Origin of the sequence: Rufibacter sp. XAAS-G3-1, assembly GCF_013623775.1 — a bacterium.
Taxonomy (GTDB): Bacteria; Bacteroidota; Bacteroidia; order Cytophagales; family Hymenobacteraceae; genus Nibribacter.
In genome coordinates, this window is record NZ_JABFAM010000010.1 from 115343 (window position 1) to 213457 (window position 98115).

Consider the following 98115-nt stretch of genomic DNA (forward strand, 5'->3'; position numbering starts at 1 on the left):
GCCCGAAAAGAAAGCCATCTGGTACGGCGGTGCCCTGGGCTTCGTGCTGCAAACCCCCATTGAATACTTTGACGGCCGCTCCCCCGCTTACGGTGCCTCCCTCACCGACATTGCCGCCAACGCAGCCGGTTCTTTGGCGGTCATCACGCAGCAACTGGCGTGGGGCGAAATCCGGCTTACGCCGAAATATTCCTTTCACCGCACCCACTACGCTCCCCTGCGCCCCAACGTGCTAGGCAAAGGCGCCACTGAGGAGTTCCTGAAAGACTACAACGGGCACACGTACTGGCTCAGCGTGGACTTGGCGAAGTTCCTCTCCCCTAAGAGCCGGTTCCCCAAATGGCTAAATCCCGCCCTAGGTTATGGGGCCGAAGAAATGGTGTACAATGATGTGGATGCCAACCGCGCCCTAGGCTTACACGCCTACCGGCAATATTACCTCAGCGTAGACCTAAACTGGCAGGCCATTCCCACCCGCAGCAAGTTCCTGAAGAGCGCCTTTTATGTCTTGTCCATCTTCAAGTTTCCCGCTCCGGCGTTAGAGTATAACAGAAAGCAGGGCTGGAAGATGCATGGGGTGTATTTTTAGATTGCTAGTTTAAAGTTAGCAGTAGGTTAAATCCCTCTATACCGCAAGTTTAGCGCAGCGGTAACTTGCGGTATGATTAGCTATTAAGCATACATTAATTTCCCCTTTGGTTTAGGAATTTCCCGGCCAAGAGCCTTAGCTGTTTCAATCCACTCCTGTATTACAATTCGTACCTGTTGTAAGGCTTCTTCATAGGTCGCACCATCAGCCATGCAACCCGCCAGTTCAGGCACTTCTGCGATGACCGCATTGTCTTCCTGACTCCAATACATGATAATTTCGTATTTAGGATTCATCTTCATGTTTGGCTAATTTATATTTGAGCAGAATGGCTCTTACCTGTTTTACTTGATAAGGTTTGGCCTTACTTTCTTTCGTTTGAATATTAATAATTTCCTCAATTCCCTCACGATGAAAAATATGATGGCTCCCGCCGGTCATTCTTTCAGTGAAACCTAGGGTAAGTAAAAAATTTCGCAGTTCATCAAATCCAATATTGGTATCTGAAGTTCCAGACAGAATTTTTAAAAGAAGCTTTTCATATTTACTCATTCGTTACACGATGGCATTAAACTTAACCTAGTGAAGATAAGCAATTTCTTTTATCTACAAACGGGAAGAAAGCTTATATAATTGCCTATTTCAACTAATTCACAAGACTTCCGCCACCGGAAACATCATCTTGAAATCATTCAGTGCCACTGTGGCTAAAGGTTTCAATTGCTGAACAGGGGGAAAAAAATGTGCTTCACTGCTGATGTTTTCCGTGGAAGCCAATTGCGCGTGCCCGCTGGCTTCTGGTTGGGTGAGGAGTAATTTACCTTGGTGCTGTTGCACAATCCTGTTCATTGGTAAAACCTTGGTAGTGAAAGGGAATCTGGGGCCCCAGGGTTTTACCTGCGCCGTGAAGAACGTCTGACCGTCGCGGCTTACCTGCACATGGGTAGTCCCATCTGGTTGGGTAAGAATGTTGAAATTGGCTAGTTCTTTGGGAATGCCCCAGTTCTCGCGGCCGTTCCAGGCACTTTCGTGGGTGGACACGTAGATTTTGGAGATGGAAAAAGCGAGCTTCTCCTTTACTTTAAAGAGGGCCGGAATAAACAGCAACTCCTGGTAGGGGCCCACCTCAGCAGTCTCGTAGTTCATCAGCAGCACGCCTCCCATTCCTGCTTCATAGGAGTTTTGCTGAAAATCGGCTAGAAACCCGAAGTTATAACTGAAAGCTTTGGGAATTTTGTAGAGCCAAACAATTCCGTTGCCGGTTAAACTCCAGGGGGCCGGGGCAATGAGCGAGGGAGGCTGCATACGGTTGGTCTTTGGTTTGCTTTTTTCAACGATTCCTACTCGGCTCAGTTGCTTTAGGTTTCAAACTTCCCGCTGCCGGGGTTTAGCTTTTCGTCGCCAGAACCATTGCGCCGAGGCACGGCCTTTGAACTCTTCGCCCTCCTCCCTTGCTTTTGCGTATCTTTGTGCAAAGGCAGGTGTTTTTAGCCTGTTTTTGCCAAACAAGACCTAAAACGATATGAATATAGGAGACCGCGTGCGCCTCATGCACGGCCGAGAGCAAGGCGTGATTACCCGCTTTCTGGATAACAACCTGGTGGAAGTAGCCATTGACAATGATTTCACCATTCCGGTCATGCGCCGCGAGGTGGTGGTGATCGCCCCCGAGGAAGCGGAAATGTTCCGTACCGGCCCGGCCGCACCTGAACCTTCCAAGAAAAAGGAGGCTCCCGTGGTTCCGTCCACGGCCGTGGCGGGCATTTACATTACGCTGGTGCACCAGACGCCCGAATTGCTGGCGGTGCACATTGTGAATAATTCCGATTTCGATTTATTGTTCACCTACGGTGAGGAAACCGAGAAAGGCTACAAGGCCCAGCACAACGACAAACTGACCCCGAAGAAAACCAAACCGGTAGCCCACCTGCACCTCAACGATTTCGAGAAGTGGCCTGATTTGGTAGTGCAGTACCTGCAGCACAAAACCGGTTCCAATGCGCTGCTGGAACCGGTTACCCGCAAACTCAAGTTCAAGGCCTCGTCCTTTTACAAGAGCAAGAAAACGGCCCCGGTGTTGCAAAAGGAAGGCTACGTGTTCCAACTAGATTCAAAGCCTTCCTTGGTAAACCCAGACCAGATTCAGGAACAGTTGATTGAGTCATCGGCGCAGGCCGAGAATAACAAAGTGGCCGTTCCGCACCACGAGGTAGACCTGCACATTGAGAAACTGCTGCCCAACGAAGACCCCAAACAGATGAGCAACTCTGAGATTCTGCGTCAGCAACTCAGCGTTTTCCAGGACAACCTGGACAGGGCTATTGCCGCCAACATGCACGAGATTATCTTCATCCATGGCACCGGTAACGGCGTACTGAAGAAGGAAATCCAGAAAGTGCTGAGCCGGAACCCACACATCAAGTTCTATGAAGATGCCCGCAAGGAGAAATTCGGGCATGGGGCTACCAAGGTTTCTTTGAAGTAACCCCTCAGAAGGAGACGGTAAAGCGCCAGAACCCACCCCTACCCCCCCGAGGAGGGGAATACGCCTTTGCGTGGGATGGAAATGTGTGATCGGCAGGTGTTAACATCCCCCCTTCGCCCCCTTCAAAGGGGGAGTATCTGCTTTAGAGGGCAGAAGTACTGAATTGGCAGATATAGCTTCTGCAACTTTCCCAGTTCCAGTCTTTCCCGAGCGCGCCTCGCTTTTGGCCCTAGACAAACATCAGCTAAGAGAGACAGACTTCTCGGGCCGAAAGGGCAGTGCGGGAGGGGAAGACGGGGCCTCGCGGCCGTGAGCGCATAGCGGAACAGATGAAACATTACAGCACTTGCACCCACGCAAAAAGCAGCCAAACCCAGGGAACAGCGTAAGGCGTGCACAAACTAATATCCAAGCACTAAGCAGCCAAGGCAACAGCATATTCCATGCACCTTCCAATCTAAAAATCTGACGAACATGCCCCTTCCAAGAGCTTATTCCCTTTAAAAATAAGCGAAACTACAAGCAAGAGAAACAACCCGCATCAAGTCCTCCAAGCGCAACTCACTCACTCAGTTCTCCATCCAAATCAGAGACCTGGAGCATGCGCAGCAGGGAGGTTTTTTTGTATTGGTGTTCCTGCATCCGCTTCATGATGTCGTCCAGCATGGAAATGGATTTCAGGATGTGAGGGCCTTTGTTCAGCATGACGCAGTCGGCGCGTTGGGCCATGGCGGCATCGGTGATTTCGGCGCGGGACGGACGGCCTTTTTTGGTGAGTTTCTCCAGTACCTGGGTGGCCCAGACTACCGGCAGATGGGCGGCTTCGGTGATCCAGAGGATTTCCTCCTGTACTTCGGCTAGCCGCTGCCAACCTAGTTCCACGGCCAGGTCTCCGCGCGCGATCATGATACCGGCGGGGTGTTGCCGCATTAAGGTGAGCAGCAGGTGGGGCAGATTGCTGAAAGCGGCCTTGGTTTCAATCTTGAGCATGATACCAATGTGCCCGGCCTGGTGTTCTCTCAAAGCGTGCTGCAACTCCTCCACCATCTCGGGGCGGCTCACGAAGGAAAGGTTCACCACATCGGCGTGCTGCACCACAAAGGCCAGGTCTTCGCGGTCTTTCTTGGTTAGTTTGTGCAGTTGCAGGCCACTTTCCGGCAGGTTAATGCCTTTGTCTGCGCGGAGTTTGCTTCCGGCCTCATCGGCGGCGGTGATCTTCAGGCGCAGAAAATCTGGGGTTACTTCTTCAATCACGCCTTCTATCTCGCCATCGTCAAACAAGATGGGCTCACCTTTCTTTACCCTTGTAAAAATCTCGGGCAAGGTGCAGGAGATATGCGCGGCCTCTACTTCGTTTCCTTCTTTGTCAAAGCGGGCGGGCGCGCCCGGAATGTTTTTGCGGTGCAGAAATAACTCCTGCCCTACTTTCAGGTTCAGCGGAATGACCATGGGGGGCAAGGTGCCTATCTTCTCCTTGAACTCCTCGCCAGATTTATGGATCAGGGTCAGCTCGGTACCGGCGCTGAGATACGCCGATTTTAGAAGTTGCACCAGCACGCCGCCGCCTTTTTTCTGCAAAACGGTAAAGGTTCTTTTTCTTCGGCGGGTGTCTTTGAAGGTAATCTCGTCGCCTTTTCGCGCGTGCTTCACCCACTCGGCCGACACCCTTAACGTAAGGTCTACCCGTTCTGGGGCAGGAATATCTTTGGGGGCCAGCCACGCTTTGGCCGGAGCCAGTATTTCGCCCAGTTCATCAATCTTGGGGTGAATGGACACTACCCGGGGGCCGGGTTGGATTGATCCGGTGCGGAGTTTAGGGCCCATCAGGTCAAACAGAATCATGCATCTGCGTCCCAGTTCCTTTTCGGCCTTTTTGATCTGCCGCACCATTTTCGCCCACACCGTTTTATCGTCATGGGCACAGTTCAGGCGGGCGCAGTTCATACCGGCTCTCATGAGATCCCGCACCATTTCGTAGTCGTCGGCCATGTCTGAGGAAAACGTAACCATGATGCGACCCTCCCGGTTGGGCGACGGTTCTCCCAGCAAGGCGGTGATGTTGGGTTTGAGGCTGGAGAGGGCCGGAAGGAAAGGAACCACCGCTGGAGATGAGTCACTGGTATGCACCAGAAGTAATTGCAGTTGATTTTTAACCGCCGTGAGGTTGGCCACCACATTGCCTTCGGCGCGGCCCAAAGAGGAAAGCCCCAACCCAGACAAAGCTCTCTGAAGTGCCCGGATGTCCTGTTTGCGGAGGGCCAGGTAGTGCAGCAGGTTTTTGCTGCCCGCTGTAAACGCCGGATGCACCTTGCTGATCTGGGCGGCATAGGTTTTCTCCAAAGCCTGCCCCTGCTGCAAAAGTTCTTCCACCTGGTGGATGAGCTTGACCAACGTTGTTTTAGGAGGGAATTCCCCCCTTGACACGTTGCCTTCTTCACGGGCTGCGCGTAAGGAATCTTTTTTCATGGTGTCTTACTTGTTCTGGTCAAACGTGACGCTCTGTTTCTGGCAATCAACTCATGTCACATACGTTTTGTTTGGCTTCTTAGCATGGGTCAATCCCTTAAATAAATGATTTCATGATGAGGCCTCCTGGTGATTCCACTCCTCTGGGCAAGACTCAGACTATGTTCATGGTTCTGTTTTAGGCTTGTTTTCACGAAAATGATTCAAAAACAAGCTCATGCTACCACACTTGCGCCCGTGTGGTTTTAGGGCTGATTTTCCAAAAACAGGCAAAAAACGTTTCCTCCTACAAAGGCGTTGCTTTCATAAAAAATAGCCGGGCAAGACAGAAAAGCAAGGTTTGGCAGAACTGCTATTTGACGCTTGAAACCAATTTGCCTTCCAACACCCGTTTTGAGCCTGTTTTCAGAAAAATAGCCCTTAAACGATGGTGAATTCAGCACCCCATTTCCCGGGAGAAAGCCGTATCTTTGTAAAAAATCAGTGAGCCGGCTTATCGCTGCGCCTTTGGGCGGAGAGGAAAGTCCGGGCAACGCAGAGCATCCTGCTTCCTAACGGGAAGGCACCTGGCGGGAGACGGCCAGGTGACAGCCAGTGCCACAGAAAATAACCGCCCGTTTTTAGTTGTCAGTTTTTAGTTATCAATTGTTAGAAAACTAAAAACTGATAACTAAAAACTGACAACTAAAAACGGGTAAGGGTGAAAAGGTGCGGTAAGAGCGCACCAGCGGCTAGGCGACTAGTCCGGCTGGGTAAACCTCAGGAGTTGAAAGACCAAATAGGCTGACAGCGCCTCGCCTTAAGGGGAGGCTAAGGGCTGCTCGTCCGATGTCAGCGGGTAGGTTGATGGAGCCCCTCCGTGAGGACGGGCCTAGATAAATGATAAGCCATCTGCCCCAGGGCGGAGGACAAAACCCGGCTTACAGGCTCATTGGTTTTTTTTTATTTTTCCCTTCCTTTTTTTTTGCCAATCTTCTTTGGGGCCTGTTTAAACTTTGTCTTTCGTGCTGCAAACGACCATAGAGAGAACCTGCGTTCGCACTTTTATCGCCTTCGCAGCGCTGCCACGAAGCTCAAAAACCAATCTGCAGAACCTCACTCTTGCCACTTTCGCTTACGACCCCGTGACGGCCATCGCCCGAACCGTTGAGATCAACATCTGGCAATTGCTGGGCGAAAAAGATGTACCGGCGCCTCTGCCTTACAACGGCTTTTAATATTTTCTAGCAACATTACCTTAGAGCTTGTTTAAATTTGAGGTTTGCTGGCGAAAATGACCAGAGAAAGGTTCTGCGGAAGCGTTTTTTGAGCAGCGTAGCAGCGCTACGGTGCGAGAAAAAGGTGAACGCAGGTTCTTTTTATGGTCGTTTGCAGCGCAAAGATGAAATTTAAACAAGCTCTTATTCCTTACCCATGCACACCCAATCAAAGGAAACCCAGCGCCAATTAACCCCAGACTTGGCCTTCCAACTTCTGAAAGAAGGAAATGCCCGTTTCATCAACAACTTAAAGTCTCACCGTAACCTGCTGCAACAGGTCAATGAAACAAAAGAAGGCCAGTTCCCCTTCGCCACCATTCTGAGTTGCATGGACTCCAGAACCTCGGCCGAACTGATCTTTGACCAGGGCCTGGGCGATATCTTCAGCATCCGGATTGCCGGCAACGTCCTGAACGAAGACATTTTGGGCAGCATGGAATACGCCACCCAGCTAGTGGGCACCAAAATTGTACTGGTGCTAGGCCACACCCGCTGCGGGGCAATCATGGGCGCGTGCGACCAAGTGGAACTAGGCTACCTGACGGGGCTGTTAAATAAAATAAAACCGGCCATTGCCAGTGAGAAAGCAACAACCCAGAACCGAACCAGCCAGAATCTTTCCTTTGTGAGTAATGTTACCGAGATGAACGTGCATTTAACGCTGGAGCGAATCAGGACGGAAAGCCCCATCATCTCTGCCTTAGAAACCCGGGGAGTGATAAAGGTTGTAGGCGGAATTTATGACGTGGAAACCGGTTTGGTGCAGTTTTTTGAGAAATAGGCGCTAAACCGGCGGCTAATCTGTTGCGCTTTGGGATTCCGGGTAAACAGTTCAATCAAACCATAAGAATGAAGAGACCTACATTATTTTTGCTGTTGCTATGGCTTGGTCTGGGCGACAGCCCCGGTGCGTTGGCGCAGGAAAACTGGGAATTGCAGAAAAACCAGGATGGCATTGCGGTGTACACAAAGCAACTGGAGAACGCATCTGTGAAGCAAATCAAAGTGGTGTGTGAACTGCCGGGCACTACCGCCAATTTGGTGAACCTACTCAAGAATGTGGAGCACCATTCAGATTGGGTATACCTGAACCGGAAAACGACGCTTCTGAAACGGAAGAGCGAAAACGCCCTCATCTACTACACCGAAGCAGACATGCCCTGGCCACTTGACGACCGCGACCTGGTGGTAGAAGCCACCTTCTCTCCCATCACCAAAAACAACACGGCCCGGGTAGAAGTAAGAAGTTTATCCGGTTTCCTGCCCGTTAAGAAAGGCTTCGTGCGGATTCCTTCTTCCCTGGCCACCTGGGAGATAACCCAACTACCCGGAAACAAAATCAAGGTGGAATACCTGTTCACGGTAAACCCGGGTGGTTCTGTACCCGCCTGGCTCGTGAATGCCACCGTAGCCGTAGGCCCCCATAAAACCTTCCAGAATCTACGAGGCATATTGGCCAAAATGGCGAAAGAACAGGCTAAGCAACTCTAGACTACAACTCTGGTTTCAAGCCAATTCCTCTAAAAGAGCCTCTAAATGGCTTCCGCTCACTTCCATTCTGAAGAAAGGAAATTTAAATCACCCCTGAATGATTGGTGTATCTTAGAAGGAGACGAGTGGGGAACCAGAACCCACCCCTCCCAGAAACTAATCTTGTAAGGAAACTTTAGCTAACGGCACAATTTGGGATTTATCAATCCGAAAGAGCTGGAAGGATAAATCCGCGCCATAGAGGGGAAAGTAGAACCCACCCCTACCCTCCTAGGAGGGGAATACGCCTTTGCAGGGAATACAGGTAATCCAACCAGTAACCGCTACTACATTTACTACTTTCCCCATTTCCAGTCTTCCCCGAGCGCGCCTCGCTTTTGGCCATAGATAGGCAAAACTAAGAGAGACAGACTTCTCAGGCCGAAAGGGCAGTGCGAGAGGGGAAGACGGGGCCCCGCGGCCGTGAGCGCTTACCGCCAAAGCTGGAACAATACAGCACTTGCACCCACGAAACGAACAGAGTAGCCAAGGGAACAGCAAAGGCGTGCACCTACTCATATCCACGCAAAAACAGCTAAGGGAACACCGTGAGGCATGCACCTACCATTACTCTAAAGCCCAGTTCTAAACGCAGAAATGAACCAGTAGGGGTATTAGTCCCAGATAGGCAAAACAAGCCCATTCTTCCAAACAACTGTTTGCTTATACTTTATTTTTATCAAACTAACAAGCGTTTTATTGCTATTTTTCAAAAATTTATTCCAAAAAATTTGGAAGTAAATAGAGCAGCCCGTATGTTTGAGCATCCTTACAGCAAGACAATGATTCAGCGTAATTCTTACTTTTATGGTTTTTACTTTTTTGGACTCCAGCCGGGGCTCAACAGGTAAGACTTTGCGTTAAAAAACAATAAGAAAACCCTCAGAGCCCCGCCGAAAGCGGGGCTTTTTTCGTTATGAACAGAGCCCTAAAAATCGCCATTCAGGGAGGCCCCGCGTCTTTCCATGAAACTGCCGCCAAACAACTGTTTCCGGCTTCTTCCATCAGTACGCTCTCCTGCGCATCCTTCCCAGAGTTGTGCGAGGCGCTGGAATCTGGCTTGGTAGACTTCGCGGTCATGGCCGTGCAGAATTCCCTGGCCGGGCCATTGTTGCCCAACTATGGCCTCATGAACCAGCACGGACTCTCCATTACGGCGGAGCGTTGGCTGCTGCTAGACCAAACCCTCATGGCCTTGCCGGGCCAAAAGCTGGAAGACATTCAGGAGATCTGGTCGCACCCTATTGCCCTGCTGCAGTGCTGTGATTACATTGAAAGCCACCCCGGCGTAAAAACCAGAGAGACAGCAGACACCGCAGACACCGCCCGTCTGTTAAAGGAAGGCCAGATCAAGGGAGTTGCCGCCATTGCCAGCCGCAAAGCCGCCGAACTGTATGGCTTGGAGGTGTTGCATGACAACGTGGCCAATGCCGAGGAGAACTACACCCGTTTCGTGGTGCTTTCGCGGGAGAAAACCACCAAGGCGGCCAATAAAGCGACCTTGCTTCTACCCTATCCGGTGGTGAGGTTCTCGCTGGAAAACGTGCTGGAGAAATTAGACCAGGAGCTTCTGGAATTGACCATGCTGCAGCCGCTTCCTTCTAGTAACCCGGGCCAGCCCGCACAATGGGTGCTGGAACTGGAAGGCGAGCAGGCCGCCTGCATCACCCAGGCCTTAGCTGCGCTAAGGACGGTGGCCCCCAAGCACACGGTATTGGGTTTGTACCCTAAAGCCGAGGCTCCGCTGCCGCAAGACCGTTTGGCCGGTTGCCTGTCCTCTATTCTGACCGCTAAGTCTGAATTGGTATGATCATCTCCAGCGCCCAACGACTAGAACACGTGCAGGAGTACTACTTCTCCCGCAAACTGGCCGAAGTGAGGGCCCTCAACGCCCAGGGCCGCAACATTATCAACCTGGGCATAGGTGACCCCGACATGGCTCCTTCAGAGGAAACCATTGAGGCCTTGGTCTCCACGGGCAGAAAACCCGGTGTGCACGGCTATCAACCCTACAACTCCATCGCTCCGCTAAGAGAGGCCATTGCCAATTGGTACCAGCGCACCTACTTGGTTGAACTGAACCCCGAGCAGGAAATACTGCCGCTCATGGGCTCCAAGGAAGGTATCTTCCACGTGTCTATGGCGTTCCTGAACCCCGGCGACAAAGTGCTGGTGCCCAACCCCGGCTATCCGGCGTATGCCGCGGCCGCAAAACTGGTGGGCGCTGACCCCGTTTTTTACACCTTAAAAGAAGAAAACGGCTGGCTCCCAGATTTCCAGGAACTGGAAACGTTGCTGCAAGCCGGAAACGTAAAACTCATGTGGGTGAACTACCCGCACATGCCCACCGGCACTGAGGCTACCGCCGAAGTATTAGCGCAACTGGTGCAACTGGCCTTGAAACACCGGTTCTTGCTGGCCAATGACAATCCCTACAGCCTGGTGCTGCCCAATGAAAAGCCTTTGAGTCTGTTTTCCCTGCCGCAAGCCAAAGAGTGCTGCCTGGAGTTCAACTCCCTGAGCAAATCGCACAACATGGCGGGCTGGCGCGTGGGCATGGTGTTGGGCCGGCAGGACTATCTGCAATGTGTGCTGCGCGTGAAAAGCAACCTGGATTCTGGCATGTTTCTGCCGGTGCAGCACGCGGCTATTCAGGCCTTGTCCAACCCAGACGCCTGGCATGAAGCCCGCAATAAAGTGTATGCCCAACGCCGCCAAAAAGTGTATGAACTGTTGGAGCTTTTAGGGTGTTCCTATCAAAAAAATGCGGTAGGAATGTTTGTCTGGGCCCGGGTGCCAGACCAGGTAACAGATGTAGAAGCCTATTTAGACGAGATCCTTTATGAAGCCGGGGTCTTTCTTACCCCCGGCAAAATATTCGGGACGCAGGGGGAGCGTTATCTCAGGATCTCCCTCTGCCTGCCCCAAACCAAGATTGAAGAAGCCACAAACCGAATTACAAAACATTTAACCTCGGCCACAACCGAACTTTCCTTATGAGTACGAAGCATTTAAACCTGTCTCCTAAAACCGTTTTCAAACGTGCCGATGGACAACCTTTAATCATTGCGGGCCCCTGCAGCGCCGAAAGCGAAGAACAAATGCTGGCCACCGCCCGCGGCTTGCAGTCTGTGCCGGAAGTCACCATCTTCCGCGCCGGTATCTGGAAACCGCGTACCCGTCCGGGGGCATTTGAGGGAATCGGCAAAGTTGGATTGAAGTGGCTGAAGACCGTAAAGGAAGAAACCGGCCTGCTCACCGCCTGTGAGGTGGCTACCGCCGAGCACGTGAACGATGCCCTGAAACAAGGCGTAGACATCCTTTGGGTGGGCGCCCGCACCACGGTAAACCCTTTCTCGGTACAGGAAATCGCAGATGCGCTGGAAGGCGTTGATGTGCCGGTTTTGGTGAAAAACCCGGTAAACCCAGACCTGCAACTGTGGCTGGGCGCGTTGGAGCGCCTGAACCGCGCCGGTATCACTGACCTGGCCGCCATTCACCGGGGCTTCTCGGCCTTTGACAGCCGTCCGTACCGCAACCACCCCAAATGGAACATGGCCTACGAGTTCAAGAAACTGCTGCCGGAGATTCCGTTGATCTGTGACCCCAGCCACATTGCCGGAAAACGCTCGCTGCTCCAGCAAATCAGCCAGGAGGCGCTCAACCTGCAGGTAGATGGCCTCATGATTGAAACCCACTGCAACCCAGACGTAGCCCTGAGCGATGCCGCCCAACAGGTAACGCCAGAAGGCTTGTCACAACTGTTGGCATCTTTGGTGGTGGAACGCCTTTCTTCTACCGCTACCCAAAACGAGGAAGAACTGAGCGACCTGCGGAACCTCATTGATTACCTAGACAACGAGTTGATCAACGTGCTGGCCCGTCGTTCTTCGGTAGCCAAACAGATAGGCATCCTTAAGAAGGAAAACAAAATGAACCTGCTGCAAACCGGCCGTTGGGAACAAGTAATGGAAAACCGCCTGAAAGCCGCCGCCCGCGAAGGCTTGGAAGAGGTTTTTGTCAAAGCCATCTTCCAGGAAATCCACCAGCACTCCCTCCACGTACAGGCCGCCGCCGATACAACCAAAGTAATTGCCTAACCTAGGTGAAGTAGGGGCATTTCCTTAAAACAATGCCAAAAACAGGAAGCCCCGGCTAAGATTAGCCGGGGCTTCCTGTTTTTGGCAAGGGAACCCCGCTGATGCGTTTTGGGCCTGTTTCAGGGAAAACAGGCCCAAAACGCAGAAACCTGTGAGGTCTCCAAGACCCCACAGGTTTAGGTAAACTGGCGCGAGGCTCCAGTTTCGTGCCTAAGGATGAAGCGAGTCTCCGGACTCGCCGGGAACCACCGGCACAAGTGCGGAGCATTGGTGGTAGTGGTTCACAAAGTATGATGGGATAAAAACCGCAGTGGAGTGTTTAGGAGATGGAATGTTCGAAGTTCGCATCCAGCCAAACTATCCCCACGGCCAGAGCAGCAAGATAGTAAAAAACGGAAAGAAAAGGGATGGCACGCAGAAGCTGCTGTGCCGCTGTTGCAGGAAGCAGTTCCAGTTTGCGTATAAGTACAAAAGTGCGGAGCCGGCCATAAAAGCACTTATTCCGCGTCTTTGGGAACGCAACGGCGGCATCCGGGACATAGGGGGAATCCTTCAGGTAAGCCGCAGGTGCGTCTTGAACCAGCTGTCACCTGCTTCTCCAAAAAGAAGGAGAACCATCTGCTCTGCTGCCTTGAATCTAATGTTCAGCTACAGATATAAACATAATGCCAGACGTCATACTTTGTGAACCACTACCCCGGAATATAAATAACTGCTGTTCCGCCCTCCTGCTGGTGGTTCCCGGCAAATTGGGAGACTCGCGCCAGTAGAGATGCGTTTAGAGCCTACTTTCCGCAAAACAGCCCCCAAACGCATCTCTCTGGAGGGAGCTAGGGGTGTACTAACAGGCAGATAGCTGTCGTTTAGTTAGGAGCCAGTTTTACCAAAACAACCTCAAATCACGTTCCGTCTGTCTGCTGCCATCTTTCCTTTTTTTCAATTTTCTTCCCAAAACAGCGTATATACGATAGCACAAATACGGATTGACCTTCTTTTAAACCATGAACCGACTTTGCAAATCCGCTTCCTGCCTGCTGCTGGGTGTCTTCCTTTATGCCTGTAATTCGCCTTCCGGCAAAGAAAACGCCTCTGCCTCTGCTTCCCGCACTTCCCAGGTTCCGCTTCCGCAGCCGTACGCCACGGAATCTGTCAAGAACTACAGCGAGGTGATTGGGTGGCGTGGCAAAACGCCGGTGGCTCCCTCGGCTTTCAAAGTGAACAAGTTCCTGGACAACCTGCAGAACCCCCGCTGGATTTATGTAGGGCCTAATGGCGATATCTTCGTTTCTGAGGCTACCAGTGAGAAAAAAGGAAAAGAGAAAAGAGAGGCAAGGTTGTCTGGGCTGGCCAAGTCGCAGAACATAGGAAGAAGCCCCAACCGCATTACCCTGCTGCGGGACACCGACCAGGATGGCCACCCGGAGCAACAGTATATCTTCCTGACCGGCTTAAACCAGCCTTTAGGCATGCTGGTGCTGCACAACTATTTTTACGTGGCCAACACCAATGGCATCTGGCGATACCCGTACCAACCAGGACAAACCCGCATCACGAGCCGGGGCGAGAAAATTCTGGACTTACCGGCCGGCGGGTATAACAACCACTGGACTCGCAACCTCCTTGCCAACGCAGACGGGTCTAAAATCTATGTAGCCGTTGGCTCTGGCAGCAACAACGGCGAGAACGGGATGGAAAACGAAGAAAGACGGGCCAACATCCTGGAAATAAATCCTGACGGAACCGGGGAACGGGTTTTCGCCAGCGGCCTCCGGAATCCGGTGGGCATGGGCTGGGCTCCGGGCAGTCATGTCCTCTGGACGGCCGTAAACGAGCGCGATGAACTAGGCGATGAACTGGTGCCCGATTACCTGACCAGCGTAAAAGACGGCGGGTTCTATGGTTGGCCTTATGCTTATTTCGGGCAGAATGAAGACCCCCGAATGAAAGGCCAGCGCCCCGATCTGGTGAAAAAGACGCTGGTGCCTGATGTGGCCTTAGGGGCGCATACCGCCTCCCTGGGGCTTGCCTTTTATGACCGTACAGACTTTCCGGCCAAGTACCGGGGCGGCGCGTTCATTGGGCAGCACGGCTCCTGGAACCGGTCACAACTGGCGGGCTATAAAGTGGTGTTCGTGCCCTTCCAGAACGGAAAACCCAGCGGGGCCCCAGAAGATTTCTTAACCGGGTTCATCTCTGAAGAAGGCAACAATAAGGTACACGGCCGCCCGGTGGGGATAGCGGTGCTTCAGGATGGCTCTCTTTTGGTGGCCGATGATGCCAGCGGAACCCTCTGGCGCGTGGCCGCAAAATAACCCCAGTTGCACACCGGTTTAGGTAAAAGAGCACTAAAACAGACCTCCACCCGTTTCGTTTTAAGCAGCAGGACTAATTAAGCTATCTATTTTGTCATTCTGAAAGGATCTTGGCCACAAACGGCAAATACGTTCAATAAGAGCTTTTCTAGTTTGTCGCCGAGATCCTTTCTGGATGACAAACGAGATCCTTTCTGGATGACAAAGAGAGAAGAAGAGATCGGTTTTCTGCCTAATTACTTAGCGCTCTTTTCTGTAAAACACAGCGTAAACGCAAATTGTCACCCTTCAGAATCTCCCTTTACTTACATGAAACACATCAGCATTCGGCTTTTTCTCCTCTTTCTGTTTTGCGGCTATGTTGCCCAGGCGCAGCTCAAACCATTAGATGCAGAGTTGACCAACTATACCTATCCTTTTCCGGTGGCATTTCACCCGGTAAAAGTGCAGCAGCAGTCGTTTAAAATGGCTTTTATGGAGGTGAAGCCCCAAAAAGCCAATGGTAAAACGGTGGTGCTCCTGCACGGCAAGAACTTTAACGGTGCTTACTGGGAACAAACTGCCCAGGACTTGTCCAAGAACGGCTACCGGGTGATTATACCAGACCAGATTGGCTTTGGAAAATCCTCAAAACCCCAGAACATTCAATATACGTTCCAGATGCTGGCCCAGAACACCAAAGGCTTATTGGATAGCCTGGGCGTAAAGAAAGCAGCCGTGTTGGGCCACTCCATGGGTGGTATGCTGGCCACCCGTTTTGCCTTGATGTATCCGGAATTCACCGAGAAGCTGATTCTGGAAAACCCCATCGGCCTGGAGGACTGGAAGCGCTGGGTGCCGTACCAGTCCGTAGAGAAATGGTATGCCGGCGAATTAAAGCAGACGCAGGAAAGCATCAAGAAGTACCAACTGGATAACTATTACGGGGGGCGGTGGAAACCAGAATATGATCCCTGGGTGAACCTGCTGGCGGGCTGGACAACCGGCCCAGATTACCCCAAAGTGGCCTGGAACTCCGCGCTCACCTATGACATGATTTTCACCCAGCCGGTAGTCTATGAATTTGACCAACTCAAGATGCCTACGCTCCTCATCATTGGGCAACGCGACCGTACGGCCTTGGGTAAAGCCAACGCGCCCGCAGCCGCCCGCGAGAAATTAGGCAACTACCCTGCTTTAGGCAAAGAAACCGCCAAGAAAATCCCGAACGCGAAGTTGGTTGAATTAGACAAAGTAGGCCACCTTCCGCACATTGAGGCTTACGGGCGTTTTATTCAACCTTTCTTGGCTTTTTTGAAGTCTTAAACAACGTGAACCTGTTTAGTAAAGGAAAATATAAGCCTTTTCCCTTGTTGGTGTTATCACCAACAAGCAGAATAGCCCCTGATCTTGGGTTTGTTGGTGATAACACCAACAAAGGCAGCTTGTTTACTATTAAATTCTTCTATACTAAACTGGTTCAAACGTAAACCGAAGGAGATGATTCCATAATTTATTCTTCCTTCATGGTTCTTTTAATCTACTCATCCTGATATCTGTTTCAGGGCTTCTTTTCAGAAAGAAGCCCTGAAACAGATTTTTTTTCGCGCGTATTAAACCTATCCTCCCCGGGGCGGTCTAAACGCAAACCATTAGGCGATGAAAAAAAACTGTTTACTCTTTTTCTTATTTTTTCTGATTTCTTTTCTGGGATATAGCCAGACTACTTCGGTGCGGGGCCAAGCCGTAGGGGGCGGTTCCCCGCTCATTGGGGCCACGGTGGCCCTCTTGAACGCCCAGGATTCTTCGGTCTACAAAGGAGCCACTACCAATGTGGAAGGCCAGTTTGAGCTGGACGGTATCCAGAACGGCCGCTTCGTACTTAGAATATCTTACCTGGGATTCGGGAACCTGTACCGTAGCATTACCGCTACCGGAGCCCCTGTAAACCTAGGCACCCTCACCCTCACCCAGGGAGCCACCACCCTCCGCGAAGTGGAGGTGGTAGGCCGGGCCGCCACCGTCATCCAGAAACAAGATACGTCTGAGATGAACGCGGCGGCCTTCAAGGTGAACCGCGACGCCAACGCCGAAAACCTCATCCAGAAAATGCCGGGCATCACCATCCAGAACGGACAGGTGCAAGCGCAGGGCGAACGGGTGCAGCGGGTGTTGGTAGACGGAAAAGAGTTCTTCGGGGAAGACCCCAATGCCGTACTGAAGAACTTACCGGCCGAGGTCATTTCCAAAATACAGGTGTTTGACCGCCAAAGCGACCAGGCGCAGTTTACCGGCTTTTCTGACGGAAACGAGCAGAAAACCATTAACATCATCACCAAACCGGAGTTCCGGACCGGAAGATTCGGGCGGTTGAGCGCCGGGGCCGGCTCTGACAATCGGTACAGAATCAGCGGCAACATCAACCAATTTGAAGGCGACCGCCGCATTTCTATTGTGGGGTTGAGCAACAACGTCAATGAGCAGAACTTCTCCTCAGAAGACTTAGTGGGCGTGGCCAGTGCCTCCAGCAGAGGCGGCGGCGGAAACCGGGGCGGAGGTGGCGGCCCTCGCGGTGGCGGGGGTGGTTTCGGCGGCGGTAACAACACCGGCGACTTTCTGGTGAATTCCAGCAACGGCATTGCCACAACTAACGCCATAGGGGTGAACTACCTGGATAAGTGGGGTAAGAAAGTAGATGTGCAAGGCAGCTACTTCTACAACAACACAGACAATGACTACAACTACTCGGCTTTCCGGCAGTTTGGGATTGGCTCCACAGACGCCTATGATGTAAGGGAAAACGGTAATTCTGATGCTAAAAACCAGAACCACCGCATGAACCTGAGAATCACCTACAACATAGACAGCGCCAACTCCATCATCATCCGCCCGCGTTTGAGCATCCAGCAGAACGAAGGGGCCAGTTTCACTAACTCCCGCCTTACGGCTGGCACAGATCTGCAGAATTCCCGTTTGCTGATCAACAACTTTGACAATGAATTCCAGTCAGACCTGTTCGGGCTGAACTTCAACAACAGCATCTTGTACCGGCACAGTTTTGCCAAAAGAGGCCGTACCATCAGCTTGGATGTGAACAACGGGTACAACCAAAACCAAGGCGATAGCCGCAATAATATCTCTTACCTGCGGGACATTGTGAACGAAGGCGACGACTCCCTGGTGTATTTATCTTCCAACTTGGACAACCAAGGGTTCTCCGTAGGAGCCAATGTGAACTACACCGAGCCCCTCACCCAAAACACCCAGTTGCAGCTAACCTACGCCACCAATTACAGCAACTCAGACGGGGACAGACGCACCTACCAGTTCCGTCCTGAGTCTGAACTCTATGACAGCCTGGTCACCAACCAGTCCAGCACCGTGGAGAATGTGACCCGCACCCAGGAATTTGGCGGCGGCTGGCGGTACAATACCAAAGACTTCCAGCTTATGCTGAGCGCCCGGTACCAATGGCTGGAACTTTCTACCGACCAAGTCTACCCTTCCCTTATTGACACGGTGAGAAGGTACCACAATGTGTTGCCGTTTGCCATGCTGCGCTACAACTTCAACCAAGACCGCAACATACGGGTGTTTTACATGGGCCGCTCGCAAACCCCAAGCGTGGAGCAATTGCAGAGTGCGGTAGATTATTCTAACCCAACCTTGCTGAGCCAGGGAAACCCTAACTTAGGACAGAGCTTCAACAACAACTTCAACATCCGGTATTCATCTGCTAACCCGGGCAGATCCTCTTCTTTCATTGCTGTGATTGGCGGTTCAGTGGCCCAGGACTACATTGGCACCAGCACCATCAGAAACACCAGTCCAGATACCAATGGCCGTGACGTGGATGATGTTCCGCTGGTAACCCCCAGCGGGGTTCGTCTGGCTACCGGCCAGCAGCTTTCCCGCCCCGTAAACTTAGACGGACAGTATTCGTTCCGTACGTTCTTCAATTATGGTTTGCCGGTTCCGTTCATCAAGTCTAACGTGAACATCAATGCAAACGCCACTTACACCAACACGCCGTCTTTGTACAGTGATTTCAGTACTTCTTACCAGTTTGTAGCCAACAACACCAAAACTACCAACCTGGGTGGAGGCATTGTGATCAGCAGCAACATCAGTGAGAACCTTGACTTCTTGGTGTCTACCAACGCCAACTACAACAACGTGGAGTACGAGTTCCTGAACACCCAGAACAACAACTACTACAACCAAAGCAGCTTGTTTAGAGTGAACTGGGTCATGTGGAAAGGCTTGACCATTACCTCAGAAGTAAACCACCAATACAACGGCGGACTTTCTTCTGGCATTGACCCAACCTTCCTGCTTTGGAATGGTAGCATTGGCTACAAGTTCCTGAAAGACCGTCAGGCGGAAATCAGATTGTCGGCCTTTGACCTTTTGGGCGAGAACACCAGCATCCAGCGGAACGTCACCAATGCGTACATTGAAGACGTGCAGACCACTGTCTTGCAGCGCTATTTCATGCTGAGCTTCAACTACAACCTGCGCATGTTTGGGGCCGGCCGCGGCAACGCTGCCCCTACCAGACCAGACGGTTTCCCTAGAGGTGGACAGCCTGGCAACGGCAGAGGTTTCTAAGTTTCAAGCAGTTCTTTTTCTGAGAGCCGTTTTGAGCCTGTTTTTTGAAAAACAGACCCAAAACGGCTCTCCCTTTTTAAAATATTCCTTACTGACCTTCCGCTGGCGATAGCCTTACCTCTAGCTAGTAGAGAGGGAAAACGCGTCTAATGCGTTTTAAGGCTGTTTTGCAGAAAACGGGCCCAAAACATGGAAACCTTTGAAGCCTTGGAGACCTCATCGTTGTGCGTAGAATTAGCGAGAGCGCTCTACGCACAGATGGACAGCCAATCTCCTGATTGGCGAAAAGGGAAACGGCATCGGCACAGACACTCGTAGGAGCTGCGCGCACTACGGAGGTCTTTTGAGCAGGCGGTACAGCGGAAAACAGGCTTAAAACGCAGAAACCTGTGAGGTCTTGGAGACCTCACAGGTTTAAAACAAACTGGCGCGAGACTCCAGTCTCGTGACAAAGGATGAAGCGAGTCTCCAGACTCGCCGGGAACCACCGGCTAAACAACCCCTCTATTCCTTAGAAATCGGAATTGCATGGATTTCTCTTTTTGACTTTCCCCCTTCCTGCCTTACATTAGAGCATCTGCTTTCTGAAAAAACAATTTTCTGCTTTCTGACCGGTTTAAAAGCCAGAAAGCATTCTTTTCAGAAGCAAAAAAGCAAACGTTGCTTATTTATCCGGTCTACAGGCGCGGTTGGTGATCTATCTTAGAGTACACCAGGTGCTTGGAAACCGTGCTACTTACATGAGTCCAGAAAAACTACACTACCTTGCCAGCAAGCTGGAAGGCGAACTGCACGTGGACAACACGTACAAAACCCTGTATGCCACCGATGCCTCGGCGTACCGCGAAAAACCGCTGGCCGTGGCCTTCCCGGCCTCGGTGCAGGACATTAAAACCCTGATCACCTTTGCCCGCCTGGAAGGCACGTCGCTGATTCCGCGGACGGCGGGTACGTCTTTGGCGGGACAGGTAGTGGGCAGCGGCATTGTGGTAGACGTGTCCAGAACCTTTACCAAGATTCTGGAGGTAAACCCAGCAGAAGGCTGGGTGCGCGTGGAGCCGGGCGTGATCCGTGATGAGCTGAACCTATTCCTGCGGCCCCATGGCCTGTACTTCGGGCCGGAGACGTCTACGGCTAACCGCGCCATGATGGGCGGCATGGTGGGCAATAATTCCTGCGGTTCTAACTCCATTGTCTACGGCAGCGCCCGTGAACACCTGTTGAGCGTGAAGGCAATCCTGAGCGACGGCACCGAGACAGAATTCGGGGCGTTGACCCTGGAAGAGTTTGAAGCCAAATGCCGGGGCGAGAATACCTCGGGCGAGTTAGAGACCCGCATCTATCAGGCTACCAAGGCCATGCTGAGCCACCAGCAAACGCAGGAGAACATCCGCGCCGAGTTTCCGAAGCCCAGCATCCAGCGCCGCAACACCGGTTATGCCATTGATCTGCTGCTGGAAACCGAGCCGTTTACCCAAGGCAAAGAACCGTTCAATTTCTGTAAACTCATGGCCGGTTCTGAGGGCACGCTGGCGTTCCTTACCGAGATAAAACTCCACGTAGACCCGCTTCCGCCCAAGGAGATTGGCTTGCTGTGTATTCACTGCGAGACGGTAGATGAATCCCTTCGGGCGAACCTGGTGGCGTTACGCCACCACCCAAGTGCGAGTGAGTTGATGGACCACTACGTGCTGGAGTGTACCAAAACCAATATTGAGCAGAGCCAGAACCGCTTCTTCGTGCAGGGTGACCCGGGGGCTATTCTGGTGGTGGAGTTCACTGACCATACCCAGGCCGCTATTCAGGAACGGGCGAACGCGCTGGTCAAAGACTTAGAAGAAAATAAACTGGGCTACCACTACCCGCTGGTGCTGGGCACCGATACCAAAAAAGTCTGGACGCTTAGAAAAGCAGGCCTGGGGTTGTTGTCTAACATCCCCGGTGATGCCAAACCAGTAGCGGTGATTGAAGATACGGCGGTGGCGGTGGAAGACCTGCCGGAGTTCATCCGGGAGTTTAACCTCACCTTAGAACAGTACGGCTTGTACTGCGTGCACTATGCCCACGCCGGTACCGGTGAGCTGCACCTAAGACCTATCATTGACCTGAAGACCGAGGAAGGCAACCAACTGTTCCGGGACATTGCCACCGAGATTGCCCACCTGGTGAAGAAATACCGCGGCTCTTTGAGCGGTGAGCACGGTGATGGCCGTCTGCGCGGCGAGTTTATCCCGTTCATGATTGGCGAGGAGAACTACAAGTTGCTGGAAGAAGTGAAGCGCGTATGGGACCCGGCTAACATCTTCAACCCGGGCAAGATTGTGAACACGCCGTCTATGAATACCTTCCTGCGCTATGAGCCCGGACAAGAGACCCCGGAGTTTGACACGGTGTTCAAGTTCAGCCAGGCGGGAGGCGTGCTCAGAGCCGCCGAGCTGTGCAACGGTTCCGGCGACTGCCGCAAAACGCACCTCACCGGCGGTACCATGTGCCCCAGTTACATGGTCACCCGAGATGAGAAAGACACCACCCGCGGACGGGCCAACATGATGCGCGAGTTCCTGACCCGCTCCCCCAAAGCCAACCGCTTCGATCACCATGAAATCAAGGAATCCATGGATCTGTGCCTTTCCTGCAAAGGCTGCAAGTCTGAGTGTCCCTCTAACGTAGACGTAGCCAAGCTGAAAGCCGAGTTCCTGCAGCATTACTATGACGCCAACGGCGTTCCGTTCCGTACGCGGCTTATCAGTAATTTCAACAAAGCGAACAAGCTGGCCGCCCTCCTTCCGGGCGCCTACAACCTGCTCTTCAAAAACGATTTCACGGCCAAGGCCTTCAAGAAAGCGGTAGGGTTCGCGCCGGAACGCTCCCTGCCGTTGCTGCACAAAACCACGCTGCGCAACTGGTTTAAGCAGCACCAGAAAGAGAAGCTGAAAGAGTGCAAGGTCTTTAAGAAGAAAGTGTACCTGTTCTGCGACGAGTTCACCAACTACAATGACACGCCTATTGGGATCAAAGCGGTGCTGCTGCTGGAGAAACTAGGCTATGAGGTGGTGCTACCGGAGCACGAAGAAAGTGGCCGTACGTACCTGTCTAAGGGTTTGGTGCGCGAAGCCAAGAAACTGGCTCAGAAGAACGTGGCTATGCTGCACAAACTGATCTCTTCTGAGACGCCGCTCATTGGTATTGAACCCAGCTGTATCCTCTCCTTCCGGGATGAGTACTTGGATCTTGTAGACGAAGACCAACTGGAAGACGCCAAAAAGCTTTCCATCCACTGCCTGCCCTTTGATGAGTTCATTGCGCGTGAAATCCTGAACAAGAACATTGAGAAGGATCTCTTCAAAGACGAGGCCCGCCTGATTAAACTGCACGGCCACTGCCACCAGAAGGCGCTTTCCAGCGTGCTGTACACCCAGCAGATGCTGAACTTACCGGCCAACTACACCGTGGAAGTCATACCCTCGGGTTGCTGCGGCATGGCCGGCTCCTTCGGGTATGAAGCCGAGCATTACGAGGTCTCCATGAAAGTAGGCGAACTGGTGCTATTCCCTACCGTCCGAGCCGCCGCCACTGACGTGATCATCGCCGCCCCCGGCACCAGTTGCCGCCACCAGATCCACGACGGTACCGACAGAGACGCGAAGCACCCGATTGAGGTGTTGTATGAGGCGTTGAGGTAGGTGATTGCGTTTAGAGGCTGTTTTGGTGAAAACAGCCTCTAAACAGATTAACCTTTACGGAACACACCCGTACCTTATCTTGTTATGTACGTATAATATCCGTACATTTACCTGAGATATTCATACCTATGGCAACCGCAAAACAAGAAAAAGCCCGATTTGATACAAGGCTTCCCATTGAGCAGAAACAATTCTTTGAAAAAGCAGCTCAACTTGGAGGTTTTAGAAACCTGACAGATTTCGTGCTGGCAGCTGCTCAAACCCGGGCAAAAGAAATCATTGAGGAAAAGGAAAAGATAATAGCCTCTCAGAAAGATAGTGAAGTGTTCTTCAATGCTATCACCAATCCAGGTAAACCTAATGAAGCTCTGCTCTCAGCAGCCAAAGATTTCAAAGCACTCTTTGCTAAATGAGTCAATTAACCCATCTTCTTGCGGCTACCCACAGAAAAGCTGAGTTTTCTTGCGGTAAAGAAATACTGGATGGTTATCTGCACCGACAAGCCAGTCAAGATGTAAAAAGAAAGTTAACTGCCTGTTTTATTCTAGAAGATAGAGCATCTGGTCTTATCCAAGGCTACTATACGCTATCTAATAATAGTATTCCCTTAAGTGTAGTCCCGGCGTACTTGCAGCAAAAGCTACCAAAATCTTATACATTCCTTCCTACCACCTTGTTAGGGCGTTTGGCCATTGACCACCGGTATCAAGGCCAGGGAACTGGTAAGTTGTTATTGGTGGATGCCTTGCAACGAAGCTACGAAATCTCTAAAACTATAGGTTCTTTTGCGGTGGTGGTAGACCCTTTAGACCAAGAAGCAGAGAATTTTTACTTAAAGTACGGCTTCATTAAGCTACCTGATAGTGGTAAGATGTTCCTAGCCATGCAGACCATCAAAAGCCTCTTTGAGTAAAACCGATGCGTAGCATCGTTTGAAATACTTACATTAGTATATTCAAGCTCAAAAAAAACCGAGCATTACGAGTTCTCCATGAAAGTAGGCGAACCGGTGCTCTTCCCCACCGATGCAAACAACCCGCCGAGGTCATCATCGCCCCCCGGCACCCGCTGCCGCCACCAAATCCACGACGGCACCGGCAGAGACGCGAAGCACCCAATTGAGGTGTTGTATGAGGCGTTGAGGTAGAGGTTTCTGATTTCGGGCTGTTTTTGTATAAACAGCCCGAAATCATATGCTCCTCAAAGCAAGCTTTGGTGAGATCATTTACCATTATTTAGCATGAAAGCACCTACAATTTGGACATAAATGACATCAGAAGATTTTAGAAAGCATATTGTGGAAAACCCATTTGAAGACGTACTAAGTAAGGTACTTCTTGGTGATTATGCTAAACATGTTACTGCGGAACAGCTGAACTTCATCAAAAAGAAGATTGCAGAAAAATTTAAAATATCAGTAGAAGAGATAGAAATTATAGTCGTAGGCTCAGCTAAATTAGGTTTTTCGATAACTGAAAAGTGGCAGAAAGACAGCAAACCCCTGCCGCGATACAGATTGTTTGGCCCGAACTCTGATATTGATCTTGCAATAATATGCCAACCTCTTTTTGAATTAATATGGAATGAGCTTGCTACTTATTCATATAATAGGCCCCGTTTCCCATGGACATCAGAAAAGTTTGGTGACTACTTAGTATGTGGTTGGATAAGACCAGATCATTTCCCCAAAAGTGTTATTTTGCGACGATGCGATGATTGGTGGTCAATATTCTCATTTCTTTCATCTACGCAATTCTTAGGTAGAAGAAAAATTCGCGCCGGACTATTCTTTAATATAGAGCAGCTAGGAGCTTATCAAGGAAAAGCACTTAAAGAATGTATTACCTATGAAAATTTATAGAAATGAAAACAGCACCAAATAATAAAAAAATAAGAGAAATAATCACTTTAGTTAAAGAGGGAAAAATAATTCCTAGACCTGAGTTTCAGCGGAGGCTTGTTTGGTCTCGGGAAGATAAAAACCATTTTATTGATTCAGTTCTACGTGGTTATCCTTTTCCTGAGATTTATTTGGCAGACGGTGATGTAGATCTTGATACAGGGGAAGGTTCACAGCTATTAGTCGATGGACTTCAAAGAGTTAATACCATTGTTCAGTATTTTACTGCAGACCCTGATTTAAAGCTAACTTTAGTACCAAGTTATAATGATTTAGACAAAGATCAAAAGCAAAACTTTTTGCAATATGATGTTGCAGTGCGTGATTTAGGTTCAGTTTCAAAGCAAGAGATCATAGAAGTATTTAAACGTCTAAATGCAACTAAATATTCGTTGTTAGACATCGAAATAAGCAATGCTGTTTACTCCGGTGAACTTAAGAAGTTCTGTGATCAATTTTCATCAAACAGTTTTTTTGAATTACATAATGTATTCAATGCCGCCGATTATAAAAGAATGGGCGACTTACGCTACTGCTTAGCAATTGTATCAACAATAATAGTAGGTTATTTTAATAGAGATGAAGCCTTTGAGGACTTGTTAAATCGCTATAATGATGATTTTCCACTTCAATCAGAACTTTATGAACGCTTGAGAAATGTAATGGAGTTTATTGATGAATGTGGATTTGAAAAGAATTCTAGAATTTGGCGTAAAGCAGATCTTTTCTCATTTTTTGTTGAGCTAGACCAAATACTGAACATAAAAGGTAATCAGCTTCAACCAAGTGCTGTTATTGAATCAGTTCAGTCGTTTCTAGACGGTATTAATTCTAGAATGAATGAATCTTCAGCTGTTCATGCTTTATATTATAAATCTGCACTTCAAGCCACAAATGATAAATTAAATCGTGTACGAAGAGGTGTAATCCTTAGCGGATTAATTGAGAGTAAAACGCTAGATCAAATTGAACAGGATCTAATTAAGGAATATTTGATATAATGAAAATTTAGAGAATGTATTATATCAAAGCCATTCCTTATTACTAATTAGGGACAATCCGGTTGATTGAGAAATTCAGCAAATCAAACAGTTATCAATTCAATTTCAGTTAATATAAACTTTGCAAACTGTGTAAACAATTCAGTCAGCCAAAATATCAATTTCTCTTCAAGAGATGCAAACTATCACTCTTACAACTACCATCCAAGTCCCTCCTGCTATCTGTTTTGACTTATCTAGGAGCGTTGATCTACATCAGGTTTCTACCGCGCAAACGGAAGAGAAGGCCATCAAAGGAGTAGTAGCGGGCTTGATGGAGTTAGGAGACTCCGTCACATGGGAAGCAAAACACCTGGGCGTTCGGCAAAGGTTGAACAGCCACATTACGGCATATGAACGGCCCTATTTCTTTGCAGATGAAATGCTCACTGGTGCTTTCAAAAGCTTCAGGCATGAGCACAGGTTTGAGGCGTTAGCCGGAGAGGCTACGCGCATGATAGATGTGTTCCACTATACCTCACCATTGGGTTTGCTGGGCAAGCTAGCAGATTTCCTGTTTCTGAAGCAGTACATGACGCACCTGCTTTCTGAGCGGAACCGGGTGATTAAAAAAGTAGCTGAAAGTGGTAAGTGGCAGGAGATTCTCGCTATTGAAAAGCGGGTTGTTCGGTAAGCTTCTGTTTTCGGCCTCTTTTTCTTAGAATAGCTAAAAAACGGAAATTGGCTACCTCTAGGAGAATCAAAACCTTCAAAAGTATGGAGACAAGAGAAAGCATTATCCAAAACTACATTCACGCGTACAATGCCTTTGACATTGAACGCATGCTTTTTGATCTTGACCAGGATATCACGTTTGAAAACATCTCCAACGGAGAAACTAACTTGTCGTTGAACGGCCTCACAGCCTTTAGGGCACAAGCCGAAGCAGCAAAAGACCTGTTCTCTGAAAGAACCCAGACCATCAAATCCTTCACCCACCACCCAGATGCGACTGAAGTAGCGATAGCCTACAAAGGTATTCTGGCTCTGGATCTTCCTAACGGACTCAAGAAAGGCGATACGGTACAGCTTGCCGGGAAATCTGTCTTCCGGTTTTCCGGCGATAAAATCATTCAGTTAACCGATATTAGCTGACGCTGGAGGAGGCAAAGCAAAGACTTTGGGTAGAAGAACCTAAACCCTTGCTTCCCAGATCAAGCTTCCTTCTGTTTTTAGCCTCTTTTTTAAAAAACAGGCGCAAATCTACCTTTCTAAGCAATTGGACACTAATACCTTCTATCATTTTATCCTCCTGAAAGGATCTTGTGGGCGAACTAGAAAAGCTTCTGAATAAGCGACCGTTCGCCACAAGATTCTTCCAGGAGGACAGAGAGGGGGTAGTTTAAACGAATTTAGTCTTGCTACTTAGTTAAACACCACCTTCTGCACGCTCCTTTTATTTCCGTATTCCACTACCAGCATGTAGGTACCCGGCGCCAGTTTTCCTTTGGGAATGGATAAGGTGTGCTTTCCGGCTTTGTATTTTTCTTTCAGCACCAGGGTTTTCTTTTTGCGGTCTAGGGTGTACAACTCAGCTTTCACACCAGACTTTTTCTTTAGGGTAATATCAACGTAGACGGTAGAAGACGGGGTAGAAACAGGAACCTCTAGAGCGGGAACGGTGGCGGGCACTTCCCCACGGGGGGATACGGAGAGCTGATCAACGGTTAAGATGGGTTCTGTCGTTTGTTGGGCCAGCACCGGAATAGCATTGCCCAGCACCACCACGTTGCTTAAGTCGCTTTCCTGATTTCCCGGGCTTATTTCAGTAACAACCCAGAAAGAGGTGGGGGAAGGAACATCGGTGGCAGGGATGGTAACGGTTTCTGAGGTAGTAAACGCCCGTACGGCGCCATCTGGGATAAGGGCACCGGTGGCCGGCATCACCGAGGTGGTGTACAGCAAGTACCGCTTAAAAGAGTGAATATTCTGGGGGTTCCTAGTCCAGCGCACTTCATACAAACCGTTGGCCTCATCTAAGGTCACGGTTAAACCCATGGGGGCGGCGGGGGCTTTCCCGGCCAGCCAATTCATAACGGGAGGCGCGGCCGGAAGGCGGAACGTGGCGGCTTTGAAAGCCGTGGCGATCAGGTTTTTGTTTTTAAGAATATTGTCGGCCCGGAAGATGACGCTGCCCAGGGCGTTGTTCTGTTGGTTGGAGCGCGAAATCTCAATCTGGTGCGGAACCTCCTCGGTGGTAAAGCCGTTCTGGTGCACAATGTGGCCCGGGTACAGGTGCCGCGACGCACTGGCCGCTTTATCTGACCACCAATACAGCAGCCTGCGGTAATCCTGCCGCCCGCCAATGGCCCAGTAGAGCTGCGGCGTAATGTAATCCACGTAGTGGTTGTCCAGCCAATGCACGGCATCAGCATAAATAGAGTTGTAGGCATCCATGCCCGAGATTCCGGCCGGTTCCCCGTTTTTCCAGATCCCGAAGGGGCTCACCCCAAACCGCACGTAGGGCTTCAGTTCCTTGATCTGGGCATTCACCAGCCGCATGGTCTCGTTCACGTTGTGCCTGCGCCAGTCTTTGATGTTGGCGAAACCGGTGCCGTACAGTTTGAATGTCTGGGCATCTTCGTTCGCGATGCCGGTAAACGAGCCTTCGGGGTACGGGTAGAAATAATCATCAAAATGCACGCCGTCAATGGCATAGTTCTGGGTCACTTCCTTGATGAGCGAGGCAATGTAATTCCGCACCTCGGGCAAGCCCGGATTCAGGATTCTTTTCCCGTTGGCGAAACTCAACAGCCACTCGGGTTTGGCTTTGGAGACGTGCTGGTTGCTGTACACCGCCGGATTAGCCACGGTACTCACCCGGTACGGGTTAAACCAGGCGTGCAGTTCAAGGCCGCGGGCGTGGGCTTCCTCAATGGCGAACGCCAGCGGGTCATACCCCGGGTCTTTGCCCTGCGTACCCGTCAGAAACCTTGACCAGGGCTCCTGGCTGGAACGGTAAAAGGCATCGCACTCCGTCCTGACCTGGAAAAACACCACGTTGAGGTTGGCTTCCTTTATCTTGTCAAACATCTCGCGCAGGGCTGCTTTCTGGCTTTCGGCCGAGGCGCCCCTCACGGGCCAATCCAAATTGGCGACCGTGGCCACCCATACTCCCCTGAATTCGCGGTTGGGAAGTTCCTGGGCCGTAACCTGGTAAAAAGACAAGAGAAAGGCAAGCGCCAAAAGGTGGCAAAGATGCTTCAGCATAAGCGGTAGAGGGTGACGTAACCGGGGTAAAACTGGGAATTGTGCTACAAAGGTAAGGAGAAGGCAGTTAATAACCGGAGCCAACTTCCACTTTACCGGGGCACATTGTATCCATTCGGCATAAAACGCAATGATGTCTTGTAAATCATTCGACAGAAATAGGCATCCGCTTGAACCTTCGTTTTAAGGCTGATTTTCTAAAAACAGCCTTAAAACGAAGACTTTTCTGCGGACACACGTACAAGCCAACCTGCGCCAAAAGTAAAAAGGTAAACTCTCAACCGCTTGGTTGCCCAGAAAAGCAAAACTGAACCATGTTTTCGCTTTCTTGTGTAGGTTTACCTTTGCTACCGAAAGAACTGTTTTATGGGAAACGCTGGGCTAAGAAAAAGCTTGTATACCGTCATTCATGGCACAGACACCCCGGCCGGCCGGAGGTTTGACGTGGTCTTGCTCTGGATGATTCTGTTCTCAACGCTCATAGTGTGCCTGGAGAGTGTGCCCGCTTACCGCGAAAAGCTAAGCTTTTACTTCAGGCTGCTGGAGTGGTTCTTCACGCTTTCCTTTACCCTGGAATATTTGCTCAGGGTGTACTCCGCCCCTCGCCCGCTCAGGTACGTTTTCAGCTTTTACGGCATCATTGATTTCCTGTCCGCGGTTCCTACTTTTCTGGCGTTTTTCGTGCCGGGGTTCCGGTACATCATGACCATCAGGATTCTGCGGTTACTGCGGGTTTTCCGTATTCTCAAGCTCACCAGCTATGTAGAAAACGCCCAACTGATCTTGCGCGCACTGTTCGCCAGCCTTCACAAAATAACGGTCTTCATCATGGCGGTTTTCGCCCTGGTGCTGATTGTGGGAACGCTTATTTACGTGGTGGAAGGCGAAGAAAACGGCTTTACCAGTATTCCGCAGAGCATCTACTGGGCCATTGTGACCATTACCACCGTGGGCTACGGAGACATTACCCCGCGCACGCCCCTGGGCCAGATCATCTCTTCTTTGGTCATGCTGATGGGGTACGCCATTATTGCCGTTCCCACGGGCATCGTGACCGTTGAGTTGTCCAGAATCAAAGCGCCCGACGAGGAAGCCCCCGGCGCTCCGCTTACCTGCGCCAACTGCGGGCAAACCGTCAAAAAAGCCGATAACTTCTGCGCCAACTGCGGCCAAAAATTAGAGAACCCGGCATGACCCGCTCCCTTTCAGGGCCATTTTTCAGAAAACAGACCAAAAGCAGCCGAAACTTGGGTGGGGTATATTCACATAGCAAAGTGACTAACTGGCATTTCGCAGAAAGGGTCTCACCCACGGTGAGGGGGAGCCCCGCTGATGCGGTTTGAGGCTGTTTTGCGGAAAACAGGCCCTAAACGCAAAAACCTGTAAGGTCTTGGAGACCTCACAGGTGCAGTAAACTGGCGCGAGACTCCTGTCCCGTGCCACGGAATGAAGCGAGCCTCCAGCCTTACCGGGAATCACCGGCAGGATAGCGTAAGTCAGTAACCAGTATAGTTTCCTTTGCAAGCGTAAAAACCTTGGGAGCACTTGCGCAGGGAACCCGATTTTACCCCTTGTCAACTGCTTAAAGTTTTATACTTTTATCTTTTGGTACACGCCTGTTTTAGGGCCGATTTTGGAAAACCAGCCCCGAAATATCCAATAGGTGCATTCCCGCGTATGCCCCTCAGATAAACCATGCGCCTTAAGCCGTTGGCACAGTAAAAAAGAAAACCCATGCCCAAAATCCTGATCATAGATGACGAGCGTAGCATCCGCTACACCCTCAAAGAAATTCTGGAGTACGAAAACTACACCGTAGACGAGGCCGAAGACGGTGAGCGCGGCCTTGAACTGCTCCAGAAAAGTAAATATGACGTAGTGCTCTGCGATATCAAAATGCCGAAATTGGACGGGATGGAGGTTCTGGAGCGGGCCATGGTTTTGGTACCGGACACCCCCTTCATCATGATCTCGGCCCACGGCACCATTGATACCGCCGTGGAGGCTACCAAAAAAGGTGCCTATGATTTTCTGGTGAAACCCCCAGACCTGAACCGGCTGCTGGTATCGGTTCGCAATGCCCTGGACAAAGCCACGCTGGTCACTGAAACCAAGACCCTAAAGAAAAAGATCTCCAAGACCTATGAAATGGTGGGCTCCTCTCCCGCCCTGGGCAAGGTCAAAGCGGCGGTAGCCAAAGTAGCCCCCACTGATGCCCGCGTTCTGATCACGGGCCCCAACGGAGCCGGGAAAGAACTGGTGGCCCGTTCCCTGCACGAGCAGAGCAACCGCGCCGCTGGCCCATTGGTGGAAGTAAACTGCGCCGCCATTCCCAGTGAGTTGATTGAAAGCGAGTTGTTCGGGCACGAGAAAGGCTCGTTTACCTCGGCGGTGAAACAGCGCATCGGCAAGTTTGAGCAGGCCAACGGCGGCACGCTGTTTCTGGACGAGATTGGCGATATGAGCCTTTCGGCGCAGGCCAAAGTATTACGCGCGTTGCAGGAGCACAAAATCACCCGCGTGGGCGGCGACAAAGACATCACCGTGGATGTACGCGTAGTGGCCGCCACAAACAAAAACCTGCTGGACGAGATTGAAGCCAAGAACTTCCGTGAAGACCTATACCACCGCCTCAGCGTGATCCTGATCCATGTTCCGCCGCTCAACGAACGCCGCGAAGACATCCCAGATCTGGTGGAGAAATTCCTGCAAGACGTAGCCCGTGACTATGGAAACAAACCCAAGAAGATCTCCCCGGCGGCTCTCACTTACCTGCAAGGCCTGGACTGGCGCGGCAACGTGCGCGAACTCCGCAACGTGGTAGAACGCCTGGTCATCATGAGCGAAGATACCATCACCGAAGATGACGCCCAGACTTACGCGAAGTAAGTTTCTTCCTAAACAGCATGGGCTCTCCGTTCATGACGGAGAGCCCATGCTGTTTTAAAGCTGTTTTGTCAAAAATAGCCCCAAAACGAATATCTTGATTGATTGATTGATTGGTGTGCCTGGAAGGAGATGGCGGAGTGCCAGAACCCACCCCTCCCAAGAGCTACTCATGTAGGGAATAATGAGCGGCCATTTAGTTTCCGAAACTTCTAAAAACCCAACCTGTTCGCCGCTCTTCCGGAGTTCCACTCCCGAAGCAACCTGCCGGGGAGTTCCGTTCCCCTTCTTTGGCCCGCGGTTCCCGGCGGAGTGGGACTCCGCCGCAGGCAGGTTCGGGAGTAGAACTCCCGAACAGCAAGGAAAGGATTTTTCCCTACAAGATCAGCCCAGGAGGGGAATACGCTTTTGCAGGAAAATACAGGTAATGCAACATATACAACCACTCACTAGGGCGCAGATTTACTTCCGTGGCTTTCTAAGCATCCATAAGTCACGGAAGTAAATCCGCGCCATAGAAAAAGGGTTCCACTTCTTTCCCCCGTTCCAGTCTTCCCCGAGCGCGCCTCGCTTTTGGCCATAGATAAGCATCAACTAAGAGCGAATATCTTCCCAGGCCGAAAGGGCAGTGCGAGAGGGGAAGACGGGGCCCCGCGGCCGTGAGCGCTTGCCGCCAGAGATGAAACAATACTGCACCTGCACCCACACAAAAGTAGCCAAGCCAAGGGAACAGCAGACTGCGTGCACCTGCCAATCTCCCCAAAGAAGCCGGTTTTCAGATAGAGGTTAAAGCACAAAATTGAACAAGTGGGCTCCTAACGAGCAGAAACAGCCCTGGGCGAGTAGACACCTTCACCTTCCGGCAGAACCTATCCTACTTGGCAGGCTCCGGCACGTTGGTGATAAAGAATTCGCCAGTGTTGATACCGTCCACCAAATCTTGAATGGACTTATTGCTGAAGGTAGAAAGCAATTGCTGCCGATACTGCTTGATGTCATGGTGCAGCGGGCAAGGGTGGGTGTCTGAACATTCCTTCATGCCCATGCCGCACTTTTTGAACGCCTCCAGCCCGTCAATGGTGCGCACCACTTCCAGAATGCTGATCTCGCGGGCGGGGCGGTGCAGGAAAAAGCCGCCGCCCGGGCCTTTCATGGAGGCGATTACGCCTTTGCGTACCAGATCCTGCAGAATCTTGCCCATGAAATGAGTGGGCAATTCCAACTCTTTCGCAATCTCTTTGATTCCTACCCGCAGGCTTTTGGCATCATGCAAGGCGATGTACACAATCGCCCGCAGGGCATATTCCGTTGTCTTTGATAGCATGTGTTCTGTCCTTACCTCTCCTCCTATACGAAAGCAAAGATATTACATCTCATCCAGTTGCCGCCTTCCTTCGTCGGTAATCATTTCGGGAGACCACACGGGTACCCACACCAGTTCCACCACAATCTCATGGTCAGGAAACCTTCTTTTCAGGATTTGCTGCGTGGCGGTGGTAATGGTGCCGCTCATGGGACAGCCTTTGGTGGTGAGGGTGAGTTCAATGTGAATGTGCTCTTCGTCTACGGCCACCTTATACACCAAGCCCAAGTCAACAATGTTGATGCCTATCTCTGGGTCTATGATATATTTCAAGGTTTCCAGTACTTGTTCTGGGGTATCAGGCGTTAGCGTTTCCATAGGGGAAGGGCTTTAAATCAGGTACTTTGTGCAGCAGCAGGTGGAACACGTTGACCGTGTAGAGCACCGCCGCCACGGTCAACGAAATGGCACCCACCAGAATCACGGCCTGTTCCCGCAGCAGGACGCCTGCCACCACTACCACGAACCCCAGCAGGTAACAGATGTTCTGCCACCGCAGCAACGCGTGGCTGTACAGGTCTTTGGGAAGCGGGGTCTTGAACCGGCCCACCAGGTCTTCATACGCATGCATCCAGATAATAAACGGAAGCGTCTTGAACGTCTGCCCCAGAATCAACGCCGAAACAAAGCCCAAAAAGATGGACAGGCCATACACCAGATACAGGCTGGACATAACCGCCGCGGGCAGTTCTATTTGGCTGCTCACCAGCAGTAACAGTCCCAACGGTACCACCAACAAGGCCAGCGCCACAAACGTCTGCTGCATGCCCAGGTCAAGGTCTGCCCGTTGCCTGGATTTCTTCGCTTCGCGGAGGAAAAGCAGGAACGCGCCCACGCCCCCAACCACCAAGCCCGCATACAAGGGCAGCAACCGCGTGTGGAGGAACAGGTGGTCAAAGGTGAACAGCACCAGTCCCGCGTTGATGAGGTTGTACGACCAGTTCAGGTGTTTGGTGCCCTCAACGTGCGCCAGCAGGAACATAGGAATCAATTTGGCCCCAACCCCTATAATCAAGAGCAGAAACCAACCGCCCATGCCAATGTGGGCGTGCAGCTTAAGGTAGTGCACGTGGTCTTGGGGCAAAAATGGCTGCGTGAAGTTCACCGCCATGAGTAACCCAATGAAACCGGTGAGCAGCAGCCAGGCCGCTGAGGTCACGATGAAATCTGCCTCTACCGTCCACTTAGGGGCTTTTCTGGCCGTCTGGATGATGTTGATGTTGAAGAGCAGAAACGAGACAAACAGGCAGCAGGCCGCCAGATGCATAGGCAAGCCCACTTGGAAGAACCAGAAAGAGTAGGCTAGCAGAATGGTACCCGTACCCAACAACCCGAACGTCCAGATGGCCAGTTTCTCGCTGTAGAGTTTGCCTTCCAGCACCACCGGCAGCAACTGGTACAGCGCCCCGAAGATGGTCATGGTGGCCCAACCCAGCACCGCCACGTGGGTCAGCGTCAGGAGCTTGGGGTGAAAATAGTGGCCGCCAAAGGCATCGGTTGAGAAGAGCAGCAGCAGGCAAAGCGTTAGAAAAGAGACGGCGGCAAAGGCATAATGCGGCAACACTACCCATTTGCCCGGAGAATTGGAGGCGGTTGCGGTACTCATGCGGTTACGGTTTATAAATGAGCAAATACACTTCGGCAGGGCCCACTTCTTTGACGGCTACCTGAAAGCCCCTCTCCGCCAACTTGGGGAGCAGGAATTGCGGCACCCGCTTGTGCGTCACGTGCAAGGCATGGCCGGTAGGCAGCCACTCCAGTTCGTTGAGAATAGTGACCATGGGCAGCGGCATCTCCAGTGGGCGCACGTCTACGTGCTTCAGGTTTTCAACGTACCGGGCCCGCAATTGTTCAAAATCTCCGGTCAATTCGGCGCCCGCCGAGATAGGAGAAGAAACCACCCCGGCACCCTTCTGCCAGAAATAGGTGTAAACCAGCTCTGGCTCCTTTACTTGGGTAAAGCTGTCATAGCCGCGTTTCTGCAGAATCTGGATGAGGGGCGTGGGCTCAAACGTGTTGAGAATGACCAGGGCGTGCTGCCCGTCCAGTTGGTCAACCGCTTGCATGATGTGCAGGAACGGGTCATGGCCGGTGGCAATATCTTCGCGCACATCTACGTAGGTAAAGGCGTTTGGGGGCAGTTTTTCTAAAAACTCCGGAAAAACAGAAGCCGGGGGCATTGCCGTCGGCGCTAGCTCATTGGTTTGTTTTTTCACCTCAAACCCCAGCGGCACCAGCTTCTCAAAGAAAACGTCTACCTCACAGCCCCCAATGCGGGCTGCGTCGGCGATGGTCACCCGGGAGGCCAGAATCTTGCGCAGCAGTGGGTTCCTGAGCTTCTCAAAATGCCGGTTAATGGAGGCAATGGCATCAATGGCCGCCGGGTTCTCCTTGAGAACCGCCGATATTTTGGTGTTGGGGGCAATTTGCATGGCTAGGCGGCTTTGGCACTGGAAGTCCAGAACTCAGGCGTGAACGCGTCTGCTCTGGGTTCGTGTTTGTGCTCCAGCAGTTGGGTGGCCAGTTCCAATTCTTCGGCAGGCACCAAGGTCTGCAGGTACGGGAACAGCTCGCGCTCCTCCCAGCGTATGTGCCCGGTGAGGTCTTTGTCCAGCACCCTGAACAGGTCTTTGTTCATGGGGCTGCCTTCCTGAATGAGGTCTACCAGTTTCTGCATGAGCCGGTGCTCCTCTTCCAGCCGCAGGCGCACCTCGTGGTCTTGCGGCAGCAGGCGGGCCAGCAGCCATTCTTCCTCCTGGCAGTGGGCTTTGAGAATGTTGTCCCAGAAATAGCGCACGTAGGCGCGCATCAGTTTCAGGTCAGTGCCTTTTTTGAGTCCTTGCCTAATCTTCCAGCAGAACAACAGGCCGAAGTGGTGTTCGCGGGAAAGGGGTACCAGACTCTTGTCTCTTTTTTGGGGTGTCACGGCTATTTTCATGACTTTGGTGGGCAGCGCCCGATTAAAATGGAGGGAAAGCGGGCAGGCCTACAGCGGCCCGCCCCTTCCTCCTACCTACAAAACTTCTTTTTCCAGTTCCAGCGCCTTAGGGAACAGAATGTTGTTCTCCAGGTGAATGTGCCGGTGCAAATCTTCTTCAAACTCCTGCAGCTTGGCAAACGCTACTTGGTAGGTGGCGCAGGCATCTTCAGGCAGGGTGAAATCATTGGTCAGGGCCCTGATGGCTTCCAACTCGCCGCCGGCCGCCTCGTGCTCCATCTCCATCATGTTAATGGGGTTCTGAATGCTGCCAAACGCCGGACGCTCCAGTTTTTCGCCTTTCTGCTTGGCCTCGTTCAGTTGCTTGATGAACGGGAACAGCACGCGCTCCTCTTTGGGCATGTGGCTTTCCAACTCGTTGGCCACGTTGGTGAAGTGCTTGGCCACCTGCAGCAACTCTGGGTGGTTGGCGCCGTGCACGCGGGCAATCTTGGAGGTGTACTCATAGAGTGCCGGAATGTTCTCCCGCACGTATTTGTGGTGAATGTTCACAATGTAGTCGGCCAGGAAAGACAAGTCCCAGCTGTCAAAGTCGTTTTGGGCCACGGCCTTCGCTTCTGGCAAGGCGTTGAGTTCGCGCTCCACCACCTCTGGGTCAAGGCCTTTCTCCTCGCACACCTGGCTGATGGATTTCTTTCCGCCGCAGCAGAAGTCAATGCCGTATTTCTTGAACACCTGCGCCTTCCTGAAGTCCTTGGCCACCAACTCCCCAATGGTTTCTTCTTCAGTGGGCGTGAGTTTAGAGATCTTCACCTCCCACACCTCTGGCCCCTGCTCCAGGTACTCCCACTTGAAGATGTTGCCACGCTCCCCCAGCAGTTGGTAATACAGCGGCTTAGGGTCATGGTCATTGTGGATAATGAAGGCCTCGCCCCCTTTAAGCGCATCAAACCATTGGAAAATGGTAGGGTGCTTCATGCGGGGCTCCAAAGTGGTTACATCTAGGGTGTCTATGGTTTCTGTGGTATTCATGGTTGTAATGGTTTATAGTCTTTGTTCAATCACTGAGGTAAAGGTAAAGGTCTTTTTCCTAAAATAAAAGACAAAAAGGTATTTTATTATTTTATTTTCCTTCTACCTTTATGTCCCCTCAGCAGCCCGCACATTCAGCGGCTTCTCAGCCGGGTTAGAGAACATCTACAAGACACTGCAAGGTCGCTGATTGGGCGGGAGACAGGAATGACAGAAGTCGCTTTACCAGATGATGCTTGTCATGCCTGTTGCCTGGGAGGGGCCTTAGCTTGCCTCCGTTTTGGGGCTGTTTTAGGCAAAACAGCCCCAAAACAAGGGAACCACCTCGCCGCAGGCGGATTTCTCAGCCTGGGGAAAGCGGGTAATCTGCCGGGTAGAGGCTAGGCACCGCCTCGTCTCTTTTCTATGGCGCGGATTTGCCCATAACTACCCCTCCTGTTTCCGGCCTGTTTTAGGCAAAACAGGCCAGAAACAGAAACATCGGCGCAGGCGAACTTTTAGGACGGGAAGCAGGGACAGTTCTGCCAATGGCCCAAAAGATTGAGCAAACCCAAATGTGAACTTACCATCACCTTATATACCAGCAGACTTCACCATGAAAGAACAAACCCAGAGGCCCCAGGGGCTCTCCTTCACCCGGCGCTTCACCCAGGAAGGCCAATCCCCTTTCCAGCAGTTTGACTATGAACAGAGAACCTCGGTCATCAAGACTCCTAACGGAGACGTGGTGGCTGAGCTGAAAGACGTGGAAATACCGGCGCAATGGTCGCAGATTGCCACTGATATTCTGGCGCAGAAATACCTTAGGCGCGCGGGTGTGCCGCAGCCCGACGGCAGCCTGGGGGCCGAGACTTCTGTGAAACAGGTAGTGCACCGGCTGGTGAACTGCTGGCGCGCGTGGGGCAACCGGTACGGCTATTTCAAAAGCGAGCCAGACGCGCAGGTGTTTTATGACGAGCTGGTGTTTATGCTGCTGGGCCAGTATGCCGCGCCCAATTCGCCGCAATGGTTCAACACGGGCCTGTATGCCTCTTACGGCATCACCGAGAAATCTGAAGGCCATTTCTATGTTGACCCAGACACCGGGGAACTGCGGGAATCTACGTCCTCTTATGAGCGCCCGCAGCCGCACGCCTGCTTCATTCTTTCGGCGGAGGATAACCTGACCCAGCAAGGCGGCATCATGGATTTGCTGTTGCAGGAGGCGCGGGTGTTCAAGTACGGCTCGGGGGTGGGCACCAACTACTCCAACATCAGGGGCAAAGACGAACCCCTTTCGGGCGGCGGGACTTCCTCCGGCCTCCTGTCTTTCCTGAAGGTGGGCGACCGCGCGGCCGGGGCCATCAAATCGGGCGGCACCACCCGCCGGGCCGCTAAGATGGTGAGCCTTGATGTAGACCACCCCGAAATTGAGGCGTTCATCAACTGGAAGAAAGACGAGGAGAAAAAGGTGGCCGCGCTCATTGCCGCGGGTTATTCCTCTGACTACGAGGGCGAGGCCTACCAAACCGTCTCCGGGCAGAACAGCAACAACTCGGTGCGCATCCCTAACCGCTTCTTTGAGGCGCTGGCGCAAAACCAGGACTGGCACCTGACCGCCCGCACCTCTAAAAACGTGGTGAAGTCGCTTCCGGCGCAAGACCTCTGGCAGCAACTGAACGAGGCGGCCTGGGCCTGCGCTGACCCCGCCGTGCAGTTTGACACCACCATCAATGACTGGCACACCTGTCCGGCCGAAGGGCGCATCAACGCCTCCAACCCCTGCTCTGAGTACATGTTCCTGGACAACACCGCCTGCAATCTGGCGTCTTTGAACCTGATGTCCTTCTATAACCAGAAAACGCAGGAGTTTGACACCGATGCCTTCGCGCACGCCTGCCGCCTCTGGACGGTGGTGTTGGAGATTTCGGTGCTCATGGCGCAGTTCCCGTCAGCAGAAGTGGCGCTTCGCTCCTACCAGTACCGCACAATTGGGCTGGGGTACGCCAATCTGGGCGCGCTGCTCATGGTTCAGGGCCTGCCCTATGACAGTGACACCGCCCGGGCCGTGGCCGCCGGCATTACCTCTCTCATGACCGCCTCGGCTTACCAGACCTCGGCAGAACTGGCCTTGGTTTTAGGAGCCTTCCCTAAGTATGAACTGAACCGGGAGGCCATGCTGCGCGTGATGAGAAACCACCAGCACGCGGCCTATCACCAACCCGACCAGTATGAAGGACTGCACATCGCCCCCGTGGGGCTTGACCAGAAACTTTGTCCGGGCAACGTGCTGCAAGCGGCCAAACACGCGTGGGCCGAGGCGCTACGGCTGGGCGGGTTGCACGGCTTCCGAAACGCGCAAGCCACCGTCATTGCCCCCACCGGCACCATTGGCCTGCTCATGGACTGCGACACCACGGGCGTGGAGCCAGATTTCGCCCTGGTGAAATTCAAGAAACTCGCCGGGGGCGGATATTTTAAAATCATCAACCAATCTATTCCGCTGGCGCTGGAACGGCTGGGCTACTCCCCGCAGGAAATGACCGCCATTGTGAACTACGCCAAAGGGCACGCCACCTTGCAAGGGGCCCCACACCTGCACCCAGCCGCGTTGCTGGACAAGGGTTTTCTGCCGGCGGAAGTGGAGAAACTGGAGGCGGCGCTGCCCACTGCGTATGATGTACCCGGCTTGTTCAGTGCCTACACCCTGGGCGAGGCTTGCCTGCAACGGTTGGGCTTCTCTCCCGCCCACTACCAAAAGCCAGACTTCCAACTGCTGAAAGAGTTAGGATTCACGCCCCTCCAAGTACAGGAGGCCACTGACTACCTCTTCGGCACCATGACCTTGGAAGGCGCGCCCTACCTGCAGGAAAAACACTATGCGGTGTTTGACTGCGCCAACCGCTGCGGCACCAAAGGCACCCGCTTCATCAGCCCCGATGGGCACATTCACATGATGGCCGCCGTGCAACCCTTCATTTCCGGGGCCATCTCCAAGACCATCAACCTGCCCCAGGAAACCACCGTGTCAGAAGTGGCCCGCTGCTATGAGACCTCCTGGAAACTGGGGCTGAAAGCCTGCTCCCTCTACCGCGACGGCAGCAAACTTTCCCAACCGCTCACCTCAAAAACAGCAGACACCACGCAGGAGACCGTTGAAAAGGAAGAACCCGCGCAGAAAGAACTTCTGTACAGCAGCGAGCAGGTGCTCAAAGCCGCCCAAGTCATTCTGGCCGAGGCTCCCAATGATTCGTTCCGGCAGAAATTGTCGCACATGGTGGAACGGCGCAAATTGCCAGACAAGCGCAACGGCTTCACCCAAAAGGCGAAGATTGACGGCCACACCGTGTACCTCAGAACCGGAGAGTACGCAGACGGCAGCCTGGGCGAAGTGTTCATTGACATGTACAAAGAAGGCGCGTCTTTCAGGTCTATCCTGAACTGCTTCGCCATTTCGGTGTCCTTGGGCCTGCAGTACGGCGTGCCGCTGGAGGAATTCGTGAACCGCTTCACCTTCACCCGCTTTGAACCCGCCGGACGCGTAGAGCACCCAAATATCAAACAATCGACCTCGGTGTTCGACTACCTCTTCCGGCTGCTGGGCTATGAGTATCTGGGCAGGACAGATTTGGTGCACGTGCCTTCGCTTGAACAGGAAGCTTTGGCGGAAGAGACGCCTACGGCTATTAAGGCGGAAGCGCCCCCTGTTGAAACCCCGCCCGTTCACAGAAACAACTCCCACGCCACCGGTAAAATTTCTCAACCAACCGTCCTTCTCTCCCCATCCTTGAAAGAGCAAACCCAACAGGTATTGGCCAGCATGATGGGAGACGCCCCCATCTGCCACTCCTGCGGCCATCTCACCATCCGCTCGGGCACCTGCTACAAATGCCTGAACTGCGGCAATAGTCTGGGGTGTAGTTAAAGTGAGAAAGCGTTTAACGCGCAGGGCCAGTCTGTTACAACAGACTGGCCCTGCTGTTTTTAGCCTGTTTTGGTAAAAACCCACCAAAAACGGCTGCAAACCAAGCGTAGAGACCAGGCACCGCCTCGTCTCCACAAATGAAAAAACGACCGCCGTTTTTGCCCTGGTTTAGCGAAAACAGGGTTAAAACGAAGCTTCTTTCTTGTTCCTGAACTGCCCTAAAAAGAACAGCAGAATCCCCAATGGCAGAAAAATGCTGGCCGTGAACAACAGCGCATGGTACTCAGGAATGTCCCCCATTTGCAGCCACAAGAAGGTGCCTTGCAGAAACAGAAGCGCTTCTGTGGTGAAGAAGGCCAACACGAAGATCCCCATTCCCCACCTGCTCTTTCTTCCGCGGAAGGTGAGCCAGCCTTGTTGCCCCAAAAAGGCAAACACGAAGAAACTGATGCACCCAATGAGCACCAGGTGCAGGTACCCAATGATGAAAAACCGGAGTTGGAACGCTACATCTGCCAGGTAGGGGAAAGCCGTAGCCATCTGCATCAGAGCCTTCAGCCCCAAGGCAGCTGCGGCCAATTTGAGCAATAGGCGCGGCCATGGGTGAAAGAGCTGAAACAACTTTTTGCGCTCTGGCAGCAGGAACAGCACCACCACCGCCGCCACCTGGGCCAAAGCAGCCAGGCCGCCCAGCCAATACACCCAACCGGCTGGTTTTATCCAGAGCACCGACAGCAGAAAAGCGGGCAGACAGGCCCAGAACAGAAGCCGGAACACTGTCTGGCCTTTGGTTGGGCTGGAAAGAAGGTGGTGGTGCTCCAACAGCCAGAAAAACAGCCCCAGCACCGCAAACGTAAACCAGCCGTTGTACTGGAAATGCAGGTAGAAATAGATGGCGTTGAAGTATAACTCGCTTCCGCTGCGACCGGTGGCCATAATGGGGCCCATGGCCCAAGGGCCGAAAGACGAAAGCGCCAGAAAAAACAGCGCGGCTTTGACAAAACTGAACGACAATCGGTGCCTGCCTTGCGCCACTCCGGCTGCTTTGGCGTCTTTCAGGAACTGGTAAATAAACCAGTAACTCAGCAGAATATGCGCGGTGCTGAACGTGATGGAAGCCGCCGCGTACCCCTGCACCGGAAACGTGAGCAACATGCCCAGAACCATACCCTGCGACAGCCAGAACTGCCAGGTATAGGTGTGCTTGCCCCGGAGTTCTGGCGGCAAAAACACCAGCAGCAGCGCCACTGTCACCGCCGAATACAGCCAGCCCAGCAGCGCCACGTGCGAGTGGGCGTGCAGCAGGTTTTTGTAGTTCACCCCGGCCACCGTGCCCACCATCAGGTACCGCAGAAACACCCCCAGCAAAGCCACCACCAGCAGGTTGAGCAGGGCCCCCAACAGCCAGTTCTTTTTTGAATGTACGTTCAACAACATGCTCTTATAGGTTAAAGCCAAGGCCAGGCGTTTGGCTGCAGTTCCAGGTTTTTCCCCTAAGCACACCCGTTTTAAGGCTACTTTTCTGAAAACAGCCCCCAAACGGAAGCAAGGGCGGCCCCTTGACTGGCCCTGAAATCAAAGCCAGACCCGCGTATACGCCGGTGCACCCTGCAACCTACTTCTGTATACTGCGTTTCTATTTCGTAACCAACACAATACTACTATGAAAAAGCTACTGATAATAGGCCTGGGAGCGTTTGTTTTCGCCTGCGGCGGCGGCAATGAAACCACCCGAGAAACCACCACCGACCTCTCCAATACCGATGAAAGCGTGGAAATCGGCTCGGGGCAAGAGATTAGCCCGCAACTGGAAGGAGACAGTGACTCTGCCCACGTAGACGTTGATACCGTTTCCAATGCCCAGGAAGTACAGCACGAACAGGAAAAGCACCAGTAAAGGCCCTAGGCCAAAGACCGGCAGGCACCGTCTCCCTTTCTTAAGAGAGGCGGTGCCTTTTGGTTTCCCCGGCTATGGCACAGAGAAACCTTCTGTTTTGGGGCTGTTTTCCTAAAAGCAGCCCCAAAACAGAAGCTCTTAAATTATACTCCCCGCCTAAGCCTGGCAGAGACCACCGGCTCCTGCTGCCTATAGATCCCTTCGGGAGAAAATCCTTCGGGAGCTTAGCACCGGCACCAGAATCCAGACCACCATCAGCCCGAAGGCCAGGGAAATTCCCCAGAGGCTCCCCAGAATGCTCTTGTACAACGCCCCGGTATAGCCCATGAGGGCCGAAATATCCATGTTCAGAAGTACAATAATGCGGGCCAGGTCAATGGGGTTGAGGGCGGTGAGCACCAACGTGGGCGTTTCCAGCGGGTAATCACTGAACGAGTACAGAATGAAGAGCACAATGCCGTCATAAATGAGGGCGAAGTAAAACCAGAGCAGCAGCGCCACGCCAATGCCTTTGGCCTTGTCACGGGTTATGACCGAGGCCAGAAACGCCATGCCCACAAAGATGAATGTGATGAGCACGCCGGTGAGCAACAAATATAGCCCGGTCACCGAGGCTCCCAGCAGCAGCAAGGGCATTCCCACGCCCAACACAAACGCCCCGGCCAGGGAACAGGCCACGCCCAGGTACTCGCTCATGAAAATCTTCCGGCGGTGAATGGGCTGGGCCACCAGCAGTTCTATGAACTCATAGGAGTTGTAGAAGTGCGTGGTGGCAAACACAATGCTGATGAGCGGCACGGTGAGCAGCACCAGGTTCAGCAAACTCAGCACCGCTTTGTCGGGGTTTCCGCCCAGGCTGAACAGCCCAATGGTGAGCAGCAGCAGAAACGCCGTGTACGCCAGCACAATCTTGTTGCGCACAATATCATAAAACACGTATTTGATAATCTTGCCCATGGCTTAGTCTTCTTGGTTCATCATTTTGGCAATGGCCCGGCTCAGGCGTTCTTCTTGGGTGTGGGCCTTGAGGGCCGAAATGGTCTGGTGGAACTTCAGCTGCCCGTCCATGAGGCACATCACCTCATCGGCCACCTCCTCAATCTCGCTCATGATGTGCGAGGTAATGAGAATCAGCTTGCCTTTCTTTTTTTCCTTCAGGATTTTGGCCTTCAGGATTTCGGCCGAGACGGGGTCTAGCCCGGCGGTGGGTTCATCCAGAATGAGCACCTGGGGGTTGAAGAGAAACGCCAGCGCGGCGCTCACTTTCTGCTTGGTGCCGCCAGACAGGGAGCCCATGCGTTTGTCATACATCTCCGGTAGCCCGTACAGCCCAATCAGTTCCTCGTCTATCTGCTGGGCGTCTTTCCTGATGTCCCGGATCATGGAGATGACCTGCCGGATTTTCATGTTCTCTGGGTAGCGGCCAATCTGCGGCATGTAGCCAATCTGGCTACGGTAGGCGTACTGTTTGAGAATGCTCTGTCCGTTCATTTTAATGTCACCGCCGTCTGGCAGCACCATGCCCAGAATACATTTGCTCATGGTGGTTTTGCCCGAGCCGTTGGGCCCAATCACAGAGATGACCCGCCCCGCCTCAAAGTGCACGCTCACGTCTTTCAGCACCGAAAGCTTGCCGTACGACTTATGTAAGTTTTCTATGGTTATCATGGAAGCTCAATCAGTTTTTGGAAATACAAGGTAAACCCCTATTGGCTAGCTGTCTTTCCTGGATTTCTGTTTTAGGCCTATTTTCTGGAAAATAGGCCTAAAACAGAAAAAACAGGCCTGGTTTCAGAGTAAGAATTAAGTTTAGACTTCGCGCTTCATAAGCGCAAACGGCAAAAGCAAGAATCTGTGTCTGTGCCATTGCCGTTTGCGCTTATGAACCCAACATGCAAACTTAATTCTTACTCCTTCATCAGGAAACGCTAAACAGCCTGGTGGTCAATTCTCCGCATCAAAGGTTGTTCATCAATCAACTGGTCTGGGATAAAGCTGGGCAGCACCTTCTCTATGCTGTCCAGCAAATCAACCATAAAGCTGCGCATGAACATGACGGAGGGCGGCACCCGCTCCACCAGCATGGAGTACAGACTTACGGGGCGGTACGGCACATCGCCCTGCTGGTCTTTGTCCAGGTCATAGCCGGTGTACTTGTCCCAGTAGTTGTGCTCAAAGTGGTTTTCCTGGATGCTGCCGTTGGTGCTCACGTCAAAGGAGTTGCCGGTGAAGTTGTTCAGCCGGAACGTGTCCTCAATGCATGTGGTCATCAATTTGATGGCCCAGCCGTTGCGCTCAAAATCGTTGCTTTTTATATCCAGTTGGCTGGAGCTTTCCATGTGAATGGCGGTGGTGTTGCGCCGGAAGGTGTTGTGGTGGATCACACTGTTGCTGATGTCCTTCAGCAGGAGGCCGTAGGAGGCGGCGCCCCAGTTTTCCTCAAAGGTGTTGTACTCCATCCGGACATTGTTGGTGTACATCACGGCCACGCCCGCCCCGTTGTTCCGGAAGGTGTTATGGGTGTACGTGTTGCCGTCTGAGAACATGAAGTGCATGCCGTAGCGCATGTTCTGGTGGCTCACGTTGTTGCGTACCTGGCTGTTCTTCACCACCTCCAGGTAAATGCCGTCGCGGTGGCCCTGCACGTTGTTGTCGGTAATCTCAACATTGTCTGTGTAGTACAGGTGAATGGCGTTGCCCAGGGAAGATTCTGTTCTGCCCTTGTTCTCCCCTATGATATTATTCCCCCTGATGACAATATTGTCAGAGTTTTGCAGGTAAATCCCGAAGTAGGTTTTCAGGATGGTATTGTCCAGTAGTTTGATATTGCTGCGCTGAAACACCCTGATGGCGGCATCATCCCTGGTATAGCTGGTGGCCACGTTTTTGAGCGTGAGCCCCTGGATGGTCACATCGTCGGCGGTTACCGCAATAAGCTGCCCCGTGAAGTTGCCGTCAATGACCGGGTTGTTCTTCCCGATTAGGGTGAGTGGCTTGTTTACCTCAATCCTGGATTCCTGGTACACGCCGCCGTTCACCAACACGGTATCGCCGGGCTTGGCCTGCTGCACCGCCTGCTTCACTGATGTAAGGGCACAGGTTTTGCATACCGTAAGGGTGGCCCCCGCTGCGGTTTGCGCCAGTACTAACGGCAGCAAGACACTGGCTACTGTTACCAAATAGTTAATGGAGTTTCTCATCATTTTTCACGATTGCCAGCACCTGTTCCCAGGTGAGCAGTTCTGCGCCCTGCTCCTGCTGTATTTTCTTAGCAGCCTCTTCCGTAGAGACGGCCAACAGGTTCATGCCCATGGGGCTGGGTAAAGCTGCGCTCCGCACAAAGTGCGCATCGTTTACCTTTAGGAGTTCTGTAGGGTTTGAAAAGTCGGTTACCATCAGAAAAGAGGCTTTCTGGGCTTCTTCCGGGTTACTGTTGACATAGGCGGCCAGGCATTCAACGGCGTCAAAAAAGGAAGGCTTGCCCTTGTCATTCACCAACTCTGCCCCGTACCGCACATCTGTAATGGTCATGTTGCAATGCGTGCAGTTGGCATTGCCGTAAGGAACAGGCTTGGGCTCCGTGGAGCAAGCCGTTAGGAATAAAATGGCGGGCACCACCCAGCCATAGGTGCGGGATAAGATTCGTTTCATGAGAGAAAGAGATTTATTGCAAGGCCGCTTTTGGCTTAGAACTTAGATAATACACCAACCAGGCAAACAAGACCGCCAGCAAAATACCCAAACTACCCCAAGATGGCAAAGACAAAGCATCAAAGTTGAGGAGTTGCTTTCTTCCTAGCATAGGCGGTATGTAGGTCATATCGGGCACTTTGATAGGAGCCTGTGGGTTCAGGTTGGTTCCGAATTCGTGCAACCAAAGGTAAAAGTCCAGTAAACCCACGGCACCGGCCACCATCAGCAGAATTACCCAGCCCAGCACCAGCTTTCTTTTCCCTAGAAAGGCCACAAAAACGCCTGTAACCATAAGAAAGACCACAATGTAAGGCATGACTTTCAGCTCGGCAAACGATTCTGCATGGATGGGGGCCATGCCAATGTAATGGTTCAGGATGTTGAAGTTCTGGAGCACGCCTTCCGTACTACCGCCCAGTTTGTTCACCCAGATGTGTAATTCCAGCCCTTCGGGGTATTGGGGGGCTTCCAGGTAGATCTTCCACATAGGGAAGAGAAACAACAAGCCCAGCGACAAGGCTGCGAAAGCCATCAATCCTTTATGGTAAGCTATCATCCTTTTTAGGTTAAGGTGAAATAAAAAAAAGACAGCGGAGTCTGTTTAGGAACCTCCGCTGTCTTTTTCATTTTGAAGAAATTACTTGCTTAAAGAAGCGGTGGCCGGAGGCACCGGCTTTTTGACACCAGTAGAGAATTTTATAGGAACGGTAGATCCCCTTTTAGACACCCGTACGTATCCCTGCATTTCCTGGTGCAAGGCAGAGCAGAAGTCTGTACAGTAGAAAGGGAAGATTCCTTCCTGTTTGGGTACCCACCGCAAGGTCTGGGTGGCACCCGGCATAATCAGGGTCTCGGCGTTAGTAGCCCCCATGATGGCAAAGCCGTGCGGTACGTCCCAGTCCTGCTCCAGGTTGGTTACGTGGAAGAGAACGGTGTCCCCTACTTGTATGCCTTCAATGTTATCGGGCGTGAAGTGGCTTCTAATGGAGGTCATGTTCACTTTCACGGTTCTGCCATTGCGGGTTACGCTCACGTCTTTCTCGTTTTTCACGGCATCTGGGTGTTTGTTTGCATCCAGTTTAAAGAACTTGACGCTGTTAGGCGCTATCTTGTTGGCGGCGATGCCCTGCGCGTAATGCGGCTCTGCCAGGGTAGGGAAGTCCAGGAGCAGTTTCATCTTCTCCCCGCTGATGTCTATCAACTGGGCAGAGTGCAGCAACTCGGGGCCGGTGGGCAGGTAGCGGTCTTTGGTGATCTTGTTCATCGCGATCAGGTACTTGCCGTAAGGCTCCTTGGTATCACCGCCCGGGATCATTAAGTGGCCGGGAGAGTAATACACCGGAATTCTGTCTTTCACCTTGAAGTCTTTCAGGCTCCATTTCACTACCTCAGAAGAAACGAACATAGTAGAGTACGCATTGCCTTTGCCGTCAAACTCAGTGTGCAACGGCCCTAAGCCCGGTTCTTTCACCTCTGCGTGCAGCACAGACTCATATTTGAACACCGGAATACCGTTCACCTCCCCGTCAAAGTCTTTGTTCTGGATGGCTTTCTGCATTTTAGAGAAAGAGAACACCGGCAGCGAAGAGGCCAGTTTACCGTTTACCACCATGTACTCGCCACTAGGGTCTACGTCAATACCGTGCGGCGATTTAGGCGCCGGAATCAGGTACATCATGCCAGGGCATTCTTCCGGCAGCAGGTAGCGTACCTTCTTAATCACGTGAGATTTTGCCTGATGCGTGCCATGGTCTTTGATGTTGTGGTAATAGTTGGCAGGCATCTCATGGGTCTTGCCTTCGGCGGCATACTTAGCCGCCAGTTTCCAGTTGATGGCCGCTAGGTAATCACGGTCATTCTGGGAGGCACCCAGTTCTTTCAAAGTACGAGCCTTCTCTGTGTTGTAGGTGGTGAAAAACACCCAATCTCCAGAGGGGCCTTTGCCGCCGTTGGCCAGGTCATAGTCAAAGCCGGGTACCAAGATCTGGAAGTCAAGCTCCATGTGCCCATTGCCTTCATTTGTTTTGATGAAGGAGATAGACCCTCTGAATTTGTCTTTGTATTCGTCAAAACTGGCATCGCCAACCCCTCCTTTAGACAGGTCAATGGGAACGCTGAACCGGGTACCGGCCAAGATATACTCATTGTTGTTGGTAGGGTAAGGCGAGCAGTGGTTACCGGCGGAGTTAGGGATTTCCATGATCTCGGTGGTTTCAAAAGTCGCTAAATCAACTTTCGCCACGCGGGGGGTGTTGTTTCCGTTCACGTACAGGAACTTGCCATCGGCCATGCCATCGGTGCGGGACAACTTAGGATGGTGAAGGTCGTCCCAGGGCACAAAGCCGTGCGAGGTCATCAGCATAGGCTTAGTCTCCTCATTATAGCCGTAGCCGTTCTCGGCGAATTGGCTAAAAACCGGGATTACCTTGAGTAGCCTGCCGGAAGGGATACCGTAAACAGACACCTGGCCGTTGAACCCGCCGGACAGGAAAGAGTACAGCTCATCGTGCTTGCCCGGTGCCACATACACTGCCGTAGCGGCATCTGCGGCAACGGTGTTATCTTTGACATTGGCATCATCCCCTTTTCCAGAGCTATTACAGCTTTGCAGCAAGGTACCAGCAGCCAGCGCCACAAACAGGCCGACTTTAGGAATAATACTTTTAAATGTATTCATTCGGGTTTCCATGATTAATAGGAGGTTTAATTTTAATATCTACTAGCCCTTGCTGTCGTTCTGTCTCAGATACTCCAAGATAGCCCTGGCATCTGACTCAGAAACGTTCTGGTTGGTCATCTGGGTGAGGTGCTCAGCCAGCAGCTTTTTAGCTTCGGGGTCTTTCTTGGTCATCTCCTCTGGGTTTACGATCATGTTCATGATCCACTCCGGCTTGCGGCGCTCTGTCACCCCTGCCAGTCCCGGGCCTACTACTTTCTGATCACTCAGTTGGTGGCAGGCGGTACACTTACCGTCAAAGATGGCTTTGCCGCTAGTGGCGAGGGCCTGGTCTATCTCCGCTCCCACCTCTACGGTCTTCACGGGGCCTACACCTAATCCGTCATCTTCTGCGGCCTCCTCTGCCGGGGCAGCGGCGGTCTGCTCATCCTGCTCATTCTTGTATTGCTCCGCATACCCCTCATTTCCACCAGATGAGCAACTGAAGAGCATAGCACTTCCTATAAAGGTTGCAGCGATTAACATTGGCTTGATTTTCAGATTCAAAAGGTTCTTTTTCATAATGTTAAATTTTAAGGATGAAGCTTATTTTGGGTTTGTTACTGCAACAAAGGTAGATGGGTTACAAAACCAATTATAAGACCTTTATCTCTTTTAATAATGACCTTTATCATTTTCTCCTGGTGGCTAGTACCAGAACTTTGGCGGGAAGAAAGCACTACTCATGGCACACGCCATTTACTACCTACTAATAGTCAGCACCTTATCCTTGTCTTTAAGCAAAACAGGGTTCTATGTGCTGTTCAAGGTGAAACAGGAATTTATAGCGGAAAATCTCTGTGAAAAACGCCATAATCCTCACGCTCAATGTTATGGAAAATGTTTTTTAAACAAGCAACTTAGAAAGCAAGCCCAGCGGGAAACCCGGTTACCGGTGCAGGAGAAGAAAAGCACTCTTGACCTACTGGCCACCGTCACAAAGGTAGAGGTGAAACCGGTTTCTACGGGCGCGCTACCAGCGGTTTATGGCCCCGATTATACTATTGTCGTCTACACCATTCCTGCCTTTGCCATCTTCCATCCGCCCCGCCTTTCTGACTTGATCCTTACCATTACCTAAGGCTTGCAGGTCTGCCTGCCCTATGGCAAACAGACCTGCCCTTCCTACCTGCAACCTGCGCGGCCTTGGGTGCAAACCTCAGCAGGAGCATGTGGCTGACACCCTTCTGCCTTTCAAGTTCAGCAGAGAGCCGCTTCCAGTTTCAGGTACCCTTACAATTCACAGCAATAACATCTGAGTTATGAAAAAGTTTTTAGTACTCACCCTATTTCTTTTCCTGCTAAGCTTCAGTGGCCATGCCTGTGACGGCGGCTGCACCATGGGCGGCAGCTATCTGGGCATTCTGCCCCAGTTCCATAAAAACTTTGCCGGGGTGCGCTACACCACCCGCAGCTATACCATACACACCACCCACACCCACCTGCACGAGGGCATGCCCATGACCCATGATGATGTCATGGACGAGGTGTATACCACCGCCGAAGCCTGGGGAAGATTTGTTCCGTTTAAGAAGGTTCAGGTGCTGGCCTTTGTACCGTATGCCTTCAATGAGGAGCGCACCGCCCGTGGCACCACCAGGTATGCGGGCCTGGGAGATATAACCCTTTTAGTGAACTACGCCTTATTTAACACCGGTGACAGCACCAAGAACTTGTTTAAGCACTCGCTCCAACTGGGAGGCGGCGTGAAACTGCCCACCGGCACCCACTCTTTACACCGCAGCGAAGAAGCCTACACGGCCAGCCTGCAGCCCGGTAGCGGCAGTACCGATTACCTACTGAACGGAATCTACACCTTACGCTACGGTAAAATGGGTCTTAGCAATGATTTCACCTACCGCATCAACTCCCAAAACAGCGACGGCTACAAGTTCGGGAACCGGCTGAGCGGCTCCGGCAATCTCTTTTACTGGTACAATCTTGAAAACGTGCTCACCCTGCTGCCCAGCGCAGGCCTCTACTATGAGCACGCCCAAGCCGATGAGTATGCCCGCAACCATGACGCCCAAGCCGGAGACGCCTTCTTTGCCAACCTGGGGCTGAACGTGTACGTGAAGAAAGTTGTCCTGGGGGCAACCCTGCAACTGCCTTTGAGCCACGCCCAGGGCCACCATGCCAGCAAGGCAAACAAGCGTACCATGGCGAACCTCAGCTATCTTTTCTAGAATAAACCTGTGCCCGTGCCGCTGAGCAGAGGCACCTCTCCTTTTTGCAACATCTAGTACTTATCACACCTATAATCCCTTTCCTATGAAATACAAAAAACTCTGGCTAGGCTTTATTGCCGTTATGGTGGGGTCCTTTGCCGTACTGGGTTATTATGGCTCAGAGATTTACCGCCAGGCCCCGCCCATTCCTGACCAAGTGGTCACCTCCTCGGGCCAAACCGTCTTCACCGCCCAGGACATCAAAGACGGGCAAAATGTCTGGCAGTCTACCGGGGGGCAGGAGCTGGGTTCCATTTGGGGCCACGGGGCTTACGTAGCCCCAGACTGGTCTGCCGACTGGCTGCACAAAGAGGCCATGTTCTTTTTGGACACGTGGGCGCAGCAGGCCAAAGGAACCAAGTATGATGCCCTGGACGAAGAAACCAAGGCCATGCTACAGGCCCGCCTGCAAAAGCAAATCAGAGCCAACACCTATGACCCCGCCACCGCCACGCTCACTATCTCAGACCTCAGGGCGCAGGCCATTGCCGAGGTAAGCAGGCATTATACCGGGCTTTTCATGAACGACCCCGCGCTGGCTGCATACCGTGACGCCTACGCCATGAAAAACTTCACCGTGGAAGACCCCGAGCGCATGCGCAAGCTCAACGCGTTCTTTTTCTGGGCCTCCTGGGCGTGCGTGACCGAGCGGCCCGGCCAGGACATCACCTACACCAACAACTGGCCTGCCGAGGAACTGGTAGGCAACCGCCCCAGCGGCGATCTGCTTATCTGGACGGGGTTTAGCGTGATCGTGCTCATTGCCGGGATTGGCCTGCTGGCCTATTACTACGCCTCGCACAAAGAAGAGGAACTGGATCCCAGCCACCTCCCCAAAGAAGACCCGCTGCTGGGCTTGCAGGCCACCCCGTCTATGCGGGCCACGCTCAAGTATTTCTGGGTTGTGACGGCGCTCATTGTGGTGCAGATTACCCTAGGGGTGGTCACCGCCCACTACGGCGTGGAAGGCCAGGCCCTCTACGGATTCCCGCTCGCGGATTCTCTGCCGTACTCCGTTACCCGCACCTGGCACGTGCAGTTGGGCATCTTCTGGATCGCCACCTCGTGGCTGGCCACCGGTCTGTATATTGCCCCGGCGGTGTCTGGGTATGAGCCTAAATTCCAGCGGCTGGGCGTGAATTTCCTGTTCATCTGTCTGCTCATTATTGTGGCGGGTTCGCTGGCCGGGCAATGGTACGGCGTTATGCAGAAACTGGGCTACGGCGAGAACTTCTGGTTTGGGCACCAAGGCTATGAGTACGTAGACATGGGCCGTTTCTGGCAGATTTTCCTGCTGGTGGGTCTGTTCCTGTGGCTGTTTTTGATGGTAAGGGCCATCTGGCCGGCGTTCCGGCAGCAAGCCGAAGGACGCCACCTGCTGGGCATGTTCCTGATTTCATCTGCCGCCATTGCCTTGTTCTGGGCCGCCGGTCTCATGTGGGGCCAGCACACCAACCTGGCCATTGCCGAGTACTGGCGCTGGTGGGTGGTGCACCTTTGGGTAGAGGGCTTCTTTGAAGTGTTCGCTACCGTGGTCATTGCCTTCCTGTTCGTGCGCATGGGGCTGCTGCAAACCAAGGTGGCCACCGCCACGGTGCTGTTCTCTACCATTATCTTCCTGTTCGGGGGCATTATTGGGACGTTCCACCACCTGTACTTCAGCGGCACGCCCACATCTGTCATGGCGCTGGGGGCCACCTTTAGCGCGCTGGAAGTGGTGCCGTTGGTGCTTATTGGCAATGAGGCGTACCATAACCTTACCATCAGTAGGCTCACCAAATGGATTAGGGCGTACAAGTGGCCCATCTACTGTTTCATTGCCGTCGCGTTCTGGAATTTGGTGGGGGCCGGTATCTTCGGATTCGTGATCAACCCGCCCATTGCGCTGTACTACATGCAGGGGCTAAACACCACGCCCGTGCACGCGCATACGGCCTTGTTTGGGGTGTACGGCGTGCTGGGAATTGGCCTGATGCTGTTCGTCCTGAAAGGCCTGTCTGGCCGAAGACGCTGGAAAGACGGGGTAATCCGGTTTGCGTTCTGGTCTATCAACATTGGGTTGGCCCTCATGGTCTTGATTAGCGTGCTGCCCATTGGCCTCCTGCAAACCTGGGCCAGCGTGAAATACGGCCTCTGGTTCGCCCGCTCCATGGAGTTCATGCAAACCGACACCATGGAAACGCTGCGGTGGCTGCGCGTGATCGGCGACACCATCTTCGCCATTGGCGCGGCGGCGCTGGCGTGGTTTATCATCGGCCTCAAAACCGGCCACTCGCTGCGCGATGACCTTGACGTTACCTCAGATTTCAACGTGCCAGACAATGCCTCGCTCCGCGAAAAACTGAAATAATTGATTTGTAATTACCTGTAGGAAAAGAGGTCTGTTTTAGAGCTTGTTTAAATTTCATCTTTGCGCTGCAAAAGCCCATAGCAAGAACCTGCGTTCACCTTTTTCTCGCACCGTAGCGCTGCTACGCTGCTCAAAAAACGCTTCCGCAGAACCTTTCTCTGGCCATTTTCGCCGGCAAACCTGAAATTTAAACAAGCTCTTAGGGCTCTTTTCCTGAAAACAGGCCTAAAACGGCTAACCTTCCCTCGGCCAAAGCCGGAGAGATCGCCCTCCTGATTGCTTAAGGCGGGGGGATGCCCAACCGCAAGGCCTGGGTGCGGCACCAGATGGAACCGTTGCGGCGGCTAAGCAACTCCTGCCCCTCTGTAATGAAGTAGAAGCAGTCAGTACCCAGGCATTACCGTCTGCAACCAATAGCTCAACCCTGTTTCTGCTGTTTTAAGCTTTGTTTTCTGAAAACAGCCGGGAAACGTCTTTGCCAAAGCCTCTCCTATGGTTAGGAGGGGCTTTGGCGTTTCGGGTAATACAACCGTTATGCTGCTCTAAAGGAGCTTCTCAAAACTTTTTCACCCTGGGCATGTAAGGGAACACAATTCGCTCTATGGTAGAAAAACTTAACATCTGATGTTCCACCATCCGGCCGGAAGTTCCCGTCTCGCGCCAGTCGGAAGCGCTTACACCTGTGAGGTCTTGGAGACCTCACAGGTGTAAGCGTTTTTGATCCGTTTTCCGAAAAACAGCCCTAAAACAGGAGCAACAAGGTCAAGAGGGAAGTTTTTCGTTTCTTTGAAGGCCGTTCATCCAAAGCCCCCCATGCAGCCCACCTCCCGATTGGAGTTCTTAGATTTTCTACGCTTTATAGCGGCCTTTGCCGTGATGCTCCAGCATACGCTGGAAAGTACCTCTGAGGCTTTCGCGCAGTTCAGCACGCAGTATTTTCAGTGTGGGGTGTTTGGCGTCACGCTCTTTTTCCTGACGAGTGGTTTTATTATTCCGGTTTCCTTAGAAAAGGCTCCTTCCCTCAAGGCTTTCTGGCTGAAACGGGTGTTCCGGCTGCTTCCGTTATATCTCACCAGTCTGTTGGCGACGCTGGCGCTGGTTTCTCTGGGGTGGATGGAAGGAACCCTGCCGTCACTGACCAGTCTGGTGGCGAACGGGCTGATGTTAGCCAAGTTTCTGGGGCAGCCGCTGGTGCTAGGGCTCTACTGGACGCTTAACCTGGAGATGGTTTTCTACCTGCTGGTTTCGGGCTTATTTCTTTTAAAATGGCTGAAGAGAAGTACGCTGCTGGCTTTTTTAGCGCTGGCCTCGGCTTTCCTGGTGGGGGTGGTTGGCACCCAGGTGCTGCACTTGTTTGAGAGCGGCTGGGGTCTGTGTTTTCAGTTGGCTTCCATGTTTGTAGGCACCATCTACTTCCGGTACATGGCCGGCCAAGTCTCCGGCAAAACGTGGACTGCGGTGTTTTTGACGGCTTTATTGGTCTTGGTTTGTATCACGTATTTCAATCTGCACCACCAAAGTACCCCCCATGGACTGGGCACCAGAAGTTTCTGGCCCGTGACCAATGCGTATTTAGGGGCTTACGTTCTGTTTACTTTCTGTTTTTTCTTGCGGCACCGCTCCTATCCTAAGCCGTTGGTGTATTTGGGGCTCATCAGCTACTCGCTGTATTTGGTGCAGGCCACCGTGCTGGCCTTGCTTCTTCCGCAAGTCGAGCATCCGTTTTTGGCCTGTTTTTTAGGAATCAGCATTACGGTTGCCGTTTCGTGCGTTACGTACCGATTTATAGAGAAGCCGTCGGTGCAGTTTGGGCGTTCCTTGCTGCGGAAACCTTCGGTCACCTTGCCTTCTTAAGACCTTCTTGGCTCAAGTAAACTATAGGGTTTTAAAGGTGCTTTTGCCAAAACGGGTTGCCCTTATTATCCCGTTCAAGTATAATGCCTATTTTTGGCTTCGGATTACGGGTTATGCCGCAGAGTATCTTCTGTCGTTATTTATCCGTTTACCCTCTGTAGAACTTAAAAAAGAAGAAAACTATGTTTGACATGTTAGGGATGATGAACAAGGTGAAGGAGATGCAGGCCAAAATGAAAGAGGCTCAGGATAACCTTCGGCACATACAGGTTTCGGCCGAGGCGGGCGGCGGCATGGTGAAAGCCACGGCCAGCGGCGACCGCCGGTTGCTCAAGGTAGAGTTTGACGAGACGCTCATGAACCCCGAGGACAAGGAAATGCTGGCCGACTTGGTGGTGGCCGCCGTGAACAAGGCCATGGACGAAGCCGGGGAGCGCGGCAAAGAAGAAATCAAGAAACAAACCGAAGGCATGCTGCCCAACATTCCGGGCTTAGATCTGAGCAACTTTGGTTTATAATTCCTATTCAGTGGCGGTGGTGATTCTTAACTGGAATGGCCGCCGCTGGTTAGAGCAGTTTTTGCCCTCGGTTCTCCAAAACAGCCCCGAAACGGAAGTAATAGTGGCCGACAATGCCTCTACCGATGACTCCGTTGCTTTTCTGCGGCAACACTATCCGCAGGTGCGGCTCATCCAACTGGAGGAGAACCTGGGGTTTTGCGAAGGCTACAACCAGGCGCTCCGGCAGGTAGACGCTACGTATTACGTGCTCCTCAACTCAGACGTGGAAGTCACGCTTAACTGGCTGGTGCCCATGGCAGATTTGCTGGAAAAGAACCCGCAGATTGCCGCCTGTCAGCCCAAAATCAAATCCTTTCACCAACGCAGCCATTTTGAGTACGCCGGGGCCGCCGGCGGATTTCTGGACGCCTACGGCTATCCTTTCTGCCGGGGCCGCTTGTTTGACACCCTGGAAGAAGACCAAGGCCAGTATGATGACGTACGTCCGGTTTTCTGGGCCACGGGTGCCTGCCTCTTCATCAGAGCCAAGGCGTATTGGGAGGCGGGCGGACTGGAGCCGAAGTTTTTCGCGCACATGGAAGAGATAGACCTGTGCTGGCGGTTGCAGAACCTGGGGTACCAGATTTATTACCAGGGCTTCAGCACCGTCTACCACGTGGGCGGCGGCACGCTACCCAAGGCAAACCCCAGAAAAACGTTTCTTAACTTCAGGAACGGCGCCGCCCTATTGTATAAAAACCTGGCCGACGAAGAAGTTACCAGAATCCTGTACACCAGATTGGTATTAGACGGCGTGGCTGCGGCCCAGTTTTTCCTGAAAGGCGAATGGCGAGAGGTACAGGCCATCTACCAAGCGCACCGCGCCTTTTTTGCCGATAAAAGCTTCTGGAAAGAAAAACGCAAAGAGACGGAAAGCAAAAAGAAAACGGCGGAGCTGACCGGTTGGAGTCCGCAGAGCGTGGTATGGCAGTATTTTGTGAAAGGGAAAAAGAAATTCAGCGCCTTAGATGTCCCAGACGGTGCTGCGCTCCCGGCGTAAGCTTTTGCTTATGTTCAGCCAGAAAGCCATGACCAGGTACACCAATACCGGCGACCCGAACGTTAAAAAAGACAGGTAGATAAAAGACAAGCGGATGCTGCTGGTGGCAAAGCCTAACCTTTCCCCAAGTTTGGTGCACACCCCAAAGGCTTGGCTCTCCAGGAAATACTGAATATTCTTCATGGTTTGAAAAGTTAAAGACCTAAGTTAAATAAATTTGTAAAATCTACCGTAACTTTCCCCTAGAAAAGGATTCAAAATTGAGTCCAGCAACGTTTTTATACGTTTCTTTTGCCTTTTAGATTAGATATGCCTTTAGCTTTCTCCCGTACCTTTTCTTTCTTCCCTTTTTTTCTTGCCCTTCTCTTTCTTACCGGCTGTACCCTTTCCAGAATGGCGAAGAAGGCCGAGAAAGGCCAGACCATTACGGCCCAGCCCGAAGTGTTGATGGTGCGCGGAAACCAAGTACCCGTAGAAGTGCAAGCGCAACTCCCTAAAAACCTACTGCGGGACGACTACCGCTACGGCATACGGGTGTTTTACAAAGCTGAGAAAGGCGTAGAAGACCACGTGGGCTCTTTGGGCTTCGATTTTGGGAACTACAACTTTGTAGACGGCAAACCCACCATGGGCAGTTCCTTTTCTTTTCCGTACGCTCCCTCTAAAATACGGGGCCAACTCATGGCCCAAGGTGTGGTAAGTGACGCCAAGGGCCGCAAGAAATTCACCAAAGCCAAGGTGCTGGCGCAGGGCATCATCACTACGCCGCAGCTCATCCAGACCATGCACGCCCCGGCCTACGTGGAAGAAGATTTCAAGAACGAAGCCAAAGGCCCGCTGCGTTTCCCCATCTATTTTGACCAGGGTTTGGCGACGCTGCGCCAAGGCTACGGCACCAACCTACAGATGCTAGACGACTTTATCCGATCCAACCAGAAAACGAGCAAGATTGAGATTCTGGCCACGCATTCGCCAGACCAGACCGAAACCACCACCCGCAACCTGGCCGCCCGCAGAGCCGTGGCCGTAGAGCGGTTCATCAAACAGAAAATAGAAACCGAGGTGTACAACAACACCGTCTCCAGCATTGATTTCAACATTGAGACGCTCCAAAAAAACTGGGGTGCCTTTCTGGGCCGCGTCCAGAATTCGGCCTTGCCCGAAGAGCAGATTCAGCAGATTCTGGCCATTGTGAACGGCCCCGGTTCTTTTAGTGAGAAAGAAGAGAAACTGCAGACCCTCCCCTCCTATGACTACCTGGAGATGTACGTGTACCCCGTGTTGCGCTACGCCCAGGTCACCATTGACTACCAACCCAACCTGCGCCGCGACTACGAAATTTACCTCATGGCCAAACGGATAGTAGAGAACCGGGCGAATGCCGATGCCCTCACCGCCGAGGAAATGCAGTACGCCGCCACCCTTACGCCGCTGCTGGCCGAGAAAAAACGCATCTATGAATCTGCCGTGGAGACGTACATGAGCTGGCAAGCCCTCAACAACCTGGGCATGGTGTTCTTTGAACAGGCGCAGAAAGAACTTCGGCCCAAGGTGAAGCAAACGCTGCTGGCCAGCGCCATCCTTAACTTACGCTACGCTGCGCACCGCCAGCCACAAGCCCAGCAGTTCTACAACTTGGCCGTGGCCCACCACCAGCACGGCGACGCGCTGGAAGCGCTGCAAAGCTATGATTACGCCATTCGGCAAGGCGGTTCGCTGCCCATTCTGCAACAGGTTTTCTCAGACAAAGCCGCCCTGGAACTAAGCGTAGGTCAGTACGATGATGCCGTGCGCAGCCTGGCCTACGCCGGAAAAGGCTACGCCGCCCAGTTCAACCTGGCCCTTTTGTACTTCCTGAAAGAAAACTACGAAGGAGCCGCTGAGCTAGGAGAGAAACTGTTAGCCGAATATCCGCAGGATGCCAATGCCCACTACCTGATGGCCGTGATTGCCGCCCGCAGCCAGAAAGAAGACGCCATGGCCCAGCACTTGAAACAAGCCATAAAAATCAAACCCACGCTGGCAGGCAAAGCCATTGATGACCTGGAATTCAGAAAGTACCATAAATCGGCGGCGTTTGCGGGCGCGCTGAAGCCTTAAAAACTGTTTTAGGCCTGTTTTCTGAAAAAGAAGCCAAAAAGAGAAACCCAATCCCTAACTTGCCTCTTGAGACAGATGCGTTTTTTTATTTGTGGCGCATGTCTTAATTTTACCCTTTAGATAGACGTTGATAAATCTTACTATGCGAACCATACAATTCAGAGAGGCATTGCGTGAGGCAATGAGCGAAGAAATGCGCCGCGACCCAAAGGTGTTCCTGATGGGCGAGGAAGTTGCCGAGTACAATGGTGCTTACAAAGTGAGCCAGGGCATGCTGGACGAGTTTGGGCCAGAGCGCGTGATTGACACGCCTATTGCCGAGCTGGGCTTTGCCGGTATTGGCGTAGGTGCCGCCATGAACGGCCTTAAGCCTATTATTGAGTTCATGACCTTCAACTTCTCTTTGGTGGCCATTGACCAGGTCATCAACTCTGCCGCCAAAATCATGTCTATGTCTGGCGGGCAGTACTCTGCCCCCATGGTGTTCAGAGGCCCCACCGGTAACGCCGGTATGTTGTCTTCGCAGCACTCGCAGAACTTTGAGAACTGGTACGCCAACACGCCCGGCCTCAAAGTAGTGGTTCCATCCAACCCGTATGACGCCAAAGGTCTGTTGAAGTCCGCCATCCGGGACAATGACCCGGTTATCTTCATGGAGTCTGAGCTGATGTACGGCGACAAAGGCGAAGTGCCGGAAGAAGAATACCTCATTCCCATCGGCGTAGCCGATACCAAACGCCCGGGCAAAGACGTGACCATCGTTTCCTTCGGGAAAATGGTGAAACTGGCTTTACAGGCGGCGGAGGAATTAGCCAAAGACGGCGTAGAGGCCGAGGTGATTGACCTTCGTTCGGTACGCCCTATTGACTACAAAGCCATTGTTGAGTCTGTAAAGAAAACCAACCGTCTGGTGGTGGTGGAAGAAGCGTGGCCGTTGGCCTCTATCTCTTCGGAGATTGCTTTCCACGTGCAGCACAACGCGTTTGATTACCTGGATGCCCCGGTGAAACGCGTTACCTGCCGCGACGTTCCGCTTCCGTACGCCCCAACGTTGATTGAGGCTTCTTTGCCTAACGTGAAGCGCGTGATTCAAGCCGTGAAAGACGTTACGTACGCAAAAGCGTAGTTCATCACACAATAAACCACTAGAGCCGACCTTTATAGAAATGGTCGGCTCTTGCTTTTACAGGTGTTTTAGGCCTGTTTTCGTCAAAAGCCCCTTTAAACAGGATGATTCAGAAATATTTCAGAACCTTAATGGCAGCGGCTGTTTTACTCACGGGAACCCTGGCCGCATGTAACGAAACCTCAGAATTGCAGGAAGTGGTGCTGCCCGTTCCGGCCGAGGAAACCGCTGGCTTCCCCAGAGTTCCGGTGAAAGTAGACACCACGCTTACGCTCAGAGTGCTCTACCGGCCCGCCAACGGTTGCGGCCGGTTCTCCCGCGTAGATTCCGTGAAATCCACCCAGCAGACAGACATCCGGATTTTCGCCGCTTACCCCGCAGACGACCAGGAAGCCATCTGCGCCGACATCGCCAAACTGGTGCCCCTCACGTTCCGGTTCAGCACCACCACGCCAGGCATCCATCGTTTCCGTTTCTGGCAGGCAGACAACACGTATTTGCTGGATTCCGTAGAGGTGAAGTAGGAAATACCACTACTAACAAAGGTCTCCGTTTTGGCGCTGTTTTTAGAAAAACAGCGCCAAAACGGAGACCTTTGTTTTGCTCCTTCTGTTAGGTTATCCTTTCGTAGGATTGATGCGCCTTGGAAGGCCAGAACCCACCCCTACCCCTCTGAGGAGGGGAATACGCCTTTGCCGGGGATAGGAATGCGTGTAAGAGAAGGCACGGCCTGGTCTCTACAAGTACTTTCTCCATTTCCAGTCTTTCCCGAGCGCGCCTCGCTTTTGGCCATAGAAAGACATCAGCTAAGAGGAATAAACAGTTCAGGCCGAAAGGGCAGTGCGAGAGGGGAAGGCGCGGCCCCGCGGCCGTGAGCGCATACCGCCAAAGATGAAACAACACAGCACCTGCACCCACGCAGAATGCGGATAAGCCAAGGGAACAGCAAACCGCATGCACAAACTAATCACTCTACAAAAGCCAAGGCTAAAAAGGAACCAATAGAGCTATGAATCAGGCTAAAGTAAGACGGGCGATGTAATGGTCGTCTTCTTCCCGGAGGAGCAACTCGGCGGTGAAACCCGCTTCTTCGGCGTATTGCTGGAGCAGGTCGAAATCTATAAAAAGCCAGGGAAAAGGTTCGCTTCTCTCCTGTCCAAACTCCATCATGTAGGTAAGTTCGCCGTAGTAGGCACCGTTCAAATCCAGCAGCACAGAACCGTCTTCCTCTTCATAAAGGTACAGAATGTCTGAAGACTCTAACAGGATCTGTCCGCTGGGGGCGAGCCATTTTTTACAGGTGGCAAGAAACCGCGGCAAACCGTCCAGGGTGCCGGCCAGGCCTATCCCGTTCATGAGCAGCAACAGCGTGTCATGGGGGGTTGGCGAAAGGGTGAAAAAATCGCCGGGCAAGACGTTTTTAACGCCCCGGGCTTTCTGCACCTCCACGGCCCTGGCCGATATTTCCAACGCGGTGACTTCTACCCCTTTTTCCTGCAGGGCCAAGGCATGGGAACCGGCCCCGGCGCCAATGTCCAGCACCCGTCCGTGGGCGGCAGAGAGGGCAACCTGTTCCCGTTCGGGCATTTCTGAGAAAGCCCTGAACAGGTAGGCGACCGGTAGTTCATCGGCTTCCATCTGGTCTGAGTAAACCGTGATGGCGGCCTCTTTGTTTCCTTCCCAAAAGGCTTTGATGGCGCCTCCCATTGGGTCTGGTGTCTCTAACATGTTGCGGTTTTTTTTGAAAAGCCAAAAATACACATTCTGGGGCAGCCCTGTTCAACAATTGAACTTCTAAGCTTACTAACGGGAATGGGTGATAATTCTCTGGCTTTACCAAGGTATGGGGAACATTCATCCAAAAGAGGCCATAAATAGAAATAATCCAAAGAAATATTAATCTAACTTTCAGGTAAAGCAGCACTCAAACTAGCTGATTTGGCCTTGTTTAGCTTAGCTGGGGCCGTTTCTTATTTTACCCGGCACAGGTAAACCGAAGCGCCTTCTTAGTGGATAAAGCCCAGAATCCTTATCTTTGAGCTTTATGCTAGATTCCTCGTCCTCTTTGCACAGAGATCAAACCTATGAAACTAATCTCCACCATCTATACCGTCATCGGGTTGATATTGGTTATGTTCTGCATTGTCACTATGGGATATATCCAACAAACCCGCAAGGTCAAGAAAAGCATTGAAGATGTTTTGTACACTTCCAGCATTATACGGGAGGCCGAACGCGCGCAGAAGTTGCTCCTAGATCTGGAGACGGGTTTGCGCGGCTATCTGCTGACCGGCCAAAAACCTTTTCTGAAACCTTATCTGGAGGGACAGATAGATTTTGAACGCAGCATCAACCACCTTGATTCTCTGACCAAAGCCTCCCCGGCACAAAACAAGCAGATTCAACTCATCCGCCATGATGCCCAATTATGGCTGGGAACGTTTGCCCTGCCATTGCTGGAAAACAAAACCGACGTTCAGGTAAGCGCCCAGAACAGAACATTGTACGATTCCCTGTTCACGGCCACAGCGCAACAGGGCACGGGCAAGAGCATCATGGACAGGGCCCGCCAGCGTTTTGACCAGATCAAGCAAGAGGAGGAGCGCATCAAAAAAGACCGGTTAGCGGAGATGAATGCGTCTCTTTTCAGGACAAACGAAATTGCCGTGGGGCTTACGTTCCTCTCTGTGCTGGCGGGAAGTTTCATGGCCTATTTATTGGGAAACACCATTAAACGGCGGTTCAGGCGCATGAACAACCTGGCCCACAGCATTGCCCAGGGAGATTACAGCGTTTCTTTGGTAGACAGGCACAATGATGAGATCAGCAGCCTGACCAGATCACTGAACAAGATGGCCAGACAGTTGCAGAACAGTTTCAACCACCTCACCAAAACCAACAACGAACTAGACCAGTTTGCCTACGTGGTTTCGCATGACCTGAAAGCCCCCCTGCGGGCCATCAACAACCTGGCCGAGTGGATTGCCGAAGACCTGGTCACCGATGAGCCCGACATTAAGAAGAACCTGTCTATCTTGCGCAGCCGGGTGCATAGAATGGAAAACCTGATCAACGGAATTCTGGCCTATTCTAAGGTAGGAAAGCAGGTATTGCCCTCCACCAGTTTCTCTGCGCAGGAAGTGGTAAAGGAAACCCTGGAGAACCTGTCCCCGCCTGACACGTTTCGCATCCACACCCCGGCCGTTCTGCCCACCATTACCGGTGAACGCACCCTTTTCTATCAGGTTATGTCAAATCTGCTCAGCAATGCGTTCAAGTACCACCACACCCAGCACGGCAACATTGAGATCAGAGCTAAGGTATTGCCAGATTTCTATCAGTTTGAAGTGCAGGATGACGGGCCGGGAATTCCCAAGGAATACCAGGCAAAAGTCTTCGGGATTTTTCAAACCATGGAAGCCCGCGACGTGAAAGAAAGTACCGGCGTGGGGCTTTCCATTGTCAAAAAGATTGTGGAAGAAAAAGGCGGCCAGGTCTGGATTGAATCTGAGAAAGGGCAAGGCACCACGTTCCTGTTTACCTGGCCCAAGGTTCCGGTTACAAGTCTCACTTCAATTCCCTTACAGCCATGATGCCCCCTGAGCAGACCTGTGAACAGCAACTGGAAGCCCTCAGAAAGGAATTTGAGGAATTCGCCTACATTGTATCGCATGATTTGAAAGCGCCGCTGCGGGCCATCAACAATCTCTCGGCCTGGATTGGCGAAGACTTGGGCGAAAACCAGGAGCCCGAGGTTCAGAACAATCTGCAATTGCTCCAGAACCGCACCCAGCGCATGGAACGCATGATCAACGGGTTACTGGAATACTCCAGAGTTTCCAGGCAAGATCTGGAAGTGCAGGAAGTGTCCGTAGAGGCAATGGTACAGCGGCTGGCGGGTGCCTTCCCACAAAGCCAAACCCTGGAAGTCCACCCTTCGCACTTGCCCACCTTCAAAACCTACGCGAAGAAACTGGAGACGGTGTTTCAGCAGTTACTCCAGAATGCCGTTACGTTCAATGAGCAGGAAACCCCAGAGGCCTGGATAGAAGCCCAGGAGCAGGCAGACGCCTTTGTTTTCAAAGTGAGGGACAACGGGATAGGCATCCCCGCCGAGGCACAGCCAAAAGTGTTCAACATCTTTTTCACGGTGCAGCCCAAAGACCGGCACGAAACCCTGGGGGTTGGTTTGGCCATTACCCGTAAGATCATTCAGTTTGTGGGCGGTTCCATCTCCGTGCAGTCTACGCCGGGGCATGGCACTGATTTTATGTTCACCTGGCCCAAAACAATATAGCGGCTCCCGGCCATTTATACGTATAAGAAATTCATTTAAAAAATTCCCCGGCAAACGAACAAGCTCCCCATGGGAAGAAGAGCGTTGGCCTGTTATCTGGTTAGAAGCAAACATGGAAGAAAGAGAAGTAACCATTTTACTGGTGGAAGACGACGAGGTAGACATCATGAATGTGCAGCGCGCCTTCAAAAAAAACAATATCACCAATCCGCTGCTTGTTGCCCATAATGGGCTAGAGGCGTTGGAAATGCTTAGATCAGGCGTTATTCCCATGTCCCCCATCATTATTCTGGACATCAACATGCCCAAGATGAACGGCATAGAGTTTTTGCAGGAACTCAGGAGTGACCCAGACCTGAACCGGATCAGCGTCTTTGTGATGACTACCTCCAACGAAGACAGTGACAAAATCAATGCCTACAACCTCAATGTGGCGGGTTATATTCTCAAGCCGCTGTCCTTTGAGAAATTCCTGACCTCGGTAGCCACCTTAGATAAGTACTGGAAACTGTGCGTTAGGCCCTGAAAAGAGCCTGAAAACTTCTTTTTTTAACATTCCCCTGCCATTCATCTTCTATTAAATATTACATTGAAAACAAAGCAAGCCCATATTCTCCTTGTGGAGGATGATCCGCAGGATGTTGCCTCTACCAAACGTGCCTTTCTGTCGCAGGGCATTGATAACCCCGTCCATGTGGCCCCTTCCGGCAAAGTGGCGCTGGACATGCTGCAAGGGAGAGGAAGACCGGCCCTGGATCCAATTCCCCGCATTATCTTACTGGACTTGGATCTGCCCGAAATGAGCGGGCTGGATTTTCTGACGGCCCTCCGCAAAGATCCTTTGCTCAAAGCCTGCAGTGTGTTTGTCATTACCGGCCAGAGCACCCCAAAGGATCTTTTACAGGCCTATGACCTGAATGTGGCCGGTTATATTGTAAAGCCCATTCAGTACACGTCTTTCGTAGATATCATTGCCACGCTTAACTCTTTCTGGAATTTAATTGAACTCCCCAACTAACCTCGCCCCTACAGAACCCGCGGTAAAGCTTCTCATTGTGGATGACGATGAGGTAGACCGGATGATTATACAACGGTCACTGAGAACGGCCCGGGTAGAAGCTTCCATCAAAACCGCCGCCCTGGGAACTGATGCGCTGACTGCCTTGGAGCAGGAAACGTTTGATTTCATTTTCATTGACTTCATGCTGCCCGACATGAACGGCCTGGAACTTCTGCAGGAGATACGGGAAAAGGGTATTACCACCCCGGTATTGATTGTGACCTCCCAGGGCGATGAGCGCATAGCCGTGGAAGCCATTAAAACCGGGGCCTCAGACTATCTGCCCAAGACCTTGCTCACCCCCGAAGGCATCTCCAAAAGCATCAGGTCGGCCATCCGGCTGCACAGAATAGAACAGGAGCGGCTGCAGACCCAGGAACAACTGGCCAACACCCAGAAGCAACTGGAAACCGTTATCAACGGCGCCCCCATTATCCTCTGGGCCACTGACCAGAACGGCATCTTCACCATGACGCGCGGCAAAGGGGTTTACCTTATTGGCAAAGAAGAGCATGAATCTGTAGGCCTTTCCATTTTTGACGTTTACCAGGACTACCCCAGTATTACCAAATGCGTCCACCACACGTTAAAGGGGCACAAAGCCATGTGCACGGTGAACATCAAAGGCGTCTGGTTTGACTGCCTTTTTCTGCCGTTAAGAAGTGCCACCAATGAGATGAACGGCATTATTGGCGTGTGCTACAACATATCTGAGCGCATCCAGATTGAAGAGGAGCTGAAAAGGGCCAAAGACGAAGCCCTGAGCATGGCGCAGGTGAAAGAGCAGTTTTTGGCCAACATGAGCCACGAGATCAGAACGCCCATGAACGGTATTCTGGGTTTAACCGAAATTTTGGCAAAAACCCCCTTAAACGAAGAACAAAAAGAATACCTGCAGGGCATCCATACCTCGGCCAATAACCTGATGGTGATCATCAATGATCTGCTTGATTTCTCAAAGATAGAGGCCGGTAAAATCACGTTTGAGGTCATCCCCTTCAACGTACAGCAATTGGTCAAACAACTGCTGGATGTGCTGGAGATAAAAGCCAGGGAACGGCAAAACACCTTGAAGATTCTCTTTGACCAAGACATTCCGCCCTTGGTGGAAGGCGATCCGTTCCGGCTGGGGCAGATCCTCAACAACCTTCTGGGAAACGCCATCAAGTTCACCCAGCAAGGCACCGTGCGGCTGAATGTGGAGGTAATTGCCCAGGCAGAAAACCAGTTGCAGCTTGAATTCACCGTGCAGGATACCGGCATTGGCATCCCCGAAGAGAAACTGGATACCATCTTTGAGAAATTCACCCAGGGCAGCAATGACACCACCCGCAAGTTTGGCGGTACCGGGCTGGGCCTTTCCATTGCCAAAGAACTGGTGGAGGCGCAGGGCGGCCATATTACGGTGGAAAGCAAAGTCAACCAGGGCAGCACCTTCCGTTTTGTGCTTCCTTTTCAGAAAATAGACGCAAAACCAGACCAAACCCTCCCCTCCCCCCCGCTCCCAAGCCCGCCCCTCCACGTACTCCGGAACGCCCGGGTCTTACTGGCCGAAGATAATCTGGTGAACCAGATGCTGGTATCCAAGGTACTGCGCGACCAGGAGGTGGAAGTGACCATGGTCAATGACGGAAAGGAAGCCCTAGACCTGCTGGCCCAGGAACCGTTTGACCTTATCTTGATGGACATGCAGATGCCCGAGGTAGACGGATATGAGGCCATGCAGCACATACGCGAGCACATGCCCGCCCATAAACACATTCCCATCATTGCCTTAACGGCGCACGCCTCTCAGGGCGAGTTCAACCGATGCCTGGCCTCCGGGGCCAATTCCTATATCTCCAAACCGTTCAAAGAAGAGGAACTGCTCCAGGAGATTGCCACTTTGCTTCAGGCCAAAGCCCGGGTAAAACCTACCCCCTCGCCAGTTTCCCCGCCAAGGGAAGTAGAGATAGACCTTACCTATCTGGAAAGCTTCGCGAACGGAAACACTGAGTTCATGCGCGACATTCTCAAGCTGTTCATTGAGCAGACGCCGCGTCTGGTGCAGGAGTTAGCCAAGGCCGTTTCGCGCTTTAATTGGGCCGAGGCCCGAACCATTGCCCACAAGATCAGGCCCTCCATCTCGTTGGTGGGCATCCAGCAATTGGAGGACTTAAACAACACCATTGAACACTCTGCCCAGAACCGTACCCATTTAGATCAACTACCGGCACTAGTAAACCAGTTGGTCACTTTGGTTGATCGCTCCATTGAACAGTTAAAGCACGAACTGGAGCATCTGCAAGGCAAACCGGTATAAAATAAATCTGCTTGGTTTTCAGGCCGATTTTAAGAAATTAGCCTAAAAACCAAGCCAATAAAAACCCACGCCATGAACACGCAACTTCAAACCCTTTTTCAGCAGCTGGAAAAACAGCGGGAAAAATTCAGTTCATGGGTGGCGAACGCTCCGGCTTCTGCGCAGCACCAGCAACCTGCCCCAGACCAATGGTCGGCGGCGCAGGTGCTGTACCATTTAGCCCAGGTAGACAAACAGGTGGTAGCGGCCTTGGAGAAGCGAGTGGCCAGCGGCAAACCCCTGCGGCCGCTTCGCTGGAGTACCCGTTTCAGGTCTGTTTTACTGAATCTAGCCCTAAAACTGCCTATCAGATTCAAAGCCCCGGCCGCCGTGCGTGACGTTCCAGACCAGGTGCAGGTGGCCCAGGTCATTACCCAGTGGCAAGAGACAAGGGCGCGGCTTCATGCGTTTCTCGCGTCTTTTCCAGAAGGTCAGCTGAACAGAGAGGTCTTTTTCCATCCCCGTTCCGGGATGATCACCCTGCCCCAAACGCTCCGCTTTCTGCTAGAGCACACCCACCACCACCGAAGACAGATGCGGAGGCTTCTTTCCTAGCTCTCCTTGCGTATCTTTGCAGCCCTTCTGCCGGGAAACGGCGTACATACTCATTCAACCGTAAACTTGCCCATGGCTGACTCAACCCCGTCCAAAGAAAACTTCATGCGCGAAGCCATCCGGCTTTCCGTTGAGAAAATGAAGGAAGGCAAAGGCGGCCCCTTTGGGGCCGTGGTGGTGAAAAACGGCGAGATCATTGCCCGGGGCTTCAACAACGTCACCTCCAGCAACGACCCCACGGCCCACGCTGAGGTAGACGCCATCCGGAAAGCCTGCCAGGTGCTGGGCACCTTCCAACTCACCGGCTGTGAGCTCTACACCAGCTGCGAACCCTGCCCCATGTGCCTGGGCGCCATCTACTGGGCCCGGCCCGACAAAGTGTACTATGGCAACACCAAAGCAGACGCCGCCGCCGTCGGGTTTGACGACGCCTTCATCTACGAAGAACTGGAACTCCCCCTCCACTCCCGCTCCCTTTCCATGGAACAGCTCCTGCACCACGAAGCCCTAGAAGGATTCAAAGAATGGGAAAAGCACGAAGGCCGTACGGAGTATTAGCGGTTGGCTAGGGCTGTGGAGGTTGAGCAGCTGAGCCCCACCCCAGACAAATAGAAACACCTGGTATGAATATTCAGTATCTTTGGGTAGAAGAAAACAACAATGGCTGAGTTCACGGAAAGATACATCAACCCGTTCACCGACTACGGTTTCAAGAAGCTGTTCGGGGAAGAGCCCAACAAGGATTTGCTGCTGGACTTCCTGAACGTGCTCCTGCAGGAGGAACAGGGCGAAATCATAGACTTAACGTACCTGAAGAGCGAACACCTGGGAACGGGCGAACTGGACAGGAAAGCCATCTTCGACCTGTACTGCGAGAACGAGAGAGGCGAGAAGTTCATCGTGGAGCTGCAGAAGACCAAGCAGAACTTCTTCAAGGACAGGACGGTCTACTACTCCACCTTCCCCATCAGGGAGCAGGCCAAGCGGGCCGACTGGAACTACGAGCTGAAGGCGGTCTACACCATCGCCATCCTGGACTTCGTGTTCGACGAGGACAAGCAAGACCCCGCCAAGTTCCGGTATGACATCAAACTCTCTGACACCGAAACAAAAGAGGTGTTCTACGACAAACTCACCTTCATCTACCTGGAGATGCCCAAGTTCAACAAGACCATTGAGGAGCTGGAGACCAGGTTTGACAAGTGGCTGTACGTGATCCGGAACCTGAACCGGCTGGACAAGGTGCCCGAGAAGCTGCGGGAACGGGTCTTCGAGAAGCTGTTTGAGACGGCCGAGATAGCCAAATTCACCCCAGAACAGATCCGCTCCTACGAGGACAGCCTGAAGTATTACCGCGACATGAAGAACTCGCTGGACACCGCCAGGGAAGAAGGATTGTTGGAGGGAATAGAGAAGGGAATAGAGAAGGGAATAGAAAAAGGAATAGAAGAAGGGAAGATGGTGGTAGCCGTTGAAATGATAAAGGCGAAGGAGCCTCTTGAAAAGATAATGCGGTTCACAGGTCTGTCACGTGAGCAAGTGGAGGAACTGAAAACAAACCAGCGTAACCACTCCTGAAAAGCGTAGAAACGCATTCATCAGCCCATGATGTTGGATTGCTGATTGTTGGATTGCTGATTGTTACCGACGGTGAGTTGCCTTTCTAATTAAAAATCTGTAAGCGCGCGTTTGTAACGCGTGCTTACAGATGCTGGGTAGTCTGGAGGCTACCCTCGTTGCCCGGCAGCGAAAACGGCATTACTGGTCTACTCCCTGGGCACCAGAACCAAAAGCTGGCCTCTTCGCCGTACCTCTTTTGACCCACTTTCCAGAAAAGAAGCCCAAAACCAACATAGCCTTGTAGTGACTTCTGCCGTAGTTAAAAGCTCAACCTAAGCTTTACCCTATGGAAAAGAATGTCCCCACCTACCTGAGCTTCCTGGCCATTCTGCTACTGTTCGGTTGCGGCGGCGGCAACACAGACTCCAACGTGCAAGCCCCCGGCGGCGAGAAAACCACCAAAACCAAAGTGCTGGAAGCCGGGGCCGATGTGCTGCAAAAGAAAACCCCGCTCTCCAAAATAGATGCCTACCTCAACGGGTTCCACTTCTACAACGGCAACCTGGAGGGACAGATGGAAGCCCACCACTACGTGACCCAACTCAACGAAGACCTGCACCAGGCGCTCATGTATGACGGCAACGGCGAGAATGCCAAACTGATGGGTGTGGAGTACATCATCTCTGAGAAACTCTTCAAAACCCTGCCCCTGGAGGAACGCAAACTCTGGCACAGCCACCACTACGAAGTCAAATCAGGGGAGCTGATTGCGCCCGGAATTCCGGCCGTGGCCGAGCATGAGCTGATGGAGAAACTGGTGAGCACCTACGGCAAGATCTTCCACACCTGGCACACCGACCGTGATTTGGAACTTCCGCTGGGCAGCCCCATGCTCATGATGGGCTTCACCAAAGACGGCCAACTGAACCCAGAACTGCTGGCCGACCGGGACAAACGCTTCAACGTCTCCACGGCAGAAAAACGGAAACAGCGTGCAGACATTCCCCTGCTTACTGTAGTGGAAGGCGCTAATGCCTGGGAAAAAGGCGACGTGCGCCAACTACAGTTCACGAACAAATACGAGGCCCCCGAGCACCAGCACTAGCGTTTTAGGCCTACTTTCCCAAAAACAGCCTCAAAACGAAAGGCCCACCCCAATTTGGAGCGGGCCTTTCTATGAATCAAGCGGTTAGTCCACTAATAACTCATAACCAACCACTACACTACTATCGTTTTCCCATCATGCTGCCCAGCTTGGCCAGACCGCCTTTGGTGCCGGCCATCTTGTTCATGCTCTTCATCATTTTGCGCATGTCATTGAACTGCTTCATGAGGTTGTTTACCTGCTGAATGGTAGTGCCGGAACCCTTCGCAATACGGTTACGGCGGCTGCCAGAAATCATATCTGGGTTCTGGCGTTCTTCCTTGGTCATGGATTTGATGATGGCTTCAATCGGGGCGAAGGCGCTTTCGTCAATGTCCACGTCTTTCAGCATTTTGCTCACACCGGGGATCATGCCCACCAAGTCTTTGATATCGCCCATCCGCTTGATTTGCTCCAACTGCGACAGGAAGTCATCAAAGTTGAACTGGTTTTTACGGATGTTCTTGTTGATACGCTTGGCCTCATCCTCGTCAAAGGTCTGTTGCGCACGCTCTACCAACGAGATGACGTCTCCCATGCCTAAAATACGCTGGGCCATCCGGTCTGGGTAGAACAGGTCCAGGGCTTCCATTTTCTCGCCGGTAGAGATGAACTTGATAGGTTTCTCCACTACGGCTCTGATGGAAAGAGCGGCTCCACCACGGGAATCACCGTCCAGTTTGGTCAACACCACGCCGTCAAAGTTAATGCGCTCGTTGAAGGTTTTGGCGGTGTTCACGGCATCCTGCCCCGTCATGGAATCTACCACAAACAAGGTCTCAGTAGGTCTAATGGCCTCCTTGATGTCATAAATCTCCTGCATCATCGCCTCATCCACGGCCAGACGACCGGCGGTGTCAATGATGACCACTTTCTTGCCGGTGCGCTTGGCGTGCTCCACGGCATTACGGGCAATAGAAACCGGGTCTTTGGATTCGCGTTCGGCGTAGAAGTCTACCCCAACTTGCTCGGCCAAGACGTTCAACTGGTCAATCGCGGCGGGGCGGTACACGTCGCAGGCAGCTACCAGAACGCCTTTGCCTTGTCTTTTCAGGAAATTAGCCAGTTTACCGGTGAAGGTGGTTTTACCGGAACCTTGCAGGCCGGCAATAAGCACAATCGCGGGCGAGCCGTTGATGTTGATGTCCTGCTTCTCGCCACCCATCAACTCGGTGAGTTCTTCGTGCACAATCTTTACCATCAGTTGGCCCGGCGAGACGGCAATCAGCACGTCGCGGCCCATGGCCTCGTCCTTGATTTTGTCGGTCACGGTTTTGGCCACCTTGTAGTTCACGTCGGCGTCCACCAGGGCGCGGCGCACTTCTTTTATGGTTTGGGCGACGTTGATTTCAGTGATGCTGCCCTGGCCCTTCAGGGTTTTAAAGGCACGGTCTAGCTTGGTACTTAAATTCTCAAACATGTGGGATATATGACTGAGTGAATTGTTTTTCAGTGAGTGACAAAGACAAAAATACGCAGAATTTGCGGAAGTTCACCATCTTTTAGCCGCAGGTACGTATATTCGGACTTGACTATACAAGAACGCGGCGTCAGCTGTTTTGGCCCTGTTTTACCTGAAACACCCTAGAAACAGATTCCGTTCGTTCTCTAGTATCCATCACCTGAAGATAAGAAGCCCTTGAAATCACCTGTCGCCCCAACTCCGCAGCCCGCTTTGTTGATTACCTATTACTGGCCGCCTTCGGGCGGGGCCGGCGTGCAGCGGTGCCTCAAGTTTGTGAAGCACCTGCCCGAGTTTGGCGTGACTCCCACCGTGATTACCGTTGACGCGCAGCAGGCTTCTTACCCGGTGCTGGATTCTTCGCTGCTCTTGGAGGTTCCCTCATCGGTGCAGGTCATCCGGACGGCAACGCGGGAGCCTTTTGAGTTCTACAAGAAAATCACGGGCAAGAAAGACATCCCCTTCGGCGGATTTGCCAATACCGGGCAGGAAACCTGGAAGCAGAAGCTCTTCAAGTTCCTGCGCGGCAACCTGTTCATCCCAGACCCGCGCGTGGGCTGGAACCGCTACGCCTACGCCGCCGCCCAGAAAGTACTGAAAGAGCAGCAAGTAAAGGCCGTGATTACCTCCAGTCCGCCCCACTCCACGCAATTAATCGGGCTGAAGCTAAAACAAAAGTACGGCTTGCGGTGGATTGCCGACATGCGCGACCCTTGGACGGACATCTATTACTACGCCGACCTGAACCACACGGCCCTGGCCCAAAGGCTAGACGCCAAATACGAGAAAGAAGTACTGGAGCACGCCGATGCTGTGGTGGTGGTTTCTGAGGACATGAAACGCCTGTTTCTGAATAAGTCCACCACCATCAACCCGAAGAAAATCCACGTCATCCCCAACGGGTATGATGAAGCCGATTTCGTGCATCCGTCCATGCCTTCTTCTGAGGAGTTCGTCATCACCTACACCGGCACGCTCACCGAGGCGTACAATGTTATCGGCTTTTTCCAGGCCATTTGCGAGGCCATGACTAAAAACCCTTTGATGCGCTATCGCCTTCGGTTTGTGGGGAAAGTCTCGGCGGAAATCAGAAAACAGATTGAGGAAGCCGGTTTGCCCCTGATTACCGAGTACATTGACTACGTGCCGCACGAGGCATCCATTAAGTACCTGATGGCCAGCACCGTGTTGTTCATGGCCATTCCAGACGTGGAAAATAACTTCGGGATTCTGACCGGCAAACTATTTGAGTACCTGGCCGCGAACAAACCCATCATCTGCATCGGCCCGCTCCACGGCGACGCCGATAAGATTCTGGACGAATGCGGCGCGGGCCGCGTGTTCCACTACTCCGGCTATGACCTCATGGTCGATTACCTCATGCAACTGAGCAAATCCTGGAAAATCAATCCCAATCTGGACTTGCCCATCATCAACTACACCCAATACTCCCGCCGTTCCCTCACTGAGCAATTGGCGAAGTTGATTATGGAATAACATCGGGATAATGTATTAATTGTAGGGGCAATCCCTTGTGGTTGCCCTTCACGCATATTTGTCATCATGCACACCAAGGGCAACCACAAGGGATTGCCCCTACATTCCGCAAATACTCTATCGGTGCAAGCCCTCTTTGACTACGTGCTCTTCCATTTCAAGCAGGTCTATCAATTGCCAGAGCCGTTGGAAATGAGCTATGGAATAGACCGGCGCAGCCGCGTGCAGATAACCAAGACCACATCAGACTTCTTCGCCCAAAAACAGCCGCAACCGGAACGCCTCATCTGGAAAGACTGGCACGGCACTTCCCTGCCTTTGCTTTTTGACGTTTCTTCAGAAAAAGACTGGTATACCGAAGATGCGCAGGGAAAGGTGCTGGTGCACGAAGACCTTATTGCTAATGCGTTTTACTTTCTGAGTGGCTGGCAAGAGTATCACAGTACTACCCACGATGAGTTCGGCCGTTACCCGTTTGCGGCTTCCCTCCAGGCCAAGCATGGGTTTGTGACGAAACCGGTGGTGAATTACTATTTCGATATACTGAAAGAAGCGGTAGAGTTAGCGTACGGGCAAAAGGTGGAACTACGAGATTGGAACGGAAAACCCTTTGCCACGTGCCTCACCCATGACATTGATTATTGCCAAAGCGCCTGGAAAGTAGCCGGTAAACCTGCTTTGCAGCAAGGGAACATCGGTCGTTTTCTTTATTTGGCCTGGCGGAAAGCGAAGGGAAAAGATGCCTGGTACAACTTTGACCAAGTGCAGCAGGAACTACAGAAACGCAACGCCTCCGCCACCTTCTTTTTCCTGCCGGAACACGCCAAATCCCAGGGTTACCCCAACGCTGACTATGACGTACTCTCACCCAGACTTCAGGCAGAAATAAGGCGTTTACGAGCAAACGGCCATGAAATAGCCCTCCACGGAAGTCACGGCAGCGGCACCAACGCACATCAACTCCGCCGCGAAAAAGCCAAACTGCCAACTCAATTACAGGGGAACCGTTTCCACTATCTTCGGTTTGACCCGGCCCACTCTCCTGCCCTGCTGGAAGAACTGAATTTCAGGTATGACAGCAGTCTGGGTTTTCCGGAGCACTTTGGGTTTAGGAACAGCTACTGCCATCCGTTCCGTTTGTTTGATTTCAAGAACAGAAGAATGACGCAGACGTGGGAACTGCCGCTGAACCTGATGGACATCACCCTCAACCATCCCAAATACCTGCAATTCTCTCCGGCAGAGGTAATGCCGACCATTACACCCATGCTGGAGGAAATCATCCGTTTCCAGGGTGTTTTCACGCTTTTGTGGCATAACGAGAACTTCACCCCTTACGGGTTGGCGGGCGGACTGCAGATGTTCCGAGACATCACGGAATTTGTGCAGGCCAAGGGCACGGCCTTTCTCCCTCTGCACACGGCGGTCGCTTTGTCGGAAAAGATTTAGAACATCGGCGAAGCCAATTTTCCGGCGCATAGCGGAAGCCATGGCAGAAGCTGCTATTTTTGCTTTTCGGGCGAAGGCTGTTTTGCACCTGTTTCCGGTGAAACAGCCCTTAAACGCCTGTGCACTCCATGGATGTTATCCGCAAGCAAGGATTCCTAAATACTATTATCTCCTACGCCGGGATGGTCATTGGGTATGTGAACCTGGTGCTGCTCTTCCCGGTGCTCATTCCAGATGCTGATGAGCTGGGCCTGACCCGCTTTCTGGTATCGGTGGCGGCAATCTATTCGCAGTTTGCGGCGCTGGGCTTCACCAACATCAGCGCCAAGTACTTCCCCTATTTTAGAGACCGCGACAAAAAGCACCACGGCTTCCTGTTTCTGATGTTGGCTATTCCGCTGCTGGGTTTTGCGGTGGTGACGGGCCTATTCATGCTGTTAAAGCCGACGGTGGTGGATTACTTCGGAAAAAACTCGCCGCTTGCCGTAGAGTACTACTATTACATTATCCCGCTCAGTTTCTTCACGCTCCTGTTCATCCTGCTGGATGCCTACCTCCGGTCTTTGTACAAGACGGTGGTACAGTCGTTCCTGAAGGATTTTCTGGAGCGTATTCTCATGCTGGCGGCGGTGCTCTGCTATGCCTGGGGCTGGGTCGATTTCCAGTGGTTTTTGGTCATTTTCATCGGGGCCAACTCCGCCATTTCGCTTATCAGTATTGTGTATCTGCTGTGGCTGCGGCAGTTTTTCGTGACGCCAAACAAGGGTATGTTCCAGGTGGTACGCATGAAGGAGGTGGTGCAGTATGGACTCTATTCCTTCATGGGCAACGTGTCCTCGTCCATCATCAGCTTCATTGACCAAGCCATGATTGCGCACTACCTGGGGCTGGACGGCGTGGCGTATTATACCACCGGCTATTTCATCACCTCGGCCATCATGGTACCCTCTAGGGGGCTGAACAAAATCGCCTCACCGCAGGTGGCGGATTTCTTCAAGTCCGGGAACATGACCGGCCTGGCGAAGCTCTACAAGAACATGACCCGGGTGAACATGGTGGTGGGCTTTCTGCTGTTTCTGGGAATCTGGTGCAACGTGGACAACATCTTCGCGCTCATGCCCAAAGACTTCAGCCAGGGCCGCTACGTGATTCTGTTCATGGGCCTTTCGCGCCTGTTTGACCTGGCCACCGGCATTAACGGCATGATTCTGCTTACCTCCAACAAATACCGCTACGACCTATACTTCAACCTGCTCATGATGGCCTTGGTGGTGTACACCAACTACCTGCTCATTCCGCCCTACGGCATCAGCGGGGCGGCCTTCGCTTCTATGGTGGTCTTCATCATCTACAACTTCTTCCGGGTGCTGCTGGTGGCCAAATTCTTCAAGATGCAGCCTTTCGGGTGGGATTCCCTGCTGATTGTAGGGATATCATCTCTCGCCTTTGGCGCTTCCTGGTTGTTGCCTCAATTGCCCCATCTGCTCCTGGACATTGCGGTACGGTCTATTCTGATTACAAGCGTGTACGGCGGGTTGATGGTAGCCCTGAAAGTATCGCCGGAACTGAACAACGGCATCCGGAAAACGCTGGTGCGATTTGGTTTTGGCGAAGCGAAGTGGCTGTAGATTAGTTTGCCTTTCGCTCGCCTCTGGCAAGTGAGCAACTTTTGGCCTCTGCCGTTAGAAAGAAGTAGAGCATACCAATTGTACTAGATTGTTGCGTATTTGCATCTATGGCGCGGAAGTTACTTCCGTGACTTTCTGCTTTTCCAAGTCACGGAAGTAACTTCCGCGCCATAGTATGGGATATTTAAAAGTTGCAGAATTGAGTTGTTATTGGCATAACCACAGCAAGGCAGCCGCTGAAAGTAAAAACACTCTCCAAAAGCGAGCGGATGGCCTTACAGTTCTCTTACAAGCTTTTCAGCAGGCTCATCAATTCCCGCTCTCTTCTACGCTCAGGATATTGATTGGCAATGATGGCCCGGGCTTTACGGCCAAGTTCCACTGTATCCTTCGCCGCTAGCGCCTCTTTCAAGACCTGTTCTAACTCTATCACATTCCGGTGCGGCAACACAAAACCGCTGCCTTCGATTAAGTCTGGCATGGCGCCTACGTTGCTTACCACCGGTACACATTCGCACAACATGCTTTCGCTTAAGGCATTCGGGAAGCCTTCAGACATGGAGAGTTGCAGGTAGAAGGCATGCGCGCTGTAGATAGATTTTAGCTCAGCCAAAGGCATTTTGGGGAGCAACACTACGTTATAAGGCTGGTTTGGCAATTTGAAACCAATTGGGGCACCTACAATGGTGAAGGTGGCTTGGGGCAATCTGGCGGCAACTTCCAATATCAAATCAACCCCTTTCAACCTTTGGGTGAAGCGCATGTTGAGACCGGCGCAAACCGTCAGGAAAGAGTTTGGCTGCCGAGTTATAGTTGGCTCTTTCTGCCAAAACGAGGCGTCGTAGCCATTGTAGACCACGGTGTGAGGGGTCTCCAAGTCAGGGCAATGGAACCGGAAGCCCTGGTGCGGAAAATCGTTGGGCTGGTAGGTGTAATCTTGCCACACCAGTTTCTCGTGTACGGGGGCAATATGAGCGGCCAATTGGTACGACCATCGGGCGAAACGGCCTAATAGTGGATTGGCAAAACAACCGTAACCTATACTGGGGAAAGAAACGCAGTCGGTACCACCCGCTACAATCAAGCAGGGTTTACGGGTTAGTTTCCCGAAAAGGGCAGGAAAAAAGGAATGGTACCCGGCAAACATGCAGACCAGCTTTTCGGCTTGCCAGAGGTGGCGCAGTAGGAAAAGTACTTGCTTCAGCCAAACCAGCAGGGTCTGCCACTTTTTGGCGGGCAGAAATCCCTGGTGCCGTACTTCGTATTCCCGCTCCATCAGCCGCAGGTCTTTTACCACGAAGGAGGACTGAGCGGGATAGAAATACAGCAGAACAGGTTTACGCGCGGGCATGGGTCTAATAACAGGGAGAAAAACCTAGAGCCACTTGGAAGATAAATCCTGCAGTTTCAGGTCTACTTTAGACTTTGGTTGCACGGTCTCCGGCACCAGGCGCAGCTTGAGCAAAATCCATTGGTAATCTTCTACCTGGGAGAAAAGCGAGTAGCTTTCCAGTTTGTGCAGGTACAGTCCGGCGGCGTAGGTGTTGCGCAGCAGTTCATCGGTGTGGATGGGTTGGTCTATCACCTGCAACAACTCTGGTTGGTGCTCGCGTACCCACGTCAAATACAAAGGGTGCGGAATGTTGATGGCTATAACTGAATTCTTGTGCAGATGCTGCGCCAACACCTGAAACAAATGCGGGTGCTGTTCCAGCGGAATATGTTCAATCACGTCGGGCAAGACCACAAAGTCAAACTTTTCCGGTCTTTGAAAATCGGTCATGTCTGACACGGCAAACTCCACGTGGTTGAACTGCAGGTTGAACTTGCGGGCCATCTCAACGCTTTTCGGGCTGATGTCTACGGCCAATACTTTCCCCTGCGGCGTCGCTTTCGCGATGAGGTGCGTCACGGTTCCAATGCCGCAGCCAATCTCCAGCACCTTGGAATTGGCTTTCAGGCCGGCCTCCTTCAGGTTCTTCAGAATCGTCCGGTGCCGGATGTGGATGCCTTTCTGGAATTGTTGCTCGGTGTATTCGTCGTAAAAATCAGAAACAGCCATTGTAGTAATTAGGAATTAGATATGAAATCTTTTACAGTATTCTTCAAACCAGGTTTTTGTTTTGTTTCTTCAGAAGCGAATTGCAGATTCGGTATGTCAAGCAAGTTACCTACCAAACTGCTTGAATATCCGAAGTTCGAGTGTTTTGAATCATACGCAATGCCTACTTTAAGTGAACCAACTTTTTCAAACAAATGAGAAACTTCTTTGAATTTGGTTGGCATTATCCACCTAACGCAAATACTGTCATCCCAAGAGCCGAAGTTTATAATCAAAACCTCCGCTTTCTCGAATTCCTCTACCTTTGGTTTATGCGGCTGGTTTATTCTGGTAGTCGCAATTAGGTTATACCCAAATTCTGTATCATATACGGCCTCCAGTACAACAGCACCTCCGTAGTTGCCTGTCTCTAGCTTGAAGGTGATGCAATCTCCTTTTAAAAAGACTGGTTGCCTGATGACTTTCTTCTTTCTCGCCTTAGGTTTCGGTCTTTCTTTTTCAAGATCAGCCAAGAATTTGTCAAGTGCGGCTGACCGCTTTTTGATATCCTTATCTGTGGCTCCCAATTGACCCCATACCTCAAGGTCAGAACCATCTGCAATAATTTGCCTTACCCTTCTAAAAACTTCTCCGTCTAGCTCCTTACATTCCCACTGAGCCTTTGCCAATGCAAACCAGAAGTTATTTCTTTCCTCTGCATCGTTTATCGTTTCACTGTTGTCAGCAATAAGCTTTGCTGAAACTTCCTTAACGCATAGCCCTTCATTGTATAAGTCGAAGAAATCGCCATATATATCAACGAAAGTATCGTTAGAGTAAATAGCTGTGCCCCAGGCTCCCATTCTTTAATTTTCTCTTTTTAAGAGTTGTCTATTACTAGTGAGAAAGCAGAAACCCCTCCCTTTCTAATTCCTAATTTCTTTTAAAGCGTAAATGCGTTCAATAATCTCCACCACTTTGAGGCCTTCCAGGGCGTTGGTGGTGGCGAAGGTCTTGCCTTTGAGGGTATCAATCACGTTCTCGAAGATGAAGTGGTGGTTGGCGGCGCTGCCTTTGTAGTGGCCGTAGTCATTGGCAGGACTGCTGGGCGGCAACTCAGGCATGAAGTAATCCTGCACGTGGCAATATTCCACCTCGTTCATGTACTGTCCGCCTACTTTGATGCTGCCTTTCTCGCCAATGATGGTGATGCTGCTTTCCAGGTTGGTGTCCCACACCGAAGTGGAGTAGTTGAGCGTTCCGGCCCCGCCGTTCATGAAATCAAAGTGGATGAGGCCGCTGTCTTCAAAATCAGTTAAGTTCTGATGGTTGAAATCCATGAACCGGCCGTGGATGTTCTTGATGTCCCCAAAGAGCCAGTACATGATGTCTATGAAGTGGCTGAACTGCGTGAACAAGGTGCCGCCGTCCAGGGCTTGGTTTCCTTTCCAGGTACCGGCTTTATAGTAGCGATTGTCGCGGTTCCAGTAGCAGTTAATCTGCACCAGGTAAATTTCGCCCAGGCGCTTCTCCGAAATCATCTCCTTGAGCCACAAAGACGGCGGACTGTAGCGGTTCTGCATCACGCAGAACACCAGCTTAGACGTTTGCAGCGATTTGTAGATAATGCGTTCGCAGTCGGCTTTGCTCAGAGCCATGGGCTTTTCGCAGACCACATGGCAACCGTTCTCCAGTGCCAGCATGGCCTGCTCGGCGTGGAAACCGTTGGGCGTGCATACGCAGATGACATCGGCCTTGGGGCCGGAAGCCAGGTACGCTTCCATGCTCGGGAAAAAAGGAACGCCCAGGGCTTCCACCTCCGCCTGGCGGGCGGGGTCGGTGTCTACCATGGCTACTAACTCGCCCTCGGGGTGCCGCTCTACCATGGTGGCGTGGCGTTTGCCGATGTGGCCCGCTCCTATTACTGCAAATTTTATCTTCTCTGACATGGAAGTCTCTGGTTCGTTTTTAGCCCGTTTACGAGAAAATAGCCCCGAAACAGGTTTATTGGAAAGCGCGCGCGCTTACGCCTTGAAAAATTGAATGACTGCCTCGGCGATATAGTTTTGCTGCTCCTCCGTCAATTCGGTGTGCATGGGCAGCGAAATCACTTTGCGGCAAAGCGCCTCAGAAACGGGGAAGTCGCCGGCTTTGTAACCAAGATACGCGTAGGCTTCGTGCAAGTGCAACGGCACCGGGTAATATACCATGCTGGGGATTCCTTTATCCTGCAGATACGCTTTCAGCGCATCGCGCTGGTCTGCGGGAACTTGGAGCGTATATTGGTGAAACACGTGGCTGCTGTACGGGGCCAAGGCCGGAATCCTGATTTGGGGCACTTCTGCGAGAAACGCATCATAAACGCCCGCCGCTTTCTGCCGACGATAAATGAAGTCATCCAGTTGGGTGAGTTTTACATCCAGCAAAGCGGCCTGCAAGGTGTCTAACCTAGAATTTACGCCTACGCGCGAGTAGTGGTATTTCTTGTGCTGTCCGTGGTTGGCAATCTGTTGCAGCGTGGCGGCTAAATCTATGTCCTGGGTGAAAATAGCGCCGCCGTCGCCCATGCAGCCCAGGTTCTTGGACGGGAAAAACGACGTGGTGCCGATGTGCCCGATGGTTCCGGCAAAGGAAGTTCCGCCCTCGGCGTCTACGTACTGCGCGCCGATGGCCTGGGCATTGTCTTCAATCACGAACAACTCTTGCGCGATGGCTAAATCCATGATTTCTTCCATGGGCGCGCACTGCCCGAACAAATGCACCGGCATGATGGCCACGGTTTTGTCCGTGATGGCTGCCCTAGCTTTAGCCGGGTCAATACAGAACGTGTCAGGAAGTACGTCCACGAACACCGGTTTCAGGCCCAGCAGCGCAATGACCTCGGCGGTAGCCACGTAGTTGAACGCGGGCACAATCACTTCGCCTCCGGCGGGCAAGTCCAGCGCCATTAAAGCGATTTGCAGGGCATCGGTGCCGTTGGCGCAGGGAATCACGTGGCCCACTTGTAAGTATTGCGCCAGGTTCTGGGCGAAGGTTTTGACCTGGGGCCCATTGATGAAAGCGGTGCTGTCTACCACGGCTTGCATGGCGGCATCAATCTCGGGTTTCAGGCGCTGGTACTGACCTTTGAGGTCTACCATCTGGAGCTGGGTCATGGGTAGTAATGAAAAGACAAATATAAGTTTTGTAACGGGAACCCCTACGCAAGTTCCAGGGAATCTTCCTTGCTCCCACATAAACTCCATTTCAACTAAATTATTAACATAATCCAATTTTCAAACAATCTGCTTTTAATAAAAATGCATGTCTGAAACCTCTATAAATTAATCTCGTTTTATAGACCAGCATTTATTTGGAGATCAAAACAACTACAAGACTATGAAAATGTACCATAACTTAAAAAGACATACGCTGGTAATGGCGGCTTCCTGCACTCTGGGATTTGCGCAATTTTCCTGCAGCAGCACAAGCACTACTACTGCATCTACCGGAGCTTCCTCTGTTGATACTTCCAGTTCCTATACTTCCACCGGAGCTTCCTCAACCAACACTTCCGGTTCAACTGCGGTTAACAGCTCTTATGGGCAAACCAACCAAAGCGCAGGCATGACGAGCTCCAATGCAAGCATCTCAAGCGCAAACGCGGGTATGTCCAGTTCAGATACCAGCAGGTTGGATGGAAGTAAAATCGCCTCTTACACGGCTACTGACATCAGAAAAGCCTACGAAGATTTTGTGGCCCACGTGGAAACCCACAAAGCTGGCTTTAGCAACAATGACTGGGATACCGTGGAGAAATACTGGAGCCAGTTAGATGACCGTAAAAACGCCATCCAAGACCAGTTGAGCGACAAAGACAAATGGGAAATAGCGAAAGCGAAAACCAAATACGTGGCCATGAAAAACGCCAACAAAGCGGGCAACACTGCCAGCAAAGTGGGTTCTGACTTGAAAGAAGTAGGCAAAGACGTTTCTAACAGCAAAGCGGGCGAGGCTACCAAAGAGGTGGGGAAAGATGTAGCCTCGGGCGCTAAAAAAGCCGGAAAAGCAGTAAGTAAAACCGCTAAGAAAGCCGCCAAAAAAGTAGAGAAAGCGGTGGAAGACGAGGAATAATTTGGCTTCTACCATATAAAGTGAAGCAAAAAAGCCTCTCCGTTTGGAGAGGCTTTTTTATGCCCGCTGTTTTAGCCCTGGTTTTACGAAATGAGCCTAAAAACCTGTTACCCCAACTAGTATTTACCTGCTTCCATTGGTTTTCTGGCGTGAGCGGGCGCCAGGCGTACTTTGTGAGATTTGGTATTATTCCCGCAGGTACCTGTCCAGCAACAGGAGCCGGTAAAGGTCAAACAGGCGCAGATTGGGGTTTCTGGAGGTGAGGTTCCGTTTTAGCAGCGGAAACAACCAATTGCTGTTCTCCTGGAAAAGGGTTCCCATTCGCCACTTTTTCAGTTTTCGGTAAGTCTTGAACAGCTTTGTGTCTTCTCCTACATGAAACCAATGGTGCAGCAGCACCAGGTTGTGAAGGGCTTGCTGGGTTTTGAGCAGAAACACATCTGCAGGCTCCAGTCCTACATGCCAGACCGGGTTTTCCAGGTGTAAGACAGGGAGGTTGTCTTGCTTTAAGCGCCAAGCGAACAACGTGTCTTCATGGCCGTAGCCGGTGAGTTCCTTTTGGGGGAAGTACGCCAGAAAGAGGTTTTTGGGCACCAGTAAATTACTGGAGAACACGCGCTGATACGGGGCCTTTTGCCGAACACGGGCAGAGACTTCTTCACGGGCTTTCCCGTATTTCCAGCGCAATTCCAGCCCAGCCGGAGCTTTGTCCTGGTAAGCCACGCCTCCTACGGCAACTCCGTTACCGGCTACAGAAAGGTAGCGCTTCAGGAAATCCTGATGAACGGGCAGCACATCATTGTCCAGGAAAAGCAAGGTTGGGTACTGGGCTTCCTGCGCTAACAAATACCTGATTTGGGAGCGGCCCACGTTTTGAGGCTGTTCTTGGTAAATTACCCCCGAAACGTTTGGCAGACGTCTGTTCTGGTCTCGGGTGGGCTGGTTTGAGCCGTCGTCATACACCCTAATCTCAAATGCAACGGAAAGTGCGGTGGCTTCCTGGTGCAACGCCTCCACCAACGGCAGAACGTTCTGGTTGTACACGGGAATGAGAATGGAAATCTCAGATACCATCTATAAGGTTAAACTCTTCGCGGGCGGAGTCCAGCACCCGGCCTTGATCACACTTTAAAATGCGGCGCGGGTAACGCTTTAAGATGTTGTGGTTGTGGGTAGCCATTAAGACCGCTGTTCCGCTGTTGTTGATTTCCTGGAACAAGTCCATGATGCCGGAGGTCACGTCTGGGTCCAGGTTACCGGTAGGCTCATCGGCAAACAGGATAAGCGGCTCGTTGAGCAGGGCCCGGGCAATCACCACCCGCTGCTGCTCCCCGCCGGAGAGTTGGTGTGGCATTTTATTCGCGACGGCATCAAGGCCCACGCGCATCAGCACCTCAGAAATACGGTTCTTGATGCGGGATTTTTCGTTCCAGCCGGTGGCTTTCAAGACGAATTTCAGGTTATCGGCTACGGAGCGGTCAAAGAGTAACTGGAAGTCCTGGAACACGATGCCGATCTTGCGGCGCAGAAACGGCACCTGTTTCCAGGTAAGGGAATGGATGTTAAAACCGGCAACCTGCGCCGTACCCATTTTCAGGGGCAAATCGGCGTAGAGGGTTTTGAGCAGGGAGCTTTTGCCGCTTCCGGTACGGCCCACCAGGTACACAAACTCCCCTTTCTCAATGGTACAGGTTACATCTGCCAAGATGGTGTTCACCTCCTGAAAAATTGAAACTTTGTGCAGCAAGACCACTGGGTTAGACGAGAATTCCATAGCGGGGGTAAAGGTAAAGCACTGCCAAACGGCAACTGGTAATCAAATTCCAATCGGCCAAACGGCCGAAACCAGAGCAGGCGTTTTGGGCCTACTTTTCTAAAATCAAGCTTAAATCTCCAGTTTCTGAAGCTTCCCGAACTCCAGCCCGGCAATAACGGCGGCCAGTTCCTCTTCCTTGTTTTCCAGGCCGTAACGATCCAGGTTCTTCAGAGGACGGTCGGCCCGGAAATAGGCGATCAGCACGAAATTCTCATCGCGCAGCTGAATGTAATCCGGAATCTTGGCCTTGCCTTTCACTTTGATGATGTACACTCCTATTCAATTAAGAAGTAAGAATTAGGAATTAAGAACTAGGAATCATAAACGGGCAAACCAATTCTTAATTCCTAATTGGTTTATGCGTTTGCTTTCTTGTGGTCGGCCAGGAACTTCGCCAGGCCGCTGTCGGTCAAGGGGTGGTTCAGGAGGCCGGTGATCACGTTCAGCGGGCAGGTCACCACATCGGCCCCAATCTCTGCGCATTTCACCAGGTGCATCACGTGGCGCACCGAGGCGGCCAATACCTCAGTGGGGAAACCGTAGTTCTGGTAGATGTTCACGATCTGGTCAATCAGATCCAGCCCGTCGGTGCCAATGTCATCTAAACGGCCCACAAACGGCGACACGTACGTAGCGCCGGCTTTGGCGGCCAACAAGGCCTGGCCCGCCGAGAAGATAAGCGTACAGTTGGTTTTGATGCCTTTGTCTGAGAAGTATTTAATGGCTTTTACGCCGTCTTTGGTCATGGGAACTTTCACCACAATGTTAGGGTGCAGCTGGGCCAGCTCCTCGCCTTCTTTCACCATGGTCTCAAAGTCAGTCGCAATCACCTCGGCACTGATGTCACCGTCCACAATCTCGCAGATGGCTTTGTAGTGCTTCATCACGTTGTCATAGCCCACAATGCCTTCTTTGGCCATGAGCGAGGGGTTGGTGGTTACGCCGTCTAACACGCCTAAATCGTATGCTTCCTGTATTTCGGCTAGATTGGCGGTATCAATGAAAAATTTCATAGTTGAATCTGTTTGGAAACACAAATCTAGTTCAATCTGCTGTAAAACCGAACCACCCTTGGAAGTATTTTACCGGCAAACCTGATTCAAGAACCCGCTCATGCGGGGACTGGAAAAATGCTGTACCTCAAAGTGATTCAATTGTTTAGGGAAGGATTTAGAGAAGGAAGCACATTCTAGTTAACGTGTTTAACTGCTATTTTACCAAAACAAACTTAAAAGAAGGGTTAGTCCTGGCTGCGCTCCAGTTCAATAAAGAAGGAGGTTCCCTCGTTTTCCTGGCTTTCCATCCAGATTTTTCCGTGGTGTAAATCTACAATCTGCTTCACAATAAAGAGCCCCAGACCCGTGGTAGATTCTCCTTCGGTACCCTGCCTGTTCGCATTCGTGAACTTATCAAAAACGGTGGCCTTCAATTTCTCCGGTATCCCTATGCCGTTATCCTTCACGTGCAGCAGGGCTTTGTTGCCTTGCTCTGTCAAGGAAATGGTCACTTTACCCCCAGGTTTGGTGAATTTGACCGCGTTGGAAAGCAGGTTTTCTAAAACCCTGGAAAATTTCTCAGGGTTGATGTGGGCGTAGACTGGCAAGCCAGGGTGAACGGAATCTACTTCTACGCCTTTCTTTTTGGCCTCTACCCCCAAAGCCGCCAACTCGGTCTGGAGAAAAGTATTCAGTTCTGTTTTTTCAAACCGAACATTAGGGTTCATGTCTCCAATAAACAGCAAGTCTTTGATAATGGCGAAAGCTTTTTTGCAGGTTTCAGAGATTAAGCCAATAAACGTGAGGTTCTCTTTCTTCTCCTCCACTACCAACTCCTGAGATTTCTCCAGGTTTTCCTTCAGGTAATCTGTTAACAGGCTTATGTTGTTGATGGGGTTTTTCAGGTCATGGGCCACCATGTGCAGAATGGTTTCCTGGGCTTCGTACAGTTTTTGAAGATTCTGCTCCAACACTTTCCGCTCTTTGATATTCTCTACAATGGTATAGCCCAAGGTGGCGCCATTATCCCTGAATATCATGGAAGTAACCTGCACCCAGAGACCTGTACCGTCTTTTTTGATAAGGCAGGTCTCAATCTGGAAAGAAGGGATTTTCTTTGTCCAGAGACTGTCCTGCATATCAAGCCAATGGTGGACAAAATCTGGATGGGCAAAGTCAATCACCTTAGAGCCCACTAGTTCCTCTTCTGAGTAGCCCAGTATGTTTATCAAGGACTCATTCACCTGAATGATCCTGAGGTCTGGCGCAATGATTTTGTTGCCTAGTTTAGACTGACTGAAGATGGTCTCAAAGCGCGATTGGCTTTCCTGGTACCTATCTTCAATGGCAACTTGTTCTTTCAGCTTGAAAAGGGCTTCGGCCATATCAGACCGTAATTGTCTATTCTCTAAGCGCAGAACCCGGTTTTCATTCTCTAACTGATGTAGTTTGTCATTAGAGCTTTCCTCACGTTCGTTCTGGGTTGACATAGGGCTGTTATAAGGTAATGCTATGGAAGAAAAGGTAGTTTCCTTTAGTATGAAGTATGATAAGCGTAGCTCTTAGATGGCAAACGTACGTCCCTTACCAAAAGCCTTGGGGTATCTGCCAGTTCTGTAGGCTACAAAGGTACTCCAATTTACTAAGGGTTGCGTTTTCAGAGGTGAATACGTCTTTTGTACTAAATTGATGCCTTTGCCTCCTTACAATGTCAACTATGTGCCGCGAATGAGATAAATCTGGCTACACCTACTAGCGAACTAGACAGCAGTTCCATTTATTTTCAGGTTTGCTGGAAATAAATGGACTTGAGCGTAGCAACCACAAAGAAACAGTGGGACAGGTTCAGTTTAAGGCCAATTTCCAAATAGTAGCCTTAAAACAGGAATTAAGTTCAGAAGGAGAAAATAGCCGGAAGAGAATCCGTTGGGGTATGGGCAAAAAAAAGCGGCAAACCGAGTATCGCGCCGCTCAACCACTTACCCTTGCTCCCTTCCGGGCCTGGGGGAGTTCAGCAGGAGCTGGCCGTACCGATTTGCCGTTGCAAAGATAGGAAGACTTTCCTTCAGCGCAAGCGGTTTTAGGCTTAATTTTCTGAAAACAGGCTAAAATCTGCTTTGGGTCAGCGTTAAAACGATGAAGCGGCTGATCTCTACGTCTTTAGATGACTCTGCCTCCCTTGACAATAGGAAAGGAAAAGGCGTGGCTATTTTCTTCTAGTGACGTTCATGAAGCTGATGCTCAGGTTTCGGCTGGAACCGCTGGTGCGCAGAACATTTCCCTCGCGGTTAGGGAATGAGTACTCGGGCACGAAATATTCCAAAGAAAGCTTCAGGTTGGCAATAGAACCGCTGACCGCATCGGTGGCTTTGTCATACTGCAAGGTAACCGTGCCGCCTAACACCCGGCTGCAACCCGGCGACTGCGCGGCAGAACCATCGGCGAAGCTTTGTCCGTCTTCCACGCACACCAGGCTGGCGTCTTTGGCCGAGAAGGTGGCGGGCAACTGACCCACGGTTCTGTCTTTGAAAGTGAATGACACCCACGGGCGGTTTACCTGGCTGGAGGTCTCCCTAAAGAAAAGCAGCACCTGGTTGTTTCCTTCCACAAAGTAGGCCTCCACCTTGTTCTGCGATTCTACTTTATAGGTTTTGCCATTCAGCGTAGCAAAGGCATCGGCATAAGAGTTCTGGAAGGACGGATCAACCTTGATGCTGTCCACCAAAGAGAATTGGGTTTCCAACGGCCCGGCGGGCATCAACGGCTCCTCCTCTTGGTCTGTGTGACACGAAACCAGGGCCAGGCAAAGGGCCAGGCACCCTAAAAGAGATTTGAGTTTATGGGGGAGTAAAGGAGAGTTCATAGTGTCTGCTTGGGGGTAGTCTGATCTGATATATTTCTCTTTGCTAATATCTTGCCACAATTTAAACCCACTACAATTTAGCATGGAATAGGCAACTTAAACCATACATTTTGTCCTGCTACTTAGTACCTAACGCTCCGCCATCCTGCTGGTGGTTCCCAGCGAGCCTGGAGACTCGCTTCCTCCCCAGGCACGAGACTGAAGTCTCGTGCCTGTTGGTTCTAAACCTGTGAGGTCTTGCAGACCTCACAGGTTTTCGCGTTTTGGGCCTGTTTTCCGCAAAACAGCCCCAAAACGCATCAGCGGGGCTCCCTCTCCATTGTAGTGAGGCTTTCTCCTGCGTAATATTAAGTAGCTGGTTTCATCTGAAAAGAGCAAATGGGCTTAAAAGCCGTTTTTGCCTTAAACTGGCAAAATAACCGCTGAAACGGCAAAGAGACATTCCCTCTATCTGGACAGCATTTTGGGGTTTTACCCCTACCTTGCCCCTTCCGGCGCGAACTCTTTATTTTTAACTTTCAACTTTTAACTGCGGCGTGTACCTTTGCACATGCCAGAAAAAATTCTCATCCTCGATTTCGGGTCTCAGTACACGCAACTGATTGCCCGCCGCGTTCGCGAGCTTAACGTTTACTGTGAAATTCACCCGTTCAATAAAATCCCGGAAATCACCCCAGATCTGAAGGGCGTGATTCTATCCGGCAGCCCGTCCTCGGTGCGGGAGGAAAACTATCCTAACCCAGACATCACGCCTTTTTTGGGGCAATTGCCGGTATTGGGCGTGTGCTACGGCGCGCAGTTGATGGCGCAGGAAAACGGCGGGGAGGTCATTGCGTCTACTATTAGAGAATACGGCCGCGCCAAGCTGAACCACGTGGACCAGCACAACCGTCTGTTCAAGGAAATCACCATTGACTCCCAGGTGTGGATGAGCCACGGCGACACCATCAAACAAGTACCCGAGCACTTTGAGATCATCGCCAGCACAGATTCTGTGGAGGTGGCGGCGTACAAAATAAAAGGCCAGGAAACCTACGGCATCCAGTTTCACCCAGAGGTAACCCATTCCACCGAGGGCAAACGTCTGCTCCGCAACTTTGTGGTGCACATCAGCGGCTGCTCACAGGACTGGACCCCAGATATCTTCATTGAAAGCACCGTGGCTGAACTGCGCTCGCAGATTGGCACCGACAAAGTAATCTTGGGCCTTTCCGGCGGCGTGGATTCTTCAGTGGCAGCCATGCTCATCCACCAGGCCATCGGCAAGAACCTGTACTGCATTTTCGTGGACAACGGTTTGCTGCGCAAGAATGAGTTCGAGGACGTGCTCCACTCCTACAAAGACATGGGCCTCAACGTGAAAGGCGTAGACGCGAAAGAGCAGTTCTACTCCGCGTTGGCGGGCTTAACCGACCCCGAGGCGAAGCGCAAAGCTATTGGCCGGGTGTTTATTGAAGTGTTTGACCAGGAATCGCACCAGGTGGAAGACGCCAAGTGGCTGGGCCAGGGCACCATTTACCCAGACGTGATTGAGTCAGTCTCGGTAAAAGGCCCATCGGCTACTATCAAATCGCACCACAACGTGGGCGGTCTACCTGATTTCATGAAACTGAAAGTAGTGGAACCGCTCAAGACCTTGTTTAAAGACGAAGTTCGGTTGGTAGGTAAAACCCTCGGCATTGCCGATACTATCATCGGGCGTCACCCCTTCCCGGGCCCGGGCTTAGCCATCCGCATTCTGGGCGACATCACCCCCGAGAAAGTAGCCATTCTGCAGGAAGTAGACCATATTTTCATCTCGTCCCTGAAACGTACCGGTCTATATGATCAGGTGTGGCAGGCAGGCGCTATGTTGCTGCCTATCCAGAGCGTGGGCGTGATGGGCGATGAACGTACCTATGAACGCGTGGTGGCCTTGCGCGCCGTGACCAGCGTAGACGGCATGACCGCCGACTGGTGCCATTTGCCGTATGAGTTCCTGGCCGATGTGTCCAATGAAATCATTAACAAGGTTAGAGGCGTAAACCGCGTTGTCTATGATATCAGCTCTAAGCCACCCGCTACCATTGAGTGGGAATAGGTTTTAGAACCAGTTTTCTGAAAAAGATGAAAAAACAGATAGTACTTGCCGTAGCGGGGATTGCGCTGAGTTGGAACGTGCAGGCCCAAACCAATGCTGACTTAAACACCAAGCTGCAAAATGGCCGCTTGTTGCTAGACCAGCAGAAGTATGCCCTGGCCATGGCCGAATTGCAGCCCATTTCCAGCACGGCCACCGGTAAAAATTACGCGCCAGATGCGGCTTACCTGTACAGCGTAGCGGCTGCACGGCAGAAGAAGTGGGCCGAGGCCGATAAAATGCTCACCCAACTCACCACGGAGCATACCAATTGGGGCGGCTTAGCCGATGCCCAATACCTGCACGGGCAAGTACTGTTTGAAAAGAAAGAATACCTGCGGGCCTTGAAAGCGCTGGCTTCGGTGGAGGATAAATCCATGGATGACGAGGTAGCGGCCATGAAGCGGCATTACATGATGCTGCTCACCGATAAAGCCACCTTCCAGTACCTCATGCGCCAGTTTCCGGAAGACGCCACCCTGGCCCGGGCCTACGCCGACAAACTGGTGAGTGGCTGGTTTACCGCCGCAGACCGGACGCAGTTGGAAACGCTGGTGCGCCAGTTCAATCTTGACCGCAGCTATCTCCAGCGTTCTGAGAACATCAGGAAAGCGGCGTACAACGTGGCGGTGCTGCTGCCTTTTAACGTTTCTGACCAAAGCATTAAGGTAGACAAGAAGAACCTGTACATCACAGACTTCTACGCCGGAATCCTCTCGGCCCGTGACTCTTTGCAGAAGCGGGGCGTGCAGGTAAACGTGTTTCCGTATGACACCAGCAATGACACGGCCCAGGTGCGGCAGGTGATGCAACTACCCGAAATGGGTACCATGGATTTAGTTGTGGGGCCTATCTTTAAAGGCAACAGCGCCTTCGCGGCTAAGATAGCCCAACAACGGAACCTCAACATGGTAAACCCCTTCTCAGACGATGCCGACATAGCCAAAGGCAACCCGTTCCTGTACCTAATGGAAACGTCCTTGGCTACCCAAGGCCAACAGGCCGCCGCCTACGCCTACCAGACCTTCCCGAAGAAAACGGCGGTTCTGGTGTATGACAGCGAGAAAAACGACACCACGTTTGCCGGGAACTTCAGACGCACCTATACGGCTCTGGGAGGAAAAATCGTCAGTGCCCATAAAATCAACGCCAAGACCAGCGGGAACGTGGGGAGTGTTTTAGGCTCAGTGAACCTGAAAGACCTGGGCGTGCTGGTGGTGCAATCTTCGGCGGCCAACGTGGCGTCTAGCACCGTGAGTTTTCTGGAACAGAAAGCTTCCAAAGTACCTGTTTTAGTACCGCAAGCCTGGCTAGAGAACCCCCAGCTTGGTTTTTCTCAGCTAGATTTCCTAGAGATGTATTTCATGGCTCCTAAGTTTATTGACCCAGAGAACCCAAGTGTGCAGCGTTTCAAACGCGCCTACACCAGCCGCTACAACCTGCCTCCCTCCGCCTTCACGTACACCGGCTTTGAGTTGTTGAACTACTACGGTCGCCAGTTGCAGGAGAAAGGTTTTTCAGCCCCTCCAAAATTAGGCGAAGTGCAGCCCGGCGTTTTCTACCAAGGCATAGGCTACGAGTCCTCCACCGGAAAACAAGCCCAGGACAACCAGTACCTTCCCATCGTGAAACTGGAAAACGGACGCTTACTGGTGGTTAACCCGGTGCTTTAATTTTATTGAGAGAATGAATGATGGAGAGAATGAGAGAATAGTTGATTCTCATTTTTTCTATCACTTATTCTCTCCATCATTCATTCCCTCAAACTCTCAATAAAAAACATGTCACTTACCCATACAACCAGCCAAGAGCTTTTCCAACGTGCCCAGCAGTCCATTCCGGGCGGGGTAAATTCACCGGTGCGGGCGTTCAGGGCCGTGGGCGGTCAGCCGCTGTTCCTGAAATCTGCCAAAGGTGCTTACCTCTATGACGAGGACGGAAACCAGTACCTGGATTTAATTAACTCCTGGGGCCCGATGATCTTGGGCCACGCCCACGAAGCCGTAGAAAAAGCCGTGCGCGATGCGCTGCCGGGTTCCCTGTCCTTTGGTGCCCCTACTCGCCGCGAAGTAGAAATGGCCGAACTCATCATCAGCATGGTGCCCAGCGTGGAGAAAGTGCGCATGGTGAATTCGGGAACCGAGGCGACCATGAGTGCCATACGGGTGGCGCGGGGTTTTACCGGAAGAGACAAGATTATCAAATTTGAAGGCTGCTATCATGGCCACGGCGACTCGTTCCTGATTGCGGCCGGTAGCGGAGCCATCACCCTAGGCGTGCCTGACAGCCCGGGGGTGACCAAAGGTGTAGCGAATGATACGCTTACGGCGCCTTACAATGATTTGGCCGCCGTTCAGACGCTACTAGACGCGAACCCAGCCCAGATTGCGGCCATTATCCTGGAGCCGGTAGTAGGCAACATGGGCCTCGTGCCTCCGGCCGAAGGCTTCTTACAAGGCCTGCGGGACCTTTGCACTAAGGAAGGCATCGTGCTTATTTTTGACGAAGTAATGACCGGCTTCCGCTTAGCCAAAGGCGGCGCTCAGGAGCTTTATGGTGTCACCCCAGACATGACCACGCTGGGCAAAATTATTGGCGGCGGCATGCCCGTAGGCGCTTACGGCGGAAAAAAAGAAATCATGAACGCCGTGGCTCCCGCCGGGCCGGTGTACCAAGCCGGAACCCTGTCAGGGAACCCGATTGCCATGTCCGCGGGAATGGCGGCCTTGTCTTACCTGAACGAGCACCCCGAAGTGTACCCTCAATTGCAGCACATCACTGATAAACTGGTGAATGGCACCAAGCAGAACATGCAACAACTGGAACTAGACTACACCATCAACCAGGTGGGTTCCATGTTCAGTCTGTTCTTTACGGAGCAGCCGGTGACAGACTTTGCCTCCGCCAAGACCTCAGACTTGCAGGTATTTGGCAAGTACTTCCATGAGATGCTACAGCGCGGTATCTACCTCGCTCCTTCTCAGTTTGAAACCCTGTTTGTTTCTTCCGCCATCACCCATGAACTAGCCGATGCCTATTTAGCGGCGAATCTGGAAGCGCTCCAAGCAGTAAGAGCTTAAGGAACACTGTATTTCTTATTAATGAGCGGCACCTGAAAGAACTCAGGGGCCGCTCATGCTTTAAGGCAGTCTATTTCGCGCAAGTACCTGCTACCTTGCCGCTTGGCGGTGGTGATATTCAAATTTCCATTGTCCACTGAAAATAAGGACAAATGAAAATAGCACTCGCTCGCCTCTGGCGAGTGTGGGTTACCCGCGGCCTCTGGCCGTGTTTTTAAGATAGCCCTATTCAGGTACGTTTGAGAAAACAGGCCCGAGTCAGGAATTGAAAATCTTTGCCATTATAAAGGAAAGTCAGCCGTAATGCTATCCTAGCAGCCAGGGGCCGTGGGTAACCCATACTCGCCAGAGGCGAGCGAGTGAAATCTTTGCTTTTAGGGCTATCTGAAACTCCTCTGAAAAGCATCTAAAGTTTCAGGGCTAATTCCTGAAAAGAACCTGTAAAAAACAGGAGGGCTCCATATTTTAGTATAGAACCTGTTTAGAGGTTTTCATTCACCGGTATTTAAAGCAATTCTTCTGGGGCAGGTGCCCGCTTTTACCCTTGTTTTTAGGCTATTTTTATGAAAACAGGCCAAAAACGAGAGGGTTGTCTGTACCCTGCCGCAAGCGTCCGCTGACACCCCGTTTTCAGGCTACTTTTATGAAAACAGGCGCAAAACCCTAAACAGCTCCATAATGAAACCCTTTCCTTGATGAAGGCCAGATAGAACAATCCTTCGCTTCTTGGAGAAACATTTCATATTCTCGTATATTAAATGCTTTCTCACCATGCCCCTTACTTATGACTTCCTTTTTTGAGCTGAAGAAAAACGGAACCACTGTCCAAACCGAAATCATTGCGGGTATCTCTTCCTTTCTGGCTACCTCCTACATAATTGTGGTGAACCCCAGCATTCTGAGTCAGGCAGGCATGCCATTCCCAGCGGTGCTGACGGCTACGGTGCTGGTGTGCTTCTTCAGCAGTTTTTTAATGGGCGTGTATGCCAAGAACCCTATTCTGGTGGCTCCGGGCATGGGTTTGAATGCTTTTTTCACGTTTACCGCCGTGCTGGGCATGAAAGTACCGTGGCCGGTGGCGTTGGGGGCGGTTTTCTGGTCGGGCATTGTGTTCCTGCTGCTCTCGGCGTTCAATATCCGGACGTACATCATCCAGGCCATTCCGCGCCCGCTGCGGTACGCCATTGCGGCGGGTATCGGGTTGTTCATCTCGCTCATCGGGTTTTCCAGCGCCAGGTTCATCGTGTCCAACCCAGCCACCATTATTGGGATGGGGGACTTGACTCCGCCGGTGCTCACCTTTCTGGCGGGCTTACTGGTGACGGCGGCACTGGTGACCCGGGGAGTAAAAGGCGGTATTCTGATAGGCATTCTTTTTACTACGCTGGCGGCCTACCCCATTGGCCGATGGTGGGGGATGGAAACCGGCGCGGCGGGCGCATTGATCAACTGGAACGGGATTTTTGCCGCGCCTGATTTCAGCCTGCTTTTTCAATTAGACCTCGTAAACTCGCTGCAATGGGCGGTGGTGCCGGTGATTTTCGCGTTTGTCTTCACCGATATGTTTGATAGTCTCTCCACGCTGGTAGGTCTGGCCGAGGCCGCCAATCTGTTGGATGAACGCGGTGAGCCCCGAAACGTGAAACGTTCCTTAATGGTAGATGCCATTGCCACCACCATGGCGGGTTTGGTTGGTTCCAGCCCCGGTACGGCCTACATTGAATCGGCGGTGGGTATAGAAGCCGGTGGCCGAACGGGGCTCACGGCGGTGGTGGGCGCACTCCTGTTTCTTCCGTTCCTGTTCCTGGCTCCGCTGTTGTCCGTGATTCCGGCCATCGCCACAGCCCCGGCGGTAGTGCTGGTGGGCGTGTTCATGGTGCGGCCGGTGACTAAGATCAACTGGCAGCAACTGGACGAGGCGATTCCGGCGTTTCTGGCCATGGTGCTCATCCCTTTCTCCCACTCCATTACCCAAGGCATTATCTGGGGCTTTCTCTCCTGGACGGCCCTAAAACTGATCTCGGGCAAAAAACAGGATGTCACCTGGCCGCTCCTCATTATAGACATTTTCTGCATTGTGGCCTTGGTACTGGAATAAGCGCTTCGTTTCAAGGCTCTTTTCCCAAAATCTGCCCTTAAACGGAATCTTCTTTTATCTTTGGGTGTCTCCATCACGCTTTTTCCCACTGTCATGACGCAAGCCCATTTAAGCAAATTCAATATTGACATAAAGGTGGCTCAGGACGACATTGATGCGCTGGGCCATGTGAACAACGTAGTGTATTTGCGCTGGGTGCAAGACGTATCTGCCGCGCATTGGGCTCACGTGGCTCCTGCCTATATGCAGGAAAAGTACCTGTGGGTGGTGCTTCGGCATGAGATTGATTTTCACAAACCCGCCTTTCTGGAAGACACCGTTACCGGCTACACGTGGGTAGGCGAACACCAGGGCGCCAAGTTTGAGCGCTTCGTGAGTCTCTACCGGGCCGGAACCCAGGAACTGTTGGCGGCCGCCAAAACCACCTGGTGTTTACTTGATGCCCAAACCATGCGCCCTAAACGCATTGAACAGGAAATGCTGGATCTGTTGTAAAGGGAATTGAGCGGAATGATATAGGGCAGATAAGCGTAGTGATACGTATATTTAGTAGTTAGGGGTAAGTAATAATATTAATAAAATGGAAAAGAAGTTATATGCATTTGTAGTTTGTTGTTTTCTGTGTTTTAACGCCTTTAGTCAAAGAACAGAAAAAGACGCTTTTGTTACCCCTGACAAAAAGAACATTGGATATGACATCTTTTCTTTCACAGATTTCTCAATCCATACCTTCATAATCATCATTCCTTCTGACCAAACGGAAAGGAACTATCTTATAGATTTACTTAAGCGACAGAAGGGTTTGGAAAAATACAGGGTTCAATTCTACATCCCTGATGCTTCGATAGGTGCTGAAAGTTCTGAGAAACAAAAACAGGAATTTGTTGGACTGGTTGATTACATAACTGGAAGAAAAAAGCTGATTGACTCTAATTTCTTTATCGTTGCGCCCATAAATAAAAGCTTTCTTTCAGAGCATTATCTTTCACTCACTGATTCAGGTAAATACGAAAACAACAAACTTCACAGACCTAAAGGCACAGTTACACTTGAAAAAAACATTAAGATTACTGACAAGTATTTGCTTGAGCTTCTTGAAAAAGATAGAAATACCTACCCCTAACATTGGTAGCTGTTGCACAACTCCTAACTAATGGAGAGCTAGAATACTTGCTTCTGTTCCTTT

Annotated in this window: 84 protein-coding genes and 2 other RNA genes (1 of these 86 running past the window's edge); 52 read left to right on the forward strand and 34 right to left on the reverse strand. The window is 51.9% G+C overall.

Going from position 1 to position 98115, the window contains the following annotated elements:
- Positions 1–589, forward strand: the 3' portion of a protein-coding gene (locus HHO50_RS13235; protein WP_370457593.1) for a DUF2279 domain-containing protein. 353 nt of this gene lie to the left of the window's left edge; only the last 589 of its 942 coding nucleotides appear in the window; its start codon lies off the left edge, out of view; the stop codon is at positions 587–589.
- An 83-nt stretch (positions 590–672) separates the two neighbouring features.
- Here HHO50_RS13235 and HHO50_RS13240 read toward each other — a convergent pair whose 3' ends face one another.
- The 3 genes from HHO50_RS13240 to HHO50_RS13250 form a co-directional block, all read right to left on the reverse strand.
- A complete protein-coding gene (locus tag HHO50_RS13240) occupies positions 673–885 on the reverse strand; it encodes a type II toxin-antitoxin system HicB family antitoxin (protein ID WP_181306534.1) in 213 nt (70 codons plus the stop codon).
- The gene (locus tag HHO50_RS13245; RefSeq protein ID WP_181306535.1) at positions 875–1141 is read right to left on the reverse strand and encodes a type II toxin-antitoxin system HicA family toxin; all 267 of its coding nucleotides are present in this window, start codon (positions 1139–1141) and stop codon (positions 875–877) included. Before HHO50_RS13245 ends, HHO50_RS13240 begins: the two co-directional genes overlap by 11 nt.
- A gap of 99 nt (positions 1142–1240) precedes the next feature.
- Entirely contained in the window at positions 1241–1894 is a 654-nt protein-coding gene (locus HHO50_RS13250; protein WP_181306536.1) for an acetoacetate decarboxylase family protein, read from the reverse strand.
- A 217-nt stretch (positions 1895–2111) separates the two neighbouring features.
- Between HHO50_RS13250 and HHO50_RS13255 the strand changes: the two genes are divergently transcribed.
- Positions 2112–3074 carry a DUF2027 domain-containing protein gene (locus tag HHO50_RS13255; protein ID WP_181306537.1) on the forward strand — a complete coding sequence of 321 codons (963 nt, stop codon included), beginning with the start codon at positions 2112–2114 and terminating at the stop codon, positions 3072–3074.
- Between the two features lie 561 nt (positions 3075–3635).
- Here HHO50_RS13255 and HHO50_RS13260 read toward each other — a convergent pair.
- A complete protein-coding gene (locus HHO50_RS13260; protein WP_181306538.1) occupies positions 3636–5540 on the reverse strand; it encodes a pyruvate kinase in 1905 nt (634 codons plus the stop codon).
- A gap of 480 nt (positions 5541–6020) precedes the next feature.
- On the opposite strand from HHO50_RS13260, the gene rnpB reads away from it, so the two are divergent.
- From rnpB to HHO50_RS13350, 18 genes are all read left to right on the forward strand, one after another.
- Positions 6021–6479, forward strand: an RNA gene (gene rnpB / locus HHO50_RS13265) — RNase P RNA component class A.
- A 56-nt stretch (positions 6480–6535) separates the two neighbouring features.
- Complete coding sequence (locus HHO50_RS13270; protein WP_181306539.1) at positions 6536–6757, forward strand: hypothetical protein; 222 nt, start codon at positions 6536–6538, stop codon at positions 6755–6757.
- Positions 6758–6953: 196 nt separating this feature from the next.
- A complete protein-coding gene (locus tag HHO50_RS13275; RefSeq protein ID WP_181306540.1) occupies positions 6954–7580 on the forward strand; it encodes a carbonic anhydrase family protein in 627 nt (208 codons plus the stop codon).
- Positions 7581–7648: 68 nt separating this feature from the next.
- Positions 7649–8290: an START domain-containing protein gene (locus HHO50_RS13280; RefSeq protein ID WP_181306541.1), complete on the forward strand. Its 642-nt coding sequence runs from the start codon at positions 7649–7651 to the stop codon at positions 8288–8290.
- A gap of 955 nt (positions 8291–9245) precedes the next feature.
- On the forward strand, positions 9246–10139 hold the full coding sequence (locus tag HHO50_RS13285; RefSeq protein WP_181306542.1) for a prephenate dehydratase domain-containing protein: 894 nt from the start codon (positions 9246–9248) through the stop codon (positions 10137–10139).
- Entirely contained in the window at positions 10136–11329 is a 1194-nt protein-coding gene (locus HHO50_RS13290) for a pyridoxal phosphate-dependent aminotransferase (RefSeq protein WP_181306543.1), read from the forward strand. The genes HHO50_RS13285 and HHO50_RS13290 overlap by 4 nt, the downstream gene beginning before the upstream one ends.
- Complete coding sequence (locus HHO50_RS13295) at positions 11326–12429, forward strand: chorismate mutase (protein ID WP_181306544.1); 1104 nt, start codon at positions 11326–11328, stop codon at positions 12427–12429. The genes HHO50_RS13290 and HHO50_RS13295 overlap by 4 nt, the downstream gene beginning before the upstream one ends.
- 1001 nt (positions 12430–13430) lie before the next feature.
- Entirely contained in the window at positions 13431–14741 is a 1311-nt protein-coding gene (locus HHO50_RS13300; RefSeq protein ID WP_181306545.1) for a sorbosone dehydrogenase family protein, read from the forward strand.
- 309 nt (positions 14742–15050) lie between these two features.
- On the forward strand, positions 15051–16046 hold the full coding sequence (locus HHO50_RS13305; RefSeq protein WP_181306546.1) for an alpha/beta fold hydrolase: 996 nt from the start codon (positions 15051–15053) through the stop codon (positions 16044–16046).
- Between the two features lie 333 nt (positions 16047–16379).
- Entirely contained in the window at positions 16380–19331 is a 2952-nt protein-coding gene (locus HHO50_RS13310) for an outer membrane beta-barrel protein (protein WP_181306547.1), read from the forward strand.
- A 740-nt stretch (positions 19332–20071) separates the two neighbouring features.
- Positions 20072–23014, forward strand: a complete 2943-nt coding sequence (locus tag HHO50_RS13315) for an FAD-binding and (Fe-S)-binding domain-containing protein (protein WP_181306548.1) — start codon at positions 20072–20074, stop codon at positions 23012–23014.
- Positions 23015–23142: 128 nt separating this feature from the next.
- Entirely contained in the window at positions 23143–23427 is a 285-nt protein-coding gene (locus tag HHO50_RS13320; protein WP_181306549.1) for a DUF1778 domain-containing protein, read from the forward strand.
- Entirely contained in the window at positions 23424–23927 is a 504-nt protein-coding gene (locus HHO50_RS13325; RefSeq protein WP_181306550.1) for a GNAT family N-acetyltransferase, read from the forward strand. Before HHO50_RS13320 ends, HHO50_RS13325 begins: the two co-directional genes overlap by 4 nt.
- 78 nt (positions 23928–24005) lie before the next feature.
- Positions 24006–24161, forward strand: coding sequence for a hypothetical protein (locus tag HHO50_RS13330; protein WP_181306551.1), 156 nt, complete (start codon positions 24006–24008; stop codon positions 24159–24161).
- 120 nt (positions 24162–24281) lie between these two features.
- Positions 24282–24875, forward strand: a complete 594-nt coding sequence (locus tag HHO50_RS13335) for a hypothetical protein (protein ID WP_181306552.1) — start codon at positions 24282–24284, stop codon at positions 24873–24875.
- A gap of 2 nt (positions 24876–24877) precedes the next feature.
- Positions 24878–25915, forward strand: coding sequence for a DUF262 domain-containing protein (locus tag HHO50_RS13340; protein WP_181306553.1), 1038 nt, complete (start codon positions 24878–24880; stop codon positions 25913–25915).
- A 175-nt stretch (positions 25916–26090) separates the two neighbouring features.
- The gene (locus HHO50_RS13345; protein ID WP_181306554.1) at positions 26091–26588 is read left to right on the forward strand and encodes an SRPBCC family protein; all 498 of its coding nucleotides are present in this window, start codon (positions 26091–26093) and stop codon (positions 26586–26588) included.
- An 83-nt stretch (positions 26589–26671) separates the two neighbouring features.
- A complete protein-coding gene (locus HHO50_RS13350) occupies positions 26672–27049 on the forward strand; it encodes a nuclear transport factor 2 family protein (protein ID WP_181306555.1) in 378 nt (125 codons plus the stop codon).
- A 270-nt stretch (positions 27050–27319) separates the two neighbouring features.
- On the opposite strand, the gene HHO50_RS13355 is transcribed toward HHO50_RS13350, so the two are convergent.
- Positions 27320–29164 (reverse strand): family 10 glycosylhydrolase, encoded by a 1845-nt coding sequence (locus tag HHO50_RS13355; protein ID WP_181306556.1) that lies wholly within the window; start codon positions 29162–29164, stop codon positions 27320–27322.
- 393 nt (positions 29165–29557) lie between these two features.
- On the opposite strand from HHO50_RS13355, the gene HHO50_RS13360 reads away from it, so the two are divergent.
- Together HHO50_RS13360 and HHO50_RS13365 are read left to right on the forward strand one after the other, a co-directional pair.
- Positions 29558–30358 carry an ion transporter gene (locus tag HHO50_RS13360; protein ID WP_255478731.1) on the forward strand — a complete coding sequence of 267 codons (801 nt, stop codon included), beginning with the start codon at positions 29558–29560 and terminating at the stop codon, positions 30356–30358.
- A gap of 540 nt (positions 30359–30898) precedes the next feature.
- Positions 30899–32053, forward strand: coding sequence for a sigma-54 dependent transcriptional regulator (locus HHO50_RS13365; protein WP_181306558.1), 1155 nt, complete (start codon positions 30899–30901; stop codon positions 32051–32053).
- Between the two features lie 871 nt (positions 32054–32924).
- Here the strand turns inward: HHO50_RS13365 and HHO50_RS13370 are convergent.
- The 6 genes from HHO50_RS13370 to ric all read right to left on the reverse strand — a co-directional run bounded on the left by HHO50_RS13370 (position 32925) and on the right by ric (position 37383).
- The gene (locus HHO50_RS13370) at positions 32925–33374 is read right to left on the reverse strand and encodes an Rrf2 family transcriptional regulator (RefSeq protein ID WP_181306559.1); all 450 of its coding nucleotides are present in this window, start codon (positions 33372–33374) and stop codon (positions 32925–32927) included.
- Between the two features lie 42 nt (positions 33375–33416).
- Entirely contained in the window at positions 33417–33731 is a 315-nt protein-coding gene (locus HHO50_RS13375) for a metal-sulfur cluster assembly factor (RefSeq protein ID WP_181306560.1), read from the reverse strand.
- Positions 33712–35019 (reverse strand): cbb3-type cytochrome c oxidase subunit I, encoded by a 1308-nt coding sequence (locus HHO50_RS13380; protein WP_181306561.1) that lies wholly within the window; start codon positions 35017–35019, stop codon positions 33712–33714. Before HHO50_RS13380 ends, HHO50_RS13375 begins: the two co-directional genes overlap by 20 nt.
- 4 nt (positions 35020–35023) lie before the next feature.
- Positions 35024–35845 (reverse strand): DUF2249 domain-containing protein, encoded by an 822-nt coding sequence (locus HHO50_RS13385; RefSeq protein WP_181306562.1) that lies wholly within the window; start codon positions 35843–35845, stop codon positions 35024–35026.
- Positions 35846–35847: 2 nt separating this feature from the next.
- Positions 35848–36351 (reverse strand): hemerythrin domain-containing protein, encoded by a 504-nt coding sequence (locus HHO50_RS13390; protein WP_181306563.1) that lies wholly within the window; start codon positions 36349–36351, stop codon positions 35848–35850.
- Between the two features lie 75 nt (positions 36352–36426).
- Complete coding sequence (gene ric, locus HHO50_RS13395; RefSeq protein ID WP_181306564.1) at positions 36427–37383, reverse strand: iron-sulfur cluster repair di-iron protein; 957 nt, start codon at positions 37381–37383, stop codon at positions 36427–36429.
- Between the two features lie 595 nt (positions 37384–37978).
- Here ric and HHO50_RS13400 point away from each other — a divergent pair.
- The gene (locus HHO50_RS13400) at positions 37979–41287 is read left to right on the forward strand and encodes a vitamin B12-dependent ribonucleotide reductase (RefSeq protein WP_181306565.1); all 3309 of its coding nucleotides are present in this window, start codon (positions 37979–37981) and stop codon (positions 41285–41287) included.
- A 183-nt stretch (positions 41288–41470) separates the two neighbouring features.
- Here the strand turns inward: HHO50_RS13400 and HHO50_RS13405 are convergent, their stop codons facing one another.
- On the reverse strand, positions 41471–42718 hold the full coding sequence (locus HHO50_RS13405) for a hypothetical protein (protein WP_181306566.1): 1248 nt from the start codon (positions 42716–42718) through the stop codon (positions 41471–41473).
- A 232-nt stretch (positions 42719–42950) separates the two neighbouring features.
- On the opposite strand from HHO50_RS13405, the gene HHO50_RS13410 reads away from it, so the two are divergent.
- Positions 42951–43184 carry a hypothetical protein gene (locus HHO50_RS13410; RefSeq protein WP_181306567.1) on the forward strand — a complete coding sequence of 78 codons (234 nt, stop codon included), beginning with the start codon at positions 42951–42953 and terminating at the stop codon, positions 43182–43184.
- A gap of 189 nt (positions 43185–43373) precedes the next feature.
- Here HHO50_RS13410 and HHO50_RS13415 read toward each other — a convergent pair whose 3' ends face one another.
- The 7 genes from HHO50_RS13415 to HHO50_RS13445 form a co-directional block, all read right to left on the reverse strand.
- Positions 43374–44141 carry an ABC transporter permease gene (locus tag HHO50_RS13415; protein WP_181306568.1) on the reverse strand — a complete coding sequence of 256 codons (768 nt, stop codon included), beginning with the start codon at positions 44139–44141 and terminating at the stop codon, positions 43374–43376.
- A 3-nt stretch (positions 44142–44144) separates the two neighbouring features.
- Positions 44145–44852, reverse strand: a complete 708-nt coding sequence (locus HHO50_RS13420) for an ABC transporter ATP-binding protein (protein WP_181306569.1) — start codon at positions 44850–44852, stop codon at positions 44145–44147.
- A 260-nt stretch (positions 44853–45112) separates the two neighbouring features.
- Positions 45113–46387, reverse strand: a complete 1275-nt coding sequence (locus tag HHO50_RS13425) for a nitrous oxide reductase family maturation protein NosD (RefSeq protein WP_255478732.1) — start codon at positions 46385–46387, stop codon at positions 45113–45115.
- Positions 46368–46835 (reverse strand): nitrous oxide reductase accessory protein NosL, encoded by a 468-nt coding sequence (locus HHO50_RS13430; RefSeq protein WP_181306570.1) that lies wholly within the window; start codon positions 46833–46835, stop codon positions 46368–46370. The genes HHO50_RS13425 and HHO50_RS13430 overlap by 20 nt, the downstream gene beginning before the upstream one ends.
- A 13-nt stretch (positions 46836–46848) precedes the next feature.
- On the reverse strand, positions 46849–47433 hold the full coding sequence (locus tag HHO50_RS13435) for a hypothetical protein (RefSeq protein WP_181306571.1): 585 nt from the start codon (positions 47431–47433) through the stop codon (positions 46849–46851).
- Positions 47434–47514: 81 nt separating this feature from the next.
- On the reverse strand, positions 47515–49554 hold the full coding sequence (gene nosZ, locus HHO50_RS13440) for a Sec-dependent nitrous-oxide reductase (protein ID WP_255478733.1): 2040 nt from the start codon (positions 49552–49554) through the stop codon (positions 47515–47517).
- Between the two features lie 42 nt (positions 49555–49596).
- Positions 49597–50115, reverse strand: coding sequence for a cytochrome c family protein (locus HHO50_RS13445; protein WP_255478734.1), 519 nt, complete (start codon positions 50113–50115; stop codon positions 49597–49599).
- Positions 50116–50488: 373 nt separating this feature from the next.
- Here HHO50_RS13445 and HHO50_RS13450 point away from each other — a divergent pair, with 373 nt between their 5' ends.
- The 6 genes from HHO50_RS13450 (at position 50489) to HHO50_RS13475 (ending at position 57585) form a co-directional block, all read left to right on the forward strand.
- The gene (locus tag HHO50_RS13450; RefSeq protein ID WP_181306573.1) at positions 50489–50674 is read left to right on the forward strand and encodes a hypothetical protein; all 186 of its coding nucleotides are present in this window, start codon (positions 50489–50491) and stop codon (positions 50672–50674) included.
- A 181-nt stretch (positions 50675–50855) separates the two neighbouring features.
- The gene (locus HHO50_RS13455; RefSeq protein WP_181306574.1) at positions 50856–51779 is read left to right on the forward strand and encodes a hypothetical protein; all 924 of its coding nucleotides are present in this window, start codon (positions 50856–50858) and stop codon (positions 51777–51779) included.
- 85 nt (positions 51780–51864) lie between these two features.
- Positions 51865–54171 (forward strand): nitric-oxide reductase large subunit, encoded by a 2307-nt coding sequence (locus tag HHO50_RS13460; RefSeq protein WP_181306575.1) that lies wholly within the window; start codon positions 51865–51867, stop codon positions 54169–54171.
- Positions 54172–54984: 813 nt separating this feature from the next.
- Positions 54985–56025, forward strand: coding sequence for an acyltransferase (locus tag HHO50_RS13465; RefSeq protein ID WP_181306576.1), 1041 nt, complete (start codon positions 54985–54987; stop codon positions 56023–56025).
- Between the two features lie 182 nt (positions 56026–56207).
- Positions 56208–56543: a YbaB/EbfC family nucleoid-associated protein gene (locus HHO50_RS13470; RefSeq protein ID WP_181306577.1), complete on the forward strand. Its 336-nt coding sequence runs from the start codon at positions 56208–56210 to the stop codon at positions 56541–56543.
- On the forward strand, positions 56533–57585 hold the full coding sequence (locus HHO50_RS13475) for a glycosyltransferase family 2 protein (protein WP_219921547.1): 1053 nt from the start codon (positions 56533–56535) through the stop codon (positions 57583–57585). Before HHO50_RS13470 ends, HHO50_RS13475 begins: the two co-directional genes overlap by 11 nt.
- On the opposite strand, the gene HHO50_RS13480 is transcribed toward HHO50_RS13475, so the two are convergent.
- A complete protein-coding gene (locus HHO50_RS13480) occupies positions 57550–57768 on the reverse strand; it encodes a PspC domain-containing protein (RefSeq protein ID WP_181306578.1) in 219 nt (72 codons plus the stop codon). The genes HHO50_RS13475 and HHO50_RS13480 overlap by 36 nt on opposite strands.
- Before the next feature lie 210 nt (positions 57769–57978).
- On the opposite strand from HHO50_RS13480, the gene HHO50_RS13485 reads away from it, so the two are divergent.
- The 3 genes from HHO50_RS13485 (at position 57979) to HHO50_RS13495 (ending at position 61335) form a co-directional block, all read left to right on the forward strand.
- Positions 57979–59685 (forward strand): tetratricopeptide repeat protein, encoded by a 1707-nt coding sequence (locus HHO50_RS13485; RefSeq protein WP_181306579.1) that lies wholly within the window; start codon positions 57979–57981, stop codon positions 59683–59685.
- Positions 59686–59827: 142 nt separating this feature from the next.
- Positions 59828–60811, forward strand: a complete 984-nt coding sequence (locus HHO50_RS13490) for a pyruvate dehydrogenase complex E1 component subunit beta (RefSeq protein ID WP_181306580.1) — start codon at positions 59828–59830, stop codon at positions 60809–60811.
- A 104-nt stretch (positions 60812–60915) separates the two neighbouring features.
- Positions 60916–61335, forward strand: a complete 420-nt coding sequence (locus HHO50_RS13495) for a hypothetical protein (protein WP_181306581.1) — start codon at positions 60916–60918, stop codon at positions 61333–61335.
- 490 nt (positions 61336–61825) lie between these two features.
- Here HHO50_RS13495 and HHO50_RS13500 read toward each other — a convergent pair whose 3' ends face one another.
- Positions 61826–62539 carry a bifunctional 2-polyprenyl-6-hydroxyphenol methylase/3-demethylubiquinol 3-O-methyltransferase UbiG gene (locus HHO50_RS13500; protein ID WP_181306582.1) on the reverse strand — a complete coding sequence of 238 codons (714 nt, stop codon included), beginning with the start codon at positions 62537–62539 and terminating at the stop codon, positions 61826–61828.
- Positions 62540–62895: 356 nt separating this feature from the next.
- Between HHO50_RS13500 and HHO50_RS13505 the strand changes: the two genes are divergently transcribed.
- From HHO50_RS13505 to HHO50_RS13545, 9 genes are all read left to right on the forward strand, one after another.
- Positions 62896–64404 (forward strand): ATP-binding protein, encoded by a 1509-nt coding sequence (locus HHO50_RS13505; protein ID WP_181306583.1) that lies wholly within the window; start codon positions 62896–62898, stop codon positions 64402–64404.
- Positions 64401–65108 (forward strand): ATP-binding protein, encoded by a 708-nt coding sequence (locus tag HHO50_RS13510; protein ID WP_181306584.1) that lies wholly within the window; start codon positions 64401–64403, stop codon positions 65106–65108. The genes HHO50_RS13505 and HHO50_RS13510 overlap by 4 nt, the downstream gene beginning before the upstream one ends.
- A gap of 112 nt (positions 65109–65220) precedes the next feature.
- Positions 65221–65634, forward strand: a complete 414-nt coding sequence (locus tag HHO50_RS13515; protein WP_181306585.1) for a response regulator — start codon at positions 65221–65223, stop codon at positions 65632–65634.
- Between the two features lie 63 nt (positions 65635–65697).
- Positions 65698–66126: a response regulator gene (locus HHO50_RS13520; protein ID WP_181306586.1), complete on the forward strand. Its 429-nt coding sequence runs from the start codon at positions 65698–65700 to the stop codon at positions 66124–66126.
- Positions 66110–68470 carry a hybrid sensor histidine kinase/response regulator gene (locus HHO50_RS13525; RefSeq protein ID WP_181306587.1) on the forward strand — a complete coding sequence of 787 codons (2361 nt, stop codon included), beginning with the start codon at positions 66110–66112 and terminating at the stop codon, positions 68468–68470. Before HHO50_RS13520 ends, HHO50_RS13525 begins: the two co-directional genes overlap by 17 nt.
- A 72-nt stretch (positions 68471–68542) precedes the next feature.
- Positions 68543–69064, forward strand: coding sequence for a DinB family protein (locus HHO50_RS13530; RefSeq protein ID WP_181306588.1), 522 nt, complete (start codon positions 68543–68545; stop codon positions 69062–69064).
- Between the two features lie 72 nt (positions 69065–69136).
- The gene (locus HHO50_RS13535; protein ID WP_255478735.1) at positions 69137–69622 is read left to right on the forward strand and encodes a nucleoside deaminase; all 486 of its coding nucleotides are present in this window, start codon (positions 69137–69139) and stop codon (positions 69620–69622) included.
- Between the two features lie 102 nt (positions 69623–69724).
- On the forward strand, positions 69725–70642 hold the full coding sequence (locus tag HHO50_RS13540; RefSeq protein ID WP_181306589.1) for an Rpn family recombination-promoting nuclease/putative transposase: 918 nt from the start codon (positions 69725–69727) through the stop codon (positions 70640–70642).
- 328 nt (positions 70643–70970) lie between these two features.
- Complete coding sequence (locus tag HHO50_RS13545) at positions 70971–71729, forward strand: OBAP family protein (protein WP_181306590.1); 759 nt, start codon at positions 70971–70973, stop codon at positions 71727–71729.
- 121 nt (positions 71730–71850) lie between these two features.
- Here the strand turns inward: HHO50_RS13545 and ffh are convergent, their stop codons facing one another.
- Entirely contained in the window at positions 71851–73188 is a 1338-nt protein-coding gene (gene ffh, locus HHO50_RS13550) for a signal recognition particle protein (RefSeq protein ID WP_181306591.1), read from the reverse strand.
- A 219-nt stretch (positions 73189–73407) separates the two neighbouring features.
- Between ffh and HHO50_RS13555 the strand changes: the two genes are divergently transcribed.
- The 3 genes from HHO50_RS13555 (at position 73408) to HHO50_RS13565 (ending at position 77804) form a co-directional block, all read left to right on the forward strand.
- Positions 73408–74727, forward strand: coding sequence for a glycosyltransferase family 4 protein (locus tag HHO50_RS13555; RefSeq protein WP_255478736.1), 1320 nt, complete (start codon positions 73408–73410; stop codon positions 74725–74727).
- Positions 74728–74793: 66 nt separating this feature from the next.
- A complete protein-coding gene (locus HHO50_RS13560; protein WP_181306592.1) occupies positions 74794–76176 on the forward strand; it encodes a polysaccharide deacetylase family protein in 1383 nt (460 codons plus the stop codon).
- A 128-nt stretch (positions 76177–76304) separates the two neighbouring features.
- The gene (locus tag HHO50_RS13565; protein WP_181306593.1) at positions 76305–77804 is read left to right on the forward strand and encodes a lipopolysaccharide biosynthesis protein; all 1500 of its coding nucleotides are present in this window, start codon (positions 76305–76307) and stop codon (positions 77802–77804) included.
- A 286-nt stretch (positions 77805–78090) separates the two neighbouring features.
- On the opposite strand, the gene HHO50_RS13570 is transcribed toward HHO50_RS13565, so the two are convergent.
- The 5 genes from HHO50_RS13570 to HHO50_RS13590 form a co-directional block, all read right to left on the reverse strand.
- On the reverse strand, positions 78091–79155 hold the full coding sequence (locus HHO50_RS13570) for a glycosyltransferase family 4 protein (RefSeq protein ID WP_181306594.1): 1065 nt from the start codon (positions 79153–79155) through the stop codon (positions 78091–78093).
- Between the two features lie 24 nt (positions 79156–79179).
- Complete coding sequence (locus tag HHO50_RS13575) at positions 79180–79866, reverse strand: trans-aconitate 2-methyltransferase (protein ID WP_181306595.1); 687 nt, start codon at positions 79864–79866, stop codon at positions 79180–79182.
- An 8-nt stretch (positions 79867–79874) separates the two neighbouring features.
- Positions 79875–80708 (reverse strand): hypothetical protein, encoded by an 834-nt coding sequence (locus HHO50_RS13580; protein WP_181306596.1) that lies wholly within the window; start codon positions 80706–80708, stop codon positions 79875–79877.
- A gap of 63 nt (positions 80709–80771) precedes the next feature.
- Positions 80772–81794 (reverse strand): Gfo/Idh/MocA family protein, encoded by a 1023-nt coding sequence (locus HHO50_RS13585; RefSeq protein ID WP_181306597.1) that lies wholly within the window; start codon positions 81792–81794, stop codon positions 80772–80774.
- Positions 81795–81869: 75 nt separating this feature from the next.
- Positions 81870–83000: a DegT/DnrJ/EryC1/StrS aminotransferase family protein gene (locus HHO50_RS13590; RefSeq protein ID WP_181306598.1), complete on the reverse strand. Its 1131-nt coding sequence runs from the start codon at positions 82998–83000 to the stop codon at positions 81870–81872.
- Between the two features lie 493 nt (positions 83001–83493).
- Here HHO50_RS13590 and HHO50_RS13595 point away from each other — a divergent pair, with 493 nt between their 5' ends.
- Positions 83494–83958, forward strand: a complete 465-nt coding sequence (locus tag HHO50_RS13595) for a DUF6565 domain-containing protein (RefSeq protein ID WP_181306599.1) — start codon at positions 83494–83496, stop codon at positions 83956–83958.
- 186 nt (positions 83959–84144) lie between these two features.
- Here the strand turns inward: HHO50_RS13595 and HHO50_RS13600 are convergent, their stop codons facing one another.
- From HHO50_RS13600 to HHO50_RS13630, 7 genes are all read right to left on the reverse strand, one after another.
- Positions 84145–85032 carry a glycosyltransferase family 2 protein gene (locus HHO50_RS13600; RefSeq protein WP_181306600.1) on the reverse strand — a complete coding sequence of 296 codons (888 nt, stop codon included), beginning with the start codon at positions 85030–85032 and terminating at the stop codon, positions 84145–84147.
- Complete coding sequence (locus HHO50_RS13605; RefSeq protein WP_181306601.1) at positions 85022–85732, reverse strand: cell division ATP-binding protein FtsE; 711 nt, start codon at positions 85730–85732, stop codon at positions 85022–85024. The genes HHO50_RS13600 and HHO50_RS13605 overlap by 11 nt, the downstream gene beginning before the upstream one ends.
- A gap of 111 nt (positions 85733–85843) precedes the next feature.
- Positions 85844–86047 (reverse strand): fructose-6-phosphate aldolase, encoded by a 204-nt coding sequence (locus HHO50_RS13610; protein WP_181306602.1) that lies wholly within the window; start codon positions 86045–86047, stop codon positions 85844–85846.
- An 83-nt stretch (positions 86048–86130) separates the two neighbouring features.
- Positions 86131–86787: a fructose-6-phosphate aldolase gene (fsa, locus tag HHO50_RS13615; RefSeq protein WP_181306603.1), complete on the reverse strand. Its 657-nt coding sequence runs from the start codon at positions 86785–86787 to the stop codon at positions 86131–86133.
- Positions 86788–87014: 227 nt separating this feature from the next.
- Positions 87015–88259, reverse strand: coding sequence for a HAMP domain-containing sensor histidine kinase (locus HHO50_RS13620; RefSeq protein WP_181306604.1), 1245 nt, complete (start codon positions 88257–88259; stop codon positions 87015–87017).
- Positions 88260–88713: 454 nt separating this feature from the next.
- An RNA gene (ffs, locus tag HHO50_RS13625) (signal recognition particle sRNA small type) lies at positions 88714–88811 on the reverse strand.
- Positions 88812–88975: 164 nt separating this feature from the next.
- Entirely contained in the window at positions 88976–89632 is a 657-nt protein-coding gene (locus HHO50_RS13630) for a hypothetical protein (RefSeq protein ID WP_181306605.1), read from the reverse strand.
- A gap of 550 nt (positions 89633–90182) precedes the next feature.
- Here HHO50_RS13630 and guaA point away from each other — a divergent pair.
- From guaA to HHO50_RS13660, 6 genes are all read left to right on the forward strand, one after another.
- Positions 90183–91712 (forward strand): glutamine-hydrolyzing GMP synthase, encoded by a 1530-nt coding sequence (guaA, locus tag HHO50_RS13635; protein WP_181306606.1) that lies wholly within the window; start codon positions 90183–90185, stop codon positions 91710–91712.
- Between the two features lie 26 nt (positions 91713–91738).
- Positions 91739–93424, forward strand: coding sequence for an ABC transporter substrate-binding protein (locus HHO50_RS13640; protein WP_181306607.1), 1686 nt, complete (start codon positions 91739–91741; stop codon positions 93422–93424).
- A 108-nt stretch (positions 93425–93532) separates the two neighbouring features.
- On the forward strand, positions 93533–94831 hold the full coding sequence (gene hemL / locus HHO50_RS13645) for a glutamate-1-semialdehyde 2,1-aminomutase (RefSeq protein WP_181306608.1): 1299 nt from the start codon (positions 93533–93535) through the stop codon (positions 94829–94831).
- A gap of 784 nt (positions 94832–95615) precedes the next feature.
- Complete coding sequence (locus HHO50_RS13650; RefSeq protein WP_181306609.1) at positions 95616–96929, forward strand: NCS2 family permease; 1314 nt, start codon at positions 95616–95618, stop codon at positions 96927–96929.
- Between the two features lie 93 nt (positions 96930–97022).
- Entirely contained in the window at positions 97023–97424 is a 402-nt protein-coding gene (locus HHO50_RS13655; protein ID WP_181306610.1) for a thioesterase family protein, read from the forward strand.
- 85 nt (positions 97425–97509) lie between these two features.
- Positions 97510–98052, forward strand: coding sequence for a hypothetical protein (locus HHO50_RS13660; RefSeq protein ID WP_181306611.1), 543 nt, complete (start codon positions 97510–97512; stop codon positions 98050–98052).
- The last annotated feature ends 63 nt before the right edge of the window (positions 98053–98115 follow it).

Bases quoted from the DNA above. Each gene is read 5' to 3' on its own strand.
- HHO50_RS13325 (WP_181306550.1), top strand. From the start codon at position 23,424: ATGAGTCAATTAACCCATCTTCTTGCGGCTACCCACAGAAAAGCTGAG.
- HHO50_RS13510 (WP_181306584.1), top strand. From the start codon at position 64,401: ATGATGCCCCCTGAGCAGACCTGTGAACAGCAACTGGAAGCCCTCAGA.
- HHO50_RS13430 (WP_181306570.1), bottom strand. From the start codon at position 46,835: ATGAAACGAATCTTATCCCGCACCTATGGCTGGGTGGTGCCCGCCATT.
- HHO50_RS13435 (WP_181306571.1), bottom strand. From the start codon at position 47,433: ATGATAGCTTACCATAAAGGATTGATGGCTTTCGCAGCCTTGTCGCTG.
- HHO50_RS13570 (WP_181306594.1), bottom strand. From the start codon at position 79,155: ATGCCCGCGCGTAAACCTGTTCTGCTGTATTTCTATCCCGCTCAGTCC.
- HHO50_RS13600 (WP_181306600.1), bottom strand. From the start codon at position 85,032: ATGGTATCTGAGATTTCCATTCTCATTCCCGTGTACAACCAGAACGTT.
- HHO50_RS13455 (WP_181306574.1), top strand. From the start codon at position 50,856: ATGAAAAAGTTTTTAGTACTCACCCTATTTCTTTTCCTGCTAAGCTTC.
- HHO50_RS13250 (WP_181306536.1), bottom strand. From the start codon at position 1,894: ATGCAGCCTCCCTCGCTCATTGCCCCGGCCCCCTGGAGTTTAACCGGC.
- HHO50_RS13495 (WP_181306581.1), top strand. From the start codon at position 60,916: ATGATTCAGAAATATTTCAGAACCTTAATGGCAGCGGCTGTTTTACTC.
- HHO50_RS13280 (WP_181306541.1), top strand. From the start codon at position 7,649: ATGAAGAGACCTACATTATTTTTGCTGTTGCTATGGCTTGGTCTGGGC.
- HHO50_RS13305 (WP_181306546.1), top strand. From the start codon at position 15,051: ATGAAACACATCAGCATTCGGCTTTTTCTCCTCTTTCTGTTTTGCGGC.
- HHO50_RS13295 (WP_181306544.1), top strand. From the start codon at position 11,326: ATGAGTACGAAGCATTTAAACCTGTCTCCTAAAACCGTTTTCAAACGT.
- HHO50_RS13380 (WP_181306561.1), bottom strand. From the start codon at position 35,019: ATGAGTACCGCAACCGCCTCCAATTCTCCGGGCAAATGGGTAGTGTTG.
- HHO50_RS13350 (WP_181306555.1), top strand. From the start codon at position 26,672: ATGGAGACAAGAGAAAGCATTATCCAAAACTACATTCACGCGTACAAT.
- HHO50_RS13485 (WP_181306579.1), top strand. From the start codon at position 57,979: ATGGCGAAGAAGGCCGAGAAAGGCCAGACCATTACGGCCCAGCCCGAA.
- HHO50_RS13425 (WP_255478732.1), bottom strand. From the start codon at position 46,387: ATGATGAGAAACTCCATTAACTATTTGGTAACAGTAGCCAGTGTCTTG.
- HHO50_RS13290 (WP_181306543.1), top strand. From the start codon at position 10,136: ATGATCATCTCCAGCGCCCAACGACTAGAACACGTGCAGGAGTACTAC.
- HHO50_RS13300 (WP_181306545.1), top strand. From the start codon at position 13,431: ATGAACCGACTTTGCAAATCCGCTTCCTGCCTGCTGCTGGGTGTCTTC.
- HHO50_RS13345 (WP_181306554.1), top strand. From the start codon at position 26,091: ATGCAAACTATCACTCTTACAACTACCATCCAAGTCCCTCCTGCTATC.
- HHO50_RS13310 (WP_181306547.1), top strand. From the start codon at position 16,380: ATGAAAAAAAACTGTTTACTCTTTTTCTTATTTTTTCTGATTTCTTTT.
- HHO50_RS13465 (WP_181306576.1), top strand. From the start codon at position 54,985: ATGCAGCCCACCTCCCGATTGGAGTTCTTAGATTTTCTACGCTTTATA.
- HHO50_RS13650 (WP_181306609.1), top strand. From the start codon at position 95,616: ATGACTTCCTTTTTTGAGCTGAAGAAAAACGGAACCACTGTCCAAACC.
- nosZ (WP_255478733.1), bottom strand. From the start codon at position 49,554: ATGAATACATTTAAAAGTATTATTCCTAAAGTCGGCCTGTTTGTGGCG.
- HHO50_RS13460 (WP_181306575.1), top strand. From the start codon at position 51,865: ATGAAATACAAAAAACTCTGGCTAGGCTTTATTGCCGTTATGGTGGGG.
- HHO50_RS13605 (WP_181306601.1), bottom strand. From the start codon at position 85,732: ATGGAATTCTCGTCTAACCCAGTGGTCTTGCTGCACAAAGTTTCAATT.
- HHO50_RS13565 (WP_181306593.1), top strand. From the start codon at position 76,305: ATGGATGTTATCCGCAAGCAAGGATTCCTAAATACTATTATCTCCTAC.
- HHO50_RS13370 (WP_181306559.1), bottom strand. From the start codon at position 33,374: ATGCTATCAAAGACAACGGAATATGCCCTGCGGGCGATTGTGTACATC.
- HHO50_RS13540 (WP_181306589.1), top strand. From the start codon at position 69,725: ATGGCTGAGTTCACGGAAAGATACATCAACCCGTTCACCGACTACGGT.
- HHO50_RS13390 (WP_181306563.1), bottom strand. From the start codon at position 36,351: ATGAAAATAGCCGTGACACCCCAAAAAAGAGACAAGAGTCTGGTACCC.
- HHO50_RS13400 (WP_181306565.1), top strand. From the start codon at position 37,979: ATGAAAGAACAAACCCAGAGGCCCCAGGGGCTCTCCTTCACCCGGCGC.
- HHO50_RS13515 (WP_181306585.1), top strand. From the start codon at position 65,221: ATGGAAGAAAGAGAAGTAACCATTTTACTGGTGGAAGACGACGAGGTA.
- guaA (WP_181306606.1), top strand. From the start codon at position 90,183: ATGCCAGAAAAAATTCTCATCCTCGATTTCGGGTCTCAGTACACGCAA.
- HHO50_RS13585 (WP_181306597.1), bottom strand. From the start codon at position 81,794: ATGTCAGAGAAGATAAAATTTGCAGTAATAGGAGCGGGCCACATCGGC.
- HHO50_RS13445 (WP_255478734.1), bottom strand. From the start codon at position 50,115: ATGAAAAAGAACCTTTTGAATCTGAAAATCAAGCCAATGTTAATCGCT.
- HHO50_RS13500 (WP_181306582.1), bottom strand. From the start codon at position 62,539: ATGTTAGAGACACCAGACCCAATGGGAGGCGCCATCAAAGCCTTTTGG.
- HHO50_RS13480 (WP_181306578.1), bottom strand. From the start codon at position 57,768: ATGAAGAATATTCAGTATTTCCTGGAGAGCCAAGCCTTTGGGGTGTGC.
- HHO50_RS13240 (WP_181306534.1), bottom strand. From the start codon at position 885: ATGAATCCTAAATACGAAATTATCATGTATTGGAGTCAGGAAGACAAT.
- HHO50_RS13340 (WP_181306553.1), top strand. From the start codon at position 24,878: ATGAAAACAGCACCAAATAATAAAAAAATAAGAGAAATAATCACTTTA.
- HHO50_RS13335 (WP_181306552.1), top strand. From the start codon at position 24,282: ATGACATCAGAAGATTTTAGAAAGCATATTGTGGAAAACCCATTTGAA.
- HHO50_RS13490 (WP_181306580.1), top strand. From the start codon at position 59,828: ATGCGAACCATACAATTCAGAGAGGCATTGCGTGAGGCAATGAGCGAA.
- HHO50_RS13245 (WP_181306535.1), bottom strand. From the start codon at position 1,141: ATGAGTAAATATGAAAAGCTTCTTTTAAAAATTCTGTCTGGAACTTCA.
- HHO50_RS13545 (WP_181306590.1), top strand. From the start codon at position 70,971: ATGGAAAAGAATGTCCCCACCTACCTGAGCTTCCTGGCCATTCTGCTA.
- HHO50_RS13470 (WP_181306577.1), top strand. From the start codon at position 56,208: ATGTTTGACATGTTAGGGATGATGAACAAGGTGAAGGAGATGCAGGCC.
- HHO50_RS13655 (WP_181306610.1), top strand. From the start codon at position 97,023: ATGACGCAAGCCCATTTAAGCAAATTCAATATTGACATAAAGGTGGCT.
- HHO50_RS13660 (WP_181306611.1), top strand. From the start codon at position 97,510: ATGGAAAAGAAGTTATATGCATTTGTAGTTTGTTGTTTTCTGTGTTTT.
- HHO50_RS13505 (WP_181306583.1), top strand. From the start codon at position 62,896: ATGAAACTAATCTCCACCATCTATACCGTCATCGGGTTGATATTGGTT.
- HHO50_RS13410 (WP_181306567.1), top strand. From the start codon at position 42,951: ATGAAAAAGCTACTGATAATAGGCCTGGGAGCGTTTGTTTTCGCCTGC.
- HHO50_RS13530 (WP_181306588.1), top strand. From the start codon at position 68,543: ATGAACACGCAACTTCAAACCCTTTTTCAGCAGCTGGAAAAACAGCGG.
- HHO50_RS13640 (WP_181306607.1), top strand. From the start codon at position 91,739: ATGAAAAAACAGATAGTACTTGCCGTAGCGGGGATTGCGCTGAGTTGG.
- HHO50_RS13285 (WP_181306542.1), top strand. From the start codon at position 9,246: ATGAACAGAGCCCTAAAAATCGCCATTCAGGGAGGCCCCGCGTCTTTC.
- HHO50_RS13590 (WP_181306598.1), bottom strand. From the start codon at position 83,000: ATGACCCAGCTCCAGATGGTAGACCTCAAAGGTCAGTACCAGCGCCTG.
- HHO50_RS13320 (WP_181306549.1), top strand. From the start codon at position 23,143: ATGGCAACCGCAAAACAAGAAAAAGCCCGATTTGATACAAGGCTTCCC.
- HHO50_RS13575 (WP_181306595.1), bottom strand. From the start codon at position 79,866: ATGGCTGTTTCTGATTTTTACGACGAATACACCGAGCAACAATTCCAG.
- HHO50_RS13580 (WP_181306596.1), bottom strand. From the start codon at position 80,708: ATGGGAGCCTGGGGCACAGCTATTTACTCTAACGATACTTTCGTTGAT.
- HHO50_RS13620 (WP_181306604.1), bottom strand. From the start codon at position 88,259: ATGTCAACCCAGAACGAACGTGAGGAAAGCTCTAATGACAAACTACAT.
- fsa (WP_181306603.1), bottom strand. From the start codon at position 86,787: ATGAAATTTTTCATTGATACCGCCAATCTAGCCGAAATACAGGAAGCA.
- HHO50_RS13630 (WP_181306605.1), bottom strand. From the start codon at position 89,632: ATGAACTCTCCTTTACTCCCCCATAAACTCAAATCTCTTTTAGGGTGC.
- HHO50_RS13375 (WP_181306560.1), bottom strand. From the start codon at position 33,731: ATGGAAACGCTAACGCCTGATACCCCAGAACAAGTACTGGAAACCTTG.
- HHO50_RS13355 (WP_181306556.1), bottom strand. From the start codon at position 29,164: ATGCTGAAGCATCTTTGCCACCTTTTGGCGCTTGCCTTTCTCTTGTCT.
- HHO50_RS13420 (WP_181306569.1), bottom strand. From the start codon at position 44,852: ATGATAACCATAGAAAACTTACATAAGTCGTACGGCAAGCTTTCGGTG.
- HHO50_RS13385 (WP_181306562.1), bottom strand. From the start codon at position 35,845: ATGCAAATTGCCCCCAACACCAAAATATCGGCGGTTCTCAAGGAGAAC.
- HHO50_RS13595 (WP_181306599.1), top strand. From the start codon at position 83,494: ATGTCCAGTTCAGATACCAGCAGGTTGGATGGAAGTAAAATCGCCTCT.
- HHO50_RS13330 (WP_181306551.1), top strand. From the start codon at position 24,006: ATGAAAGTAGGCGAACCGGTGCTCTTCCCCACCGATGCAAACAACCCG.
- HHO50_RS13275 (WP_181306540.1), top strand. From the start codon at position 6,954: ATGCACACCCAATCAAAGGAAACCCAGCGCCAATTAACCCCAGACTTG.
- HHO50_RS13365 (WP_181306558.1), top strand. From the start codon at position 30,899: ATGCCCAAAATCCTGATCATAGATGACGAGCGTAGCATCCGCTACACC.
- hemL (WP_181306608.1), top strand. From the start codon at position 93,533: ATGTCACTTACCCATACAACCAGCCAAGAGCTTTTCCAACGTGCCCAG.
- ffh (WP_181306591.1), bottom strand. From the start codon at position 73,188: ATGTTTGAGAATTTAAGTACCAAGCTAGACCGTGCCTTTAAAACCCTG.
- ric (WP_181306564.1), bottom strand. From the start codon at position 37,383: ATGAATACCACAGAAACCATAGACACCCTAGATGTAACCACTTTGGAG.
- HHO50_RS13415 (WP_181306568.1), bottom strand. From the start codon at position 44,141: ATGGGCAAGATTATCAAATACGTGTTTTATGATATTGTGCGCAACAAG.
- HHO50_RS13315 (WP_181306548.1), top strand. From the start codon at position 20,072: ATGAGTCCAGAAAAACTACACTACCTTGCCAGCAAGCTGGAAGGCGAA.
- HHO50_RS13255 (WP_181306537.1), top strand. From the start codon at position 2,112: ATGAATATAGGAGACCGCGTGCGCCTCATGCACGGCCGAGAGCAAGGC.
- HHO50_RS13560 (WP_181306592.1), top strand. From the start codon at position 74,794: ATGCACACCAAGGGCAACCACAAGGGATTGCCCCTACATTCCGCAAAT.
- HHO50_RS13260 (WP_181306538.1), bottom strand. From the start codon at position 5,540: ATGAAAAAAGATTCCTTACGCGCAGCCCGTGAAGAAGGCAACGTGTCA.
- HHO50_RS13535 (WP_255478735.1), top strand. From the start codon at position 69,137: ATGGCTGACTCAACCCCGTCCAAAGAAAACTTCATGCGCGAAGCCATC.